This window comes from Streptomyces microflavus, assembly GCF_014650075.1.
Classification (GTDB): Bacteria; Actinomycetota; Actinomycetes; order Streptomycetales; family Streptomycetaceae; genus Streptomyces; species Streptomyces microflavus.
In genome coordinates this window covers 1-115343 of record NZ_BMUG01000001.1, presented here as the reverse complement: position 1 = coordinate 115343, position 115343 = coordinate 1, and the positions used below count along the sequence as shown (strand labels likewise).

The following is a 115343-nucleotide window of genomic DNA, read 5'->3' as shown; positions in this document are numbered from 1 at the left end:
GCGAGTTCCACGGCCGCTATCCGCGCCAGCTCTCCGGCGGGCAGCAGCAGCGGGTGGGCGTGGCGCGGGCGCTGGCCGCCGACCCTCCCGTACTCCTGATGGACGAGCCGTTCGGGGCGGTCGACCCGATCACCCGCGACCACCTCCAGGACGAGCTGATCCGGCTCCAGCACGAGCTGCACAAGACGATCGTGTTCGTCACCCACGACTTCGACGAGGCGATCAAGCTCGGTGACCGGATCGCGGTGCTGCGGGAGCGCTCGCACATCGCGCAGTTCGACACCCCCGAGGCGATCCTGACCAACCCGACGGACGACTTCGTCTCGGGTTTCGTGGGGGCGGGCGCGGCCCTCAAGCGCCTCAACCTCACGCGCGTACGGGATGTGGGCATCGCGGACTTCCCGACGGTGACGGTCGAGGACCCGCTCCAGTCGATCTTCAACAAGCTGCGCAGCGGCCCGCACAACGAGCTGCTGATGCTGGACCGGCAGAACCGCCCGTACAAGTGGCTGCGGCGCGGCGACCTGATGCGGGCGCGCGGTTCGCTGGCGCGGGCCGGGCAGCTGGTGCACGACACGGTGACCCGGGACGCCACGCTGCACGACGCGCTGGAGGCGGTGCTGACGGACAGCGGCGGCCGGGTGGCGGTGACCGGGCGGCGGGGCGAGTTCATCGGGGTCGTCGACATGAAGACGCTGATGGACAACGTGCAGGAGCTGCTGGAGGCGGACCGGCTGACGGCCATGGAGCACCAGCACGAGCTGGAGGAGCTGCGCGTCCACCGGACCGAGCAGGAGCTGGAGGGGGGTGGCGGCGGAGTATGAGCCCCAGCCACACGCCCGGCTCCGGCAAGGGCCCGGCCACCCCCACCCGGCCACCGGGCGAGCACGACGTCAAGGGCCACGCGTTCCACGACGAGGAGAGCGACCCCTCCCCCGCCCCGGCCGCGCCGGAACGCCGGTTCACCTGGCGGAAGCTGGTGGTCCTGCCGGCGGTGCTGGTGGTCGTCCTGGTCGTCACCTACGTATGGATCACCAACATCCATCTGGACTCGATCGCGGAGAACTCTCTCTCCGGCGGCAATGTGCAGCTGCGCTGGTGGCAGCATGTGCGGCTGACGGCGATCTCCACCTTCTGGGTGCTGATCATCGCGATCCCGCTCGGCATCGCCCTGACCCGGCGGCGGCTGCGGAAGGCGGCCCCGGCGTTCACGGCGCTGGCCAACATCGGGCAGGCGACCCCGGCGATCGGTCTGCTGGCGCTGCTGGTGATCTGGCTGGGCATCGGCCCGCGGACCGCGATCATCGGCATCGTGATCTACGCGGTGCTGCCGGTGCTCTCCAACACGGTGGCGGGCCTGCGGGCGATCGAGCCGAACATGATCGAGGCGGCGCGCGGGATGGGGATGTCCGGGCGTGGCGTCCTGATGAAGGTGGAGCTGCCGCTCGCGGTGCCGCTGATCCTGGCCGGGGTGCGTACGGCACTCGTCCTGAACGTCGGTACGGCGACGCTGGCCACGTTCGGCGGGGGCGGCGGGCTCGGTGACCTGATCACCTCGGGGATCCAGACGCAGCGGATGCCGGTGCTGATCATCGGCTCGGTGCTGACGGTGGTGCTGGCGCTGCTGGTGGACTGGCTGGCCTCGCTGGCCGAACTGGCGCTGACGCCGCGCGGGCTGGAGGAGCGGTGAGGGTGACGACGTACGGTTTCCGGGTCCTGGCGGCCGCGTCCTTGATGCTGCTGCTGGGCGGCTGCGGGCTCAAGAGCGGTTCGCCGATGGTGGACGACGTGTCGCCGGGCTCGGTCGGGCAGGGCGAGCCGCTCAAGGGCGCCACGCTGACGGTGACCTCGAAGAACTTCAGCGAGAACATCATCCTCGGCCAGATGACCGGCCTGGTGTTCAAGGCGGCCGGGGCGGAGGTCCTGGACCGGACGAACCTGCCGGGCTCGATCAGCGCCCGCGAGGCCATCATCAACGGCGACGCCGACGCGCAGTGGGACTACACCGGCACCGGCTGGATCACCTTCCTCGGCCACGCGGACCCGATCGTCGACCCGCAGAAGCAGTACGAGGCGGTACGGGACGAGGACAAGGGCAACGGGGTGGTCTGGCTGCCGCCGGCCCCGCTCGACAACACGTACGCACTGGCCATCAGCAAGAAGAACAACGCCAAGTACAAGCTGAAGACCCTCTCGGACGTGGCGGCCCTCGCGAAGAAGGACCCGGGCGCGGTGACGATCTGCGTGGAGAACGAGTTCGCCTCCCGCGACGACGGGCTGCCCGGCATGGAGAAGAAGTACGGCATGAAGATCCCGGCGGGCAACATCAAGAAGATGGACGCCGGAATCATCTACACCCAGGTCTCGGAGTCGAACTCCTGCCTGCTGGGCGAGGTGTTCACCACCGACGGCCGGATCAAGGCGATGAACCTGGACGTCCTGGAGGACGACAAGAACTTCTTCCCCAACTACAACGCCTCCCCGGTCATCCACCTGGCGACCTTCGAGAAGTACCCGGTGATCGCCGAGCTGCTGGACCCGCTCGCGAAGAAGCTGACGACCGAGGTCGCGCAGACGCTCAACGCGAAGGTGGACGTGGACGGCGAGGACCCGCACGAGGTGGCCAAGGAGTGGCTGGTGGCGGAGGGGTTCATCGAGGAGGGGTGAGGGGGCGGGACGACTTACAAAAGAGTCGTTGCAAAGAACCCCTTGCAAAGTTTCCTTTGCAAGCCTACGGTCGAGGTATGACGGACAACGAGACCGGCCGGGCCACCAGCGCTCCCGCCCCAGCTCCCGCCGGTGACCGGAACATCCACAACATCAACGCCCGTACGCTGCGCACCCTCGCGCACCCCCTGCGGATCCGGCTGCTCAACGCCCTGCGGGAGTTCGGCCCCGCCACCGCCTCCGGGCTCGGCGAGCGGCTGGGCGAGTCCAGCGGCGCGACCAGCTACCACCTGCGCCAACTGGCGGAGGGCGGGCTGGTCGAGGACGCCCCGGACCTGGGCAAGGGCCGCGAGCGGTGGTGGCGGGCGGCGCACGAGGGAACGATGTTCGAGATCGCCGACTTCCGGAAGCACGCCGACCCGGAGGTGCGCGGGGCGATCGATTTCGTCATGCACGAGGTGGCCACCACGCACGCCCAGGAGATGAGCACCTGGCTCGGCACGATGGACGAGTGGCCGCAGGAGTGGCAACAGAGCTGGGACATCAGCGACTTCAAGATCCGGCTCACTCCCGAGCTGGCACAGGAGCTGTCCGAGAAGCTCCACGCCGTCGTGGAGAGCTACCGGGACCGCGTCCCGGAGGGCACCGAGGGCTCGGCGGTCGTGCGGACCCATCTGCACGCCTTCCCCCGCCCGTCCGAATGATCAGCGCACCCCAACAGCCGAGGGCCCGAAAGGAATTACTCATGCACGCCGACATGCACACCGACATCCACCTCGCCCTGCACGCCGACCGGGCCGCCGAACTGCGTGACGAGGCGCAGGAGTTCCGCCTCCCCCGGACCCGCCTCCGCACCCGGATCGGCTGGACGATGGTCGAGGTCGGCCTCCGGCTGGCCCGGAGCGGGGCGACGCCGACCTGCGGCCGGACGTTCCGTACCGCCTAGCTGACGGCCTCCGGGGGGAAGCACGGCCATGCACCGCCACCACCGCACACCGCTCGCCGCCACGCTCGCGGCCAACTCCATCTCCACCGCGGGGACTTCGCTCACACTGATCGGGGTGCCCTGGTTCGTCCTGGAGACCACCGGCAGCGCAGGCCGGGCCGGCGTCGTCGCCTTCTGCGCCACCCTGCCGATCGTCCTCGCCGCGCTGATCGGCGGACCGTTCATCGACCGGATCGGTCGCCGCCGGGTCGCCGTCGCCTCCGACACCGTCTGCGGCCTCGCCATCGCCGCGATCCCGCTGCTGCACCACGTGGGCGCCCTCGAATTCTGGATGCTCTGCGCGCTGATGGCGCTGAACGGCTTCGCCCACACCCCGGGCAACACCGCCCGGTACGTCCTCATCCCCGACCTCGCGGAGCACGCGGGCACCACGCTCCCCCGCGCCGCCAGCCTCTTCGACGCGGTCTCGCGCGGGGCCAGGATGGTCGGCGCGGCGCTGGCCGGGGTCCTCATCGCCTTCGTCGGCTCGGAGACCGTACTCCTCCTGGACGCCGCGACGTTCGGCCTCTCCGCCCTGCTGGTCGCCCTCGGCGTACGGGGGGTGGCATCGGCCGAACCGCGCAAGGGCGGGGCGCCCGTCTCGATGCGTACGTACGGCAGCGAACTCCGCGAGGGGTACGGCCACTTGCTGGGCAACCGGCTGCTGCTGTCGGTCGTGGTGATGGTGATGTTCATGAACGGCACCGACCAGGGCTGGAACGCCGTCCTGCTCCCGGTGCACGCCGAGTCCGAGCTGGGCGGGGCGAAGGCGATCGGGCTGCTCACCGCGCTGTTCGGGGCGGGTGGTCTGACGGGAGCGCTGCTGTACGGGGCGGTGGGGCACCGGTTCTCGCGACGGGCGGTGTTCACGGTGTGCGTGATCCTGTGCGGCGCACCGCGGTTCCTGGTCGCGGCGGTGACCGGGACGGTGTTGCCGCTGGCGGTGACCATGCTGCTCGGCGGGATCGCGGGCGGGGTGCTGAACCCGATCCTGACGACGGTGATCTACGAACGCGTCCCGGACCGGCTGCGCAGCCGGGTCGCGGGGGCGCTGACCGGCGGCTGCGAGTTCGCGATGCCGCTGGGCGGGCTGGCGGCCGGGCTGCTGGTGGAGGGCCTGGGGCCGTCGGGGGCACTGCTGGCGATGGGCGGGGTGTACTTCGTGGCGACGCTGAGCCCGCTGGTTTTCCCCTCGTGGCGGACGATGGAGAAGCCGGCGGCGGACGGGGCGGCGGCTCAGGAGGTCTCCGTACCGCCGGAGGTCAGCAGCTCGGCACCTTCCCGCCCTGCTCCAGCGCCTTGAGCGCATCCACCGCGCCGCCCAGGGTGGTGACGGGGATCAGCCGCAGCCCGTCGGGCCGCTCGGCCTCCGCCTCGCGGCACTCGGCCTTCGGGACGAGGAAGACGGTGGCCCCGTCGCGGTGGGCGGCCTGGGTCTTCATGGAGACCCCGCCGACCGCGCCGACCTTGCCGTCCGCGCTGATCGTCCCCGTACCGGCGATGGTGCGACCGCCCGTGAGATCGCCGCCCTTTCCGTCGCCGTCGAGCTTGTCGATGATGCCGAGGGAGAGGAAGAGACCGGCGCTGGGCCCCCCGATGTCACCGAGGTCCACGGTCACCCGCATCGAGCCGGGCTCGCGCTTCAGCTGGTTGAGGGCGGCGTCGACGGCGACGTTCTGGGACTCCTTCATGTCATTCAGGTTGTGCTGCTCGATCTCCTGCTCGGAGCCACCGGTCGGATAGACGGCGTCCCGGGGCATGACCGCCCGGTCCGTACGGAACCAGCCGTCCAGCACGCTGCCGATCCGGATGTCCGCCTTGGGGCCGGTGGCGACGATCGTGGTCATCCGCAGCTGCCCGTCGGTGGGCCGGGTCTCCGCGCCGGTGATGGTGATCACCGGTTTGCCGCGGTCCTTACCGAGCACGTCAGCCGTCACCCCGGGCTGCGCCAGGGTGAACGGCAGCGGCGCGAAGGCCGCCGTACCGAACAGGGCGAGGACGGGCAGCGCGCAGAGGGCGAGCGCGCGGGGGCGCGAGAGACGAGTGAGCACGCGTCCAATCTAGCCGCCGCGCACCGGTGGGAACGCGCCAGGCGTACGCCCCCGGCCTCACGCCTGGCGCCGCCGGGAACGCGCCGGGCGTACGCCCCGCCGGACAACTGCCGCAGGGGCCCGCCGAGCTCCCCGCCCCACCCCCGCGCCGGGAGCTACCGCAGGGCGTCCGCCACTTCCCGGGCGGCGTCGAGGACCCGGGGGCCGACCCGCTCCGGTACGGCGTCGGCGAGCATGACCACGCCGACGCTCCCCTCCACCCCCGTCACCCCGACGAGCGGCGCGGCCGCCCCGCTGGCACCGGCTTCGAGCTCGCCGTGGGTGAGGGTGTAGCCGGGGTGCCCGGCCGTCGTCTGCTGGCGGGCGGAGAGGATGGCCCGCCCCGCGGCGCCCCGGTCCAGCGGGTGCCGGAAGCCCGCCCGGTAGGCCACGTGGTAGTCGGTCCAGGTCGGCTCGACGACGGCGACCGCGAGGGCGTCGCTGCCGTCGACGAGCGTGAGGTGGGCGGTGGCCCCTATGTCCTCGGCCAGGGAACGCAGCGCGGGCAGCGCGGCTTCCCGGACGAGCGGGTGCACCTGTCGGCCCAGGCGCAGCACGCCGAGTCCGACCCGGGCGCGGCCGCCCAGGTCACGGCGGACCAGGGCGTGCTGCTCCAGGGTGGCGAGCAGCCGGTAGACGACGGTCCGGTTGACGCCGAGTTTGTTGGACAACTCGGTGACGGTCAGGCCGTGGTCGGTATCGGCGAGCAGTTTGAGGACACGCAGTCCTCGGTCGAGCGTCTGGGAAGTCTCCGCGGTCACGACGCCCTCTCCTCTTCGGGTGAGCGACGACGGTCCTCTTCCGGGGGTTGCGACGCCGGTCCCAGCGGCGACGCACGGAGAGGCCGCCGGTCTGGCCAAGGCACCGGCTGCGCTCCGCGGCGGCTCTGCCACGGGGCGTTCATATGGCGGGGACAGTAGCGAGCCAGTCCGCTCAGCGGAAGCCCTCGTCCAGAATCCGGGCGCTCCCATGGGCGGGGACCCGACCGTACGACATAACCGCCGGTCAGCGCGGTGGCGTCCGAAACGCGAACATCTACGCGCGTCCAGGAGGACAGACGCGTTGGTGACCCTTCGTGTACCTCATGTGAACTGGCGTTAACTCATCGTGAAGAACGGGTGCATGTTTTTTCTTCGCACGGCAATCGAACAGCCTTGTCTCACAACGCCGTTGGTACCTTCCGTGGGCAAGCGGCCACCTGCCGGAGGTGGCCGGCTTCACGGGAGGCGCTCAGATCCATGGCATGGGACGAGTGGGAACGGTTAAAGACCCAGGCCGCCGAAGAGCGGTCGACGCGGATGCGGCTGAACCAGCTGGCCCCCGGGTCGGGCGGAGGCGGAGGCGGCAATCAGCAGGGTGACCTGGAGGTCAATCAGAAGGACCTGGCCGCGATCGGGGACGCCGCGTTCGAGCTCCGCCAGGAATTCGAGCGGGTGAGCAATCACGCTCGTACCGCCTCGCAGAAGGCGGCAAGCGGGCTGAAGTCCGAGGGGTTCGCGCTCGGCGGGGCGCTGGATCACGTCGCCTCCCGCTGGGTCGACCAGTCCAGGTCGCTGCTGGACGCCACGGCCCACATCTCCAACCACCTCGACTACACCAAGGGCGCCCACGCGGGGGACGAGGTCCACATCGCCGGGACCATCAGCACCATCTCCACGCTCGACGCGGGCTTCGACGAGAGGAAGGGCGCCTGATGGATCTCGACGCCCTCCGCTTCGCCAACTTCTCCCAGCTCGGTGAAGCGATCACCGACTGGACCCAGATGGCCAAGAAGCTGGAGACCCTCAAGAGCGACGCCAAGGACAACCTGGGCGGCAAGGCTGCCAAGGCCCGCTGGGCCGGGGAGAACGCCACCGTTACCCGGACCTTCGTGGAGAAGACCGCGGGCGAGTTCGCCGACGCCCACACCCAGGCCCGTACGGTCACCCGCATCCTCAGCGACACCTGGGACGAACTGGTCTCCTTCCGGACCGAGCTCACCGAGGCGATCGCACAGGGCGCGAAGAAGAACCTGACGGTCAGGGACACGGGCGAGGGCTCGTTCACCGTCACGATGAACATCCACCCCGACCGCGCGGCCAAGGGCACCACGCTCCCCGAGCACAGCCAGAGCGACGTGGACGGACTGCGCGACCGGGTCGAAGCGATCCTGAAGAAGGCCACGCACAGCGACACCAGCGCCGCCGAGGCGCTGCGGCTCATCGTCGACCAGGCCACGTACGGGTTCTCGGGTGCCGACTACGCGGACCGGGACTCGGCGGCCAAGGCCGTCGCCGAGGCGGAGGCGATCGCCAAGATCCTCAAGAAGGACCCGGCCGACATCACGCCGACCGAGCTGAACAAGGTCAACGGGACGCTCGCCACCTATGGCAAGGACCCGCTGTTCGCGGAGAAACTCGCCACCTCCACGACGCCCGACGGGCTCCTGAAGTTCTACGCCGGCATCGCCGACCCCTACCAGGGGTACGGGGCAGACCCGAAGCAGCGGATGGAGCAGGCCAAGCTCCTCCAGAAGAACCTGGGCATCGCCCTGGGCACCGCCACGCTCTCCGACAGTGCGGCGATGCGGTCCTGGGAACAGAAGATGATCAAGCTGGGTCCGGACGAACTCGGCACCGACCACGCGAACAATCCGCGCGGGTTCGCCGTCATGAGCAACCTCATGCGGTTCGGCGACTACGACGACCGGTTCCTCAACGACTACGGCGAGAAGCTCGTGGCGTTCGACAAGGAGCGCAACGTCGAGCACATGAGCCCGTGGATCAACAACTGGAACAACGGAGACCTGAACTTCTACAGCAAGAACGACCGGGGCCGCGACCCGATGACCGGCTTCCTGGAGGCCCTCGGCCACAACCCCGGCGCCGCGACGGAGTTCTTCGCCCAACCGGAGGGCGCCGGAGCGGGCGTCGACAAGGAATCCGAGGTGAACGAGAACCTCAAGTACCTGACGAAGGACCGCATCTGGCTGCCCGACGTCTACGTCATGGGCGGCGACAACAAGGTCATCGCCGGCCACGACTCCCTCGGCCACGCCCTGGAGGCCGCCACCACCGGATACGCGTACGACGCCGATCCCATGACCGCCAAGGACCCGATGATCCCGGGCAACCGCGACCTGCGGACGGCGGAGACGGCGGGGGTGATGGAGCAGGTCGCGTTCCTGTACGGGAGCGAGGACGGGCCGAAGATGCTCCACGAGCAGTCACAGCTGGCCGACAGCCTGGGCAAGATGGGGGCTGCGTACATCGATGACATCAACTACAGCTTGTCGGGGATCGGCGACCGGGCGAAGGATGAAGAGCTCTTTCCGCCGAAGTACCAAGGACGGGCCGGCCTCGGCGAGCAGGGGGCCATCAACTTCCTCAGCGTGCTCGGTCAGAACGAAACCTCGCACGGTGTCGTCACGACAGCGCAGCACCTCTACACGCTGAGCATGCTGGATGCCAATCCCCCCACGAGCGAGGCGAACATCAACAACGCGCATGACGCGTTGACGACCGGTGGTGAGGCGCGGGGCATCCTCGACCACTCACGTGTGCAGCAGGCAGAGACCACTTTCAAGGACGAGGCGGAGCAGCAGAACAAGTCGCTCGGCCGTTCCGGGGACTGGGTCAAGCTGGGCGCCGGGGTCGTGGTGGGGGGCGGGATCGCAGCGATTCCGGTGCCCGGATCGACGGCGGCCGCGCTCGTGGTCGCCCCGCTGGCCGCGGACACGGTCGGAAACGCGGTGAACACCTTTATCGGCCACGAGATCGACAAGGGCATCGACAAGGCCGAGAAGGATCCGGCGGAGCAGGCCCAGCTCACCAGCCAGCAGTTCTACGGCCAGGGAATCCAGCAGCAGGCCGACGCCTACATGGCGTACATCGAGGGGAATCCCCAACTCAAGCAGGACACGAATCTCCGGAATTGGCCTCAAGATATCGAGCACAGCTATTTCGGCACCGGATCTCAGCAGAACGACTATCGGGGACGCCCGGCCTACAAGGACTGACCCTGTCCACTCCGGATCTCACAAAGGCAGAATCGTGTCATGCGCAATAGATTGCACTGGGTGCTGTGCGGCAGCCTGATGCTCCTCGCGTCCTCCGCGTGCACCGATGAGGAGAGCGGGAAAGCAGAAACGCTTTCGGCATCGCAGGTGTGCGACAGCACACTGAGCCCGCGCTCGGCGAAGGCCATCGAACGCCTGGCAGCAGCAGAAGGCTTCACCGAACTCACCGGCACCAACGCACGAGGCGATTCGAACAAGTTCTCTCTGGAGCTGGCAGCAAAAAGGCTCCACGGAGGCGTCAAAGAACGCAACATATGCAACATCTACAAGGCGGACAGCGACAGTGGAATCCCTCTGCTCAGAATAGAGTTCGAGCCCAACAAGAACCACCCGGACCCGGAGGAGGAAGCGCGACGCGGAGAGAGGAGCCGACTTATCTTCCCTCTGGGCTCCTACGCCGAGGTCAACGGCGACAGTGGGGCCAATCTGTACTTCGCCTGCTCGACCGACGGGCCCGATGGCACATCCCCATACATAAGGGCGAGGATGTACTCCTCGCCGGGCCAGCTGGCCCCCGCCTCTCCCCCGGATGACCGTATGACCATCCTCAACGACGTGTCCCGAGCCATGGCCGAGCAGCTCGGCTGTGCGGACGAGGCCGCGCTCCCCGCGCAGGTGCCCGAGCCCGCGAAGGGCTGACGGCCTCCGAACGGACGAGAGGGCGGAACGCGTACGGATACGCGTCCCGCCCTCCCTCACCTCGCTACGTGCGGACACTTCCGCGCGGGCCCGCTCACGTCATCCGGGTCGCCCACTCCTGGACCTTCGCGATCCGCAGCTGGATCTGGTGGGCCGTCGCCTCGGCGCTCGGCGGGCCGCCGCAGACGCGGCGCAGTTCGGTGTGGATCACCCCGTGGGGCTTGCCGCTCTGGTGGGTGTAGGCGGAGACCATCGTGTTGAGCTGCTTGCGCAGGCTCAGCAGCTGCTTGTGCGTGACCACGGGGCGGGCGTCGGCCGGCTTCTCCAGGAGGTCGGCCTCCTCGGCCGGCTTCTGGCGGCTGTGCGCGATCTGCCGGCTCTGCCGCTTCTGGAGGAGGAGCTGGACCTGGTCCGGCTCCAGGAGGCCCGGGATGCCGAGGTAGTCCTGCTCCTCCTCGGAGCCGGGGTGGGCCTGCATACCGAACTCGGCGCCGTCGTACAGCACCCGGTCGAAGACGGCGTCGGACTCCAGCGCCTCGAAGGGCAGTTGCTCCTCGGTCTCCTCGTCCTCCAGCCTCTCGGCGTCGGCGAGGAGCTTGTCCTCCTCCGAGAACGGGTTCTCCTCGTCGCTGCCCTTCTTCGGCTTGTCGAGTACGTGGTCCCGCTCGACCTCCATCTCGTTGGCGAAGTCGAGGAGCATCGGGATCGTCGGTACGAAGACGGAGGCCGTCTCACCGCGCCTGCGGGAGCGCACGAAGCGGCCGACGGCCTGGGCGAAGAAGAGAGGCGTCGAGATGGTGGTGGCGTACACGCCGACGGCCAGCCGTGGCACGTCGACACCCTCGGACACCATCCGCACCGCGACCATCCAGCGCGACTCGTCCGCGCTGAACTTGTCGATCTTCTTCGAGGCGGCCTTCTCGTCGGAGAGGACGACGGTCGGCGTCTCACCGGTGACCTTCTTGAGGATCTTGGCGTACGCGCGTGCCGAGTCCTGGTCCGTCGCGATGACGAGCCCGCCAGCGTCCGGGATGCCCTTGCGGACCTCGGTGAGCCGCTTGTCGGCGGCGCTCAGGACGTTGGGGATCCAGTCACCGGTGGGCGCCAGTGCGGTGCGCCAGGCCTGGCCGATGGCGTCCTTGGTCATCGGCTCGCCGAGCCGGGCCGCGATCTCGTCCCCGGCCTTGGTGCGCCAGCGCATGTTGCCGCTGTAGCTGAGGAAGATCACGGGACGGACCACGCCGTCGGCGAGGGCGTTGCCGTAGCCGTAGGTGTAGTCGGCGGAGGAGCGGCGGATGCCGTCGTTGCCCTCCTCGTACGCGACGAAGGGGATCGGGTTGGTGTCCGACCTGAACGGCGTACCGGTCAGCGCGAGCCGGCGGGTCGCCGGGTCGAACGCCTCCTGGCAGGCCTCGCCCCAGGACTTCGAGTCACCGGCGTGGTGGATCTCGTCGAGGATGACCAGGGTCTTGCGCTGCTCGCACCGGTTGCGGTGCAGCATCGGGCGGACGCCGACACCCGCGTAGGTGACGGCGACGCCGTGGTACTCCTTGCTCAGCGGGCCGGCGCTGTACTCCGGGTCGAGCTTGATCCCTATCCGGGCGGCCGCCTCCGCCCACTGCTTCTTGAGGTGCTCGGTGGGGGCGACCACGGTGATCTGCTGGACGACGTGGTGGTGCAGCAGCCACGACGCGAGGGTCAGCGCGAACGTGGTCTTGCCCGCGCCGGGCGTCGCGACGGCGAGGAAGTCGCGCGGCTGCTCCTGGATGTACCTCTCCATGGCGCCCTGCTGCCAGGCTCGCAGCTTGCCGGCGGTGCCCCAGGGGGCGCGGCCGGGAAAGGCGGGTGAGAGGTGGTGGGAGGCGGTGGTAGTAGTCACGGTCTCCGGTTCGGGGCGCTCGGGTACGTGGGTCGCTGCCGCTACCGGACCCGGCCCGAAGGACCCGGCCCGCGATACGACAACCGGGCCACCCTACCGGGGGCCCGGCTGAGAACCCGTACGAACGAGTCGCGGTTCGAGTCCGTTGAGACGCTCTTCACAGGTGCGGCTACTTGTTGCCGACCCGGCCGTGGTGCGGGCGAGGGACACCATGCCCGCTCAGGTACCACGCGGTACCGCTACTTCTCCCGCACCCGCGTAGCCACCCACGCCCCCACCACCGCGACCACCGCCATCGGCAGGAACACCGCCGCGAACGCCACCGGGTGCGAGCCCGTGGCGCCGGACTCCACCGTGCCGTGCGCCGCCGCGCCCATCGCGCCGCCGCCGAGCGCCGCGAAGGCCGCACCGCCCGTCGCCAGCAGCAGGACGTTGGAGAGGCCGTCGGAGATCTGGAGGGCGGCGGAGTTGGAGCCCGCCTCCTCGGGGGCCGAGAGCTTCAGCAGCAGCACGCTGGTGGAGGCGATCACCATGCCCATGCCGAAGCAGCCGAAGGCCCAGGCCACGGCGACGATCCAGACCGGGACGGCCGGGATCAGTACGGTGGGGGCGACGGCGATGGACGCGGCCACCAGCACCATCCCGCTCACCATCAGCCGCTCCCGGTACGGCTCCAGGCGCGGCCGGGACTGGACGTACGAGCCGAGCGCCCAGGTCGCGCCGCCCACCGCCAGCGAGAGCCCGGCCATGGTCGGGGTCAGGCCGCGCTGGGTGACCAGCATCAGCGGTACGAAGGACTCCGCGGCGATGAACGAACCGGCCGCGACCCCGCGCAGCAGGATCACCGACGGCAGCCCGCGCGCCGCCCGTACGGTCCCGGTGGGCAGCAGGCCCCGTACCGCGGGCACCAGCAGCGCGACACCCGCGGCGGCGGGCAGCACCGCGAGCCAGTTCAGCTCCTGGCCCGCGTACTGGAGCAGCCCGGCCCCCGCCGAGATGCCCAGCGCGAGGCGGATGCGGCGGCGGTCGTACGGTGGCGGCGGCGCGTCCGGGTCCGCGGGCCCCGAGGCCATCCGGCGGATCTGCGGAAGGGCCAGCGCCAGCGGGATCACGATCAGGGCGGGAATGCCGACGAAGACCCAGCGCCAGCCGAGGTGCTCGGTCACCGTGCCGGCGGCCAGCGGCCCGACCACGGACGGGATCACCCAGCTCGCGGCGAAAGCGGCCATGATGGCGGGCCGGATGCGTTCGGGGTAAGCCCGCCCGATCACCACGTACAGGGCGACGATCACCAGCCCGCCGCCGAGCCCCTGGACCGCCCGGCCCGCGATGAAGACCCACATGGAGCCCGCCGCCCCGGAGAGCAGCAGCCCCGCGCCGAAGGCGGTGATCCCGGTGGCGAGCGGCTGGAGCGGTCCGCGCCGGTCGGCCCACTGGCCGGAGAGGACCATGGCGAAGAGGCTGGTGGTGAAGTACGCGGAGAAGGCGAACGCGTAGAGCGGGATGCCGTGCAGCTCCCGGGCGGCCACCGGCATCGCCGTGCCGACCGCCGTGGCCTCGAACGCGATGAGGAACACCACGGAGACGATGCCGATGCTCAGCGCCCGGTAGGTGCGCCCGAGCACGCCCTCGGCGGCCGCCCCCGCGACCGCCCCGGCCAGATCGTCGGGCAGGGCGTCCGGCATCCCCGGCCGCAGGTCCCCGGGTATGCCGGTCTTGAGGTCGGTGGGGAGGTCTGCGGGCAGTCCGGTGGCGGGGTCGGTGGGGCCGCCCCGCAGGTCGTGCGGCAGCTCGGTCGGCGCGGGGCGCGCGGCATCGGTGCCGTCACGCTGTTCGGGGGCGGTCATTGCCCCAGGGTAAGGGGCGTGGGGCGGTTTGAGCCCTGTCGCTGGGCCTGCCCGGCGTCGTCCCTTGGTCGTAGGCCGAAGGCCCCGGGGCGTGAACGGCGTATGGCAGTCGTATTGCGTACCGGCCGCTTCCCTTGTGGTCCGCTCCCCGCGCCCCCTAACGTCGAGGACACAACAGCAACACCCGGCCGTGTGCCCGAGAGGCTCAGGGGCTCGACTGCAACTCGAGTTACACCGGTTCGATTCCGGTCACGGCCTCCAACGGCGAAGCGGCCGCCCCCGAGGAGAGGGGGCGGCCGCTTCCGCGTGTGTCCAGCGGCGCTCAGGCCGTTTTCAGCTTCTTCATCACATCGCGCATGTCAGTGATCAGGTCGGCGTGGTAGGGCTCCACAGCTGGCGGATCGGGCTCACCGCGCGGCGGTTCCCCGCCCTCGTCGGCCGACGCGTAGTCCATGGAGGCGGCGATGGAGAGCTTGATGACGGCACCGCCCTCCACCACCCTCAGCTCCGAGGTCTGCTCGTCCACGACCAGCAGGTAGGCCCGGTCCCCGAGGCCGGGCACCAGCTCCGACCGCTCCGCATCGTTTCCCCAGACCGACGAATCCTTGCGGGCGTCGAATTCGGGCAGGGGGTCGGTCTCCTTGTGCAGCTCGACCGACATCCCCACGTGGAGCCGGTAGCTCCAGCCGTGGTCGTTCTCGGCCGGGGCGTCCGGCGAGGCGAGGGACATGGTGCACGAGACGCTGTCGAGCGCCGGGGTTTCGATCGTCCCCGGCAGGAGCGACGGGGCCTCGGCCCGCTTCCCCACGGACGCGGTCAGCGCCGTCATCTGCATCACCGAACACGAGCGCCCGCCCACCTGGTAGCCGTGCGTGTCCGGCTTCCGGTCGCCGCCGATGCCGTACGCGAAGACGGCCGTCGCCCACACCGCGGACGCGGCCAGTGCTCCGGCCGAGCCCCACAGCAGGCCGTGCCCGCCCCGACGTCCGGACGCGGGCTTCCGGTCGAAGCCGCCCACCGCCTCCGCGGTGTGCTCCGGCCCGAACTCACCGGTCAGCTCCAGCTCGGAAATCATCTCCGGCACTCCCCCTGGTCAAAAACTTTCGAACACGTGCGCCCCCGTCAGCCCTTGGGGGTCACCACCGCCGCCTGCGGACGCACCGGCAGGCGGTTCACCGGGCGGCCGGTGGCCGAGCGGACCGCCGAGGCCACCGCCGCCGGGGCCGTCACGACGGGGACGGCGGAGACCGGCTTGGCGCCGAAGGGGGCCACCACGTCCCGCTCCTCGACCAGCTTGACGATACGGATGTCCGGCGCGTCCAGTGAGGTAGGGAGCGCGTAGCCGGTCAGGTCGGGGTGGCGGATCAGGCCGCGGGCGGTGCGGAGGTTCTCGGTGAGGGCCGCGCCGATGCCCTGGGTGATGCCCGCCTCGATCCGGATCGCGAGCTGCGCCGGGTTGAGGACGCGGCCGACGTCCTGGGCGACCGCCATCTCGACCACGCGGATCGAGCCGAGCTCGATGTCGACGTCGACGACCGCCCGTACCGCGCAGAACGCGAGGCCGACGAAGGCGTCGCCCTGGCCGGACTCGTCCAGCGGCTCGGTGGGGTGGGGACGGCACTGGGCGGTGGCCCAGAGCTCCTTGCCGTCCATCGCCTCCATGACGGTGGTGGACAGGACACCGTCGTACGAGGTGATCTTGCCGTCGGCGATCTGGAGCAGCTCCGTGGACATGCCGAACTTGTGGGCCAGCGGCTGGAGGAGCTGGGTGCGGACCATCTTCGCCGCCCGCTCCACCGCCCCGCCGGAGACCCAGGTGTGGCGGCCGTGTGTCGCCGGGCCGGCGGGCGGCTGGTCGGTGTCGACCGCCGCCACATGGACCTCGTCGATGCCCAGGACCTCCTGGACGACCTGGCGGGCGAGGGTGGTGAAGCCCTGGCCCGTCTCGACCGCGGCGCAGATGACGGTGGCCACGCCGTCATGGACCCGGACCGTCGCCGTGGAGACCTCGTCCGCGCCCTCGGCGCCGAGCATGTGGACCATGCCGACCCCGTAGCCGACGCCCCGCCGCACCGCCCCGGGCTCGCCCGCGCCCTCGGGGCCGCCGGGCAGCAGCCAGTCGTCCTCCGGGGTGTCCTTGGGGAGGGCGGGGAGGGGGGCGTCGCGGACGGCACGGAGCAGTTCGGCCACCGGGGCCGGGCAGGTCACCGTCTGGCCCGTGGGCAGGATGTCGCCCGTGGAGAGCGCGTTACGGAGGCGGAGTTCGGCCGGGTCGATGCCCAGCCTGGCGGCCAGCTTGTCCATCTGGCCCTCGTACGCCGCGCAGACCTGCATCGCGCCCTCGCCGCGTACGTGACCGGAGGGCGGGTTGTTCGTGCGGACCGCCCAGCCCTCGATGAAGGCGTGCGGGACGACGTACGGGCCGCAGGCGAAGGCGACCGCGGCGGCCAGCGACTCCGAGGAGGCGTCGGCGTAGGCGCCCGCGTCCAGCAGGATCTGGGCCTCCACCTTGACCAGTCGGCCGTCCGCGTCCGCGTGGTGGCGGTAGCGCAGCAGGGTGGGGTGGCGGTGGGCGTGGCCGAGGAAGGACTCCTCGCGGGTGGCGGCCAGCTTCACCGGGCAGCCGGTGCGCAGGGCGAGCAGTCCCAGCGGGATCTGGAAGCCGGGGTCCTCGCGGTCGCCGGTCGCGCCGGGGACGCCGGTCACGACGACCTTGACCCGGTCCGGCTCCAGGCCGAAGCAGGCGGCGGCCAGGTCGCGGTCGGTGTGCGGGTCGGTGGAGGCGGTGTAGATCTCGACGCCGCCGTCCGGGCGGGGCACGGCGAGCCCGGCCTCCGCGCCGATCGGGGCGGGGTCCTGGCGGCCGATGCGGTAGAGGCCCTCGACGATGATCTCGCCGGTCGCCTCGGCGTCGCCGTACCGCAGGGGGATGTGCCGGATCAGATTGCCGTCGGGGTGCAGGGGCTCCGCCGCGAACGCCTTCTCCGGGTCCGTGACCGGCTCCAGCACCTCGTACTCGACGGCGATGGCGGCGGCGGCCAGCCGTGCGGTGTCCGGGTGGTCGGCGGCGACGGCGGCGATCGGCTCGCCGTGGTGGCGGACCAGCTCGGAGGCGAAGACCGGGCGGTCGACGACCCGGCGGCCGTAGTTGCTGTCCCCGGGGACGTCCTCGTGCGTGACGACCGCGCGCACCCCGGGCATCGCAGCGGCGGCCGAGGTGTCGATGGACAGGATGCGGGCGTGCGGGTGCGGGGAGCGGAGCACGGAGGCCCACAGCAGCCCCTCGGCCCAGAGGTCGGCGGCGTACGGGAAGGTGCCCTCGGTCTTCGCGCGGGCGTCGGCGGGCGACAGCGAGGCGCCCAGGCCCATCAGGGGCGGCTCGTGGCCGGGACCGTCGCCCGGCCCGGCGGCCGCGTCGATCCTGGGCAGGGTGGTGCTCGTCGCGTTGGCCGCGGTGGCTGCGTCGCCGCTCACGCCGCCTCCTTGTCGTTCGCCCCGCCGCTACGGGGGCGGGGGGTGAGCTGTGGTGTCGCGGGGTGCTGTCCGGATGACGTGGGTCTGCGCGCGCCGGTCACTGCGCGCCTCCCTCGTGCGAGTGCGACTGTGAGTGCGGGTGGTGCTGGTGCTGCTGTACGCCGCCGGCGCCGGGCTCGGCCTGGTGCGGGATGCGGGGTTCGTCCTGGGCGGAGGCGGCCGCCTCCGCGCTCGCCTCACGGCCCGCCACGACGTCCGCGACCGCGTCGAGCACGCCCCGGTAGCCGGAGCAGCGGCAGAGGTTGCCGCAGAGGGCCTGGCGGGTCTCCAGCTCGCTGGGGGCGTGGTTGCCCTCCAGCAGGTCGTGGACCGTCATCGCCATGCCGGGGATGCAGAAGCCGCACTGGACGGCTCCGCAGGCGGAGAGCGCCCGCTGGACGTCGGAGGGTTCGCCGTCGACGGCCAGCCCCTCGACCGTACGGACCTCGCTGCCGGCGGCGGTGGCGGCGGGCACCAGGCAGGAGGCGACCAGCCGGCCGTCGACCTGGACGTTGCACGCCCCGCACTCGCCCTGCGAGCAGCCGTCCTTGGCCCCGGCGAGGCCGAGGCGCTCGCGGAGCACGTAGAGCAGGGACTCGCCGATCCAGGCGTCGGCGACCGGGCGGTCCACGCCGTTCACGTGCAGGAGGTAGGAGGCGGAGGGGTGTTCGCTCGGTACGTCGACGGGGGCGGTGGCCGGGTCGTGCGCGGGGTCGTGGGCCGGGTCCGGTTCGGGTTCCGCTTCGGGGGGCTGTTCCGCGCCCGCCTCGGGGGCGGCTGCTGCCGTGTCCTCGGAAATGGGCTCGGGGCCGGAGTCGGCGGACTCTTCCGGGGCCGCGTCGGCCGGGGGTTCCGGTTCCGCTTCCGCTGCGGTGAGGGCTTCGGCCGGCTCCTCCGGCTCCTCCTCGGCGGAGAGCGGGTGGGCGCCGGTCCCGGGGTCGGCGGCGGGGTGGGCCGCCGTGTGCTCCTCGTCCGGGCCGGGGCGCACGGGCGCCGGGGACTCCTCGGGCTGCGGCTGCGTGGCCCACGGGGCGGGGGCGCCGCCGGGGAGCGTCGCCGGGCGCGTATCGTCCGCGTACCACTGCTGCGAGGCCGCCGCCGAGGCCAGGAACTCGCCCGACTCGTCCGGAAGATCCCCGTCCGCGACCGGGATCGTCCACTGGCCCGTGTGGCCTGCGTGCGTGGTGTGGCTGGTGTGCTCGGTGGGGCTGGCGTGCTCGGTGTGCGCGGAGGTGTCGATGTGGCCGGAGTGGCCTGAGTGGTCTCCGGGGCCCGCGTAGTCGCTGGGACCCGTGTGGTCCGTGTAGTGGGCCGGACCGTTGTGGCCGGTGTGCTCCTGGTACTCCCCGGGCCCCGCCCCCGCACCGGACTGCCCGGACTGCCCGGACTGCCCCGGCTGCTCCCCCATCGCCTCGGTGAAGTTCCACTGGGCCGTGGAGTGCGATGTGTCCTGGTACGGCTGCGCGTACCCGCCCTGCTCGTTCGGGTCGGGCCAGTGCACCGCGCCCGGGGCCGCCTCCTGGGCGCGCCGTTCGGCCTGCGCCTGCTGCTGGCTCTGGGTCTGCACGACCCAGCTGCCCGTCGCGGCCGGGTCCAGACCGGCGGCCGGGGTCAGCGGCAGGATCATCGGCGGTACGTACCCGTGGCCGGGTGCGGCCAGCGGGACGCCCGCCAGGTCCTCCGGCGGGAGCTGGACGAACGCGGTGGCGTCCGCGTCGTACTCACCGCTCTGCGGCGTCGGCTCCCAGCCCCCGTACCGGGGGTCGGGGCCCTGCTCCCCGTGCCGGCCGGGGCGTTCCTCATTGCTCACGACAGTGCCCTCCCCAGTGCGCGTCGGGCGAGCGCGGCGACGGTGCGCCGCAGGTGGAGTACGGCCGGGGACAGCGGCGGGGCCTCTGATCCGTCGGCCGGCGGTGCGTGGTCCGGGATGCAGGCGGCGGCGACGTACTCGCCGAAGGCGGCCAGCGCGTCGGGCGCCAGGCCCCGCTCGCCGTCCCAGTCGATCAGCGAGGCGATCCAGCGCTCCGCCTCCAGCGGGCGCAGCGGCATCGGGGCGATGGCGCCGACCGCGCAGCGGACCCCGCGGCGGGCCGGGTCCAGGACGATGGCGACGGAGGCGGTGGCACGGCCGGGTCCGGTGCGGCCGGTGGCCTTCAGGAACACCTGCGGGGCGTGCAGCAGCGGTACGCGGACGAAGCCGATCAGCTCGGCCGGGGCCAGCATCTCGCGGCCGGCCAGCAGGTGCGAGACGGGGATCTCGCGACGGGCTCCGCCGGGTCCCGCGACGACCAGCTCGGCCTCCAGGGCGGCCAGCACCGGCAGGGCGTCGCCGGTGGGCGCGGAGGTGGCGATGTTGCCGCCGAGGGTTCCGGCGTTGCGGATCTGGGGCGGGCCCGCGGCGCGTGCGGAGGCGGCGAGGGCGGGGATCAGGGCGGCGAAGTCGGGCCGTCCCATACGGGCGTGGGTGAGGCCGGCGCCGAGCAGGGCGTGGCCGTCCTGGTAGTGCCAGCCGCGCAGCTCGCTGATCCGGCCGAGGCCGACCAGTCCCGAGGGGCGCAGGAGCCCCTTGTTCACGGCCGCCATCAGGTCCGTTCCCCCCGCCACGGGGACGGCGGCAGGCATGACTTCCAGCGCCGCCACGGCCTCGTCGAGCGAGGCCGGCAGCGTCACCGACTGCAGCGCCTGCGGTGCGTGCGTGGTCAACCCAGCTGCCCCTTCCCGGTCTCCCGGCTGGTCCGCCTGTTCCGCCGTACGGTACGTGCTCACAGGCCGGACGTGGCAACTCTGGCACATCTTCCGACGGGACCGGCGCGAGGGTCCGCGAAGGGTGGATCCGTCCCTGACCTGGGGGATGATCCGGTTTCGCACCTCTTCGGAGCGGAGGGTGAATTGCCACTCTTAAGCGAGGCTTGTACGACTTATTACGTTCGTGCCGCAGGGTGTTCGGCCCGCGCCGGAGCAGGTCCGGCGCGGGCCGAGGGTGGGCTCACACCACCGGCGGCGCCCCCTCGATCGGGCGGCCGAGGACGCCGGGCCGCTGCTGCCGGGGCAGCGGGCCGCCCGGCGGGCGGTAGTCGACGCCGAGGGCGTCGAGCCGGGCGTAATGGTCCGTCATGCGCTCCTCGAAGGCGCCGAAGTCCCGGTCGGCCGGGGCCGGCAGGGGCGTCCAGGCGACCTCCGCGAGGGCGGCGAGGCGCGGGAAGACCTGGTAGTCGACGCGGGACCGGTTCTGCATGACCTCGGTCCACACGTTGCCCTGGGTACCGAGGATGTGCCCGGCGGCCTCCTCGGAGAGGCCCGGCGGAACGGGTTCGAAGCGGTAGACGTCCTCCAGGGTGCGGACGTACCCGATGGGCATCGGCTCGTCGGGGCCGCCGTCCTGACGGTGGTCCAGATACACCTGCTGCTCGGGGCACATCACCACGTCGTGCCCGGCCTCGGCGGCCGCGATGCCGCCCGCGTAACCACGCCAGGAGGAGACCGCGGCGCCTTCGGGGAGGCCGCCTTCGAGGATCTCGTCCCAGCCGATGAGGCGGCGGCCGCGTGCGGTGAGCCAGGTGTCGAAGTGGCGGATGAACCAGGACTGCAGCTCGTCCTCGTCCTTGAGGCCGAGTTCGGCGATCCGGGCCTGGGCGGCCGGGGACTCCTTCCACTGGTCCTTGAGGCACTCGTCGCCGCCGACGTGGATGAACGGCGAGGTCTCGGCGGGGAAGAGCTCCAGGAGTTCCTCGAAGACGCCCTCGTAGAAGCGCAGGGTGTTGTCGGTGGGGGCGAGTACGTTCGGACTGATGCCCCAGTTGTCCCAGACGGAGAGGGCGGTGGTGTCGATGACGTCGGTGTTGCCCAGCTCGGGGTACGCGCTGATGGCGGCCTGCGCGTGGCCCGGGATGTCGATCTCGGGGACGACGCGGATGTGCCGCTCGGCGGCGTAGGCGACGATCTCGCGGATGTCGTCCTGGGTGTAGTGGCCGCCGTGCGGGGTCTCGTCCCACAGTTCGGAGGCCCGGTGGCCGTACTTGGTGCGCGAGCGCCAGGAGGCGACCTCGGTCAGGCGCGGGTGGCGCTTGATCTCGATGCGCCAGCCCTGGTCGTCGGTGAGGTGGAAGTGGAAGACGTTCAGCTTGTGGGCGGCGAGGAGGTCCAGGTAGCGCAGGACGTCGTCCTTGGGCAGGAAGTGCCGGGAGACGTCGAGCATCAGGCCGCGCCAGGAGAAGCGGGGTTCGTCCTCGACGACCACGGCGGGGACGTCCCAGGTGCGCCCCGGCGCGAGGGGGGCGCGCCGGAAGGCGTCCGGGCCCAGGAGCTGACGGAAGGTCTGCGTCCCCCAGAAGAGGCCGGCCGCGCTGCCGCCGGTGATGCGTACGGCACCGGCGTCGACGGCCAGGCGGTACGCCTCGGGCGCCAGCGCCGCGTCGAGCGCCAGCTCCACGCGAGGAGCGGCGGTGCCGTCGGCGGCCTCGGTGCCCTCGGTGGCTTCGGCGAGCGGCAGCCCGGTGGCGGCGCCGACCGTGGCGCGCAGCCGGCGGGCGACGCCCTCGGTGCCCGGCGCGGCGCTGATGACCGTTGCCTCGCCCAGCCGGAACGGCTCCTGGCCGGGCGGTCCCCAGGTCAGGCCGCGCGGGGCGGGGACGAGCCCGGGAACCGCCTCGCCCCCGGATGTCGGCGCGTCCGGGCCCTCGGCGTTCTTGGATGTCATGACGTCAGTCCTTTACCGCTCCGCCCAGTCCGGAGACGAGGCGTCGCTGTACGAGTACGAAGAAGACGAGGACGGGAATGGTCATCACCGTCGAGGCTGCCATGATCCCGCCCCAGTCGTTCTCGTCCGGCTTGAAGAAGACCAGCAGCGCCATGGGCAGCGTCGACTGGGAGGTGTCGCTGATGATGAAGGACTTCGCGAACAGGAAGTCGTTCCAGGTGGTGATGAAGGAGAAGACGCTGGTCGCGACGAGGCCGGGGAAGACCAGCGGGAAGAGGATCTGCCACAGGAAGCGGGTGCGGCTCGCCCCGTCGATGTAGGCGGCCTCCTCCAGTGCTTCGGGGACCGCCTTGACGAAGCCGCGGAGCATCCAGATGGCGAACGGCAGTGAGAAGGCGAGGTGCGGGAGGATCAGCGAGCCGAGCGTGTTGAGCTGGCCGAAGTCCCGCATCAGGAAGAACAGCGGGATCGTGAGCGCCTCCACCGGGACCATCTGCGCGACCAGGAACATGATCAGCAGGGTGGTGCGGAACTTGAAGCGGAAGCGGGTCACGGCGGTGGCGGCCAGGAAGGCGATCAGCGCGGAGGCGATGACGACCGTGCCCGCCACCAGCAGGCTGTTGAGGAAGTAGCGGCCGAAGTCCTGCTGTTCGAAGACCCGGCGGAACGAGTCGAGCGAGGGGGCCAGCGTCCAGGGGCGGGGGTCGGTCGACTGGATCTCGCCGGCCGGTTTGAAGGCGGAGAGCACCATCCAGTAGAGGGGGAAGGCGACCGCCACGGCGATCAGCAGGGCGGCGGCCTCGGCCGCCAGCCTGCCGGGCCTCTTGACGCGCAGAAGCGTGCGTACGCCGCGCGTGCCCCCGCGTGCGGCACTGTCGGTCGTCGCGCTCACAGTTCCTCCCCCTGGCGCCTCACCAGGCGCAGATAGACCAGCGTGACGGCCAGCAGGATCACCAGCATCACGACGCCGATCGCCGATCCGAGGCTGTACTGCGAGGACGCGAACGCCTTCTGGTACGCGTACACGTTGAGCACCAGGTTCTGTCCGGCGATACCGCCGCCGTTGGTCATGACGTAGATCTGGGTGAAGACCTTGAAGTCCCAGATGATCGACTGGATGGTGACGACGATCAGGATGGGCTTGAGCATCGGCGCCATGATGGTCCGCCAGATCCGCCACTGGGAGGCGCCGTCCAGTGAGGCGGCCTCCAGCACTTCGGTGGGGATGGCCCGGATGCCCGCGTACACGGTGACCATCACGAACGGGAACGAGCACCACAGGACTTCGAGGAGTACGAGCGCGAAGGCGCTGTAGCGCCCGTACGTCCAGGAGAAGTCACCGAGGCCGAGCACCTTGTTCACGGGTCCGAAGTCCGGATCGAAGAGGAAGACCCAGACGGTGGAGCCGGTGATCGCGGGGGTGGCCCAGGCGCCCAGCGCGGCCATCATCAGCGCGAGCCGGGGCAGGGCGCGGATGCGGGTGAGCAGGACGGCCAGCGCACAGCCGACGAACAGCGTGGAGACCACGCAGGCGGCGGCGAAGAGGACGGTGGCGAGGAGGACCTGCCAGAACTGGCTGTCGTTGAAGAGGGTGGCGTAGTTGCCGAACCCCTGGAAGGTGGTCGGTTCGCCGCCGCTGACCTGGGCCTGGGTGTACTCCAGGAACGAGATCAGGCCGAGCTGGTAGATCGGGTAGACGAGCAGCCCGGCGAGCAGGACGAGGGCGGGCAGCAGATAGAGCCAGGGGGTCCAGCCGGAGTGCCCCCTGGGCGACACGGAGCGGCCGCGCCGGGGCGGGCGGCCGGCGGGGGCGCCGGTGCCCGCCCCGGCCGAAGCGGGGGCCGGGGTCTTGAGAGCGGTGGTGTGCGTGGTCATCGTCAGCCTGCGGCGGTGAAGGCCGCGTCCATCTTCTTCGCCGCGTCGTCCGAGGCCTGCGCCACGTCCTTACGGCCGGAGACGATCTCCTGGAACATCGTCGGCAGGACCAGGGATGCGTCGATCTGGCCCCAGGCGGGCGAGGCGGGGACGAACTTGGCGCCCGCGCCGAGGGTCTGGACGAAGGGGGCGACGAAGGGCTGCTTCTTCGCGGCGTTGTCCAGGACGTCGGTGTAGGTGGGCAGGAAGCCCATCGCGTCGAACATCTCGGCCTGGGTCTTCTTGCCGGTGAGCGACTTCATCAGGTCCACGGCGAGGGTGCGGTGCGAACTGCTCTTGAGTACGCCGATGTTGTTGCCGCCCGCGAAGGCGGGGGCGATGGAGTCCGGGGCGATGCCGGGGAGCGGGACGACGGCGTACTTGCCCTTGACCGAGCCCGCCTCGACGGCCGCGTGGCTGAAGTCGCCGCCGATCGCCATGGCGGCCTTGCCGGAGGCGAAGGCTGTCACGGTGGCGTTGCCGCCCATGGAAGCGCACTTGGCGGCCGGACAGTTGTCGTCGCCGAAGAGGGAGGTGTAGGCCTCGATGCCCTTGCGGGCCTTCTCGCTGTTGATGGCCGACTTGTACGTTCCCCCGCTCTCGCCCGCGATCTCGCCGCCGTGGGACCAGATGAAGGGCATCGCGCCGTAGGTGTAGGCGCCGCCGACCGCGAGGCCGTAGAGGTCCGGCTTCGCCTTGTGGATCTTCTTGGCGGTGGAGACCAGCTCGGCCTGGGACTTGGGGGGCTGGATGCCGAGGTCCTTGAAGACGTCGGTGCGGTAGTAGAGGGCGCGGACGCCGACGAAGAAGGGGGCGCCGTAGACCTTGTCGCCGACGGTTACGGACTGCTTGGCGATCGGGTCGGTGTCCTTGGCCTCCTCCCAGGCGCCGAACTCCTCGGTGATGTCCGCGAGGCCGCCGTCCTTGACGTATCCGGCGGTGTCGCTGTTGCCGTACTCGACGAGGTCCGGGGCGCTCTTGGGGTCGTTGAACGCGGCCTTGATCCGCTGGGCGCGGGTGTCGACGGGTATGTACTCCACCTCGACCTTCGCGCCCTTGTGGCTCTTCTCGAACGCGGCGACCGCGTCGTCGACGACCTTCTCCTTGGGCTTGTTGCCGACTTCCTGGTAGAGCCAGACACGGAGAGTCCCGCTCTTCTCGTCACCCTTCGCACTGGTGTCGGAGGTCTGCGGCGCGCAGGCGGTGGCGGTGAGGCCCGCCAGCACAAGCGCCGCAACCGGGGCGGCAATTCGGGCAGAAAGCTTCATCCGGGAACCCCTACCGGTCATTCGTTGCATCATGTGCAACGTGCGTTTCGTTCTGCACAACTGGCAGGAGAGTAAGTCCGGTTCCGGCGCCCGACAAGTGGTCTCCACCACTCTGTGACCAGCCGACGCAGCCCGTGCAACGCGAGCATCCGGTCACCCTCGGTGACCGGGAACGCAAAAGGCCCCCGGTGCGCGCGTCAACCGCGCGCACCGGGGGCCGTGAAACCCGAGTGGGACCTGGGCCCTACTTCTTGCCCTTGTCCTTGCCGCCGCCCTTGCCCTTGTCCTTGTCGCCGCCGGCGCCCATGGACTCGTAGATCTCCTTGCACATGGGACAGACCGGGTACTTCTTGGGGTCGCGCCCCGGCACCCAGACCTTGCCGCACAGCGCCACCACGGGAGTGCCCTCCAGGGCGCTCGCCATGATCTTGTCCTTCTGGACGTAATGGGCGTAGCGCTCGTGGTCGCCGTCGCCCCTCGACACCTGCGGCGTCGGCTCTACGAGGGTCCCCGTACCTGCCCCGCGATCGGGCTCAAGAGTGCTCATAACCGCCAAGGGTACTGAAAGCCGGGGCCTTCAGTTGAGCGAAGGGTCGTCCGGATACGTGGCGATCATCGCCAGCTCGCTGCGCTGGCGGCGCAGCACCGCGCGCCAGAGGTTCTCCGGCCGCGGGGAGGAGACGTCACCGGGCTCGGACTCGACCACGTACCAGGCACCCTCGCCCAGTTCGCCCTCCAGCTGGCCCGGGCCCCAGCCCGCGTACCCGGCGAAGATCCGCAGCGAGCCCAGGGCCGGTCCGAGCAGCTCCGGCGGGGTCTCCAGGTCGACCAGGCCGATCGCCCCGTGGACCCGGCGCCAGCCGAGCGGGCCCTCGTCGCCGGGGATCACCGCGACACCGAGCGCCGAGTCGAGCGAGACCGGGCCGCCCTGGAAGACGACGTCCGGCTCACCGGTGAGACCGGCCCAGGACCCGAGGATGTCACCGACGCCGACCGGGGTCGGGCGGTTCAGGACCACGCCGAGGGAGCCCTCCTCGTCGTGGTCGAGGAGGAGCACCACCGCGCGGTCGAAATTCGGGTCCGCCAGGGCGGGTGTGGCCACGAGCAGTCGCCCTGTGAGCGAGGACACCTCCGTCATGGCAGAAATGATCCCGCATCTTCGCCCTCCGCGGGGTCCCGGCGACCGTGATGACCACCTCAGGAGAGCGAGCGCAGCTCAGGGCGCACGGAGGCACGGGGAGCGCACCGCGCGGGGGGTGTGGAGGGGGCCATCCGGACGGTGACCCTCCGCAAGATCAGGTGCGCGGAGGGTGTTGTGGCGGATTCATGACGTTCGTACACCCCCCTTCGCCTTACGGAAGGGGGGTAGTAGGCCATTACCCTTTTCGTTGGCCCCCTGCCCGACCACTCCGGAACGCGAGATACATGACCGGCACAGACGATGTCCTGCTTGTCCACGGCGGCACCCCGCTGGAGGGCGAGATCCGCGTCCGAGGCGCCAAGAACCTGGTGCCGAAGGCAATGGTCGCCGCGCTGCTCGGCAGCGGGCCCAGCCGTCTCCGCAACGTTCCCGACATCCGTGACGTACGGGTCGTCCGAGGACTGCTGCAGCTGCACGGCGTCACCGTCCGCCCCGGCGACGAGCCGGGCGAACTGATCCTCGACCCCTCGCACGTCGAGAGCGCGAACGTCGCCGACATCGATGCCCACGCGGGCTCGTCGCGCATCCCGATCCTCTTCTGCGGCCCGCTGCTGCACCGCCTCGGCCACGCCTTCATCCCGGGCCTGGGCGGCTGCGACATCGGCGGCCGGCCGATCGACTTCCACTTCGAGGTGCTCCGCCAGTTCGGCGCGACCATCGAGAAGCGGGCGGACGGCCAGTACCTGGAGGCCCCGCAGCGGCTGCGCGGCACCAAGATCCGGCTGCCGTACCCCTCGGTGGGCTCCACCGAGCAGGTGCTGCTCACCGCCGTCCTCGCCGAGGGCGTCACCGAGCTGTCCAACGCGGCCGTCGAGCCGGAGATCGAGGACCTCATCTGCGTACTGCAGAAGATGGGCGCGATCATCTCCATGGACACCGACCGGACCATCCGGATCACCGGTGTCGACAAGCTCGACGGATACACCCACCGGGCGATCCCGGACCGTCTGGAGGCGGCCTCCTGGGCGTCTGCGGCGCTGGCGACCGAGGGCAACATCTACGTGCGCGGCGCCCAGCAGCGCTCGATGATGACCTTCCTGAACACCTTCCGCCGGGTCGGCGGCGCCTTCGAGATCGACGACGAGGGCATCCGCTTCTGGCACCCGGGCGGCGCGCTCAACGCCATCGCGCTGGAGACGGACGTCCACCCCGGCTTCCAGACCGACTGGCAGCAGCCCCTGGTGGTGGCGCTGACGCAGGCCGCGGGGCTGTCCATCGTCCACGAGACGGTGTACGAGTCGCGGCTCGGCTTCACCTCGGCGCTCAACCAGATGGGTGCGCACATCCAGCTCTACCGGGAGTGCCTGGGCGGCTCGGACTGCCGCTTCGGCCAGCGCAACTTCCTGCACTCGGCGGTCGTCTCGGGACCGACGAAGCTCCAGGGCGCCGATCTGGTCATCCCCGACCTGCGCGGCGGCTTCTCGTACCTGATCGCGGCGCTGGCGGCCCAGGGGACCTCCCGGGTGCACGGCATCGACCTGATCAACCGCGGCTACGAGAACTTCATGGACAAGCTCGAAAAGCTCGGCGCGAAGGTGGAACTGCCGGGCGGTTCACTCGTCTGACCGCACAGCGCTGCCGCACACAGCACTGCGCGAACACGGCGCCCCGGTCCCCTCACAGGGGGCCGGGGCGCCGTGCTGTCCGGGAACGCGCGTATCGCCCTGGCGTCGTCCCCGCGATCCGCTTGAAGTGCCGGGTGAGATGGGACTGGTCGTGGAAGCCGACGGCGGTCGCCGCCTCGCCGGGCGGCACCCCGTCGAGCAGCAGGCGGCGGGCCCGGTCGACCCGGCGGGACGTCACGTACTGGTGCGGCGCGATCGCGTAGGCCGCGCTGAACGCCCGTACGAGATGGGTGGGGTGCGCGTGGACCAGCCGGGCGGCCTCCGCCAGGGTGATGCCCCGGTCCAGCCGCTCGTCCAGGAGCTCGCGCAGGTCCTGGGCGACTCCCGGGCCGGGCGGCGGGCTCACAGGGGCCTGTGCGGGGCGCAGATGGCCTCTCAGCCGCTCCCCGACGAACGCCAGGCGGCTCTCCGCCTCCAGCGCGTCGCCCGGGTCCGCCAGGGCCGTGTGGAGCCGGGCGACGCGGGTGCGCAGCAGCGGGTCGGCGAGGTCGGGGGTGTCCACGGCAGGCCCGATGTAACCCGCGTCGAGCTGCGTCATGTCCAGGTAGAGCACCCGTTTGCGGAAGCCGTCCGAGGTCGCGGGCGAACCGTTGTGCGGGACCTGCGGCGGCAGCAGGCTCACCGTGCCGCCGGGGGTGCCCCGCTCATGGCGGTCCAGGTCGTAGCGGACGGCGCCGTCGTCGACGATCAGGAGCGTCCAGGCGTCGTGCACGTGCATGGGGTAGGCGTGCTCGGTGAAGCGGGCGTGGAAGACCTCCACGACGCCCGGGACCGCCGGACGCCAGGCCGAGATCTCCTGCCGTGCCTGTTGCCTTGGCGTCACGCAAAGAACGTACAAGACCCTGCCCGGGGCCACCGGCCAGTCTCGGACCATGAGAAACACGTACGAGACCGGAAGCGGAACCATGGCCACCGACGATGCCCCCGTCCGCTTCGAGACGAAGATCGCCTTCGACACGAAGATCGCGGTGCTGCTCCGCGACGACCTGGAGACCTGGCAGCGCCTGAACGTGACCGCCTTCCTGGTCAGCGGCCTGGGGACGGCGGCGCCCGAGGTGATCGGCGAGCCCTACGAGGACGCCGACTCCACGACGTACCTGCCGATGCTCCGGCAGCCGGTGCTGGTCTTCGAGGGGGCCAAGGAGACGCTGGCCGCCGCGCACACGAAGGCGCTCTCCCGGTCCCTGGTGACGGCCGTGTTCACCTCGGACCTGTTCGGCACGGGGAACGACCGGGACAACCGGGCGGCGGTACGGGCGGTGGGGCGGGACGCGCTGGATCTGGTGGGGCTGGCCGTGTACGGGCCGCGCAACGCCGTGGACAAGGTCCTCAAGGGCGCGCGGATGCATCCCTGACCATTCCGGGCGGCCCGCGGCGTGCGGGGGCCTGTGCGGGGCGCATGTGCCCCTGGCATGCGCGAGGGCGGCCACCCCTGGTCGGGGGTGGCCGCCCTCCTTGCGCCTTGAGGGTTACTTACCCTTGGCGGCTTCCTTGAGCTTCGAGCCCGCGGAGACCTTCACGCTGTAGCCGGCGGGGATGTTGATCGGGTCGCCGGTCTGCGGGTTGCGAGCGGTGCGAGCGGCACGGTGGGTGCGCTCGAAGGTCAGGAAGCCGGGGATGGTGACCTTCTCGTCGCCCTTGGCGACGATCTCACCGACGGTCTCGGCGAGCGCGGCCAGCACGGCGTCGGCGTCCTTGCGAGTCACCTCGGCGCGGTCGGCCAGGGCGGCCACCAGCTCACTGCGGTTCATGTTGTTACTCCCGTGTTCTTCTTGCCTGTGAGGCGTGAGATCGAAGCCGATGCTGCCAGGGCCCTCTGACAGTCCCCGGACCCGGGTCTGATGTCAGACCCTCGCGCCCGATTACGCATCCTGCCCCCACCTGCGGCGGGAAAGCCAATCCGGAACCCTTCAGGGTCAACGAAAAGCGCCACTGTTTGCTCGTGGTGACGTTCCGTCGGCTTCCCTTAGCGGTCCGCAGCGGATGCCGGGCCCTACGGGGCCCACTGCCCGCCCACCCTAAAGGGGCGTTTGGGGCGCCGCGACCCGCGACGCGCCGTACGGCACGGGCGGGTGCGGCCCGGGGTGTTTCGCGGGTACCCCTTGAGGGACCCGCGAAACAGGGGGAAAGCGGTGGGGACGGTCGGGTCAGACGGAGGTGGAGGTTTCCGTACCGGTGCCCGCCGCGGCCTTGGCGGCCGCGCGGACGGCTCCGGCGACCGCGCCGGCGACCTTGTCGTTGAAGACCGAGGGGATGATGTAGTTCGCGTTGACCTCGTCCTCGGCGACCACGTCGGCGAGGGCTCCGGCGGCGGCGAGCATCATCTCCGTGTTGACGGTGCGGGACTGGGCGTCCAGCAGACCGCGGAAGACACCCGGGAAGACCAGCACGTTGTTGATCTGGTTGGGGAAGTCGGAGCGGCCGGTGGCGACGACGGCGGCCGTCTCGCGGGCGATCGCCGGGTCGACCTCGGGGTCCGGGTTCGCGAGCGCGAACACGATCGCACCGTCCGCCATCGCCGCGACGTCGTCGCCGTTCAGGACGTTCGGGGCGGAGACGCCGATGAAGACGTCGGCGCCGACGACGGCCTCCTTGAGGGTGCCGGTGACGCCCTCGGGGTTGGTGTTGTCGGCGATCCAGCGCAGCGGCGAGTCGGGGTCGGCGGCGACGAGGTCCTCGCGTCCGGCGTGCACGACGCCGTGGATGTCGGCGACGACGGCGTGCTTGACGCCCGCGGCGATCAGGAGCTTCAGGATGGCCGTACCGGCGGCTCCGGCACCGGACATGACGACCCGTACGTCACCGATGCTCTTGCCCACCACGCGCAGGGCGTTGGTCAGGGCGGCCAGGACGACGATGGCGGTGCCGTGCTGGTCGTCGTGGAAGACGGGGATGTCCAGGGCCTCGCGCAGCCGGGCCTCGATCTCGAAGCAGCGGGGTGCGGAGATGTCCTCCAGGTTGATGCCCGCGAAGCCGGGAGCGATCGCCTTGACGATCGCGACGATCTCATCGGTGTCCTGGGTGTCCAGGCAGATCGGCCAGGCGTCGATGCCCGCGAAGCGCTTGAAGAGGGCCGCCTTGCCCTCCATGACGGGCAGCGCGGCCATCGGGCCGATGTTGCCGAGACCGAGCACCGCGGAGCCGTCCGTCACGACTGCGACGGAGTTGCGCTTGATGGTGAGGCGGCGTGCGTCCTCGGGGTTCTCGGCGATGGCCATGCAGACCCGGGCGACGCCGGGGGTGTAGATCATCGAGAGGTCGTCACGGTTGCGGATGGGGTGCTTGGACGCCATCTCGATCTTGCCGCCGAGGTGCATGAGGAACGTACGGTCGGAGACCTTGCCCAGCACGACGCCCTCGATGTCGCGCAGACCTTCGACGATCTCGTCCGCGTGCGAGGTGGAGGAGGCCGCGATCGTGACGTCGATCCGCAGCTTCTCGTGGCCGGACGCTGTGACGTCGAGGCCGGTGACCGACCCCCCGGAGGACTCGACCGCCGTGGTGAGCTGGGAGACCGCGGTGCCGCTCGCGGGCACCTCCAGCCTGACCGTCATCGAGTACGAGACGCTGGGCGCCGTTGCCATGGCCGAGTCCTTCGCTTTCCTGAAGCTTCATTGCCGCGTATCCGGAACGCTCGTTCCGGTCACGCTTCCCGATCGTCGCACCTACCGACTGGTAGCAGGTAATGACTGCCATCTTTCGGAAAGTGTTTTCCACCATACGAGAAGTCACCCGTTCGGCGGAACCCCCAACGGGGTTCGCGAACAGAAAAGACCCCTGGAACAAGAACAGACCCGCGCCACCATCAGGTGACGCGGGTCTGTCTTTTTCACTTGAGTGGCACCGACCCGCCATGCTCGCCTCGCGGCAAGTGGTCGCTCGAAGCGACGAAGGTTGGGCCCGGGGGCTTGGATCGAGTCGGTGCCAGTACCAAGGTAACAAAGACCCCGGAGAAGTGATTCCCGTGCGACAGGTTGACTCGCGCGCCGTCACGTCCCAGCAGGTCCGGGTCGCTCCCCCAGCAGGTCCGGTCACTCCCTCAGCAGGTCCGGCACCCCGTCCTCGTCCGGCATGTCCCGCTCCCCCGAGACCACCGTGAGCTGCTGGGTGGCCCGGGTCAGCGCCACGTACAGCACCCGCAGCCCCGCCGGGGACTCGTCCGCGATCTCCGCGGGCGAGACGACCACCGTGGCGTCGTACTCCAGCCCCTTCGCCTCCAGGCTGCCCAGCGCCACCACCCGCTCCCCCAGCTCGGCGAGCCACTCACGGGCCTGGGCGCGGCGGTTCATCGCCACGACCACGCCGACCGTGCCGTCCACCTCCGCCAGCAGCCGCCGCGCCTCCTCGCGGACAGTGGCGGCCAGGTCGCCGCCCTCCACCGGGACGAAGCGCGGCACCACCCCGGTCGAACGGACGGCCGACGGGGACTCCATGCCGGGCATGGCGAGCGCCAGCACCTTCGCCGCCAGCTCCGCGATCTCGGCCGGGTTGCGGTAGTTGACCGTGAGGGTGAAGCGGCGGCGCGGCCGGGAGCCGAGCGCCTCGTCCCGGGCCGCGGCCGCCTCGTCCGGGTCGGACCAGGAGGACTGTGCCGGGTCCCCGACGATGGTCCAGGTGGCGTGGCGGCCCCGGCGGCCGACCATGCGCCACTGCATGGGCGTCAGGTCCTGCGCCTCGTCGACGATGACGTGGGCGTACTCGGTGCGCTCCGCCGCGAGCCGCTCGGCCCGCTCCCACTGGGTCTCCTCGCGCTGCGGCATCAGCTCCTCGAGGCCCGAGAGGTGGTCCAGCGGGTCCGCCTCGCGCTTCCGCTTCGGCCGCACGACCGTGCCCAGCAGCGCCTGGAGCTCGTCCAGGAGCGCCACGTCGTGGACGGAGAGCGGACCGCCGCCGTCCGCGTCCAGCCGCTTCAGGGAGCGCGCCAGGCGCCGCACCTCGCCCTGGTTGAGGATGCGCCGCGACCAGCGGGCCAGCCGCCGCTCGTCGGACATGGCGGCCAGCACCCGGCGCGGGGTGAGCTCGGGCCACCAGGCGTTCAGGAACTCCAGGAACGGCGTCTCGGTGGAGACGTCCTCGTCGAAGGACGAGCGCAGCTCCGCCACCAGCTGCGGGTCGGTGTAGCGGCCGCGCCCCGAGGACTTGCTCCACAGGGCGTCGAGCAGCAGCTTGCGGGCGCGCGGGCGCAGCAGGTTGACGGGGGCGGTGCCGCTCAGCACGTTGTTGCGGATGCGCTGGAGGTCGTCGGCCTCCAGCTCGACCCGGGCGCCGAAGGCGACGACGCGCAGCCGGTTCGGGGTGGCGGCGGGTGCCGTCGCCCCGTCGGCGGGCTCCTCGCCGAAGGAGAGCTGGCCCTCCTGCCGGGGTGCGGGCCGGCCGCCCTGCTCCAGAGCGCCCCGGGCCGCCTTGCGCAGCACGTGGAGCATCCGGGACGAGCCCTTGATACGGGCCACGGCCGGTTCGTCGTACGTCGTCGCGCCGGCGGTGCCCGCCGCCTCGTCGGAGAGCGAGCCGACCGCGCGGATCGCGACCTGGCCCTCCTCGCCGAGCGAGGGCAGCACCCCCTCGGTGTAGGCGACCAGGAGCGGGGTCGGGGAGACAACGAGGATGCCGCCCGCGTACCGCCGCCGGTCCTGGTAGAGGAGGTAGGCGGCCCGGTGCAGGGCGACCGCCGTCTTCCCGGTGCCGGGGCCGCCGGTGACCTCCGTGACGGAGGCGGCGGGGGCCCGGATCACCAGGTCCTGCTCGGCCTGGATGGAGGCGACGATGTCCCGCATGGTGTGGCTGCGGGCCTGGCCGAGCGCCGCCATCAGGGCGCCGTCGCCGATCACCGGCAGCTTCCCGCCGTCCAGGTACGCCGTCAGCTCCGGGCGCATCAGGTCGTCCTCGACCCCGAGGACCTTGCGGCCCTTGGAGCGGATGACCCGGCGGCGTACCACCCGGCCCGGCTCCTTCGGGGTGGAGCGGTAGAACGGGGCGGCGGCCGGGGCCCGCCAGTCGATCACCAGCGGCGCGTAGTCGGAGTCCAGGACCCCGATCCGGCCGATGTGGAGCGTCTCGGCGATGTCCGCGGTGGCGTCCTCCCGTACGGCGTCGTCGGCCGGCTCGACGGAGGTGAACGCGCCGTCGGGGCCGCGCTCACCGTCCTTGCCGAGGAGCAGGTCGATCCGCCCGAAGAGGAAGTCCTCGAACTCGTTGTTCAGCCGGTTGAGGTGGACGCCCGCCCGGAAGACCTGGGCGTCCCGTTCGGCGAGGGCGCCGGGCGTGCCGACCTGCCCGCGTTTGACGGCGTCGTGCATGAGAAATTCCGCCTCGTCGATCTTCTCTTCGAGACGGTGGTAAACGCGGTCCAGATGATCCTGCTCGACACCGATTTCCCGGTCCCGCAGCGAATCGACAGCGGCATCCTGCGCGGCCACCGAGGCCCCCTTCTGACGTGCATCGGGCAGCCGTCAACCCTATGCGAAGGGGGGCCTTCGCGCACCTGTCGTCCGCATGGCGAGTGTTGCGATTACGCGTCGGAACGAGCGGGTCCGCTCAGGCGCCGATCTCCACCAGCCGCTCCCCGTCGAACGTACGTACCTCGAAGCGGTCGATGTCCTCGCGGGCCATCGCCGCCCCGCCGTGCACGTACAGCGGGGACTTCGCCGAAGCGTGCGGCGAGTCCTCGATGCCGTACCCCCACTGCGGGACGGACCACGAGGTCACGACCTCCTCCTCGCCGGTCTTGGAGACGGCGACGAGCGTGCACTTCTGCGGGCCTTTGACGTTCTTGAGCTCCAGGACCGTGTGGGTGCCCCACGCCTTCTTCTCCATGCCGACCGTCGCGCCGACCCGGGTGGTGGGGTCGGTCCCCGACACCTTCTCCGTCATGTGCTGGAAGAAGGCGTCCTCGGCCGGGCTGGTGGGGTGCGGGTCCCCGACTGCGACGTTGCGGCCGCCGTCCCCGTCGCCCGCCGTGACGGCGACCGCGGCGACCGGGCCGCCGATGATCAGCGCCGCGGCCGCGGCGATCAGATACCGGCTGCGCCGGGTGCGCCGGTGCCTGCGGTGCGCGACCTCGTCCATCAGCCCGCCGAGGACCTTGGGCGCGGGCCGCTCGGGGACGTGCGGTACGGGACGGGCCCCGGGCACGGCCGCGGGCGCCTCGGCCAGCATCGCGAGCACGGGCTCCATCCCGGCGAACTCGTCGAGATGCGCCGAGCACCGGGCGCAGCCCGCCAGGTGGGCCTCGAAGGCGCTCGCCTGGGCGTCGTCCAGGATGCCCAGGACATAGGCGGCGGCAGCGTCGTGCTCTGACCCTTCGGGCTCCCCGCCGTACGGCGGCTCGGGGCCGGTGGGGCCGGAGGGGTACGAGGGGCCGGAGGGATAGTGGTGATGGGCCGCACCTGAGGGGTGGGCGGAGCCATCGGGGTACGAGGGACCGGTGGGCGTACGGGGTCCGGGCGGCCGGGGCCCGAACGGCTGCCACTGCTGGTCGCTCATGCCGTGATCCCCCTCTCTTCGAGTGCGAGCTTCATCGAACGGAGTGCGTAGAAGACCCGGGAACGCACGGTGCCGCTGGGGATGCCGAGCGCCTCGGCGGCCTCGTTCACCGTACGTCCCTTGAAGTAGGTCTCGACCAATGCTTCCCGGTGCGCGGGGGTCAAATCTTCGAGCGCGTCCGACAGCGTCATCAGCCACAGCGCCTTGTCGATCTCGTCCTCCGCGGGAATGACCTCCAGCGGCGACGGATCGACCTCGCGCGGCCGGGCCTGCCGGCTGCGGTGGTTGTCGATGACGATGCGCCGGGCGACCGTCACCAGCCAGGGTCGGACGGAGCCGGTGGCCCGGTTGAGCCGGCCGGCGTTCTTCCAGGCACGGATGAGCGTCTCCTGCACGACGTCCTCGGCCCGTTGGCGGTCGCCCGCCACGAGCCGGAGAACGTACGCGAGCAGCGGCCCGGCATGTTCGCGGTAGAGCGCCCGCATCAGCTCCTCGTCCGGTATTCCGGCCGGGGGCGTGGGCGGCTCACTACGATGTCGAGCCCTGTGCGGACGGTCATCGGCCACGGCCGCATCCTTGCGCACCCGAACCTCCTGGTCGAGACCCTGAATGGAGCTCTTCGGGGATGGGTACGGGATCGGGCCGCGGATCATTCAACGCCCGGGTCTATTTTTTTCCCGGGGTGGATCGCGGCCGTCTCACGGACTGCCGTCGGCCGCCGTGCCGGAGGACGCGCCCGCGGTACGCCGCCGGTGCCTGGCGACCCGTTCGCGGTTGCCGCAGACCTCGCCGGAGCACCAGCGGCGCCGGCCCCCGCGCGAGGTGTCCAGGTAGAGCCGGTGGCAGGACCCGCCGGCGCAGCGGCGCAGCGCGCCCCGTGCCACCGGGTCGGTGAGCAGGTCCACCACGTCCCTGGCCACGACCGCGAGGAGCCCCGCGCAGTCGGGTTCGGCGCTCAGGGTCCGTACCAGCGCGCCGCCCTCGCCGCGCACCGCGCGCGGGCCCGGCGGGGCCGCCGCGGCAAGGGAGTTGACCCGGTCCAGGGCGTTCCCGTCGCGTGGGCCGCCGAGTTGGGCAGCCGAGGGGTCGATCTGCCCTCCGGACCAAGCGAGTTGGGCCGACATCAGCCGGTCCACGTCCGCCCGCAGCTCACGGAAACGGGTGAGCCAGGTGGCGTCCAGCGCGTCGAGCGCCGTGCCCGGCGGGACGAGCCGGGCGGCGGTCAGCCAGTCGGCGAGCCGCCCCGGTCCTTCGAGCTGTTCCCGGGCCCGGGGTGTCCCGCCGGCGGGCCCGGTGGCCACCAGGTCGAGACAGATCCGGCCGGAGTCGAACCGCCACACGTACGCGCCCCTGCCCGCTGCCATGTGCCTGTCACCGCCTCGGGGTCACCGGTCGGATGCCACCCCCCAGAGTGCCCCCGGCGGGGCCCGCCCGTAACCCCCGCTACCGTGACGGCCATGAACGATCACGGGGGAAGGCCCGGGGGAACCCCTGTGGCGGACGTCACGCTCACCGCCGGGGCCCTGCTGCTTCGCGCCTGGCGCGAGGAGGACGTACCGGCGCTGCTGGAGGCGTACGACGATCCGGTGATGCGGCAGTGGGTGCGGATGCCGGTGTCCACGCCCGAGGAGGCCGCCCGCTGGGTGGAGGTGCAGCGCGAGGGGTGGGAGTCGGGCACCCGGTTCAGCTTCGCCGTGACGGACACCGGCCGGGACGGGGAGCTGGTCGGCAACCTCGCACTGAAGCGGCCGGGGCAGGGCGCCGAGCGGGCCGAGGTCGGTTACTGGACGGCGGCGCGGGCGCGCGGGCGTGGCGTGGCGCCCCGGGCCCTGGAGGCGCTCACCGCCTGGGCGTTCACGGCCTTCGCCGCCGAGGGGCTGGTCCGTCTGGATCTGCTGCACCAGGTGGACAACGTGGCTTCCTGCCGGGTGGCGGAGAAGTCCGGTTACGCGTTCGCGGAGCTGCTGGGCGCTCTGCCGCCGGAGTTCCCGCTGGACGGCCATCTGCATGTGCGTCGGGCGCCGTCGGGAGGGGCCCCCATTCAGCGTGCCCCCGGTGTGTCCCCCGTCGGGTCCAGCGACAGCCGGTAGCCGCGTTTGACGACGGTCTGGATCAGCCGGGGCGCCCCCAGTGCGGCGCGCAGCCGGGCCATCGCCGTCTCCACCGCGTGTTCGTCGGTGCCGCTGCCGGGCAGGGCCCGCAGCAGGTCGGCGCGGGCCACCACCCAGCCGGGGCGGCGGGCCAGGGTGTGCAGGAGGGCCATGCCGGCGGGTGGTACCGCGCGCAGTTCGTCGTCGACCAGCACGGCGTGGCCCCGGATCTCGACGCGGTGGCCGGCGACGGGCAGGACCCGGGCCGTGGTGGGGAGGTGGGCGCAGACCAGCTGGACGAGCGGGCCGAGGCGGAAGCGTTCGGGCTGGACGGTGGGGATGGACCGGGCCTGGAGCGGGAGGGCGGTGACCGGTCCGACGCAGGCGGCCAGGACGTCGTCGCGCAGCGCCCCGAGGATCTCCGGGAGGAGCCCGCGGGCCTCCGCGCGGCCCAGGAACGAGGCGGAGGCGGGGGCGCTGGTGAAGGTGACGGCGTCCAGGCCCCGGGCTGCGGTGGCGTCGAGCAGCCGGTCGAGCGGGGCGATGTCCTGCGGCGGCATCCAGCGGTAGACGGGTACGCCGATGACCTCGGCGCCCGCCGCCTGGAGGGACTCGATGAAGCCGGGCAGCGGTTCGCCGTGCAGCTGGAGGGCGATACGGCGGCCCTCGACGCCCTCGCCGAGGAGCCGGTCGAGGACTTCGGCCATCGATTCGGACCCGGGTGACCAGGCCTCGGTCAGCCCGGCGGCCCGGACGGATCCCTTGACCTTGGGCCCCCGGGCGAGGAGTTCGACACCGCGCAGCCGCTCCAGGAGTGCGTCGCCGATGCCCCAGCCGTCGGCGGCCTCCACCCAGCCCCGGAAGCCGATCGCGGTGGTGGCGACCACCACATCGGGGGCGTGGTCGATCAACTCCTTGGTCGCATTGAGGAGTTCGCTGTCGTCGGCGAGCGGAACGATCCGCAGGGCCGGGGCCTGGTGGACGACGGCGCCGCGCCGCTTGAGGAGGGTGCCGAGCTCCTCGGCGCGGCGGGCGGCGGTCACCCCGACCGTGAAGCCCGCGAGGGGGCCGTGCGTTGTGCCGTCGTCCTGCATGGCGTGTTCCCGGCTCTCGTGTCCTGCTGATGCGCGATGGTGCGGAGGCCCGAGACTGCCAACGGTGCGTGACAGCCTCGGTTCCCCCGTATTTCCCGGCCGTTACGTCGCCGGTCGCCGGAGCGTCGCCCTCCTGGAGGGCTGCTACACCTCTGCGTAACGGATCTGCGGCTTCGCCGGTACGGCCGCGGGGCGGCGAAGGTATACCGCCCAGGTGAGCGCCGAGCACACCGCGTAGAAGGCGAGGAAGGACCAGAAAGCGGCCGTTCCGGTGCCGGAGGCCTGGAACGACTGGCGGAAGACGAGGTTGATCGCGAGGCCGCCGAGCGCGCCGACGGCTCCGATGAAGCCCATGGCAGCCCCGGAGAGCCGCCGTCCGTGGGCGGCGGCCGCCTCACCGTCGAGCCCCTTCGCCAGCGCCTGGGCGTGGAAGATGCCGGGGATCATCTTGTACGTCGATCCGTTGCCCAGCCCGGTCAGGACGAACAGGGCGGTGAAGCCGACGAGGAAGACGGGGAGGGAGGCGGTGGCGGAGGCGAAGATGACGACCCCGGTGGCGGCTCCCATCGCGGCGAAGGCGGCGAGGGTGATCCGGGCACCGCCGTGCCGGTCGGCGAGCCTGCCGCCGACGGGGCGGATCAGGGAGCCCAGCAGCGGGCCGACGAAGGTGAGCGAGGCGGCCTGGAGCGGGGTGCGGCCGAACTGGGTCTGGAGCACCAGGCCGAAGGCGAAGCTGTAGCCGATGAACGAGCCGAAGGTGCCGATGTAGAGCGCCGACATGATCCAGGTGTGCGGATCGCGGACGGCCTCCTTCGCGGCCCCGGTGTCGTTGCGTACGGGCCGGAGGTTGTCCATGTACAGCGCGGCGCAGACGGCGGCCACGACGATCAGCGGGATGTACACCCCGAGCACGATCCGGGGGTGGGCCGCGCCCAGCGTGCCGATGACGAGGAGGCCGATGAGCTGGACGACGGGGACGCCGATGTTGCCGCCGCCCGCGTTGAGCCCCAGCGCCCAGCCCTTCTCGCGGAGCGGGAAGAAGGCGTTGATGTTGGTCATCGAGGAGGCGAAGTTGCCGCCGCCGATCCCGGTGAGCGCGGCGACCGCCACGAAGGTGCCGTACGAGGTCCCCGGTTCCATCACCCAGAACGCGGCGAGCGTCGGGACGAGCAGGCCGACCGCGGTGAAGACGGTCCAGTTGCGGCCGCCGAACCGGGCGACGGCGAAGGTGTACGGCACCCGGACCAGCGCCCCGACCAGGGTGGCGGTGGAGATCAGGAAGAACTTTCCGGCCGGGTCGATGCCGTACTCCGGTCCCATGAACAGGACCATCACCGACCACAGGGTCCAGACGGAGAATCCGATGTGCTCGGAGAGCACGGAGAACCACAGGTTGCGGCGGGCGACGCGCTCGCCCTTCTCCCGCCAGAACGTCTCGTCCTCCGGCTCCCAGCTCTCGATCCAACGGCCTGCCATCACGCGCCTCCACAGGGGGGTCGGGGTGGTGTCCCCGTCGCTGCGGGGTGTTGTCCCGACGCTAGGGAGCGCGCGTTTCGGTGCGGTGCCGTGAGGTGACCGGTGGGCAACCTTGCTCTCACCGGGCCGTTGCCGGCCCGGTGAGATGCGGTCAGCTGCGGCCGTCCGGCCAGAGCTGCGGGCGGCGCTTGGCCGCGACGTCCTCGGCCCAGCCGAAGGCGAGCACGCAGAGCGCGATGAGGGCCCAGGTGACGAGCAGGACGGGGATCCAGCTCTCCAGCAGCCAGGGCACGTTCTCGCTGAGCGCGTCCACGGACCAGAGCCGGTCGTAGAGCGTGGCGGCGGTCAGGATGCAGACGTTGTGCCAGAGGTAGACGGTGACCGCCCGCGAGTTGAGCAGGGTGATCGGCCGGTCGAAGGCCCGCAGCCGCCTCGGCCACTCGGTCCAGGACGGGCTGTAGTGCAGCAGGAGCAGGACGCACCCGAAGGACCAGAGGGCCTGGGCCAGCGGGATGGAGTCCAGGTCGAAGCCGCTGCGGAACCCCTCGTGGCTCGCCCACCACAGTCCGGCACCCGCGAAGAGCGGGGCGATGGACGGCACGATGTAGGCGGGCAGCCGCTTGAGGACACCCTCCTGGTGGGCCATGCCGAGGACCCAGCAGGCGCCGAAGGTGGAGAAGTCGGTGATCGCGGAGTCGAGGCGTTCGGTGGTGGAGAACAGTTCCAGGCGCATGACGACGGAGAGCGCCAGCGGCGCGAGCAGCGTCGGCCAGGGCAGCTTGCGCAGGCAGCGCAGGAGCAGCGGCGAGAACAGGACGAACCAGAGGTAGGCCCGGATGTACCAGAGCGGCCCGGCCAGGTCCTCGGGCCAGCTCTCGCCGAGGATCCCCTCGATGCCCGCCACGTCGTAGGCGTACGGCGGGTCGCTGAGCGGCAGGATCCAGTACGTCAGGTGCTGCCACCACCAGCCGGGGTGGCCCTCGGCGTCCGGGCCCCAGCCCTGGGCGACCATGCCGGTGACGCCGATCGCGCCGAGCAGCCAGAGCGGCGGCAGGAGCCGGCGGACGCGGCTGCGGATCACCTGGGCGGCGGGCCGCTTGAGGGAGCGGGCCATCAGGGTCCCGGCCAGGGCGAACATGACGCCCATGGAGGGGAAGACGATGGGCAGCCAGGCCCAGCCGGTGAGGTGGTAGAGGACGACCCGGAAGAGGGCGAGGGCCCGCAGCAGGTCGAAGTACCGGTCACGGACGGGGCCCCGGCGTGCGGGGGCCGGGGACCCGGCCCCACTCCCGGCCGCGTTCCCGTCCGCGTTCTGGGCCCCGTTCCCGGTCTCGGGCGGGAGGAGCGGGCCGGTCGTCGGCAGGGGCGGTCCCGCGGGCGGGAAGGGGGAGCCGGCCGTCGGGAAGGTCGGGGCGGTCATACGTACGGCCTCCGGTCCACGGCTCCGAACCCGGCGTCGGCGCCGGGTCCCTGCGGGCGCTGGGCGGACGTCCCGCCGGGCGCCTCCACCGCGCCGGTGCGGCGCAGCTTCTGCCAGCGCAGCCGGCCGCCGGTGAGAGCGGTGATCCACGACTGGAGCAGCACGACGTACATGAGCTGCCGGTACAGGATCTGCTGGAGCGGCAGCGAGATCAGATGGACCATCCGCTCCTTGTCCAGCCGGAACGCGTACGCGGCGCAGACGGCCTGCACCACCAGCACGCCGAACCACGCGGCGACGGTCTTGCCGGTCGGGCCGAAGACCAGCCCGTACAGCAGGAAGACGTCGATGAGGGGCGCCAGCAGCGGGGCGACGACCATGAAGAGGGAGACGAACGGCAGCCCGACCCGGCCGAAGCGGCCCGAGGGCCCGCGCTCGATCACCGCGCGGCGGTGCTTCCAGATGGCCTGCATGGTGCCGTAGGACCACCGGTAGCGCTGCGACCAGAGCTGCTGCACGGACTCCGGCGCCTCGGTCCAGGCGCGGGCGTTCTCCGCGTAGACCACGCGCCAGCCGTCCCGGTGCAGGGCCATGGTGACGTCGGTGTCCTCGGCGAGGGTGTCCTCGCTCATGCCGCCGACCCGCTCCAGGGCCTCGCGGCGGAACGCCCCGACGGCGCCGGGGATGGTGGGCATGCAGCCCAGGACGTCGTACATCCGGCGGTCCAGGTTGAAGCCCATCACGTACTCGATGTGCTGCCAGGCGCCGATCAGCGAGTCGCGGTTGCCGACCTTGGCGTTGCCCGCGACGGCTCCGACCCGGGGGTCGGCGAAGGGCTGGACCAGCTCGCCGACGGTGGACGGCTCGAAGACGGTGTCGCCGTCCATCATCACGACGATGTCGTAGCGGGCGTGCCGGATGCCGTTGTTGAGGGCGGCCGGCTTGCCCGCGTTCTGCTGGCGCACCACCCGTACGCCGGGCAGCCGCATCGCCTCGACCAGGTCGGCCGTGCCGTCGGTGGAGCCGTCGTCGATGACGATGATCTCGATCGGGTGCTCGCTGACGGCCAGCGAGCGCACGGTCGCCTCGATGCACTCGCGTTCGTTGTACGCGGGCACCAGGACGGAGACCGGGCGGGTGAGGGGCTCGCCCCAGCTGAAGTCCTTGCGGCGGACCTTGCGGGCGTGCAGGAAGGAGAGCAGCAGCATCAGCCCGAAGCGGGCCAGGACCAGGACGCCGATGGCGGCGAGGCCGACCACCAGGACGCCGGTGACCCGCTCGGAGACGGCGACGGCGGAGACGAACGCCTTGCCCTTCCACAGCGCGAAGCCGGTGACCGGGGTGTGCGCGCTGGGGGCGTCGAGCGCGGTGGTGAGCCGGGTGAAGGTGTAGCCCTGCTCCTTGAGGTCCGGCAGCAGGGTGTCGAGCGCGGCCACGGTCTGCGAGCGGTCGCCGCCGGAGTCGTGCATCAGGATGATGGCGCCCTTGCCGTCCTTGGGCGTGGCGCGCTCGACGATGGCGCGGACGCCGGGGCGCTTCCAGTCCTCGCTGTCGGTGTCGTTGACGACGGTGAGGTAGCCGCGCCTGCCGATGTACTCGGTGACCGGCCAGGACTTGTTGTCCATGGCGTACGAGAAGGAGGAGTACGGCGGCCGGAAGATCGAGGTGCGGATGCCGGCCGCGCCCGCCAGCGCCAGCTGGTTCTGTGACAGCTCCCAGTCGATGCGCTCGGTGGACTGGTAGGAGAGGTCGGGGTGGTTGAAGGTGTGCAGCCCGATCTCGTGGCCCTCGGCGACCATCCGCTCGACCAGCTCGGGGTGGCGGGCGGCCATGTTGCCGGTGACGAAGAAGACGCCGTGGGCGCCGTACTCCTTCAGCTTGTCGAGCACCTTCGGCGTCCACACCGGGTCGGGCCCGTCGTCGAAGGTCAGGACGATCCGGCGGTCGGGTATGCGCAGCGTCGTGGCGTCGCCGGAGCGGGCGTCGATGACAGGTCCGCCGGAGCGGACGTCCTTGGGCACCTGGGTGTTGCTGTCGGCGTCGCGGACCCGGTGGTCGGCGAGGATCTCGCTGTGCACATAGCCGCGCAGCATCAGCATGGCGAGCAGGGCGACCAGCAGCATGAAGGGCAGGAGGTAGCGCATCGGGAGCTTGCGGCGGTTCCGCTTGCGCACGTTCTTCTTCCGTGCGGTGCGCGGGCCCGCGGGCTGCTGGGGTCCGGTGTGCTTCCCTGCGGTCCGCTGGGACCGGTCGTGCCTGCCCCGCGGGGCGGGGTGTGTCATTTAGAGGGCGCTCTCTTCTAGCACCGGAGGTTCCGGGGTCTCGGCGGGAGCGCTCGTACTGACGGTGGGCTCCGGCTCGGGTGACGGCGGCGGGGTGGAGACGGGCGGTTTGGGGGCCGAGGAGGTGGCGGCCGGTTTCGTGGCGCCGCCGCCGGTGGAGCCCGGGGGTGTCACGGACGTGGAGGCGGACGGGGTGCGTCCGGCCGATCCGGCGGGGACGGTGACGGAGGTGGCCGAGGGTTCCGCCGCGCCGGAGGCACCGGGCTCCGGGGTGCCGCTCGGACCGGTCGCGCCGGGGGCCGGGTCCAGGTCGTCGGAGGGCTCCGCGGAGTCGCTCGGCGCGGGACGCACCTCGGCCTCCTCCGCCTTCGCCTCCTCCTTCTGCCCGGAGAGCGGCAGCCAGGGGGCGGTGGAGTTGCCGCCGAGGACGGCGAAGACCAGCGTCACGGCGTACGCGGCACAGAGCGCGGCGACCACCCAGCCGAGCCGGCGGTAGGTCTTGCTGCGGCGGCCGCTCTCGTCGACGAAGACCGGACCGTCGGAACCGCCCGCCGGGACGGGCTCACCGGGCAGCTCGGCGAGCTGGCGGCCCAGGCCGTCCAGCTGGATGGTGACGTCATTGGGTTCATGCGTATGCCCGTTCTGGGCACCTTCGCGCCAATTTTCCACAGATGCAGCCCATCCCCCACTCAACGGACAGGCGCTGAAAAATTGACCGGTTCTTTACTGTTGGGCGGATCCCACACCGTCAACGAGAACTGGCATTCATGCACCCGGAGGACGAATGTAGCGCACGACATTGACGCCCAAGTCCCCCTGAACGGAGTTGATCAGGAACGGTTGCGCATCAGTGACAGATCGCCCTCCGGCAGCCATGCGCCGGGCGGGGGTACGAGCCAGCCTTTTGCAGTACCCAACTGGGCAGATGCCGTACGCAGCGCGTCTATGCCGGGATGGTGCAGACCTTTGCGCCAGACCAGCGTCAGCGGCGAAAGCGGAATGGGATCGACGAGCGGGCGCAGCACGGCACCCGGCAGCGGCGGGAAGTCCATCACCGCCAGAACCGGGTGGCCCGCCTTGGCGATGACGCGCTGAAATTCGGCCACCCCCACGGCGAGCGGAACCGGCGGGGCCAGTTCGATGCCCCACGCGGCGAACAGCTGCGCGGCGAGGTCCGTCCACTCCCGCGTCCGCTCGTTGCCCGCCCCCGCGTAGACGGTCGTCCCGGACAGCTCGGACAGCGCGATGGCCTCACGCCCGGCCAGGGGGTGGGAGGCCTGCAGCATCAGAGCCATCGGCTCGTACCGCACGGGCTGTACGGAGAGCCCGGCGCGCACCCCCGGGGCGAGCCCGGCGGCCCGGCCGAAGGAGACGTCCAGCCGGCCGGCCAGGATCTCGGAGGCGGCCCAGGTCAGCCCGGACTCGAACCGCGCCATCAGCTCGCACTCCGGGGCGAGCTCACGGGCCCGCTCCAGCACCCGGGCGGCGGTCGTCCCGTCACTGTTCAGGTCGACCAGCAGCGGCCGGGCAGGGCCGCCGCTGAAGGCTGCGGCGAGGGCGTCGTGCGCGTCGAGCACCCGGCGTGCGTACGGGAGGAGGCGCTCGCCGTCCGGGGTGAGGGAGACCTGGCGGGTGGTGCGGACGAACAGCTCCGCACCGAGCTCGCGCTCCAGCCGGCGGATGTCCCGGCTCAGCGCCTGCTGGGCGACGAAGAGGCGGGCGGCGGCACGGGTGAAGTGCAGCTCCTCGGCCACGGCGAGGAAGGCGCGCAGGAGCCGGGGGGCGGGGTCGGGGGCGGGCACAGGGTGAATCTACAACGCGGCGGTCCATTGACAACAGGGGTGCGTGAATGGGCGGGCAGAAGGTGTTGGACCGGGGCGGCGTAGCGCGGCGAGGCTGGCCCCATGCCGAAACCCCCTGCCACCCGGCCCCGCCCCGCCGCCCTCCCCGCGCTCTCCCCCACCGCGCTGCTCGCGGTCACCGGCGGCCAGCTGGTCGCGGCACCGCGCACCGCGCCGGAGCCCGGGGGGCGTGCGGCGCCGAAGTCCGGGAGGCTTGCGGCGTTGGAGCCCGGGGGACGTGCGGCACCGGAGTCCGGAGCGCGTGCGGCATCGGAGGACGTACGCCGGCGGGCGGGGCGGCGTGAGGAGCGCCGGGCGGTTCGGCGGACGGTTCGGCGGACGCCCACCAACCCCTACCTCCGGCTGCTCGCCACCCCCGGGGCCCGCGCCTTCACGGCCGGCAACCTGATCGCCCGGCTCCCCATGGGGATGCTCGGCGTCAGCGCGATCATCATGATCGCCGGGTCCCGGGGCTCGTACGCCCTCGCCGGGGCGGTCACCGCGACCGGGCTCGCCGCGACGGCGGTCGTCGCGCCCTTCACGGCCCGGCTGGTGGACCGCTTCGGGCAGGCCAGGATCGCCGTGCCCGCGACCGCGCTCGCCGTGCTCGGATCCCTCGCGCTGGTGCTCTGCGTGCACTACGACGCCCCCGCCTGGACGCTCTTCGCCGCGTACGCCGCCACCGCGACCACCCCCAACACCGGCGGGATGTCCCGGGCCCGCTGGGCCCACCTCCACCGGGGCGACCAGGCGGCCCTGCACACCGCGAACTCCTTCGAACAGGCCGCCGACGAACTCTGCTTCATGCTCGGCCCGGTCGTCGCGGCGACGCTCTGCGGGGCGCTCTTCCCGGAGGCGGGCACGCTGGTGGGCGCGTTCCTGCTGATGACCGGCGTCCTGGTCTTCGCCGCCCAGCGCACGACGGAACCGCCGCCCACCCCCCGTAACCGCACGGCCGTCTCCCCCCTCCGCGCGCCGGGCATGCCCGCGCTGCTGGCGGTCTTCCTCGCCACGGGGGCGGTGTTCGGGGCGCTGGAGGTCGTCTCCATCGCCCATGCCGGGGGCGCGATCCTGGCGCTCCAGGCGGCGGGGTCCTGCGCGGCGGGGCTGCTCTACGGTTCGCTGCGGCCCGCCCGGAACGTCCACCGCAGGCTGCTGCTCTGTCTGACCGCGATGACCGCGCTGATGTCCCTGCCGCTGCTCGCCGCCTCCTCGACGGCATCCCTGCCCGTCCTGGCGCTCTGCCTGCTGCTCGCGGGTGCGGCGACCGCGCCCACCATGGTCACGGGCATGACGCTGGTCCAGCGGGCCACACCGCCGGGACAGTTGAACGAGGGCATGACGCTCTCGGTCACCGCACTGCTGGGCGGGGTGGCGGCCGGTGCGGCCGGGGGCGGCTGGCTGGTGGAGCACACGGGTACGGTCTCCGGCTACGCGGCTCCGATGGGCGCGGCGGCCCTCGCCCTGACCGTCGCCGCCGCCGCGGGGACGCTCAGGAGCCGGCCGGAATAGAAGCCGATCCGGGCGGGGTTGTCCGCTTCACCTGTTCCGGGCCGCACGGTTGTCCACTGTGGCCCGGCCATGTCATGGGGCAGGGTGGGGGCATGTCGAGCTACGAGACCATGCCCTTCCACCTGGAGACCGAGCGGCTGATACTGCGGCCGTGGGCGGAGTCGGACGCGGCCGAGTTCAGCGCCCTCCTCTCCGAACGCGGCGACGAGACGTACACGGTCGAACGCGGCCGCAAAGGGATCGTGGAGCTGCTCACCGCGACGGAGTCCACAGGAATCGCGCTGCTGCCCGTCCAGCGCCGCGAAGAGGGTGACTTCATCGGCTACTGCGGACTGATCATCGGCCGCTCCACCCTGGAGGAGCCCGAGATCGCGTACGAACTGTTCCGGCACGCGCACGGGCGTGGTTACGCCACCGAGGCGGCCCGCGCGGTGCTCGGCGCCGCCGCCGCGACCGGCCGAAACCGGCTCTGGTCCACCGTCGCCTCCTGGAACACGCCGTCGCTGCGCGTCCTGGAGAAGCTCGGGTTCGAGCGGGACCGCGTTTCCATGGAAGGCACCAAAGAAGTGGTGTGGCTCACCCGGTCGTTGCCGTGAAAAGCCCTGCGGCATGAAAAAACCTCTGCCCCGCGAGCGAACTCGCGGGGCAGAGGTTTACATGGGGTGGTGGAGATGGCGGGAATCGAACCCGCGTCCAACGGTGCGGAACCAGGGCTTCTCCGAGTGCAGTTCGCTGCGCTTTTCTCGGCCCCGGAGGTCACGCGAACAAGCCTCCGACAGGCCCAGCCACTGTTTGATTTCCTTCTAGGCCCCGTGGCCGGGCTTAGAAGTTTAGATCCCTAGTTGATGCCAGGATCCGGGTCGGGATCACCCCCGGGCTGACACTCCGCAGAGTCTTCGCTTAGCTGCTAATTAGGCAGCGAGGGCGAAGGCGGAGGAATCGCGCTTGGAATTGGCGATTATTGTTTGCGACATATGGTTTACGAGATCATTGCCGCTTCCTCGACTCGCTTCCCCTGCTTCGACATCCGCTGTCGAAACCGATCATCCCCATGTTGATTTTTCAAAACGCACACCTTCGCTGAGGTGCACGGCCCATCGTACGTGACCAACGCCGGACGATGCCAGCGTATTCCCCCGCAGGGGGCTCCTCAGGCGCTGCGCTGCCGCCTGCGGGCCGCCGAGATGGCGCGGTTCGTCTCCCTCGTGTCCTGCTTCTCGCGGAGCGTCTGGCGCTTGTCGTACTCCTTCTTGCCCTTCGCCAGCGCGATCTCGACCTTGACCCGGCCGTCCTTGAAGTACAGGGCGAGCGGCACGATCGTGTGGCCGCTCTCCTGGGACTTCGACTCCAGCTTGTCGATCTCGGCCCGGTGGAGGAGCAGCTTGCGCTTCCGCTTGGCCGTGTGGTTGGTCCAGGTGCCCTGGACGTACTCGGGTACGTGGATGTTGTGCAGCCACGCCTCGTGGTCGTCGATCTGGACGAACCCGTCGACCAGGGAGGCCCGGCCCATGCGCAGGGACTTCACCTCGGTGCCCATGAGCACGAGGCCGCACTCGTAGGTGTCGAGGATCGTGTAGTCGTGGCGCGCCTTCTTGTTCTGCGCGACCATCTTGCGCCCGGTGTCTTTTTCCTTAGCCATAGTGCGGTCATTTTCGCACTACGACCCACCCCCGAGGCCACTCAATACCGTCTCGGCCCGCTGCTGGGCCCTCTCGCCCGCCACCAGGTCGGGGGTGATGCCCCGGCCCTCGACGCTGCGGCCGGCCGGTGTGCGGTAGTGGCCCACGGTCAGCTCGGCCACCGAACCGCCCGGAAGCTCGCTGGGCATCTGCACGGAGCCCTTGCCGAAGGTGCGCGAACCGACGGTGACCGCGCGGCCGCGGTCCTGGAGGGCGCCGGTCAGCAGCTCGGCCGCGCTCATCGTGCCGCCGTCCACCAGGACCACCACGGGCCGCTCGGTGTCGCCGCCGGGATCCGCGTACAGGGCCTGCTGCTCCCCGCGCACGTCGTAGGTGGCGACCAGGCCGCCGTCCAGGAAGGCGGAGGCGGCGGTGACGGCCTCGGTGACCAGCCCGCCGGAGTTGGCGCGCAGGTCCAGGAGTATCCCGGCGTCCCGGGGCGCGGTGCGGACGGCGTCCCGTACCTCCTCGCCGGTCCCCTTGGTGAAGGCGGCGACCTTGACGAGGAGCGCCGAGGAGGGGCCGGTGCCCAGACGGCTCACGGTGACCGCGTCGGGGGTCAGGCGGGCGCGCCGCAGGGTCTGCGTGGAGGGCTTCCCCTCGCGTACGAGACCGAGGACGACGCGGGTGCCTTCCCCGGCCCCCGTACCGTCGCCACGCAGCAGGGCGACCACGTCGGTGACGGGGCGCCGGTCGACGCTGCGGCCGTCGATCGTGCGGAGCAGGTCGCCCGCGCGGATGCCGGCCCGGTCGGCGGGGCCGCCGGGCTGGACCCGGGAGACGGCGACGCCGCCGGTCGCGGTGCGGCGGGCGGAGAGGCCGACGCCCAGGTACGAGCCGTCCAGGGACTGCTCGAACTCCTCGTACTCCCGCTCGTCGTAGACCGCGCCCCAGCGGTCCCCGCTGCGGCTGACGACCTCCCCGGCCGCGTCCTTCACGGACTTCCCGTCGGCCTCGGCCTTCGCCGCCGCGTCCTCGATCTCCTCGCGGTCGACCGGCGAGGAGGTGGAGGCGACGGCACGGGCCGGGAGCTCGGGTACGGGGTCGGGGTCCTGCGGCAGCGAACCGGTCGCCGCACCGGTGGCGAGGACACACCCGAAGACCAATGTCAGGGCCGCCCCGCGGCAGAGGCCGCGGGGCCGGAAGCGGTGCGTACAACCCGACATGGCGCCGAGTCTAGGACAAGCCTCCTGGGGCGCACGGGTACTTGCCCGCGCGCCCCAGGAGGCGTAAGTCATACCTTCAGATACTTGCGCAGCGCGAAGAGAGCGGCGACGGCCGGCATCAGCAGGCCGATCGCCAGCACCAGCGGGAGCTTCGTGAGGACGGCGTCCCAGCCGATGAAGTTGATCAGGTTCAGCTTCTCCTGGAGCGCGAGGCCGCCGTCGATCAGGAAGTACCGGCCGCCCAGCAGCATCGCGCAGGCCAGCAGACCGCCGATCAGTCCGGCGACGGCCGCCTCCATGATGAAGGGGGCCTGGATGTAGAAGCCGGAGGCCCCCACCAGGCGCATGATGCCCGTCTCACGTCTCCGGCTGAACGCGGAGACGCGCACGGTGTTGACGATCAGGATCACCGCGATGACGAGCATCAGGATCATCACGTAGATCGCGACGACATTCATGCCGTTCATCAACTCGAAGAGGTTGTCCAGGATGGACCGCTGGTCCTGGACGGACTGCACCCCGTCCCGCCCCGCGAAGGCCGTCGCGACGACCTTGTACTTCTGCGGGTCCTTCAGTTTGACGCGGAACGACTCCTGCATCTGGTCGGGCGTGATGTTGCCCGCCATCGGAGAGTCGCCGAACTGCTCCTGGTAGTGCTTGTACGCCTCGTCGACCGTCTCGAAGTGGACCGGCTTCTGGACGGCCTCCATCTTCTCCAGGTCGGCCTTGATCTGGTTCTTCTGCTCCGTGGTGACAGCGCCCTTCGCACACTTGGGCATGTCCTTGGCGTCGTTCTTGTTGCAGAGGAAGATCGAGACGTTGACCTTGTCGTACCAGTAGTCCTTCATCGTGCTGACCTGTTCGCGCATCAGCAGCGCGCCCCCGAACAGGGCGAGCGAGAGGGCGACGGAGACCACGACGGCGAAGGTCATCGTGAGGTTGCGACGGAGACCGACGCCGATCTCCGACAGGACGAACTGGGCGCGCATGGCGTCCTTTCAGTACTCGATGCTCGAAATGCACGAGGGGCCCGAGGGCCCCCCGGTCAGTGCTGGTAGCCGTAGACGCCGCGTGCCTGGTCGCGTACGAGACGGCCCGATTCGAGCTCGATGACGCGCTTGCGCATCTGGTCGACGATGTTCTGGTCGTGGGTCGCCATGATCACGGTGGTGCCGGTCCGGTTGATCCGGTCCAGCAGCTTCATGATGCCGACGGAGGTCTGCGGGTCGAGGTTGCCGGTCGGCTCGTCCGCGATCAGCAGCATCGGGCGGTTGACGAAGGCACGGGCGATCGCCACACGCTGCTGCTCACCACCGGAGAGCTCACCGGGCATCCGCTCCTCCTTGCCGCCGAGGCCGACGAGGTCGAGCACCTGGGGCACGGCCTTGCGGATCTCGCCGCGCGGCTTGCCGATGACCTCCTGGGCGAAGGCCACGTTCTGCGCGACGGTCTTGTTGGGCAGCAGGCGGAAGTCCTGGAAGACCGTCCCCAGCTGGCGGCGCATCTGCGGCACCTTCCAGTTGGACAGCCGCGCGAGGTCCTTGCCGAGCACATGGACCATGCCCGTGCTGGCGCGCTCCTCGCGCAGGATCAGCCGCATGAAGGTCGACTTGCCGGAGCCGGAGGAGCCCACCAGGAAGACGAACTCACCCTTCTCGATGTCCAGCGAGACATCGCGCAGAGCCGGTCGGGTCTGCTTCGGGTAGGTCTTGGAGACGTTGTCGAATCGGATCACGGATGCACCACGGTCGGCCGGGAGTAGGTGAGCGTGACCATACGCGAACCGGGCTCACGCGCGCAGGCGGCGTCCGGCAATGGGCGATTTATGGCGGATCGCCGCCGGGTACGTATCGGGTCGGGCCCTGCCTTGTCCGGCGGGCCGCGCCGAAAACGGCGGGAGCTGGCACAGTGGTGGGGGGAACGGTTGCGTTTCCCGGAGCGTTGTGCGGAGAGAGAAGCAGTCAGCGGCTCCGCCGCGCGGGAGGAGGAATGCGCATGACCTATGACCGACTGGTGTGCGCGAACTGCGCGTCCCCCGTGAGCGAGGGGCGCTGCCGCGTCTGCCGTGCCGTCCGGCAGCAGATGCTGGAGGAGCAGGGCCAGGGCCCGCTGGCCGGGTTGAATCCCGCCATGCTGATCGCGCTGATGGTGGTGCTGCTGACGGCGCTCGCGCTGCTGGCCCACCAGACGGCCTGACCCATCCCGTACGGCCGCCGCAGCGGCTCACGCACGCCCAGAAGGGCCCAGGAGGCGTTGTGCGGCCTCCTGGGCCCTTCCCTGTGCCGTGCCGACCCGTGTACGGGGCTCAGGTGCGCCCGTACGCGGTGTTCAGCGGGTCCTAGGCGACCGTACGGCCGCCGCCGACCAGGCGGGGCAGGATACGGAAGCCGATGCCGCCGGCGATCATCGTCGCGGCGCCGATGACCAGGAAGGTGGTCTCGGCCGCACCGGTCTCGGCGAGCTCTTCCTTGCCCTTGCTCTGCTCGACCGGCTGGTTGCCGACGCTGTCGGTGTCCGTGTTGTCGGCGCACTCGACGACACCGGACTCGACGGTGCAGGCGTCGTCGCCACCGGTCGCGGAACCGGTGGTGCCGGAGCCGGAGGTGGAGCCGGTCGTGCCGGTGCCACCGTCGTCGCCGCCGGTGGAGCCCGACGTGCCGGTGGAACCGGTGGTGCCGGTCGAACCAGTGGAGCCCGTGGAGCCCGTGGAACCGGTGGTGCCGGACGTGCCCGAGGTGCCGGAGGTGGTCTCGCCCGTGGTGGTCTCGCCGGTCGAGGACGTCTCACCGGTGGTCTCACCCGTGGTGGTCTCACCCGTCGAAGACGTCTCACCGGTGGTCTCACCGGTCGTCGTCTCGCCGGTCGAGGACGTCTCGCCGGTGGTCTCACCCGTGGTGGTCTCACCCGTCGAGGACGTCTCGCCGGTGGTCTCACCCGTGGTGGTCTCACCCGTCGAAGACGTCTCGCCCGTGGTCTCGCCCGTGGTGGTCTCACCGGTCGTCTCACCCGTGGTGGTCTCGCCGGACACACCACCCTGGTCGGCGCCGCCGATCGGGTTCTCGTCGCCCTGAATACCGGCGTCGACGGTGACGATCTCGTCGCCGTCCACACCGATACCGAGGCCGACCGCCTGCGCCGCACCCGCGGCGGTCAGGGAGGCACCCGCGGCAATAACCGCACCTGCAGCTATCCGCGCGAGGCGAACGCGCGTCTTCTTCGTCATCTGTTGCTACCCCCAGTAGCTGATCTCGTCAGTGGAGCAGCCATATGCGGGCCACGGCGGCCCTGCGGGGATCGCTCTCGGCGAGGCCACGTTCGTGTCGTGGTCACCCCGCCAGCCCCCCGGTTCACACCCGTCCCGGACATACGCATGCTGCTCTAGCACCCTGGCCAGAGTTAAGGATTCCGTCAAGGCCGTTCCGTGCAGTACGCACCCTTATAGGGGTTCTTGACGGCTATTCGACAGCACGACTGTGACGCATCGGGCACAGCTTCCCCCCAACTCGCCGCGGCGGCGCCGCAACGCAGGAGGGCCCGGACAGTTCCCTGTCCGGGCCCAACCCTCGTACGGCGGAGGTTACTTCTCGCGCTGCTTGCGCCAGCGGATGCCCGCCTCCACGAAGCCGTCGATCTCGCCGTTGAAGACCGCTTCGGGGTTGCCCATCTCGAACTCCGTACGCAGGTCCTTGACCATCTGGTACGGGTGCAGGACGTACGAACGCATCTGGTTGCCCCAGGAGTTGCCGCCGTCGCCCTTGAGCGCGTTCATCTTCGCCTGCTCCTCCTGGCGGCGGCGCTCAAGGAGCTTGGCCTGGAGGACGTTCATCGCGGACGCCTTGTTCTGGATCTGCGAGCGCTCGTTCTGGCAGGAGACGACGATGCCGGTCGGCAGGTGGGTCAGACGGACCGCGGAGTCCGTGGTGTTGACGCCCTGTCCACCGGGGCCCGAGGAACGGTACACATCGATGCGCAGCTCGGACTCGTCGATCTCGATGTGGTCGGTCTGCTCGACGACCGGGAGCACCTCGACGCCGGCGAAGGACGTCTGGCGGCGGCCCTGGTTGTCGAAGGGCGAGATCCGGACCAGGCGGTGGGTGCCCTGCTCGACGGAGAGGGTGCCGTAGGCGTACGGGACCTGGACGGCGAAGGTGGTCGACTTGATGCCGGCCTCTTCGGCGTACGCCGTCTCGTAGACCTCGGTCTTGTAGTTGTGCCGCTCCGCCCAGCGGAGGTACATGCGCTGGAGCTTCTCGGCGAAGTCGGCGGCATCCACGCCACCGGCCTCGGCCCGGACGGTCACCAGTGCCTCGCGGGCGTCGTACTCGCCGGACAGGAGGGTGCGGACCTCCATCTCGTCCAGCGCCTTGCGCACCGACTCCAGCTCGGTCTCGGCCTCGGCGAGCGCCTCGGCGTCGCCCTCGTCCTCGGCGAGCTCGAAGAGGACCGAGAGGTCGTCGATGCGACCGCGCAGGGTCTCGGCCTTGCGGACCTCGGCCTGGAGGTGCGAAAGCTTGCTGGTGATCTTCTGGGCCGCGTCCGGGTCGTCCCAGAGGGACGGCGCCGCTGCCTGCTCCTCGAGCGCGGCGATGTCCGCCCTCAGCGCATCCAGGTCCAGGACGGCCTCGATCGACCCCATGGTCGAGGAGAGGGACTTGAGCTCTTCGGAAATATCGACGACTGCCACGGGTCCAGCGTAACGGCATGGCGGATGAAGCTTGCCCTCCCCCGGGACCCCGCCCTGGGAACCGGCCCCGGGACCCGGTCCCCGCAAGGGCCTCCTACGGGGCCGCCGGAGCCGAGTTCTCGCTGTCCTGGGGCACCGGATCCCCGCCACCGCCGCTCGTGGCCAGCCAGCCGCCGACCGCTATGGCCGCGCAGAGCAGGAGGGCGGCGGCGCCCAGGGTGATCCGGCGCTTGCGGACGGCGGCCGCCTTGTTACGGGCGGAGCCGGGGCGAGGCCGGCCGGGGGCGCGCGGGGCCCGGGCGGTGCCGAGGGGGCCGCCGGCCAGTTCGTCGGGGGCGGGGACACGCATGCTGGTGTGGGTGTCCCGGTTGGAGTCCGGGGAGGAGCCGGGCACCAGCGGGACCGCCCCGCGGCGGCGGGGCTCCTCGGCGGACGGGGTGTACTGCTGCTCGTCGTACGCCGGTGACTGCTGCTCCGTCTCGTCGCCGCCGGGCTCGTCCACGTCCAGGGGCGGGATACCGGCCAGGAGCGGCAGCAGGTCGCGCAGCCGTACGGCGAGCTCGGAGGCGCGCAAGCGGGAGGCCGGGGCCTTGGCCAGGCACTGGACGAGGAGCTGCCAGAGCTCCTCGGGGATGCCGGGGAGCGGGACCACGGTCTCGGTGACATGGCGGCGCAGGACCGCGCCGGGGTGGCCGCCGCCGAAGGGGGTGAACCCGGCGAGGAGCTCGTACAGCACGGTCGCCAGGGCGTAGATGTCGACGGCGGCGCGCGGCGGGAGGCCCTCGACGATCTCGGGGGCCAGGTAGTCCGGCGTACCGATGATCTTGGTGGCCTTGGTGCGGCGCGGGGTGTCGATGAGCTTGGCGACGCCGAAGTCGGTGAGCAGGGCGGGGTGCGCGCCGCCGGGGCCGAGGGGTCCCTCCATGTCGAGCAGGATGTTCTCCGGCTTGACGTCCCGGTGGACCACTCCGGCCTTGTGCGCGGCGGCCAGCCCGTCGGCGACGTCCGCGATGATCGCGACGGCGGCCTCGGGGGCGAGGCGGCGTTCGCGGTCCAGGCGGGTGCGCAGGTCGGTGCCGCGGACGAGGGTCATGACCAGGGCGAGGTCGTTGCCGTCCACCACGAGGTCCCGGACGGCGACCACCTGGGGGTGGTCGAGCCCGAGCAGGGCGGTGCGCTCCTGTACGAAGCGGCCCACGAGCTCCTGGTCGGACGCGAGGTCCTCACGGAGCAGCTTGATGGCGACCGGGCCCTCGGGCCCTTCACCGAGCCACACCGTTCCGGCGCTGCCGCGCCCCAGGATCTGGTGGGCCGTGTACCGGCTGCCGATATTCCGTGCCAAGACTGCTCCCTCAGCGGCTGGCGGTGGACCCCCGGTCGACAAAGTTACGCGGCGTTCGGGGTGGTGCGTGCCCAGGATGGTGCCAACCTGCACTTCTCCGGGCCGAATAGGCCCGGAGAAGTCGACAAAGGGACAGAGTCGGGGTGGCATGACCTCGGGCCACGACCGTACCCCCGGCGGTGCCGTGCCTCCGGCGGTCCCGGTGCCGTACACCTCCGGCGGTCACCGTGCCGTGCCCCCGGGGGTGCCGTGCCGTGCCCCCGGGAGTCGCCGTCCCGAGCCTCGGGCGGTCGCCGTCAGGCTCCGCCCGTGCCGCCGGATTCGCCGGTGGTCTCGCCGATCTTGGAGACCCAGTCGGTGACCGTCCCGATCGCGTCGCCGATCGCTTCCCAGTAGCCCTTGCCCTGGGCGACCCAGTCCTGGAGCGGGGTGAGCTCCCAGATCAGCCAGCCGGCGATGACCAGCAGCACCACGGTGAACAGGCAGCCCTTGAGGCAGCCGAGACCGGGGATGCGCATCGGGTTGGAACTGCGCTGCCTCGGCGGGCGCGGCTCGCGCGGGGCGGGCTGCTGGGGCTGCTGCGGCTGCGGAGGCGCGTACTGCTGCCGCTGGGGCTGCGGCGGCGCCTGGTAGCGCTGGGGCTGGTGCTGCTGGTGTTGCGGTGGGTACTGCTGCTGGAGCGGTTGCTGCCGGTGCTGCGGCGGCTGCTGTCGCTGGGGAGGCTGCTGGGGCGCCTGGCGCTGGGGGCGGCGGCGCAGCGGGTCCTGGCTCGGGTCCAGGTACTGCACCTGCGTCTGCTCGTTGCGGTCGCGGGCCGCCTGGAGCTGCGACTGCCAGGGGTGCGGGCCGTCCGGCTGCGGCGGCCCGTCGGGGCGCTGCGGTACGGGCGGCATGACGGCGGTCGGGTCGGCGTGGCCGCCGGGTCCCTGGCCGCCGCCCGGGCCCGAGGTCTGCTGGAGCACGCTGGTGGCGGCCGCGGGGTCGTACGAGCCCGCGTTGCTCGGCAGCACCTGTGTGGGGTCGGCGGCGCCGGGGGTCTCCGGGACGGCCGTGGGCGCCGGGTCCGGGGCGAGCAGTGCGCCCACTCCGTCGGCGGCGGCGATCTGGGCCGAGTTCGCGTGGACGCCGATGCCGGCGGCGACCGTACGCAGGCCGCGGGCCAGGTTCTCGGCGCTCGGCCGCCGGTCCGGGTCCTTGCTCAGGCAGCGCTCTATGACCGTCCACAGCGGTTCGGGCACGGTGGAGGGGCGGCGGGGCTCCTCGCTGAGGTGCCGGTGCAGGACTTCGAGGGCGGTGCCCCCGGCGAACGGCGGGCGGCCGGTGACCAGCTCGTACAGCAGGATGCCCGCGCCGTAGATGTCCACGGCGGAGGTCTGCGGGCGGCCCTCGGCGGACTCCGGCGCCACATAGGCGGGGGTGCCGACGAACTCGTGCGTCCGGGTCAGCCCCGGGGAGTCGGCGAGGCGCGCGATGCCGAAGTCGGTGAGCATCGGGGTCATGCCGCCGTCGCGCTCGTCGAGCAGCACGTTGGCCGGCTTGAGGTCGCGGTGGACGACGCCGTCCGCGTGGCTGGCGGCGAGCGCGTCGGCGATCTGCGCGGTGAGCAGGGACGCGGCGACCGGGGTGAGCGGGCCGTTCGAGCGCAGGTAGCGGTGGAGGTCGGGACCGTCGATCAGGTCCATCACCAGGGCGAGGAGATCGCCCTCGACCACCAGGTCACGGGTGCGCACGATGTTCGGGTGCGTGAGCCGCAACAGGACCGAGCGCTCCCGCAGGAACCGCATCACCACATCGGCGTCGTTGGCGAGCTCCTCCTTGAGGACCTTGATCGCCACGGTCTCGCCGGGCTGACCGGCGACGGCCGCCTCGGCGCCCGCGGTCTCCCGCTGGCGGGCTCGCCAGACGGTGCCCGTGGCGCCGCGTCCGAGCGGTTCCTCGAGCAGGTACTTGCTGCCTACCGGCCGCACGTCATGCGCTCCCTGCTGATCGTGGTGCTTGCGGTCCCCCCGGTCCCGCCCGGATGTTCCGGCCCACTCTAATGCCGCCGGACAAGGGGTCGGGGGGTCGCGTTTCGGGGGAAGACGCGCACACCGGACAGATGGTTGCCGCACACGGTTGACGCTCGGGAATCGGAGACTCGAACTGCAGTGCCGTACCCGTGCCCGGGAGGCGGCAGGTATCGCCGGCGACGGCGGCCCGACCGGCGGGAACAGGACGCAAGCAGGCACTTTTGCGCCCACAGCCGACCATTCAAGATCATTTAAAGGTGACCGCCGGGCGTGTTGTCAGTGGCAGGTGCGAGGATGCCTCCAAGCACGGATCTGACGGGTCGGGAGCCCGGGGTCCGTGACGACCTGTACGGACGACCTGTCCGTGCCGGGTGGGGGGAATCACAGGGCGTTTCCCCTGCCGGGCACCCCGCGCAGAAGGGACCGCCGACGGCGATGCAGATCCGGCTGACCGTCCTAGCGCCGCGCAGCGGCCAGACCCCGGCGCGCGCCTGCGATGTGCTCGTCACCGCCCCCGCCGGCACGGCACTGGCCGCTGTCGCCTCCGGTCTGGCACAGGCCGTCTCGGGGCCCGAGGGCTCCCAGGGCGGCGGGGCGGTGGTGCTCTTCGCCGGGCGGGAGCGGCTGGACGCCCAGCGCATCGCCCTCGGTGAACCGCCGCTGGTGGACGGCGCGGTGCTCTCGCTCCAGGTCCCCGGTGAGGACGAGGCGACGGACGACGCCGTCCCGGCGCAGCTGCACGTGGTCGCCGGGCCGGACGCGGGCGGGGTCCATCTGCTGCACGGCGGCCGGATCCGGATCGGCCGCTCCGCCGAGGCCGATGTCCCGCTGGACGACCCGGACGTGTCCCGGCTGCACTGCGCGGTGACGGTCTCCGAGGACGGCCGGGTCTCGGTCGCCGACCTCGGCTCGACGAACGGCACCTCCCTGGACGGTGCGGAGGTCCGCGACCAGCCCGTCCGCTTCCCGCCCGGCGCCCTGCTGCGGCTCGGCGAATCGGCCCTCAGGCTCACGGCCGGCTCGCGTCCGGTGACACTGCCGGCCGCCCCGGACGGCGAGGGCCACCTGCGGGTGAGCCGCCTCGACCCGGACCAGCACGCTCCGGCCCACCACACCTCCGGAACGCCCACCGCCCCGCCCCTCAGGGCTTACCACTACGGCAGCGACGACGACGGGCAGAGCCCTGCGTACGGGCAGCAGCCGCACGCCTTCCGCCAGGAGCCGACGGGGTACGAGGGCCAGGAGCCCGGCCCCGGTCACGGCACCCCGGACACATCCGCGCACCAGCACACCCACGGCGGCCGGGAGCCGTTCGGCCCGGCGGGCGGCGGGGAGCAGTTCGGTGCGGCGGGAAGCTGGGAGCAGTCCGGTGCGACGGGCGGCCGGGAGCCGTTCGGTGCGACGGGCGGGCGGGATTCGTCCGGTGCGGGTGAGGCGCCCCGGCGCGGGGGCATAGGCGCCTGGGCCCGGCGGCTCAAGGGCGGTGGCGGGGCCAGGGGCGAGCAGGCGCAGGGGGCGGATCAGCCGGGCCGGGACCCGTGGCCCGGGGCGACGGCCGTCCCATCCGGTCACTCCCACGACTACTCCGCGGAGGCCCAGGGCGCAGACCCGTACGGCACCTTCGGCACCTCAGGCTCCTCCGGTTCCTTCGGCGACCCCGGTCATCTGGCCTCCCCCGCCTCCCCGCTCTCCCCCTTCTCCGCCGTGCCGTCCGCGCCCGAGGGCACCTGGCCCGACCCGGCGGCGGTGCTGCTGACCGCGCTGGGCCCGGGGCCCCGACTGTGGGAGCGCCACGACGGGCACCCGGAGGCGCTGGTGGTGCGGCTCGGGACGACCGACCGGGCCGATGTGGAGTCGGTGCCGGTGACGGTGGGGCTGCGGGAGGCCGGTTCGCTGGGGCTGGCCGGACCGCGCGCCCGGCTGGCGGGGCTGGCCCGCGCCACGGTGGCGCAGCTCGCCGCGCTGCACTCCCCGTTCGACCTGGAGATCGTGCTCATCTCCACGGACCGCTCCCGCCCGCTGGAGGAACGGCGGCGCGAGTGGTCCTGGCTGGGGTGGCTGCCGCATCTGCGCCCGATGCACGGGCAGGATTGCCGGCTCCTCCTCGCGTACGACCGTGAGCAGGCGGCCGCCCGTACGGCCGAGCTGGTGCGCCGCCTCGACGAGGGCCCGTTCGGTCCCGGCTGGCCGAACCTGGACCGGACCGAGGTGGCCGAGGCTGCCCGCGCGCACACGGGCCCCCACACGGTGGTCGTGCTCGACGGCGACCCCGGTACGGCGGCCCTGCGCGAGACGACGGCCCGGCTGGCCGGTGCGGGGGCTGCGGCCGGGATCCATCTGATCTGCCTGGCCGAGACACCGGCCTCCTCACCCACGTCCCCGGTGGCCGCGACGTACGACGCCGCCTGCCGGGCGTCCATCGCCTTCCGCGAGTGCGGGGCGGTCGCGATGCTCAGCGGCGATGTCGCCACGGCCCTGCGCCTGCTGCGCACGGCGGGCGGCCAGGCCGCGGGACACGGCACGGTGGCCGCGGTGGACGCGGTGTCGGCGGCCTGGGCCGAGCGGTTCGGGCGGGCGCTGGCGCCCCTGCGCGACGAGGGCTCGGCCGCGCTGACGGGCCGCCCGACGACGGCGGCGCTGCCGCCCTCGGCCCGGCTGCTGGACGAGCTGGGCCTGGCCCGCGCGACCCCGGCGTCGCTGATGGCCCGCTGGGCGTCCACGGCGGAGGACCAGCCGGGCGCCTCGGTGCCCCGGGCCACCGCCGCCGTTCCCCCGTCCCGGGCGGACCTGGAGACCCCCGGCTCGGGCCGCACCCTCAGCACGGGCCCACGCGTGGGCCCGCAGCGCACGGCCGCCGAGGGCCACCGCTCCCAGGACACCCCGGCGCCGGGGCGAACGCCGTACCCGGCGGCGGGCGACCGGGACTCCAGCCGTACGCCGTACCCGGGCGGCGGCGCGGACAGCCGGGACTCCGGGCGTACGCCGTACCCTCCGGCCGAAACGCACGGCTCCGGCCGCACGCCGTACCCCGGCACGGACGCCAGGGACTCCAGCCGCACGCCCTACCCGGGCACGGACGGCCGGGACTCAAGCCATACGCCGTACCCGGGCACGGACAGCCGGGACTCCAACCGCACGCCCTACCCCGCCCGCACCGCCCCCCGGGTCGGCCCGCAGGGCGGTGAGGGTTCGGCGGGGCATTCGGCGCAGGCCGGGCAGCACGCTGGGCGGCCCGTGCTCGTGCTCGGGGCCGGGCCCCGGGGCGCCCTCAGCGTCGATCTCGCCGATGAGGGCCCGCACCTGCTCATCGAGGGTCCCGCGGGCAGCGGCCGCACCGAGCTGCTGCGGGCCATCGCGGCCTCGCTCGCCTCCGCGGCCCGGCCCGACCGGCTCGGCATCCTGCTGGTCGACGGGGCCGGCGGGAAGCCCGAGGACCGCGACAGTTCAGCACCGGGGCTGCTCCCCTGTACGGAGCTGCCGCACGTCTTCACGCACCTCGTCGCCTCCGACCCGGTCCGGATGCGGGAGTTCGCGCAGGCCCTCGGCGGTGAGCTGAAGCGCCGCGCCGAGCTGCTCGGCCCGCTGGACTTCGCCGCCTGGCACGCCCGGCACGCGGAACAGGCTCAGCAGGAGGAGTCCCGGCGCATCGTGGGCCAGCGTCCGCCGACCGGTGCCGAGCGCCGGGGCGACCTGGACTCCCCGGCCAGCGGCACGCTCCGGCTGCGCCCGGTCGCCGCACGGGCGTCGGACCCGGGCCCCTCGCCCCTGCCGCGCCTCGTCGTGCTCGTCGACGACTTCGACGCCCTGGTCGCTCCGGGGCTCGGCAGCCCCGGCCGCCCCGCCGCCGGTTCCGTGGTCCGGGCACTGGAGGCCGTGGCCCGGGACGGCGGCCGGCTCGGGGTGCACCTGGTCGCCACCTCGGCCCGCCCGGACCGCACAGAGGACACCGAGCTGGCCCGGGGGGCGCGGCTGCGCATCGTGCTGGACGCCCCGGTCCTGCCGCCCTCCCCGGACGAACCGGCCCCGGGCCGGGGAAGGCTGGGGCATCCGGACGGCCGGGTGACCCCGTTCCAGGGGGGCCGGGTCACCGGCCGCATCCCGCGTACGGCGACGCTTCGGCCCACCGTCGTCCCGCTGGAGTGGGAGCGGATGGGCGACCCGCCGACCCGGCGCCCGGTCCGCGAGCTGGGCAACGGGCCGACGGACCTGGCGCTGCTCGCCAGCGCCCTGGAGCGCGCGGCCCGCTCGGTGAACGCCGAGCGGCTGCCCCCGCTGATCCCGTTCCCGACCTGAGGCGACCCCGTGGGGCGACCCGTGAGGCGACCCCGTCGGAATCCGCCGCTCCACACCCCGGAGGGCCCCCGAGGCCCGCGTCCCAGCTGACACTCCTGTCCCTGCCCGCCCGTCCCTCACCTCATTCCGCCGCATTTCCCAGCCTCGGCTGACATGACGTCACGAGGCCATCACGATCACCGTGTTGGGCCCGACGGCGGTATTGCGGGGCCCGTGCACCGGGCGTAGGACTGTGCGCACGGACGACGCAGCCCGGGCGACGACAACGTGGTCGGGCGCGTACGGAAGAGACGGGGCAGGAATGCGTACAACCCTTTCCATACGCAGGGCCGCGCTCGTCTTCACGGCGGTCGGCGCTCTGGCGCTGACCGGCTGCGGGGACGGCGGCGGTTCGAAGAAGTCGGGCGACGGTTCGGGCGAGGGCACGGACAGCGCGTCCACGGTCACCCTGCCGAAGCTGGACGGGGAGAACATCTCCGTCGCCGCGGTCTGGACAGGACCCGAGCAGGCCAACTTCACCAAGGTGCTGGGCGAGTTCGAGAAGCGTACGGGTGCGAAGGTCACCTTCGTCCCGGCCCAGGACCCGATCGTCAACTTCCTCGGTACGAAGATCGCGGGCGGCCAGCCCCCGGACGTCGCGATGATCCCGCAGGTCGGCGCCATCCAGCAGGCGGTGGCCAAGAAGTGGGCCAAGCCGGTCGGCCCGGAGGCCCGGGCCCAGCTCGGCCAGAACTACGCCAAGGTCTGGCAGGACCTCGGGGCGGTGGACGGCACCCAGTACGGCGTGTACTTCAAGGCCGCCAACAAGTCCCTGATCTGGTACAACGCTGCGGCCTTCGACAACGCGGGCGCGGCCGAGCCGAAGACCTGGAAGGACTTCATCACCACCGCGGAGACGATCTCCGCCTCCGGTGTCACCCCGGTCTCCGTGGCGGGCGCCGACGGCTGGACGCTCACCGACTGGTTCGAGAACGTCTACCTCTCCCAGGCCGGCCCCGAGAAGTACGACCAGCTGGCGAAGCACGAGATCCCGTGGACCGACCCGTCGGTCAAGGACGCGCTGACCACCCTGGCCGAGCTGTTCGGCAAGCCGGAGCTGATCGCGGGCGGCGCGGACGGGGCGCTCCAGACGGAGTTCCCGACCTCGGTGACCCAGACGTTCACCGGCGGCGACCAGCCCAAGGGCGCCATGGTCTTCGAGGGCGACTTCGTCTCCGTCAACATCGCGCAGACCGAGGCGAAGATCGGTACGGACGCCAAGGTCTTCCCGTTCCCGGCGGTCGGGGCGGACTCGCCCGTGGTGACCGGTGGCGACGCGGCGGTGGCGCTGAAGGACAGCAAGGGCGCCCAGGCGCTGCTGACCTGGCTGGCCTCGGCGGACGCGGCGAAGATCTGGGCCGAGGCGGGCGGGTTCATCTCGCCCAACAAGGCCCTGGATGTGGCCGCGTACCCCAATGACGTGCAGCGCACGATGGCCGAGGCGCTCGTCGCGGCCGGTGACGACGTCCGCTTCGACATGTCGGACCAGGCCCCGCAGTCGTTCGGCGGGACGCCCGGCAAGGGTGAGTGGAAGATCCTCCAGGACTTCCTGAAGAACCCGAAGGACGTCGCGGGGGCCCAGCAGAAGCTGGAGTCCGAGGCGGCCAAGGCGTACAAGAGCTGACGCGGTGACGACCACGAACGCGGAGGGCGCCGCACCGGCGCCCTCCGCAGACACCGATCCGCGCCCGTCACCTGGGCCCGGGAAGAAGAGCGTGACCGGCACCCGCAGGGTCATCGCGGCGGCGTTCCTGCTGCCCGCGCTGGTGCTGCTCGGCGCGCTGGTGCTCTATCCGATCGGCTACTCGGTCTACCGGTCGTTCTTCGACCAGGCCGGTACGGGCTTCGCCGGGATCGACAACTACAAGGCGCTGTTCACCGACGACACGATCCTCACCGCGGTGAAGAACAACGCGATCTGGGTGGTGTTCGCCCCGACCGTCGCGACCGCGCTGGGCCTGATCTTCGCGGTGCTGACCGAACGGATCCGCTGGGGGACGGCGTTCAAGCTGATCGTCTTCATGCCGATGGCGATCTCGATGCTGGCGGCGGGCATCATCTTCCGCCTGGTCTACGACCAGGCGCCCGAGCGCGGGGTGGCCAATGCCGTCGCGGTGAGCGTGCACGACACGTTCAACGAGTCGGCCGGCTTCCCCAAGGCGCGCCCGCTGCCCGTGCACCCGCTGGAGAAGGGTGAGGGCGGGTCGTTCGTCTCCAAGGAGCCGGTACGGGCCGGGGAGGCCGTCCAGGTGCCGCTGGTCGGGGTGGCCCCGGCGAAGATGCCCGGCGACGCCCGCCCGGCGAAGGCGGCCCCGGAGGCGGACGGTGGCGGGATCACCGGCACGGCCTGGCTGGACTTCACCCGGGGCGGCGGCGGAAAGCCCAATGTCGTCGACCCCGAGGAGCTGGGCCTCAAGGGCCTGAAGGTGGAGGCGGTCAGGGACGGCAAGGTCATCGCCACGGCGACGGCCGGGGCCGACGGGGTGTTCACCCTGCCCGCATCGGCGGACGGGGCCCAACTGCGCCTGCCCGCGGAGAACTTCCGCGAGCCCTACAACGGCGTCGACTGGCTCGGCCCGAGCCTGGTGACCCCCGGGATCATCGGGAGTTACGTGTGGATGTGGGCCGGGTTCGCGATGGTGCTGATCGCGGCCGGTCTGGCCGGCCTGCCCCGCGAACTCCTGGAGGCCGCCCGGGTGGACGGTGCCAACGAGTGGCAGGTGTTCCGCCGGATCACCGTGCCGATGCTGGCCCCGGTCCTCGCGGTGGTGCTGGTGACGCTGATGATCAACGTGCTGAAGGTCTTCGACCTGGTCTTCATCATCGCGCCGGGCTCCTCCCAGGACGACGCGAACGTCCTGGCGCTCCAGCTGTACCGGTCGTCCTTCGGCACGGACGCCGACCTGGGCATCGGCAGCGCCATCGCGGTGCTTCTGCTGCTCCTGGTGGTCCCGGTGATGCTCTTCAATATCCGGCGCATCCGGAAGGAGGCGCAGCGATGACGGACCTGACCCGCCCCGTGGCAGCTCCCGGCCGGGGGTCCGGGGGTTGTCCCCCGGGAAGACGCAGCAATATCCGGCGCATCCGGAAGGAGGCGAAGCGATGACCACACCCTCGGCGCTCAAACCCAAGCAGTCCCTCGGCGCCCGGATCGCGGCACGCCTCGGTGGCGGGGTGATGCGGGTCTTCCTGATCCTGGTCGCCCTGTTCTGGATCATGCCGACGATCGGCCTGTTCCTCTCCTCGCTCCGAGGGCCCGAGGACATCGCCGCGACCGGCTGGTGGAAGATCTTCACCGCCCCCTCCGAGCTGACCTTCGACAACTACCAGCGCCTGCTGGACAATTCGACGATCACCGGCTCCCTCGTCAGCACCGTCATGATCACCGTGCCGTCGACCGTGCTGGTGGTCGTGATCGGTTCGCTCGCCGCGTACGCCTTCGCGTGGATGGACTTCCCCGGCCGCGACTGGTGGTTCCTGCTGGTCGTCGGGTTGCTGGTGGTCCCCGTGCAGGTCGCGCTGATCCCGGTCTCCGAACTCTTCGGCACCATCGGGATCTTCGAGACGACGCTCGGGGTCGTCCTGTTCCACACGGCCTTCGGGCTGCCGTTCGCGATCTTCCTGCTGCGGAACTTCTTCGCGCAGATCCCGCGCGAACTGCTGGAGGCCGCACGGCTCGACGGGGCGGGCGAGATCCGTCTCTTCACCCGGGTCGTGATGCCACTGGGCGGTCCGGCGATCGCCTCGCTCGGCATCTTCCAGTTCCTGTGGGTGTGGAACGACATGCTGGTGGCGCTGATCTTCGCGGGCTCCGACTCGCCGCCGATCACCGTGGCGCTCCAGCAGCAGGTACGCCAGTTCGGCAACAACATCGACGTGCTGGCACCCGGTGCGTTCGTGTCGATGGTGATCCCGCTGGCGGTGTTCTTCGCCTTCCAGCGGCAGTTCGTCTCGGGTGTCATGGCGGGTGCGGTCAAGTAGCCCGCGCTCACCCACGCGTACGACGGCACGCACGGCCGTACGTCAACCGCGAGCGGCCCGGTTCCCCGGAACCGGGCCGCTTCGGCGTGTACTTCGCCCGAATGCCACGTCCGGCGTAACCCTGTCATTCCATCCGACGTTTGCGGGCCACCTGGTTCCCGCGAACGACCCATGGATGTGTAGTGCCCCGGTTCAGTGTCATCGTGCCCGCATTCCGGGTCCAGGCGTATCTGCACGCGTGTCTGGATTCCGTGCTGGACCAGTCCTTCAAGGACTACGAGATCATCGTGGTCGACGACTGCTCCCCGGACGCCTGCGGCCCGATCGCCGACGAGTACGCCCGCCGGGACCCCCGCGTCACCGCTCTCCACCTCCCCCGCAACTCCGGCCTCGGCCCGGCCCGCAACGCCGGGATGGAACGGGCGACCGGCGACTACCTGATCTTCCTGGACGGCGACGACACCCTCCTCCCGGAGGCGCTCCGCACCATCGCCGACCGGCTCGGGGCGACCGGTGACCCCGATGTCCTGATGTACGACTACGCGCGGACGTACTGGTCGGGCCGGAGCGTACGCAACGTCCTCGCGGACCGGCTCGACGAGGCCGGACCCGCCTCCTTCCGGCTGGCCGACCGCCCCGAACTGCTGCAACTCCTCATGGTCGTCTGGAACAAGGCGTACCGCCGTGCGTTCGTCGAGGCCGAGGGGTTCGCCTTCCCGCCCGGCTACTACGAGGACACCCCCTGGACCTACCCGGTGCTGATGTCCGCCGGGTCGATCGCGGTACTGGACGCGGTCTGCGTCTCCTACCGGCAGCGGCGGCGCGGCAACATCCTCTCCACCACCAGCGACCGGCACTTCGACATCTTCGACCAGTACGACCGGGTCTTCGCGTTCGTCGACGCCCACCCCGAACTCTCCGTATGGCGGCCGGTGCTGTTCCGCCGCATGCTCGACCACTTCTGCGCGGTCTACGCCTCCCGGGACCGCCTCCCGCACCCCAGCCGCGCCGCGTTCTTCCGCCGGGCCACCGCCTCCTGCCGCCGCTACCGCACCCCGGGCGCCCCCGCTCCCCGCCGCGCCCAGCTCCGCCACGGCCTGATGCGGCTGGGCGCGCGCCGCACCTACCGGGCCCTGGCGGCGAGCAGGCGGATCGGCGACGGGCTGCGGCGGGGCGCGGCCGCCCTGCGCCGGGCCGTGCGGGGTGCGGCGCTCCAGGCGCACTACCGGATCCAGTTGCGGCTGCCGCTGCGCCCCCGGGACGCGGTCTTCGCCGCCCACGGGGGCGGGGGGTACGCCTGCAGCCCGGCCGCGATCGAGGCGAAGGCGCGCGAACTGGTCCCGGGGCTGCGGACCATGTGGATCTGCCGTCCCGTCGACGCCCACACCGTGCCGACCGCCACCCGCCGCCTGACGCCCGGGACCTTCGCGTACTGGAGCGCCCTGGCCCGCTCCGCGTACCTCGTGAACAACGTCGGCTTCGACCGGCGGCTGGTGAAGCGGCGCGGCCAGATCCTCCTCCAGACCCACCGCGGCACCCCGCTCAGGACCGTCGGCACCGATCTCCTGGACCGGCCCGCCGCCGCCGGGAGGACCGACTTCGAGCAGTTGCTGCGGGACGTCGACAAGTGGGACTTCGCCCTCTCCGCCAACCCGCACACCACCCTCGTACGGGAGCGGGCCTACCCGTCCGCGTACACGACGCTGGAGTACGGCTCCCCGCGCAACGACGTCTACCACCGCACCGGCCCGGCCGATGTGGCCCGGCTCCGCGAGACGCTCGGCATCCCGGCGGGCACCACGGCGCTCCTCCATGCGCCGACGCACCGCGACTACCGGCGCGTCCAGCGGCCGGCCCTCGATCTGGAGCGGCTGATCCGGGTGCTGGGGCCGCGGTTCGTGATCCTGGACCGCGCCCCCCGTGGGCGGGGCGGCAGGGGCAGCCGTACGCGTACGGTGACGACGCATCCCCGGATCATCGACGTCACCGGCCACCCCTCCCTGGAGACGCTGGCGCTCGCCTCGGACGCGCTGCTCACGGACTACTCGTCGCTGATGTTCGACTACGTCAACCTGGACCGCCCGGTGATCCTGCATCTGGACGACATCGAGGCGTACGAGGCGGCCCGCGGAACCTACTTCGACATCACGGCGTTCCCGCCCGGCGTCGTCGCGCGCAGCCAGGACGAGCTGTTCGACATCTTCGCCACGGACCACTGGCGGGGCTCGCGCTCGGCGCAGCTGCGGGCGGCGTTCCGGGCCCGGTTCTGTCCGTACGACGACGGGAACGCCGCCGAGCGCGTGGTGCGCCGGGTCTTCCTGGGCGAGACGGACGGGCTGCCGCTCCCGGTCCCGTCCTCGGCCCGGCGGGCGGTCGTGCCCGCCCAGCACCACCAGGCGGGGGCGCGGGCGGCCCGGGGCTGAACCGGGGCCACCCGCAAGGGCGGCCTCAGAACCGGGGCCACCCGCAGGGGCGGCGTCACCGCTCCAGGAACGCGAACAGCTCCTCCCAGCGCCGCGCCACCTCCGGTTCGGAGAACCGCTGGACGCCCGAGCGCGCCCGGTCCCCCAGCGCGTCGCGCAGCCGGGGGTTGCCGGTCAGCCGGAGCAGCCGGTCGGCGAGGGCGGCGGTGTCCCCGGCGGGGGCGAGGAGGCCGTCCTCGCCGTCCCGGACGATCTCGCGGACCCCGGGCGCGCAGTCGAAGGCGGCGCACGGCACCCCGCCGGCCATCGCTTCCAGGAGTGCGAGCGGGAAGCCCTCGCCCCGGGAGGACTGGACGAAGACGGAGGCGGCGGCGAGGGCCCCCTCCACGTCGTCCGTGCGGCCCATCCACTCCACGGACCCGTCGAGCCCGAGGCCGGTGCAGCGGGCCTTCAGTGCGGCCTCGTCCTCGCCCGTCCCGTACACGCGCAGCCGCCAGTCGGGGCGCTGCGGGGCGACCAGGGCCCAGGTGTCGAGGAGGAGGTCGATGCCCTTCTGGTCGGTGAGGCGGCCGATGCTGGCCACGGTCCTCGCGGTGCGCGGGGAGGGCACGTGGGGCAGGTGGGCGAGGGCGTTGGGCAGGAAGCCGACGTTGTTCATCCCGTCGCCCGCCCACCGGTCGGCGTCCTCCTCGGTGAGGACGAGCCAGTGGTCGATGTCCTTGTAGTGGTTCTTGATCCAGCGGTAGCGGTGGCTGGCGCGGGAGTAGTCGTAGGACTCGTGGCTCATCCCGATCACCCGCAGCCCGGCCGTGTCGGCCTCCCCGACCCACTCCATCGCCCAGACCTGGCTGACGACGACGACCCCGCCGGGCCGGGCGGTGGCGAAGAGTTCCGAGAGCCGCGCGACCGCCCGCCGCTTCTCGGCGACCCGGGCCGCCTCCCGGCGCCGGCTGGGGATGCGGAAGCGGTCCCGGATGCCCTGGGGGGCCCAGGGGGTCGGCGGGTGGGCCGGGTAGAGGGCGGTGACGGGGTGGCCGGGGCTCTCGGGCAGGGCCATCTTCCGTTCGGCGGCGTGGATGCCGATGATGTGGACGCGGTGGCCCTGCTCGGTGAAGAGGCGGGCGGTCTGGTGCGTCCAGGCGGTGACCCCGCCGAGTTCGTCGGTGCTGTTGGAGACGATGAAGATGTCACGGCTCATCGGCCGGCCCCCCGGTCGTGGTCGGTGGTGTGGCGGACTCCCCGGCGGGCGCCCTGGCCGGCCCCCTGGCGTGTGCCCTGGCGGGAGAACACCGCTGCGACGACCTGCCGGGCCGCGTCCCCCTGGTCGTAGGCGCCGAACTTCTCGGCGAAGGAGGCCCGTTGTTCGGCGTGCCGGGTGTCGGACTTCTTCAGCTCGGCGAGTTCGGCGAAGAGTTCCTCCTGCGTGGCGGTGACCGGGCCCGGCGCGCTCTCCCGCAGGTCGAAGTAGCTCCCGCGCTCGGCGGCGTACGCGTCGAGGTCGGGGGCGTACAGGATGACGGGCCGGTCCAGCAGCGCGAAGTCGAACATGATCGAGGAGTAGTCGGTGACCAGGACGTCGGCCAGGGCGAGGATCTCGCTGACGTCGTGGTGGCGCGAGACGTCGATCACCGTGCCGGGCGGGCAGACGGGGAGCCGGGCGGCCTCCAGGTAGTGCGCCCGGACGAGGAGGGTGTACGTGTCCCCGAACCGCTCGGCGAACTCCCGCACGTCCAGGAGCAGTCGGCGCCTGGCCTGCTTCCCGCCGACCGGTCCGCCCCGGAACGTCGGCGCGTACAGCACCACCTTCTTGTGGTCGTCGATCCCCAGCTCCCCGGCGAGCGGCGGGCGCGGCAGCCGCCCCTCGGTCTCGGCCCGGGTGCGCTCCGCGATCAGGGCGTCGTTGCGCGGGTAGCCGGTGCGCAGGAGCCGGTCCTCGGGCAGCCGGTAGGCGTGGGCGAGGGTCACCTCGTCGTGCTCGGAGCGGACGAGGAAGTGGTCGAAGCGGTGCACGGCCTGCTGGAGGCGGTCCCGCTGGGGGGCGTTCTGGAGCTGTACGCGCCTCTCGTCGAAGCCCATGCGTTTGTACGCGGAGCCGTGCCAGGTCTGGAGGTAGGTGGTGCGGGCGGGCTTGCGCAGGTTCTGCGGGAAGCCCTGGTTGTCGACCCAGTACTCGGCGCGGGCCAGCGCCCACACGTACCGCCAGGACCAGCGGCGTACGAGGCGGGCGTCGTCCGGGAATCCGGCCGGGGAGGTGTCGTAGGACCAGGTGGGGCGGAGCTTCAGCCCCTGGCGGCGGATCTCCTCGTGCAGGGCGCGCGGGCTGTCGCCGTAGCAGCGGCCCATGTGGCTCTCGAAGACGACGGAGCCCCGGCGGACGGGGAGCCGGGTGAGCCAGGTGTTGTAGAGGGACGCCTTGAAGCCCCGGGAGCGGTAGCGGTCCAGCCGTTTGCGCAGGGCGCGGACGAGGAGCTTCGCCTTGCGGGCGGGGCGGAAGTGGGTGGCGTACCGGACCAGGCGGTGGGCGGTCCGGGCCGGGCGGCGGCGGGCGGTGAGGCGGAGCGCCAGGTGGTCCTTGAGGGTGATGTAGGGCTCCCAGGTCTCCCCGGTCAGCCTGCCGAGCCGGGGGCGGGCGGCGAACCGGACGGCCCCTTCCACCAGGTCCTGGGGGCCGAAGAGGTCGCTGACGGACCGGACGCGGCCCAGCTCCCCGTCGGCTTCCACGATCAGCCGCGCGTCCCAGGCGGTGTCGCGGACGCCGAGGGGGCGCAGGAGGCGGGTGACGTCGGCGCGCGCCCCCCAAGTGATCCCGTTCCCGTCGTGGCGCAGCTCCGTGACCGGGAACGCGACGGCGCGCGCCCCTCCCCGGGCCCGGAACTCCAGGGTGGCGGTGAGGGGCGTGTCGGGGCCGGGTCCGGTGTGCGGGGGCAGCACGAGGCGGCCCGCCAGCAGCAGCCGGCCCTCCTCGGCGGTGCAGCGGGTGAGCCGGTTCATCAGCCGGGCCTCGCCGAACACCCGGTACTGATGGCCGAGTTCGGTGACGTCGACCGCTACGGCGCCCTCGGCGGACCCCTCGCCGCCCTCGCCTCCCCAGCACACCCGCCCGTCCGGCCCCGTCGTCAGCGGGGCGCAGATGGTGGCGGGCCGGCTCAGCGCGTACGCCGCCGTCAGGACGCCCTCGGCGTCGCCCCGGGCCAGCAGGGCGACCGCGACCCGCTCCAGCGGCGGCAGTCCCTGGGGTACGGGGGCGGTCAGGACGCGGGCGGCCGTGGCGGCGGTCCGGGTGCGGCGGGCGGCGGGGAGGCGGGGGAAGGAGCGGGCGAGCGGCACCAGGTGGTCGCGGGCGAAGGCCAGCTCCCGCTCCTCCCTGAGCTCGGGCAGCCCGTGGGCGTCCAGGGTGTTGGCGACCCGGCGGTGGGCCTCCACCAGGGCGGTGAGGTCGCGGGCCCGGTCGGGCACGGCCCGGCCGGTCACGATCAGCCGCCGCACCAGGGCGATCCGGCCGACGGCCGCCGCGGCGAGCGGGCCGAACAGGACCTCGCCGTGCGCCAGGTCCTCCTCGTACCGCAGCCCGTGGCGCCGGACGGCCTCCCGGCGCAGGCAGAAGCCGGTCACCAGGGCGTCCCGGACCACGAGTCCGGGCGCCTCGGCGAACCGGGTGACGGTACGGGAGCGGACGAACAGCTCGTCCTGCCAGGGCGGTTCCTGTTCCTTGCCGCCCTCGTCGGCGGTCCGGCTCCACCGCCCGGCGACCAGGTCGGCGCGGCTGCGTTCGCCCGCCTGCCAGAGGTTGCGGCAGGCGTGGCGGTGGAGGCGCTCGCCGGGGGTGAGCACCAGGACGTACCGGCCGGTCGCCGCGTCCAGCCCGGCGTTGCGCAGGGCGCCGGTGGTGCGGGCGGCCGGGTCGGCGTGGACGAGGCGGACCCGGCCGGGCGCGGAGTCGGCCAGGGCACGGGCGGCGGTGCGGGTGGCCGCTCCGGCGCCGGAGGCGAGGACGACGAGGGCCTCGCAGCCTTGCAGCGACTGGCCGAGGACGGAGGCGACGGAGGCGCGGAGGGCGTCGGCGCCTCCCGCCCCTTCGGTCTCCCCGCCGCCGGTGATCACACAGCTGAAGTCGGTCATGCCTGCGCCTCCCGCTGCCCGGAGCCGTCCTTGAGCATGCGGTCGACGACCTGCGCGGCCGCGCTCCCGTCGTCGAGATCGCAGAACGCCTCGCGGAACCGCTCGTACGCCTCCCGGTGCCCGGCGACGGCGGCCTCCGGGTCGCGCAGGGCGGCCACGACCTCTGCGGAGCCGGGGATCAGAGGGCCGGGGGCGCGGTGCTCGAAGTCGAAGCAGAAGCCCCGCAGGGTGTCCCGGTAGTGCGCCAGGTCGTAGGTGTGGAAGAGCATCGGGCGGCCGGTCTGCGCGAAGTCGAACATGATCGAGGAGTAGTCGGTGACCAGGACATCGCTGATCAGCAGCAGTTCGGAGACGTCCGGGTGGCGCGAGACGTCCCGGACGAAGTCGGTGCCGGGGACGCTGCCGCCGACGAGGTAGTGGCGGCGGACCAGGAGCACATGGTCCTCACCGAGGGCCTCGCGGGCCTGGTCCAGGTCGAGTTGGAGGTCGAGTTCGTACCGTCCGCCATGCCGGGGCCGGTCCTCGCGCCAGGTCGGGGCGTACAGGACGACGCGCCGCCCCTCGGGGATCGCGAGCCGCTCCCGTACGGCGGTGGCGATCTTCGCCCGGTCGGGCGCGTACAGCAGGTCGTTGCGCGGGTAGCCGCACTCCAGCACCTCGCCCGAGTAGCCGAAGGCGCGGCGCAGGACGGGCGTGGAGAAGCTGTTCGGGGAGACCAGCACGCTCCACTGTGCGGACCGGCGCTCCATGGAGGCCATGTAGGCGGCGTCGGCGTGCGGGGTGCCCGCGAGGTCGCGGCCGATGCGCTTGAGGGGGGTGCCGTGCCAGGTCTGGACGACGCACTGCCCCTCGGCCCGCTCGAACCACTGGGGCAGATGGGTGTTGGTGACGACCCAGCGGCTCCGGGCGAGCGCCTCGTACCACTCGGCGCTGTGCAGGGCGATGGCCCGGACCCCTTCGGGCACGGCCGCCTGCTGGTCGCGGACCACCCAGAGGTGCTCGATCTCCGGTGCCCGGGAGGCCAGTTCGCGGTGGATCGCGCGGGGCGAGTCGGAGTACTGGCGGCCGTCGTAGCTGGCGTAGAGGACGGCCGGGCGCAGGTGGTCGCGGTCGGTGGCGCGGAGTCCGGCGTACCGCTCGCGCTGGATCCGCTGCCCGTACGGACCCTGCTCGGTGACGGGCAGGACGCTGCCCGACTCAAGGACGAGCCGGTCGTGGTGGCGGCGCTGAAGGGTGAAGGGCCGCCCCTCCGCCTCACGTTGGAGGGGGAGTCCGGCGTGGAGCGGGGTGGTCAGACGCAGTGGCCGGTACGCGTCGGGGTCGCGCTCGCCCGGCTCGCGCAGGAAGAGGTACCAGCGCCCCTCGGCGAGCGGCAGCGGCCCGCCCGGCCCGTCGACGGCAGCGGGGTCGACCACGGCCCGGAAGACGCCTCCCTCCCCCAACTCCACGGCGATGACGGCCTCTTCGTGGTGGCCGCTGTGCCGCGCCACCAGCTCGCCGATGACGCCGGACGGCTCCGGGAAGGCGCCTTCGAGTACCAGCTCCCCGCCCTCGGACCACGCCACGGAGGTGATGACGGGCTGCACGGCCCGGTCGGTGAGGACGACATCGCCGGACGGGTTGGGGCCCACGTACAGTTCGCGGCCACCGGGCAGCGGATAGCGGCCGTTTTCGGCATCGGCCGGGGCGGCAACAGTCAACCGTCCCCTCCCGCCGACCAGTTGTACGCCCCAGATCTCGTCCTTGCCCCGGAAGGCACTCAGCGGGATATCGGCGGCGCGGGACCCGAGGGAGCCGCGCAGGGCGAACTCCTGCGTGTCCTTGGTGCGCCACTCGGTCAGCCGCAGCGCGACGGGCCCGTCGTCGTCCAGGACCTTCACGTCCAGGTGGAGGGAGTCGTCGGCGGCCGAGTGGCCGGTGAGGACGGCGGGGACGCGTTCGGTGCGCAGCTCCAGCTTGTTGCCGGACAGGACGGGGACGACCCGGGTCCGCTCGTCGGTGTACAGGACGGCGGGCGGGGCCGGGGTTCCGGTGAGCCGCATCGGGCCCCGGCGGACCCGCCCCGCGCCGAACAGGAGCGACTCCAGCTTCCAGGTCGTACGAGGCCCCTTGCCCCGGGCAGCGATCGCGCGCGGGTCGACGACCGCCTCGAACCCGGCGCGCGCGTAGCGGTGCAGGGAGCGCCCCGAGCGGGCGGTGGCCTCGTCGCGGCCGGAGCCGCCGGTGGGTCGCAGGCGCAGCGGGACCAGCCGCTTCCCGGACCGCAGCCAGCCCAGCCGCGGGGGCCAGCCCGGCGCGTTGCGTACGTAGGCGTACCCGGTCAGCCGCAGCAGCCCGTCCCGCCACACGGCCTCGGTGAGGTGGGCGTGGACGGGGAGGTCGGCGGGGGTGAGCGCGGTGGCGGCGGGCGGCAGCGGGTCGCGGACTGCGGGGTGGTGGGCACGGGGGCGGAGGAGGCCGCGTACGTGGAAGGCGGCCCGGTCGCTCTTCTCCTCGCCGAGCAGCGCGAGGAGTTCGGCGATCCGGCGCTCCCGGATGAGCTGCCACTTGACCCGCAGGTCCAGCGGCAGACCGGCGAAGACCTCGGGGGCGACGGTGGCGGCGAAAACCCCCGCGTGGTCGAGGAAGGCCTCGTGGAACTCCTCGTCACCGCCGGGCAGGGCCTCGATGAACAGCCACAGGTCGCCGGAGAGCGCGTGCGCGTCGTAGCGCCGCTTGGCCTCGGCCATTCCCTCCCGGCCGGCGAGGAAGTCGCTGACGGTGGTGACGGCGGTGACCCGGTCGCGGATGCCCTGGGGGACGGCCCGCCGGGTGGTGATCGAGCCGTCCCGGTCGCGCCAGTGGTAGACGGGCTCCTCGACCACGTCCACCGAGCGGGCCAGGAAGTGGGCGGGCAGGACGACGGCGATGTCCTCGTACAGCACGCCCGTCGGGAAGGAGAAGGAGTGCTCATCCCAGAAGGTGCGGCGGAACACCTTGTTGCAGGCGATGCGGTCGCCGAGCAGGATCCAGTCCCGGGTGACGTGGGTGGCCGGCCGGGCCTTCTCCATCGGCTTGCGGAACATCGGGGACTGCTCCAGCGCCCCGTTCGCCCGCAGCCGGAGCACGTTGCCGGTCGCGAAGTCGGAGCCGGAGCCGTCGAGTTCGGCGAGCATCCGTTCGTATGCACCGGGCGGGACGACGTCGTCGCTGTCGACGAACGTGAGGAACTCCGCAGCGGGGTCCGCCTCACGGACTCCGGCGTTACGGGCCGCGCCCAGACCGGCGTTCTCCTGCCGGATCAGCCGGAAACGAGGGTCGCGGTCCACGAACTCCTGAGCCAGAACAGGCCCGTTGTCCGTGGAGCCGTCGTCCACGAGGACGACCTCCAGGTCCGCCATGGTCTGTTCGGCGAGCGAGGTCAAGCAGACACCGAGGTACTCCTCGACGTTGTAGAGGGGGACGACGACGGTGAGACGGGGTGCCATCGCAGCGCACGATCCTTCCGGGCGGACGACATCGGGGGGATGACCATCAAGGGGGATGAGGGGGCCACGGTGTACAACCCGCACCCCCGGGCCCGGTCACCCGAGGGAAGCCATTCGGGTGACGGAGGGGGGCGGAGTCACGCGTACGGGGGCGCGCCGGTGACACGGCCGAGCCCCGTACCGGGGAGGGGCACGGGGCTTGGGTGGGGTCCGGCGGATCAGGGCTTGACGGCGATGCGGCCCTCGTCCATGCGCAGCAGCAACAGCCGCTCGCCGGTCTTGTCGAGGAACTCGTCCACGGCCTGGCGCGATCCCTGCCAGTAGCCGTAGTCGTCGATCAGCAGCACACCGCCGCTGACCAGCCGGGAGTACAGGTGCTCCAGCTCGTGCTTGGTGGAGGCGTACCAGTCGGTGTCCAGGCGCAGGATCGAGATCTGCTCGGGCGCCTGCCCGGGGACCGTGTCCTCGACCCGGCCCTGCACGTAGTGGACGCGCTCCTTCGGGTACGGGACGTTCTCGAAGCCCGCCTTTACGTCGTCCAGCGAGGCGACCGCCCAGATCGGCCGGTCCTTGCCCTGGGCGTCCAGCAGCTCCTGCGCCGGGCGGCCGTCGCGCCGCAGGTCCTCGGCGGTGGGCTCGGTCATGCCCTCGTACGTGTCGAAGAGGTACAGCTCGCGCTCGGTCTCCCCGACGGAGAGCAGGGTCCGGGCGCAGGCCTGCATGGAGCCGCCGCGCCAGACGCCGCACTCGACGATGTCACCGGGGATGTTGTGCCGGGCGATGTAACGGGTGGCGAGGATGAAGGCGTTGAGGCGCTCCGGCGAGGTCATCGAGTAGGGCTTGACCGCCCGGATGATGTCCCTGGCCTCGTCGTCGTAGTCCTCCGGGAAGGCCGGGGAGGGCTTCTTCGCCGGGGACTTCTTCGTCTCCGGCTTCTTCGCCTGCCCCTCCTCGGCTTCCGGCTTCGGGGGCGCCGGGGCCGGGGTCGAGGCCGCGAGGGATTCGGCCGGGGCCGTGCGGGCGGCGGGCACCGTCACGCGCCTGAGCTGGTATCCGGTGAGCTGCTGAAGGACGCCGTTGACGGCGTTGCGCCAAGCCATGGACCGGGACAGTACGCGCGGTTTGTGGCGCATGTCACTTTTCGTCAACCTGCCATTGATCGGGGCGGATTCTGTTCGAGTGCGGGCGCCGGCTCCGACGTCTGCGCGGGCACGGACTTCGGGCGCCCGCACTGTTCCCGGCCGTCGAGCGGAGGGGGCAGCGGGACACCGTCCACGCCACCGACCCGGTTCGCCCACCACACCGCCAGCTCCCGTACGGCGAACATCGTCAGCCGGGGATAGCCCTGCGGCTTGCGGAACACCCCCACCGAGTCGCCCCAGTAGGCGGCCTTCCTGTCGATGGCCCGGTAGTCGTGCCAGATGCCCTTCTGCGGCGGGAAGTCCGTGTAGGCCTCGCGGAGTTCGAGCCGGGAGTGGGCGGCCAGCGCCCGGAACCCGTCCGGGTAGTAGCGCCAGCAGTCCTGCGCATCGTGGACATGGCCGCGCGAGGGCGCGGTGATGAAGGCGTGGCCGCCCGGCTTCAGAACCCGGGCGATCTCCAGCATGGAGGCCCAGAAGAACGGGATGTGCTCGAACGCCTGCCCGGAGAGCACGACATCGGCGCTGTTGGAGCGGGCGGGGATGCGGTACGGCTTCTTCATCACCGCGTCCACGTTGGGCCCGTCCTGCACATCGACGCCGAAGTAGTCGATGGGGTGCTTGGCGAGGAGCGCCCGGTGGGTGCGGGTCTGCTTGCCGGAGATACGGGAGCCGAGGTCGACGACCCGGTAGGTGCCGGACGCGGGCCCTTCGGCAGGCAGATACTCCCGGATGCAGAGTTCCATCTGCTCGTAGGCGGACCGGTGCATGGACGTCTCCCAACCTGGCGGTGTGCGCGAGCTGTTGGAATCAACGACCGGGCGGGGCAGAGGGAGCGCACGGAGTCGCGGGGCCTGAGCCATTCGGGTGGCGGACGTCAGTGCGGGAGGCCGGAGCGCGGGAGGCCGGAGTGCGGGAGGCCGGAGTGCGGGAGGCCGGAGTGCGGGAGGCCGGAGTGCGGGAGGCCGAAGAACCGCCGTACGACCCGTTCCGCCGCGTGCCCGTCGTCGTACGGGCAGAACCGCTCCCGGAACGCGGTGCGCAGCGCGGCCGAAGCGGGTGAGCGCCACTCCCCCGTACGGAACGCCTCGACCAGCTCGCCGGAAGTGGTGGTGACCGGGCCCGGGGTGTCGCCGGGCCGGCCGGAGAGCAGGTCGAAGTAGGTTCCGCGCGCTCCCCGGTAGGCGGCCCAGTCGGGGGCGTGGACGACGACGGGGCGGTCCAGGCAGGCGTAGTCGAAGGTCAGGGACGAGTAGTCGGTGATCAACGCGTCGGCGGCCAGGCAGAGTTCTTCGACCCGGGGGTGTGCGGTGACGTCCAGGACCCGTCCGTCCACTGTGCCCGCGGCTCCGGCGGAACGCCCGTAGAAGTAGTGGGCACGCACCAGGAGCACGTATTCCGGGCCCAGTTCGCGGGCGAGGCGCTCGGGGTCGAGATCGGGGAGGAAGCCCTCGCGGTAGTCGCGGTGGGTCGGGGCGTAGAGGAGTGCGGTCTGTCCTTCGGCGATGCCCAGTCCGGCGCGGATCTTCGCGATGTCCTCGGCGGTGGCGGTGAAGTAGACGTCGTTACGGGGGTAGCCGAGGTCGAGCCGTTCGTACGGGCCCGGGTAGACACGGTCCCAGACCTCGGTGGTGTGCGGGTTGGCGGAGAGGCTGAAGTCCCACTGCCCCACGTGCGCAAGGATCTTGGCGAAGTCCGCCTTCCGGGCCAGGGCGGGGTAGGCCCGCTGGTCGAGCCCCATCGTCTTGAGCGGGGTGCCGTGGTGGGTCTGGAGGTAGCGCTGGCCGCGGCGCTTGGTGAAGCCGCCCGGGAAGCTGGAGTTGTTGACCAGGTAGGTGGCGGTGGCCATGGCCCGCCAGTAGGGCCGCGAGCCCTCGATGACGTACGGGACACCGGCGGGCATCCGGTCGCGGTACCGGGAGGAGACGACCCACAACCCCCTGATGTCCGGCGCCAGTTCGCGGGCCTTGGCGTGGATCGCGGCGGGGTTGCAGGCGACGCCCCGGTTCCAGTAGGCCCCGTAGACGGCGAGGTTCGGGTCGAGGGGGCGGTGGAGGTCGGTGCGGTAGGCGGCCCGCATGACCTGCCGACGGACGAACCGCTTCACGGATGCTCTGGTGGGCCTGGAGGGCATGGCAGCCGAGGGTAATCGCGGGCCCGGTGGACGGGGGGCCGCGTTCACCCGTTCGGGTCAGCGCCGGTGACCACGGGACCCGCCCTCTGTTGACCAGGACATGAAGCCACCCCTCCTCAGCGTCGTCGTCCCCGTCCACAACGTCGAGGAGTACCTTGAGGACTGCCTGCGGTCGGTGGCGGAGCAGACCCTCGCCGCGATCGAGGTGGTGATGGTCGACGACGGCTCGACGGACGGCAGCGCGGCGATCGCGGAGGCGTTCGCCGCCCGGGACGACCGCTTCCGGCTGGTCCGGCAGAAGAACGCGGGCCTCAGCGCGGCCCGCAACACCGGCGTCCGGCACACCACCCCCACCGTCCCCTACCTGGCGTTCGCGGACAGCGACGACTTCGTCGTCCACGACGCGTACGAGCGGATGGTGGCCTCGCTGGAGTCGACCGGTTCCGACCTGGTGACCGGCAACGTGTGGCGGCTGACCGGGCAGGGCCGGCAGCAGGCGTGGCAGTACCGCTGGCTGACCTCCACGCGCCCCCGCACCCACATCACCCGGGACCCTCGCCTGCTCGCCGACCGGGTGGCGTGGAACAAGGTGTTCCGGCGCTCCTTCTGGGACGCGCACGCCTTCGCCTTCCCCGAGGGGAAGCTGTACGAGGACACCCCGGTGATGATCCCCGCCCACCATCTCGCCGGGTCCGTCGACGTCCTGCACGAGCACGTCTACTACTGGCGGGTGCGCGAGGGGTCGATCACCCGGCGGCGTACGGACGTCACCGGCGTACGGGACCGGATCGCCGCGTGCGAGCAGGTCAGCGCGTTCCTGGGCGAGCACGGGGACGCGGAGCAGCGGCGGGCGTACGACGCGTCCTGTCTGCATGACGACTTCGGGTACTTCCTGGACGGCCTGCCGATGGGCGGCGACGCGTACCGGGCGGCGTTCCTGGAGGGGGCCGGGGCGTTCGTCGACCGGGCGGGGGAAGGGGTGCTGGAGGGGCTGCCGGTGGAGCTGCGCATCAAGTGGCGCCTGGTGCGGGAGCGGCAGATGGGTGAACTGCTGGCGGTCCTCGCCTTCGAACGGGCCAACGGGACGGGCGTGTTCGCCGTGGAGGGGCCGCCCGGGCGGCGGCGGGCGGCGTACCCCGGCGTGCGCGGCGCGAGCGCCCGGCTCGCGCGCACCGACGTACCGGCGGTCGCACGGCTCGTGGAGGCGCGGTGGGGCGCGGACGGGAAGCTCCGGCTGCGCGGGTACGCCTACCTGCGCAACCTTCCGGCCGGGTCGGCGCGGCAGCAGCTCAAGGTGGGGATGGTCCGGGCGGAGGGCGGGGGCCGCGGGGGGCGGGCCGTGCCGGTGCGGATGGTTCCCGTGCGGTCGGTCTCCATGCCCGAGGCGACGGTGAACTCCGGTCAGGAGCTGCACGGTTACGACCACGCGGGCTTCGAGATGGTCCTGGACCCGGACCGGCTGCCCGCGACGGCGGACAGCGACGGCGGAGGCGGCTGGCTGGTCGGGCTGGTCGTCGCGGCGCGCGGGACGGTACGCCGGGTGGCGGTACGCGCCCTGGACGCGGGCGCGGACCAGCCGCTCGTGCACGACCTGGGCGACGGGCGGCGGGCAGTGCTCGACCACCGGGGCGGGCGGCTGCGGCTGCGGGTGTGGCGGCCGGGGGCGGTGGTGGAGGCGAGCGGGGGCGCGGAGGGGGGCCCGCTGGAGCTGACGGGCCGGTGCTTCGGAGGCCCCGGGCCCGTGGCGGTCCTGCTGCTGCGCGAGGGAGCCGAGGAGCGTTCGTTCCCGGTGGAGTGCGGGGTGGGTGGGGCTGACGCGGTGGGCGGGGCTGAGGCAGGGGTCGGTACGCCGGGTGGGGCCGGCGCGGTGGGTGGGGGGCGCGGGACGCCGAGTGGGGCTGACGCGGTGGGCGGGGCTGAGGCAGGGGTCGGTACGCCGGGTGGGGCCGGCGCGGTGGGTGGGGGGCGCGGGACGCCGTTCACGGTGCGCATTCCGCTCGACGGCCTCGCCGCCGTACCGGCCGCCCCGCACCGGGCCCCGCACGAGGTCGGGGCGGAGACCGGCGCGCGGTGGCGGACCCGGCTGCTGCTGGCCGACGGGACCCGCGTCCGGCTGCCCGCCGCCCCGGACCTGCCGCCGCCCGCGTGTGCGGACGCGGCGGGAGAGCTGGTGGTGGACCTGGCCGGGCTGCCGGTCGCGGATGCGGTGGAGCGCACAGCCGAGGGGGGCGTGCGCGTCCGGGGGACGTGCGCTCCGGCAGCCACCGCTTCGGGGACGTACGCTCCGGCGGCTCCGGCTCCGGCGACAGACGCTCCGAAGGCTTCGGCTTCGGGGGTGGACGCTCCGGCCTCAGCGCTCCCTGAGGCAGCGGCCGAAACCCGTGCCCGTCTCGTCCTCCGCCACGAGACCCTGCACCACAGCGCCCCGGTCGCGGAGGCCGCCGTGGACCGCGTGACGGGCCGGTTCTCGGCGTCGATCGCGCCGCCCCTCCCCGAAGGCCGCTGGGCCCTCCACCTGGACGGCCGCCCCGTGCGCGTCCTCACCTCCCTCGCCGCCCACCTGCCCTGCGGCGACTCCGCCCTGGCCCTGGAGCGGCGGAACGGTGACCGGCTGACCGTCGTGGCGGGAGGGGCGCTCCCGGTCGCCGAGCGGAGCGCGTACAGCAGGCGGCTCCTGCGCGACGCGCACCACCCCGCACGGCGCACCACCGCGCACCTCCCGCTCCTGGACACCGTCCTCTACGCGGGCGGCGACTCCCCGCGGGCCGTGCACGCCGAGCTCGTACGCCGGGGCACGGAGACCGAGCACCTGTGGGTCACCGGGACGGCTCCCGGACGCACGACGCACGTCCCGCCGGGTGCGCGGGCCGTTCCCGTGCACAGCGCCGCCTGGTACGAGGCGCTGGCCCGCTCCCGCCGGATCGTCACGGACGAACAACTGCCCGCGTGGTTCGAGCGGCGCCCCGGGCAGACGGTCGTCCAGACCTGGCACGGCACCCCGCTCGGCCGCTTCGGCACCGGCCTGACGGACACCCTCTACGCCGACCACCAGCATCTCGCCACCCTGGCGCACCGATCGGCCCAATGGTCGGTGCTGGTCTCCCCGAGCCGCTTCGCCACCCCGTTGCTGCGCAGCTCGCTGGCGTACGAGGGGGAGGTGCTGGAGGCCGGATCACCGGCCAACGACGTGCTGTTCCCGCCGGACCGGGACAAGGCGGCCGAGGAGGTCCGGCGCACGCTCGGCATCCCGGAGGACCGCCGGGTCGTGCTGTACGCGCCGACCTACCGCGACCACCTGGCCCACCCCCCGTCCGCCTCCCCCGACCCGTCCGACCGCACGGCCCCGGGCCCGTACCGCTGGGATCCGGCCCTCGACCCGCAGGCCCTCGCACGCACGCTGGGCCCCGGCCACACGGTGCTGGTCCGGCTCCACCCCCGGGTCACCGGCGGGGTCCAGGACGGGCCCGGCGTGCTCGACGTCTCGCACCACCCGGGCGCGGCCGGTCTGCTCCTGATCGCCGACGTCCTGGTCACCGACTACGCGGGGCTGATGTTCGACTTCGCGCTGACGGGCCGCCCGATGCTCTTCCACACGTACGACCTGGAGCACTACCGCGACACCGTGCGCGGCTTCTGTCTGGACTTCGAGACCCGGGCGCCCGGGCCGCTGCTGGTCACGACGGACGAGGTGGCGCAGGCGCTGCGTTCCATCGGGGCGCTGGCCGCCCGGCACGCGGACGCGTACGAGAGCTTCCGGCGCGACTACTGCGACCTGGACGACGGCCGTGCGGCGGCCCGGGTCGCGGACCGGCTGCTGGCGGACGCCCTCTAGGCGGCCCACGGCCCGCGGCCCGCCGCCCGTCCCCCGGAAGAGTGGCGGGCGGGAGGGAAGGCCCCGCGCACGGAACCCATGATCTGTGCCCCTCTCCTCCGCCACACCCGCCCCGTCCGACGCTCCTCCCCCCGCGCCTCCTCCCCGGGCGGCCGATGACGACGAGCTTGTCGTAGCGCCCCGGTGGCTGCCCTCGCCGTACGTCCTGCTGGGCGGGCTGCTGTGGGCGGTGCTGTCGGCGGCGGCCTGGCAGGTCCCGATGTGCTGCGAGGCCGGGCTCAACGCGGCGGTCGTCGAACGGCTGCGGAGCAGTCTGCTGCACCCGTCGTTCCCGATGACGGACCTGCCCGCCGTGGCCAGTGCGCACTACTCCCCGTACGCCGTTCTGCAGGGCCTCACCGCCCGGGCCGGCGGGCTCTCCGGGCAGTTCGTGCTGGTGCTGTCCGCCGCGGTGAACCTGGCGCTGCTGCTGACCGGGATCGGCCGGCTGGCCCGGCTGCTGACGCCGAACCGCTGGGTGCCGGTCCTCGCGCTCATCCCCCTGGCCCTGATCCACTGGGCGGACCCGGGGCGGTGGAGCGCGCCGAGCACGTTCGCCGTGGCGGTCACCCTGCATCTGTGGGCCTGGACCGGCAGCGCGGTCACCCGGGTCCCCCGGCCGGGCTCCGGGCGGCCCCCGGGAAGGGCGCCCCGGTGGGCGGAGGCGGCCGGGATCGGCGTCCTGCTCGGGCTCGTCCTGCTGGTCCATCCCCCGTCGGCGCTGGGTGCGGCGCTGGGCGTCGTCGCGCTGATCGCGGTGCGGCAGCGGACCCGGATCCGGCCGACGGTGCGGAGGTGGGCGGTGGCCGGGCTGTGCGCGGCGACCGTGGCGGCGGTGTGGCCGTACTACAACGGGCTCACCGCCCAGCCGGCCCCGTCGTCCGCCGGGGCCACGAGCCGCCCGGAGACCGGCGGGGCGCCGGTGACCGGGGAGCCGTACACCTGGGCCACCGCGCACGTCCCGCCCGGCGAGGTGGTGCTGACGGACAGCCGCCCGGCGATGTACGCCCTGGCCGGGCACGGCGCGTACGTGCTCGCGGACGGGCTGCCGGACGCGGGGCTCGCGGCGGCGGAGCGGCGCGAGCGGAGCCGGGCGGTGGCGGCCTACCTGGATTCGGCGACCACGCAGGAGCAGCGGAACCGGATCACCGGGCGGTACGGGGTGCGGTGGGTGCTGCTGACCCGGTTCCAGAAGCTGCCGGGGGACGCGGCGGTGCTGGCGTACAGCCCGCGTACGGGTGAGGTGCTGGCGCGCGTACCGGAGCGGTGAGGTCTCCCTGGTTCAACCGTTGCGCAGCGCGGCGACCGCCGAGGCCGCCAGGTCGTCGAGGTACCCCTTGGGCAGCTCGCCCCGGACCACGACCAGCCGCCAGTAGAGCGGCCCCACGATCAGGTCGAGCGCCCGGTCCGGATCGCTCCCTTCCGGCAGCTCCCCCCGGGCCACCGCCTCCCTGACCACCACGGCGGCGACGCCCTGCTGCTGGTCCAGGAGTGCGGCCTTGATCGCCTCGGAGATCTCCGGATTGCGGGCCGCCTCCACCAGCAGGTCCGGGATGACCTGCGAGGCGACCGGGTGGCGCAGAGCGTAGGCGGCGAGTTCGAGGACGGCGCGCACGTCCCCGTACAGCGAGCCGGTGGCCGGCGCGGGCATCCCCTGCACGGCGACGGCCGCGACGAGGTCGAGGACGAGGGCGAGCTTGGACTTCCAGCGGCGGTAGACGGCGGTCTTGCCGACCCCGGCGCGCCGCGCGATGCCCTCGATGGACATCCGGGCGAACCCCACCGCGGCCAGTTCCTCGAAGACGGCCGCGCGGATGGCGTCGGTGACGTCCTCGCGCAGGACGGCGGCGCCTGCGGGGGCGCGGCGGCGGGTTCCCCGTTCGGTGGTCATGGCCCGAATGATAGTGCGCGACGACGGGACGGTTGCGTTGCGACGTACATGCGTCCTACTCTCACCGTTACGACGATACGGTCCCGTCCCAACGAGGGCGTCCCCACGGGGCCGTATCGTTCCGCTCCACTTCCCCCCTCCCGCTTCCGTCGAAAGCGATCGTTCGTGGTGAGCCAGACAGCAGCTCCGCCGTCCCCGGCGCCGTCCTCGGTGAGCGCCCCCGACCAGGCCGTCCCCGTCTACGCGCCCGGCGAGCTGGCCGCGCTCGCCGCCCGGCACGGTCTGACGGTCAGCGGTGCCCGGCCCTCGCTGCCCGCGTACATCCGGCAGCTCTGGGGGCGGCGGCACTTCATCGCCGCGTTCGCGACGGCCAAACTGACGGCCCAGTACAGCCAGGCGAAGCTCGGCCAGGTCTGGCAGATCATGACGCCGCTGCTGAACGCGACGGTCTACTACTTCATCTTCGGCGTCCTGCTGAACACGAAGAACGGCGTGGAGGACTTCGTTCCGTTCCTGGTCACCGGGGTCTTCATCTGGACCTTCACCAGCAGCTCGATCACCGCGGGCACCCGCGCGATCAGCGGCAACATCGGCCTGGTGCGGGCCCTGCACTTCCCGCGCGCCTCACTGCCGGTGGCGCTGGCGCTCCAGCAGCTCCAGCAGCTGCTGTTCTCGCTGGGGGCGCTGACCCTGATCCTGCTGGTGTTCGGCCAGTACCCGCGCCCGTCCTGGCTGCTGGCGATTCCGGCCCTCGCCCTCCAGGCGGTGTTCAACACCGGGGTGTCGATGGCCGTGGCCCGGCTGACGGCGAAGACCCCGGACATCGCGCAGCTGACCCCGTTCGTGCTGCGGACCTGGATGTACTCGTCCGGTGTGATGTGGAGCCTGGACCACCTGCTCAAGGGGGAGCGGGTGCCGCACGCGGTCATGGTGGCGCTGGAGTACAACCCGGCGGCGCTCTACATCAACCTCATGCGGTACGCGCTCATCGACAGCTACAGCGCGGCGCAGCTGCCCCCGCACGTATGGGCGGCGGCGGCCGGGTGGGCGCTGCTGTGCGGGGTGGCGGGATTCGTGTACTTCTGGAAGGCGGAGGAGACGTACGGACGTGGCTGACCTCAAGGACACCTCTGCGGACCATCGCGTCCCGACCGTCGTCGTGGACGACGTCCACATCACGTACACGGTCAACGGCGCCCGTACGGGCAAGGGCAGCGCGACCTCGGCGCTCAGCCGGCTCACCACGCGCCGCCGTACCCCCGGCGCACGCCAGGTGCACGCCGTGAAGGGCGTCAGCTTCGCCGCGTACAAGGGCGAGGCGATCGGCCTGATCGGCTCCAACGGCTCCGGCAAGTCGACCCTGCTCAAAGCGGTCGCGGGCCTGCTCCCGCCGACCCGGGGCCGGGTCCACACCCAGGGCCAGCCGTCGCTGCTCGGGGTGAACGCGGCCCTGATGGGCGACCTGACCGGCGAGCGCAACGTGGTGCTGGGCGGACTCGCGATGGGCATGACGCGGCAACAGATCCGCGAGCGCTACGACGGCATCGTCGACTTCTCCGGCATCAACGAGAAGGGCGACTTCATCACGCTCCCGATGCGCACGTACTCCTCCGGCATGGGCGCCCGGCTGCGCTTCTCCATCGCGGCCGCCAAGAGCCACGACGTACTCCTGATCGACGAGGCGCTGTCCACGGGCGACGCGAAGTTCCAGCGCCGCAGCAGGGACCGCATCAAGGAACTGCGCGCCGAGGCGGGCACGGTCTTCCTGGTCAGCCACAGCAACAAGTCCATCACCGAGACCTGCGACCGGGCACTGTGGCTGGAGGCGGGCACGCTGAGGATGGACGGCCCGGCCAAGGAAGTGGTGACAGCGTACGAGGCGTTCACCAAGCGCAAGTAGCCCTTTCCGGCCCGCCCACCCCGCCCAGCCACCTCCAGCCCGTCCGGCGTTTGAGGACGGACCCCCACGCCGAGGGGGCCGGCGCCCATAACTGGCCCCGGCCCCCTCACCCCCGTACGGCAACGCCTACGCGTGCGTACGCAGCAACGTCCGCATCGTCCGCATGGCCACCGACAGATTCGCCAGATCGAACGCGTCCGACCCCTGGATCTCCTCCAGCGTCGACCGCGACCGGGCGAGGATCGCCGCGTTCTTCTCCTCCCACGCCCGGAACCGCTCCTCCGGCGTGGACGACCCGTTCCCCACGCTCAGCACATCCGACGTGAGCGCCGCGTGCGCCGCGTACAGGTCCTCGCGGATGGAGGCGCGGGCCATGGACTGCCAGCGGTCGGCCCGCGGCAGCTCGATGATCCGGTCCATCAGCTGGGTGATCCGCAGCCGGTCCGCGAGGTCGTAGTACACCTCGGCGACCTCCAGCGGGTCCTTGCCCGTCCGGTCCGCGATCGCGACGATGTCCAGCGCCGGGAAGGCGGAGGAGAACCCGGCGACCCGGACCGCGAGCTCGTCCGGGACACCCACCGAGGTGAGCTCGTCCAGGATCGAGTGGTACCAGTCCAGGTCGGCGCCCCGCAGCAGCTTGGGCAGCTCGTTCCAGACCTGCTCGACCCCGTCCCGGAACCCCTCGATGGTCTCCGCGATAGCGACGGGCTGCGGCCGGTTGCCCAGCAGCCAGCGCGACCCTCGCTCGACCAGGCGCCGCGAGTGCAGCCGGATCCGGGTCTGGACATCGGCGGCGACCTGGTTGTCGAGCGCCTCGACGGCGTCCCACACCGAGGAGAGGCCGAAGATCTCGCGGGCCGTGAACTGGGCCCGTACGATCTCCTCGATCGACGCCCCGGTCTCCTCCCGCAGCCGGTGCAGGAAGGTCGAACCCGCGGTGTTCACCGTGTCGTTGACCAGCACCGTCGTGATGATCTCGCGCCGCAGCGCATGCCCGTCGATCGCCTCCGGGAACCGCTCGCGCAACTGGCTCGGGAAGTAGGCGTGCACGAGCTTCTGCAGGTGCGGGTCGTCGGGCAGGACTGTGGAGATGAGCTCGTCCGCCGTCGTGATCTTCGTGTAGGCGATCAGCACGGCCAGCTCGGGCTGGCTGAGCCCGGTGTCGTTGTTGAGCAGTTCGCGGATCTGCCGGTCGGTGGGGAGGAACTCCAGCGCCCGGTCGAGCGCCCCGTCCTTCTCCAGGCGCCGCATGAAGCGCTGCTGGGCGTGGAGCAGGGAGGGGGCCTGGGCGGAGGCGTTGGAGAGGGCGACGTTCTGCGCGTAGTTGTTGCGCAGGACGAGCGCGCCGACCTCCTCGGTCATGTCCGCGAGCAGCTTGTTGCGCTGCTTGACGGTCATGTCACCGTCCCGGACGAGCCCGTTGAGCAGGATCTTGATGTTCACCTCGTGGTCGGAGGTGTCCACACCGGCGCTGTTGTCGATCGCGTCGGTGTTGATCCGGCCGCCCTTGCGGGCGAACTCGATACGGCCGAGCTGGGTGGCGCCGAGGTTGCCGCCCTCGCCGACGACCTTGGCCCGCAGGTCCTCGCCGTTGACGCGGATCGCGTCGTTGGCCTTGTCGCCGACGTCGGCGTTCGACTCGGAGACGGCCTTGATGTACGTGCCGATGCCGCCGTTCCACACCAGGTCGACGGGGGCCTTGAGGATGGTCTGCATCAGGTCGGCAGGCGTCATCTTGCTCACCGAGGCGTCGATGCCGAGCGCCTCACGGATGTGGTTGTTCAACGGGATCGACTTGGCGCTGCGGGCATGGATCCCGCCGCCCGCGGAGAGCAGCCCCGTGTCGTAGTCGGCCCAGGAGCTGCGGGGCAGGTCGAACAGGCGGCGGCGTTCGGCGTACGAGGTCGCCGCGTCCGGGGTGGGGTCGATGAAGATGTGCCGGTGGTCGAAGGCGGCGACCAGGCGGATGTGCTCGGAGAGCAGCATCCCGTTGCCGAACACGTCGCCGGACATGTCCCCGACGCCGACGACGGTGAAGTCCTCGGTCTGGGTGTCGTGGCCCAGCTCCCGGAAGTGCCGCTTGACGGACTCCCAGGCGCCGCGGGCGGTGATGCCCATGCCCTTGTGGTCGTAGCCGGCCGAGCCGCCGGAGGCGAACGCGTCGCCGAGCCAGAAGCCGTACGCGACGGCGACCTCGTTGGCGATGTCGGAGAAGCTCGCGGTGCCCTTGTCGGCGGCGACGACGAGGTAGGTGTCGTCCTCGTCGTGGCGGACGACGTCGGCGGGCGGCACGACCTCGCCGGCGACCATGTTGTCGGTGATGTCGAGGAGCGCCGAGATGAACGTGCGGTAGGCGGCGATGCCCTCGGCGAACCAGGCGTCCCGGTCCACGGACGGGTCCGGGAGCTGCTTGGCGACGAAGCCGCCCTTGGCGCCGACGGGGACGATGACGGTGTTCTTCACCATCTGCGCCTTGACCAGGCCGAGCACCTCCGTACGGAAGTCCTCGCGCCGGTCCGACCAGCGCAGACCGCCGCGGGCGACCTTGCCGAAGCGGAGGTGGACGCCCTCCACGCGCGGCGAGTAGACCCAGATCTCGAACGCCGGGCGGGGCGCGGGCAGGTCCGGGATGGCCTGCGGGTCGAACTTCATCGAGACGTAACTGTGCGGGGTGCCGTCGTCCGCGTTCTGGAAGAAGTTGGTGCGCAGGGTCGCCTTGATGACGGTGAGGAAGGACCGCAGGATCCGGTCCTCGTCCAGCGAGGCGACCTGGTCCAGGGCCCCGTCCAGCTCCTCCAGCAGACCGTCGGTGAGCTCCGTGCCCGCGCTCTGGCGGCCGGGCGACATCCGGGCCTCGAAGAGCGAGACGAGCAGCCGGGTGGTGTGGACGTTGTTACGGAGCGTGGACTCCATGTAGTCCTGGCTGAAGGTCGAACCGGCCTGCCGCAGGTACTTCGCGTAGGCGCGCAGCACCACGGCCTGGCGCCAGTTCAGCCCGGCGCCGAGGATCAGCGCGTTGAAGCCGTCGTTCTCCGCCTCGCCCCTCCAGACCGCCGCGAACGCCTCCTGGAAGCGGGCGCGGGCGTCGTCGGCGAGGTGGCCGGTGTGGCCGTTGGTCTGCGGCATCCGCAGCCCGAAGTCGTAGATCCAGGCGTGGGTACGGTCCGCGCAGCGCAGCTCGTACGGACGCTCGTCGACGACCTCGACACCGAGCTGCTGGAGGGCCGGGAGGACGGCGGAGAGGGAGACCTGCTCGCCGGTCCGGTAGATCTTGAAGCGGCGCTCGCCGGGGCCCGCGCCGACCGGCTCGTACAGGCTGAGGGCGAAGTCCTTCTCGCCCTCCTTGAGGGTCTCCAGGTGGACCAGGTCGGCCACGGCGGCGCGCGGCGAGTGGTCGGCCTTGTAGCCCTCGGGGAAGGAGTGGCCGTACTGGCGCTGGAGTTCGGCCGCGCGCTCCTCGCCGAGCTCGGCGTTGAGCGCCTCGCCGAAACCGTCGGCCCAGGAGCGGGCGGCCGCGACGAGGCGGGCCTCGATGCGGTCGGCGTCGGCGTCGGTGAGGTGCGCCAGCTCGGTGCCCGGCGGGACCCGGATGACGAAGTGCAGCCGGGAGAGGATCGATTCGGTGTTCCAGGCGGTGAAGTCGACGCTGGTGCCGCCGAGCTCCTCCTTCAGGATGTCGATCAGCCGCAGGCGCACGCCGGTGGTGTACCGGTCGCGCGGGAGGTAGACGATCGCGGAGTAGTAGCGCCCGTACTCGTCCTGGCGCAGGTAGAGCCGCAGCCGACGGCGCTCCTGGAGGTAGAGGACGGAGGTGACGATGGCGCGGAGCTGGTCGACGGGGGTCTGGAACAGCTCGTCGCGCGGGTAGGTCTCCAGGATCTGGAGCAGGTCGCGGCCGTCGTGGCTGTTGTACGAGAAGCCCGCGCCCTCCACCACTTCGGCGACCTTGCGGCGGATGACGGGCACCCGGCGCACGGACTCGGTGTAGGCGGCGGAGGAGAAGAGGCCGAGGAAGCGGCGCTCGCCGACCACGTTGCCCTTGGCGTCGAACTTCTTCACGCCGACGTAGTCGAGGTAGCTGGGGCGGTGCACGGTGGCGCGGCTGTTGGCCTTCGTCAGGACGAGGAGCTTGTGCTCACGGGCCTTGGCGCGGGCGTCGGCGGGCAGCCGGTCGAAGGACGGGCTGACCGGGTGGTCCTCGTCCACGTTGTGCTGCGGGTCGGAGCGCAGGATGCCGAGCCCGGTGCCGGGTACGGCGGCGAGCGCGTCGCTGTCCTTGAGCTCGTACTCGCGGTAGCCGAGGAAGGTGAAGTGGTCGGCGGCCAGCCAGCGCAGCAGCTCGCGGGCCTCCTCGACCTCCTCGTCGGCGAGGTCGTCCAGCGGCTCGCCGGGCAGGTCTTCGGCGATCCGGAGGGCGGCGTCGCGCATCTTCCCCCAGTCCTCGACGGTCTCCCGTACGTCGGACAGGACGCGCAGCAGGTCGGCGGTGATCTGCTGGAGGTCCGCGCGGTCGGTCTCGCGGTCGATCTCGACGTGGATCCAGGACTCGACGAGGGCGTCGTGCGGCAGCTCGGCCTTCCCACCGCGCTTCGGGGTGCCGGGGCCGCCGGTGAGCACCTCGATGAGCTTGCCGGTGACATCGCGGCGGACGGTGACCTGCGGGTGGATCACGACATGGATGCCGCGCCCCTGCCGGGACAGCTCGTTGGTGACGGAGTCCACGAGGAACGGCATGTCGTCGGTGACGACCTCGACGACGGAGTGGCTGCAGGTCCAGCCGTTCTCCTCGACGGTCGGGGTGTGCACGCGGACGTTGGCGGTGCCCTGCGGACGGTTCTCGGCCAGCCGGTAGTGCGAGGCGGCGGCGCCGTAGACATCGACCGGGTCCCGGCCGCTGAGGTCCTCGGGAGCCGTATGCAGGTAGTAGCGCTGAAGGTAGGCGAGCACCACGTCCTGACCTGGACGGGCGTCCTCGTCGGCCCCGGTGGCGGCAACCCGCACCCGGGGGGTACCGCCCGGGCCACCCACACCACCGCCCGGGCTGTTGTCAGCTACCTGGGCAGCCCGTGCGAGCAGCTCGGCCTTGGCTTCGTCCAGCTTGGTCTGCATGTCCTCTGGCTCCTGTCGCGCGCCGTTGCGTGACGTAGGTGAGAAAAACGACGTACCGCCACGACACGGGGTTTCCGGTCTGGGTCGACGCTATGCCGCTTCGAGAGTTACCCGGGAACACATGGGCCATTTTTGATGGCCGGTCCGGGGTCGGGAGATCGCGGATCGCCCGGGTGCGGTGGCACTCCGGGCGGCGGCCGGGGGCTTCGCTGCCCCCGAGGCGTATCGCGCTGATCACGGCACCAGGCTATCGCCCCTGTACCCCACCCCGTCATGAGCCGCATGTGTACAAAAGAAGACATCGAACTTTGACACTTCGGACAGTGCGGATCCCGCCCCGACGAACGGACGTGCCCCCTGGCGCGCATGGGGAACCGGGGGCAATCTGTCACTGGAGCACGAGAGCCGGACCATGCGACAGCCCACGCGACAGCCCCGAGGAGCGCGCCATGCCCGAGAAGATCCTCATCGTCACCGGCGACGCCGCCGAGTCCCTCGAAGTGCTCTACCCCTACCAGCGGCTGCTGGAGGAGGGGTACGAGGTCGACATCGCGGCCCCCGAACGCAAGACGCTGCGCTTCGTGGTCCATGACTTCGAGCCCGGCTACGACACCTACACGGAGAAGCCCGGCTACACCTTCCCCGCCGACCTGGCCTTCTCCGAGGTGGACCCCGGGGCCTACATCGCCCTGGTGATCCCCGGCGGCCGCGCCCCCGAGTACCTCCGCAACAACGCCGAACTGCGCAAGATCATCGGCGCCTTCTTCTCGGCGGACCGCCCGGTCGCCCAGATCTGCCACGGCCCCCTGATCACCGCAGCCACCGGCAGCCTCAGCGGCCGCCGCGTCACGGCCTACCCCGCCCTGGAACCCGACATGCAGAGCGCGGGCGCGACCTTCCAGGACACGGAGGCGGTGGTGGACGGCACACTGATCTCGTCCAGGGCCTGGCCGGACCACCCGGCGTGGATGCGCGAGTTCCTGAAGGTGCTGCGCACACAGTCCGGCCCGACCAAATCCAGCCCGTCCGGCGTTTGAGGACCGGGGTCCGGGGCGGAGCCCCGAATCCCTCAGCACGCCCCCACCTCAGGCCGAGAACGTCTCGGCCAGCGCCACCGCCTCCCCCAGGCTGTCCACCACCGGCACCCCCGCGGCCAGCAGACTGCTCCGGCTGTGCGACCCCCCGGTGTACAGCACGGCCCGCGCCCCCACATGCGCCGCGGCCACCGCATCGTCCACCGCGTCCCCGATGACCACCGAGTTCTCCGGCGATATCCCGCCCACCCCGGCCAGCGCCTCGAAGTGCCGCTCCATGTGGAGCGCCTTGCTCCCGCCCGACGGCCCCGTCCGCCCGTCGACGCGGACGAAGTGCGACTCGATCCCGTACCCCCGCACCACCGGCACGAGGTGCTCGTGCCCGTACATGCTCAGCAGCGACTGGCTGTGCCCCGCCAGCTTCCACTGCGCCAGCAGGTCCTCCGCCCCGGCGGTGAGCCCGCAGGCCACCCGGTGCTCCGCGTAGAACCGGTGGAAGATGTCGTCCATCCGCTCCCACTCGGCCTCGGTGGGCAGCCGGCCCAGCAGCCGCTCGTAGAAGCGGGGTATGGGCACGCAGTACATCTCCCGGTACTGCTCCAGCGTCAGCGGCGCCAGCTCCACCTCGGCGAACGCGGCGTTCGTCGCATGGATGACGGCATGGATGTCGTCGAGCAGCGTGCCGTTCCAGTCCCAGACCAGATGCGTGCGTGTCTTCCCGGGTGTCATACAGAAAAAGTACCCGCCGGGTGTGACAACGCAGAAGCGCGGGCCGTGTGAAGGGCCTCCAGCCGGCCTCAGCCGATGAGCTGCGGAATCTCCTGGACGCCGAACCAGAGCAGCTCGTGGTCCTCGGCGCCGTCCACCGTGAACTGCGCGTCGTCGTCGCCGAGGTCCGCGGCCCCCAGGGCCGCCGCGGCGGCGGCCACGTCCTTCTCGGCCTCGTCGGCGTCCACGTGCACCGCGGCCGCCTTGGCCAGCGGCAGCGCGGTGGCGAGGCGCACCTCGCCGAGCGATGCCGCGCTCAGCCCGTGGTCGGGGTCGGCGGTGGCGGTCCCGTCGGGGACGTCGACGGCGACGACGATCCGGCGCCGGGCCTCGTCCGGGTTCCCGGCGATCAGGCGGAGCGAGGCGGCGGCGGCCCGGTTGAGCGCCGCGTACTCCAGCTCCTCGATGTCGTCGGAGACGTACCACTCGCGCAGCCCGGGGGTCACCGCGTAGGCCGTCAGCGGCCCCGGACCGACCTCACCGGCCGCGTGTGCCGCTGCGAGACCGGAGAGGGTCAGGGGGACGTACACGCGCATGGCAGGCCGCTTTCGTAGTCGGAGACGCCTTCAGGATACGTGGGGACCGCCCCCTTTCGGGTTCCGGCAACCGGGGGCCCTCGTCCACCCGTGGCGCCCCATCACCCCCGCGCCGGCCCTTGCGGCACAAGGCCCGCGCCCCGGATAGGTGAATCCGGCCGGGCCCCTGACCGGGCGCGGGAGCCCCTTGCGGTGTTGTCGGCCGCCCCCGTAGAAGATCCCCAGCACAAGTTACCGCCCGGTATTCACCGGGCCCGGTTCACGGGGGCGATGAACATGAGCATGGACAGCACGAGGCCCGCCGGCCGACGCGACCAGCGCAGGCCTCAGGCCGTACCTCCCCAGCGGTCCCGGCGGCTGCGGCCGCACCGCCCGCCGCGGCCCCACCAGTGGTTCGCCGAACGGCTGCTCGCGGTCCTCAGCGGCCAGCGCCCGGTGCACTGGATGCTCGGCCACACCATCGGCGACGCCTACGACCAGCTCGCCGAACTGGCCCCCAGCACCCCGCTCGGGGCCGCCCGGGGACCCCGCCCGGTCCTGCGCCACTGCCACGGCGCCCAGCCCGCCAGCGGGGTGGTCGAGGCGTTCGCCAGCATCACGGCGGGCGACCGGGTGCAGGCCATGGCCTTCCGCCTGGAACAGGGCCCCGACCAGCGCTGGCGCTGCGCGGCCGTGGAGCTGGGCGGCGAACGCCTCACCGCCGGCCACCCGGGCCCGCGGTGATCCACGCAACGCGGCCGGGGCCGGACACCCTGTGGTGTCCGGCCCCGGCCGATGCGGCGCTGCTGGTGCTACTTCTTGCGACGGCGACCGCCGCCGCCACCGCTCTTCTGCGCCTTGCGGCGCTCCGCACGCGTCATACCGTCCGACGAACCGGACTGCGCACCGTCGGTGGCGAAGTCACCCTCGACGACACCGCCCTCCCCGTCCACGGTGGGAGCGGAGAAGTGCAGCCGGTCCGGACGCTGCGGGGCCTCCAGGCCCTTGGCCCGGATCTCCGGACGCGCGGCGGGAGCACCCTCCTTGGCGAGCGAGGTGCGCTCGGCCGCGTCCTGCACGGGAACCTCTTCGACCTGCTGCTCGACCTGGACCTCCAGGTTGAACAGGTAGCCGACGGACTCCTCCTTGATGCCCTCCATCATGGCGTTGAACATGTCGAAGCCCTCGCGCTGGTACTCGACCAGCGGGTCCTTCTGCGCCATGGCCCGCAGGCCGATGCCCTCCTGGAGATAGTCCATCTCGTAGAGGTGCTCACGCCACTTGCGGTCCAGCACGGAGAGCACCACGCGGCGCTCCAGCTCACGCATGATGTCGGAGCCGAGGGTCTTCTCGCGCTCCTCGTACTGCTCGTGGATGTCGTTCTTGACCGACTCGGCGATGAACTCGGCGGTGACGCCCGCCAGGTCCCCGGCCGCCTCCTCCAGCTCCTCGACGGTGACCTTCACCGGGTAGAGCTGCTTGAAGGCGCCCCACAGCCGGTCCAGGTCCCACTCCTCGGCGAAGCCCTCGGAGGTCTCCTGCCGGATGTAGTCGTCGATCGTGTCGTCCATGAAGTGCCGGATCTGGTCCTGGAGGTCCTCGCCCTCCAGAACGCGGCGGCGCTCGCCGTAGATGACCTCGCGCTGCCGGTTGAGCACCTCGTCGTACTTCAGGACGTTCTTACGCGTCTCGAAGTTCTGCTGCTCGACCTGCGACTGGGCGGAGGCGATGGCCCGGGTGACCATCTTGTTCTCGATCGGCACGTCGTCGGGGACGTTCGCCATCGACATGACGCGCTCGACCATCTGGGCCTTGAACAGCCGCATCAGGTCGTCGCCCAGCGACAGGTAGAAGCGGGACTCGCCCGGGTCGCCCTGACGGCCGGAACGACCGCGCAGCTGGTTGTCGATACGGCGCGACTCGTGCCGCTCCGTGCCGAGCACGTACAGCCCGCCGAGGTCCTTGACCTCTTCGAACTCCGCCTTCACGGCCAGCTCGGCCGACTCCAGCGCGGCGGGCAGCGCGGCCGCCCACTCCTCGACGTTCTCCACCGGGTCGAGGCCGCGCTGGCGCAGCTCCGCCTCGGCGAGGTCGTCCGGGTTGCCGCCGAGCTTGATGTCGGTGCCTCGGCCGGCCATGTTCGTGGCGACCGTGACCGCGCCCTTGCGGCCGGCCTGGGCAACGATCGTCGCCTCACGGTCGTGCTGCTTGGCGTTGAGGACCTCGTGCTGGACACCGCGCTTGGAGAGCTGCTGCGAGAGGTACTCGGACTTCTCGACCGAGGTGGTGCCGACCAGGATCGGCTGGCCCTTCTCGTGCTTCTCGGCGATGTCGTCGACGACCGCGGCGAACTTGGCGACCTCGGTGCGGTAGATCAGGTCCGACTGGTCGGCCCGGACCATCGGCCGGTTCGTCGGGATCGGCACCACGCCGAGCTTGTAGATCTGCTGGAACTCGGCGGCCTCGGTCATCGCCGTACCGGTCATGCCGGAGAGCTTGGTGTAGAGGCGGAAGAAGTTCTGAAGGGTGATCGTGGCAAGGGTCTGGTTCTCGTCCTTGATGTCCACCCCTTCCTTCGCCTCGATCGCCTGGTGCATGCCCTCGTTGTAACGGCGGCCGGCGAGGATACGGCCGGTGTGCTCGTCGACGATCATGACTTCGCCGTCGATGACGACGTAGTCCTTGTCCTTCTTGAACAGTTCCTTGGCCTTGATGGCGTTGTTCAGGTAGCCGACGAGCGGGGTGTTGACCGACTCGTAGAGGTTGTCGATGCCGAGCCAGTCCTCGACCTTGGCGACACCGGTCTCGTGGATGGCCACGGTCCGCTTCTTCTCGTCGACCTCGTAGTCGCCGGTCTCCTCGATGCCCTTGAGCTGGTTGCCCGCCTCACCCTTGGTGAGGCGCGTGACCAGCTTGGCGAAGTCGCCGTACCACTTGGTGGCCTGGTCGGCCGGGCCGGAGATGATCAGCGGCGTACGGGCCTCGTCGACGAGGATCGAGTCGACCTCGTCGACCACGGCGAAGTTGTGGCCGCGCTGGACGAGCTCGTCCTGGGACCACGCCATGTTGTCGCGGAGGTAGTCGAAGCCGAACTCGTTGTTCGTGCCGTACGTGATGTCGCACGCGTACTGCTCGCGGCGCTGGGCCGGCGTCATGTTGGCGATGATGCAGCCGACGGACAGGCCGAGGAACTTGTGGACCCGGCCCATCATCTCGGAGTCACGCTCGGCGAGATAGTCGTTGACCGTGATCAGGTGCACGCCCTTGCCGGAGAGCGCGTTGAGATACGAGGGCAGGGTGCCGACGAGGGTCTTGCCCTCACCGGTCTTCATCTCGGCCACATAGCCGAGGTGCAGGGCGGCTCCGCCCATCATCTGTACGTCGTAGTGGCGCTGTCCGAGGACGCGCTTCGCGGCCTCACGGACCGTGGCGAACGCTTCGGGAAGCAGGTCGTCCAGGCTCTCGCCGTCCGCGTACCGTTCCTTGTACTCGTCGGTGAGCGCCCGCAGCTCGGCGTCGGAGAGGTTGACGAAGTCCTCTTCGATGGAGCTGACCTGGTCCGCGATGCGGTGCAGTTTGCGCAGGATCTTGCCTTCGCCTGCACGCATGAGCTTGTTGAAGACGGACACTGAGGCTGGTCTCCTTGCCGGTCGGGCCTGGCACTGGGTCGTGTAATTGACTCTGGCGCGGGCACGGCAGGTGGGCCCCACCGCAACGGCCATCGTAAGCGAGGACACCACCGCGTCGGGAGGGCTGCTGCCGCGTGGACCTCGCCGCACCCTCCAGGGACAACGGCCCAGAGGCGCGGAAGGTGCCGGGAAGCCCCAAAAGTGCTCGCATCGCGGGTGTCCGCTCACGAGAATCACTGTATGGAGCCGATCACTCTCACCACGCGACGTCTTCTCCTGAGGCCGTTCGGCCCGCAGGACACCTACAGGGTGCACGCGGCCTGTCAGGACCCGGACATCCAGCGCTGGACGGTGATCCCCTCCCCGTACCGGCTCACCGACGCGGAGCTGTTCACCGCGAAGCTCTCCCCGGCGGGCTGGCGGGACGACTCCGCGTACAGCTTCGCCCTGGCGCTGCGGGAGACCGGAACGCTCGTCGGGGCGCTCTCCATCGACCGCCGCAGCCGGCCGGGGACGTACGAGGTGGGCTACTGGTCCACCAAGGAGCACCGCAGTCAGGGTTACGTCACCGAGGCGGTGCTCGGCTCCGCCCGCTGGGCCTTCACCGCGCTCGGGGCGGACCGGCTGGAGTGGCGGGCCGAGATCGGCAACCTGGCCTCGCGTGCGGTCGCCCTGCGGGCCGGGTTCCGGCTGGAGGGCGACCAGCGGTCCGGGCTGCTCAACAAGGGCGTGCGGCGCGACGCCTGGTCGGGGGCGCTGCTCCCGTCCGACCTGGAGCTCCCCGGCACCCACCCGTACCTCCCCGAGCGGCACGCCGGGCGGCCCGGTACGGCCACGGATTCCCCGCGGTGAGCAGGCGGCCGGATTCCTTCCCTCACTGTCAGTGGTGCGGTCTAGGGTTCGACGTATGACGCCTGTGCCCCCTCCCGCAGTCGAACTCTCCGCCGACCAGGCCCGCCGCCTCGCGCTGCGCGCCCAGGGCTTCCTGGGGGCTCCGGACCGCCGGGCGGGCGTGCCCGGGGTGCTGCGCCACCTCGGAGCCGTCCAGCTGGACACCATCTCGGTGCTGGCCCGCTCGCACGAGCTGATTCCGTACGCCCGGCTCGGCGCGGTGGGCAGGCGCACGGTGGAGGAGGCGTACTGGTCGGGCGGCCGCTCCTTCGAGTACTGGTCGCACGCGGCGTGCATCCTGCCCGTCGAGGAGTGGCCCCACTTCGCGTTCCGCCGCCGGGCCTACCGCGCCCGCCCGCACTGGCACCACGATCTGCCCGACGGCGCGTACGACACGGTGATCAAACAGCTGCGCGCCGAGGGCCCGCTGACGGCGACCGAGCTCGGCGGCGCGAAGAACGGCGGGGAGTGGTGGGACTGGTCGGCCTCCAAGGTCGCCGTCGAACGGGCCCTGATGTACGGCGAGGTGGTCTGCACCGAGCGGCGCGGCTGGAAGCGGGTCTACGACCTGGCCGAGCGGGCCATCCCGGACGCCGTGCTCCACGACGACCTGAGCGACGCCGAGTGCCGGCGGCGGCTGGTCGCGCTGGCGGGGAAGTCGCTGGGGGTCGGTACCCGCAGCGACCTCGCGGACTACCACCGGCTGCGGGGCGAGGAGTTCGACGCGGTGGTGGCGGACTCCGGTCTGGTGCCGGTGGCGGTGGAAGGCTGGGTCAAGCCCGCCTGGGCGGACCCGGAGGCGCTGGCCACGGAGCCGCGCGGCCGCCACCGTACGACGCTGCTGTCGCCGTTCGACTCCCTGGTCTGGGAGCGGGCGCGGACCGAGCGGATCTTCGGCTTCACGCACCGGCTGGAGGCGTACGTCCCCAAGCAGAAGCGGATCCACGGCTATTTCGCGATGCCGTTGCTGGCGGGCGGGAAGCTCCAGGGCCGTGTCGACCCCGCGCGTGAGGGCACCACGCTGGTCGCCCGGCAGGCTTCCCTGGCCGGTCCGAAGGCGGTGGTCCCGATGGCCGAGGCCCTGGTGGAGGCGGCGGCCTGGGTGGGCTGTACGGACATCCGGCTGGAGCGGATCGACGCCCCGGAGCTGCGCGATCCGCTCAGGGACGAGATCGGCCGGGCGCTCCAGCGGGCCTACCGCTGAGGGGCCGGGCCGTCGGCGGCTACCTGATCTCCAGGATCTTCTCGCGCATGGCGTAGACCACGGCTTCCATGCGGGAGTGCAGCTGCAGCTTCTCCAGGATATTGCGGACGTGGTTCTTCACCGTGTTCTCGGAAATGAACAACTCCTTGGCGATATCCCGGTTGTTCATGCCGGTCGCCACGAGTTTGAGGACTTCCAGTTCCCGTTCGGTGAGCCGGGGAGCGGGGACGAGCCGGCGCTCGTCGGTGCGCTGGATCATCGACTTGAATTCGGTGAGCAGCTTGGAGGCCATGGAGGGGCTGATCTGCGACTGCCCGTCCGCGACGGCACGAATGGCCGTCGCCACCTCGTCGGTGGAGATCTCCTTGAGGAGGTATCCGGTGGCGCCCGCCTTGATCGCGTCGTAGAGGTCGGCTTCCTCGTCGCTGATCGTCAGCATGATGATCTTCGCGCTGGGGGCCACCTCCTTGATGGAGGTGCAGGCTTCGATGCCACCGCGTTTGGGCATCCGCACATCCATCAGAATGATGTCGGGCAGCAGATCGGCGGCCTTGTCGACCGCCTCCGCGCCGTCCCCGGCCTCGCCGACGACCTGGATGTCCTCCTCCTGTGCGAGGACGATCTCCAGACCCCTGCGGAAGAGCGCGTGGTCATCGACCACGAGGACCCGGATGGGCTCCTTGCGCGCAGCGCCGTCCTGGTCGTCGCCGGCATGGGCACCGGCGCCGTCGGAACCGCTCGAATCGCGCACGGGCCCGAAGGTGTCCGCCATCGTTCCTCCCCCTGAAGGCCACGGCCTGATAGTCGTCGGTCATCCGCCCAACGGCGTTTCACCGACCACCGATTGGCTTGGGACGCCATGATTCCATGCCGGGACGCAGAAGCGGTGATCCTGTCCTCGCGCGCAGGTGCCCCCGGTGGCGTGAAACCGCTCCAGGGGCACCGTGACGGGGTGGCTCAGCCGCCGAGCGCACCACCCGCGCCGCCTGCTTCGTCAGCGGCGAGCGGGTCGGTCCTCAGGTGGATGACGCCGTAGTCGTAGGCGTGTCGCCGGTAGACGACACTGGGCTCCTTCGTCTCGGAGTCGACGAACAAGTAGAAGTCGTGCCCGACCAGTTCCATCTCGTAGAGCGCCTGGTCGAGCGCCATGGGTGCGGCGGTGTGGGTCTTCTCGCGCATCACGAGAGGCCCTTCGCCCTGCACCTCGATCGATCCGACCTTCGTGGTCGGTACGGGTTCCGACGGCTGCTCGCCGACCAGCTCGCCGTCCTCGTCGAACGAGGCGACACCCGGCACCACGTCCCCGACCTCGGCGGCCGACAGACGGCCGTTGCCCCGGCGGCTGTAGCGCTTGTCGTGCTGCTTGCGCAGCCGGGCCTCCAGCTTTCCGGTGGCCAGGTCGAGCGCTGCGTACGGGTCGCCCGCCGCCGCTTCCGCCCGGATGACCGGCCCACGCGAGCGGAGCGTGATCTCCACCCGGTCGGAACGGTCGGCCTGACGGGGGTTCGGCTCCTTGGACACCTCGACGTCGAGGCTGATCACCTTGCCGTCGAACTTCTGGATCTTGTCCAGCTTCAGCTTCTCGGCCACGTGCTTGCGGAACCGCTCGGGCACCTCGGTCTTGCGGCCCTTGACGACGATGTCCACGCAGAACTCCGTTCCCGGATCGCCCCGCTTCAACGGCGGAGCATCTCCCTTTTGCACCAGCCCCCGGTGATCCCCAGGGGCCTCGGACTCGGTGACTTTCGCCTCCTCCTCCCCCGTCGGAGAGGTCACTACCCACCGGCTCGATCGCTGCCGGTCCATCGGTGAGTTACCTGCCCGAAACCTCATGGTGCATTCATCGAGGTTCGGCCTTCACCGTTCCTCACAACTGAACATAGCCTGCACACCCGGGTATCGGCACCCGCTGCCGATACTTACCTCCGTTCAGGGGGTTTTGCCCTCCCATTACCTGCGACGATGCAAGTTCTCGGTCAATTCCGGTTTATTTCGAAGGCGGACGGAGAAGCAGAGACCACCGCTGCGGCGCACGCTCCGCGACCGGCGGGTGCCCGGTCCCCCGCGAGCGCCTCGGTGACGGCCCGCGCCGCCTCGGCCAGCGTCGATCCCGTCGTCAACAGGTCGTCCACCAGGACCACCCTCCCGTGGGCGAGGAGCCGCTCTCCGCCTCGGGCCACCTCCAGCGCCCCGGCGAGATTCACCCGCCGCCCCCGCGCCCCGAGACCCGACTGATCGGCGACCGCGCGACGCTGCCGCAGCACCGGGAGCACCCGGGCAGGCCGGCCCGAGCGGCGCAGATCCTCCGCCGCGGCGCGGGCGATCCGGCGCACCGGATCATGGCCACGCGCCGCGGTCGCGGAGCGCGCGGAGGGCACCGGCACCAGCAGCAGGGGCCCCACGGTCCCCGCCTGCCCCGTACCGGCCCGCACAGAGGCCGCCAGGGCCCGCCCGAGGGGTCCGGCGAGCCCGAGTGCCCCGCGCTCCTTGTGGGCCAGCAGCACCGCACGTACGGCGTTCTCGTAGGGTGCCGCGGCGTGGACCGCCGGAAGTCCCGCGGGCCGGGGCGAGGGCCGCACCCTGCGGGGCGGCGCCCCGCTCAGAGCGGTCCCGCACGCCGCGCACAGCTCCGTACGCGGCCTGCCGCAGCCCGCACAGGCCACCGGCAGGACCAGGCCGGAGAACTCCCGCCACCAATCCCGCATGGATCCACGGTGCCCGTCCCGCGCGGGGCGGGCCACCCCTGTGGAAAACCTCGGATCAGCCCGGGTAGACCAGCGAGGTGCCTTCCTCCAGGACCGTCTGCCAGTTGTCCCCCGGCGAGAGCTTCACTATGCCGTCGCCCTCGGTCTCCGCCATCAGGGGAAGCAGCTCGTCGTCCGCCGCGGCGACCGCCTGGACCTGGTTCACGCCGGGCAGCACCCCGGAGGCCCCGGAGGCCGGAGTGGAACCGTCCGCCTGCACGTACCGCACCTGCTGGACACCGCCCGCCTCCTTGCCCACCACCACAAGACGGCTGCGGCCCGACCAGGAGATGGCCGTGACATCCGTGAGCTGCGGCGCGGCCTGGCGCAGGTCCTCGACCGAGATCTCGGGCGCCTCGTCGGTCCCGCGCCGTTCGACCCGGCCGATCTTCAGCGTCGTATGCCCGTTCTTGGTCAGCAGCAGGGCGATCCGCACCCCGTCCGCCGACAGCCGCAGCTCCTCGATCCGCGCACCGTCCAGACCGGGGACACGGACCTCCTGCGGCGCGCCCTGCCCCTCGGCCAGCCGCAGCAGCCGCGGCCGTGCCGGGTCGCGGTCGGCGACCCACAGATCGCCCCGGCCGTCCCAGCTCGGCGCCGACAGCCGGTCGGCGGCCTTCTTCGCCGCGCTGGTCACCACGGGAGGCGCCAGTTCGCCGTCGGCGGTCAGGGAAGCGACGTAGAGGTTCTGCCCGGTGGCCGAGACCGCGGCGGCCCGCTGTTCGTCCCGGGCCACCCCGACGGCGCCCATCACGACCGTGCCGACGCCGAGGGGGCCGTGCACCACCTCGGGTGTACCGCTGCCCTCCATGGCACCGGGGAGCCGCTGGACCCTTCCCTTGGCGTCGATGAAGTACTGGCTGTCGGGCCCGTCGGAGCCGCTGTTGTCGGTGGAGAACTTCGCCGCCTCGTCCGCGTCCAGCGCGCAGAGCCGGCCCTGGCCGCCCTCCAGCTCCACCTGCTCGACCCGTGCGGAGGTCAGATCCCGGAGGGTGAAGAGCACCTGGGCGGCCATCATCCGGCAGGCCGCCCGGCCCGCCTTGTCGGCCTTGGCGTTGAGCGGCACCTTCAGCACGTTCTGGTCGTCGGGTGCCAGTGCGACGACGTCCTTGCGCAGAGCGGTCCCCGTGGGGAAGCGGGAGTCGACCACGGGCCGCAGCCAGTTCGTCGGCCCTTCCAGCAGCGTCCTGACGGTCTGCGTCGCCGTACTCATCTGTGTGACCGGATCGGTGCCGGTGCGTACGTAGACGGGGTCGGCGACGAGCGTCGGCTGCCCGCTCGTCCGCCCGGTGGCGAAGTAGTACTTGTTCACGGAGCGGTAGAGCCGCTTGAAGTCGGACTGCCCGAGGACCAGGCCGTCCGGCACGATGTCGATGCGCCACTCGATCTTCCCGTCCGCCACCTTCTCCTGGACCAGGTGCAGCATCTGGGAGTAGTCGGTGGGAGCGAGCGGCTGGTAGGAGCTCTGGGCGTCGACCGCCGCCACCTTCTCGCCGGTCAGCGTGTACGAGGTCTCGGAGTCCCGGCGCTCCTCGTCGTGGAGCAGGGGCCCGCTGCGGTTGGGGGCCTGGGCGAGCACCGTGGTGCCCTCGCTCGGCTGCCAGGTCTCGGAGGCGCTCGCGCTCAGGTACTTGCGCGTGGTCCGGAAGCCGGGGTCGTCGCTGGTCATCGACTCCAGGAACCCGTCGACGATCTCGCTGGGCGCCGCGCCCTCCCGGGGCTCCACCGCGTACACCTGCACCTGGGAGTCCCCCGGCTGCGAGGCATCGACCGCTTTGACGTCCCCGGTCACCGGCATCGCCCCGCAGCCGGCGAGCACGATGACGGAGCAGCCGAGCAGCGCGGACATCCGCACGCCGCGTCCGGGGCCACCACGACGGCGGTCAGTACCCACGAGTGGTGTCCTCCTGGTCGGAATGGAGCGCCGGGGAACCCGCGCCTCCGGAACGCTCCGGGGCCGGGCGTGCCACGACACGTGCTCCGTTGCCGGGCAGCGCCGCCGGGTGCACCGAGGAGGGGGCTGAGTGCGGCACCCCGGAACCCCGGCCCGGCACGGGCAGCGGCGAGCGCTTGGCCGACCCGGGCTGGTTCGGCACGGAGAGCAGCCGGTTCTCGCTCGTCGACGCCTCGTCGCGCTCCCTGTTCTCCCTGTTGCGCCGCGAGTCCTCGGGCTCCAGCGGTATCGGCGAACCGCGCAGCGGCTCGTCCGCCGTACGCGGCAGGGTCAGCCGGAACTGGGACCCGCCGCCCGGCTCGCCCCAGGCCTGGAGCCAGCCACCGTGCAGCCGGGCGTCCTCGACGGCGATCGACAGCCCGAGCCCGGTCCCGCCGGTCGTCCGTGCCCGCGCCGGGTCCGCACGCCAGAACCGGTTGAAGACACGGGTCGCCTCGCCGGGCTTGAGCCCGACCCCGTAGTCCCGTACGGCCACGGCGACCGCGCCCTGGGCCACGCCCATCCGGACGATGACGTCCCGGCCCTCACCGTGCTCGACAGCGTTGACCACGAGGTTGCGCAGCACCCGCTCGACGCGCCGGGCGTCGGCCTCGGCGATCACCGGCTGCTCGTCGCCGACGACCAGGATCCGGGTGCCCTTGCGCTCGGCGAGCGGTTCGGCGCCGCCGATCACCCGGTGCACCACTTGCCGCAGGTCTATCGGCTCGGCCTCCAGTGCCGCTGCGCCCGCGTCGAACCGGCTGATCTCCAGCAGGTCGGAGAGCAGCGACTCGAAGCGGTCGAGCTGGTCGCCGAGCAGCTCGGCGGAGCGCGCGGTGATGGGGTCGAAGTCGGCGCGCGCCTCGTGGATGACGTCGGCGGCCATCCGTACGGTCGTGAGCGGGGTCCTCAGCTCGTGCGAGACGTCGGAGACGAAGCGCCGCTGCATCCGGGAGAGCTCCTCCAGCTGCTGGATCTTCAGCTGGAGGTTCTGCGCCATCTTGTTGAAGGCCTCACCGAGCCGGGCGATGTCGTCCTCGCCGGTGACCTTCATCCGTTCCTGGAGCTTCCCGGCGGAGAGCCGTTCGGCGATGCCGGCCGCCATCCGTACCGGTGTGACGACCTGCCGCACCACGAACCAGGCGATGGCGCCGAGGAGGACGACGACGAAGAGCCCGGCGGTCGCCAGGGTCGTCCTGACCAGCGCCAGGGACTTCTCCTCCTGGGTGAGCGGGAAAAGGTAGTACAGCTCGTAGGGGTGCTGATCGATGTCGTAGAGCCGCTTGCCGACGACGAGCCCCGGCTGCGACTCCTTGCCGTACGAGTACCGGATCAGGGAGTACGTCTGAAAGGCGCCCTGCCCCTTGCCCACGTCCTGGCGCAGACGCTCGGGCACGCTGGAGGCCTCGACGCTGCCGGAACCACGCGGCGCCCGGCTGCCGGCGCCCTCGTTCGCCGAGTCCGCGCTGAGCGCGACCACGTTGAAGGCGTTCTTGCCGCCGCTGGCGAGCTGGTCGACGAGTTCGGTGCGCCAGGAGGTGTTGGCGGTGAGCCCGTCGGGGCCCTCGGTGCCCTGCCCGCCCGGGGCCAGCGAGGCGTTCGCCTTCTCCTGGGCCGCGGCGAAACCGCCGGCGGCCTGGGTCTGGGCGGCCTTGCTCTTCGCGTCGAGCAGACCGTTGCGGACCTGCCCGATCACGACGAAGCCGAGCAGCAGCACCACGCCCATGGACATCAGCAGGGTGCCCGCGACGACACGGAGCTGCAGATTGCGCCGCCACAACCGCACAGCGGGCAGCAACGGACGACGCACCCACCGCATCAGCAACCGCGGTACGGGCCCGCCGGGCGTCCGGTCCTGGAACAACCGGCCGCCCTGCAGGTAACGGCTCATACGAGAAGCCTTCCGTCCCGGACCGGCAGCCCGCTCCGCACGGACTCCCGGCTCCCCGGGGATCGGAGCAGCGCTGCCTCGGGCCATGTCAGCTCGGTCCGGCCTTGTAACCGACCCCTCGGACGGTCACAACGATCTCCGGCCGCTCCGGGTCCTTCTCGACCTTGGAGCGCAGCCGCTGGACATGCACGTTCACCAGCCGGGTGTCGGCCGCGTGCCGGTAGCCCCAGACCTGCTCCAGCAGGACCTCACGGGTGAAGACCTGCCACGGCTTGCGGGCGAGGGCGACCAGCAGGTCGAACTCCAGCGGCGTCAGGGCGATGGACTGCCCCTCCCGCTTCACGGAGTGACCGGCCACGTCGATGACCAGGTCACCGATGGTCAACTGCTCCGGCACGGGCTCTTCGGACCGCCGCAGGCGTGCCCTGATCCGGGCGACCAACTCCTTAGGTTTGAACGGCTTGACGATGTAGTCGTCGGCCCCTGATTCCAGGCCGACCACGACATCGACGGTGTCGCTCTTGGCAGTGAGCATGACGATCGGCACACCGGACTCGGCCCTGATCAGCCTGCACACCTCGATGCCGTCCCTTCCGGGCAGCATGAGGTCGAGCAGCACCAGGTCCGGCTTGGCCTCACGAAATGCGGCCAGTGCCTTGTCGCCGTCCGCTACGAACGACGGCTCGAAACCTTCTCCACGCAGCACAATCCCGAGCATCTCGGCCAGTGCGGTGTCGTCGTCGACGACAAGGACGCGTCCCTTCATAATCGACATCATCCCATTAGCTAATCGTTACCTGCGATGACCTGGCACACAGCTCGGCCAGTCCGACCCCCGTGACCGGGGAAATGACACCCTCCTCGGTGACGATCGCCGTGATCAATTCCGGCGGCGTGATGTCGAAAGCCGGGTTGTACGCCGGGGACCCGAGGGGTGCGACGACCATCCCACCCCCACCGCCCGCCGATACGACCTGCGGCGATGTGAGCTCCGTCACTTCTTGCCCGGAACGCTGCTCAACGATGATCGATGTGCCTTCCGCCGTGTCCATGTCCACGGTCGTCGTCGGCGCCACCACGATGAACGGCACATGGTGGTACTTCGCGAGCACAGCCAACGGATAGCTCCCCACTTTGTTGGCCACCGAGCCGTCTGCGGCAATGCGGTCCGCCCCAATGAGTACGGCATCCACCTCACCCGCGGCGAACAGGGAGCCCGCCGCACTGTCCGTGAGCAGGCTGTACGCCATCCCGCTGCGCGCCGCCTCGTACGCCGTGAGCCTCGCCCCCTGGAGCAGCGGCCTGGTCTCGTCCACCCACAGCCGGCGCAGCCGCCCCTGCCGGTGCACCCGCAGCGCCACCGCGAACGCCGTCCCCTCACCCCCGGAGACCAGCGCCCCGGTGTTGCAGTGGGTCAGCAGCTGATAGCCCCGCCCCGGCAGCAGCTCCTCCAGCAGCACCGTCCCGTACTCCGCCATACGCCTGCTGGCCTGGGCATCCTCCCGATGCAGGGCCCGCGCCTCGGCCAGAGCCACAGCCGCGGCCTCCGCCGCCCCCACCCCCTTCTCGGCCGCCGCCCCGTAAGCCGCAGCCACCCGTCGCACCCCGTAGCCGAGATTCACCGCGGTGGGCCGCGCCCGCTCCAGCAGCCCGGCGGCCTCCGCCACGTCGTAGCCCCGCGCCGCCGCGAGCGCCACCCCGTATCCCCCGGCGATCCCGAGGAGTGGGGCCCCTCGTACCGCCAGCGTCCGGATCGCCCGCACCAGCGCGGGCACATCCGTGCACACCAGCTCGACCTCCTCCACGGGCAGCCTCGTCTGGTCGAGGAGCACCAGTACGGGACCTTCCGGAAGCTCGTCCCAACGGAGTACGGGAAGCGCGGGAGGCTCACTGCCCACCGGCGATTGCGCGTCCTGATCAGCCATCTGCCCAGTCTGCCCGGTGAGCCGCCCACAAATGAAGGCACGAAGGAGAGAAGGCTCCTGGTCCGCACCGCACCGGCCCGTGGCACGATGGCTGCCAACCTGCCGCCCCGATGAGCGGTCAGGACGGTGAAGGAGCGAGAATGAACGACTCTCCGGGCTGGGCGACGCCCGGATCTGCCCCCTCCGACGGCCAGGAAGCGGCGATTCCCCGCCCCTCCGAGCCCCAGGACGGGAAAGGGCCGGCGGGACAGTGGTCCCCCGAACAGCCCCCTCCCGGGCAGTGGTCCCCGCCGAGCAACCCCGCAGGCGGCCCCGGTGCGCCCCCGCCCGCCCCCGGCTGGGGCGGCGGCCCGCAGCGACCGGGCTGGGGCGGACATCCGCCGGCAGCCAAGCCCGGCGTCATCCCGCTGCGCCCCCTCGGCCTCGGTGAGATCCTCGACGGCTCCGTCTCGGCCCTGCGCGCGCACTGGCGTACCGCACTCGGCTTCAGCCTCGCCGTCTCCGTGGTCACCCAGGTCGCCGCCATCCTCATGCAGCGCTACCTGCTGCCCGAGCCGACCAACGTCGACCCGAACGCCAGCGGCACTGAAGCCCTTCGCCAGGCCTCCGAGTCCGCCCGCACGACACTGATCTCCCTCACCCCGGTCGTCCTCCTCACGATGATCGCCACGCTCTTCACCGCGTCCATCGTCACCGTCGTGATCAGCCGCTCGGTGCTGGGCCGCCCCGTCACGCTCTCCGAAGCCTGGGCCGAAGCCCGTCCGCGGATCCTCCCCCTGACCGGGCTGACCCTGCTGCTGCCCCTGATCTTCGCCGCGGTCATGACCGTCTGCGTCGGCCCCGGCCTGCTGGTGGGCTCCGAGGCCGGCGCGGCACTCGCACTCCTCGGCTTCGCCGCCGCCTGTGTCGTGATCCCCTGGCTTTACGTCCGCTTCGCCCTCGCCGCCCCCGCCCTGATGCTGGAGCGGCAAGGCATCATCGCCTCGCTGCGCAGGTCGGCGAAGCTGGTCCGCGGCGCCTGGTGGCGCACCTTCGGGATCCTCGCGCTGACCCAGCTGCTCGTCCTCCTGGTGAGCTTCGTCGTCTCCATCCCCTTCGGCATCATCGCGCTCATCGCCGACGGAACCGACATGAGCGAGTTGCTCGAAGGCGGCGGCTCCTCCTTCGGCTGGCCCTTCCTGATCATCTCGGGCATCGGCGAAGTGATCGTCTCCACGCTGGTCTACCCGTTCCTCGCCGGTGTGATGGCACTGCTCTATGTGGACCAGCGCATCCGCCGCGAGGCGCTCGACCTCGACCTCGCGCGGGCCGCGGGCCTGCCGGGCCACGACGCCGACACCCCTCGGAGCTGATGCGGTGACGGGGGCGGGGGGCACCACAGCGGCACGGCACGTCATCGGCGCGGGCGACATACCCGTGGACACTCCGCGTGTCCCCGCCCGGGAGGCGGCCGAGAGCGAGCTGTCGAAACCGATGTACCACGAGAACGATCCGAACTTCCTCCAACGCGGCCTGAACCACGTCTGGGACTGGGTCGCCGGCGTCTTCGACGCCGCCGCAGGCGCCGCCCCCGGCGGCCCGGCCGGACTCGTCGTCCTGGTCCTCGTCGTCATCGGCCTCGCCGTCGCCCTCTGGTGGCGGCTCGGCACCCCGCAACGCTCCTCCCGGCCTGCGGACGCCCTCTTCGAGAACGACGGACCCCGCAGCGCCGCCCAGCACCGCGCCGCCGCCGACGCGCACGCCGCCGCCCTCCGCTGGACCGAAGCCGTCCAGGAACGCATGCGCGCCATCGTCCGGTCGCTGGAGGAACGCGCACTGCTCGACCCCCGCCCCGGCCGCACGGCGGACGAGGCCGCAGCGGAAGCGGGCCGCGCCCTGCCCGACCACGCCACCCGGCTGCGCTCCGCCGCCCGGGACTTCGACGACGTCACATACGGCGGCCGCACCGCGGGCCAACCCACATACCTGGCCCTGCGCGCCCTGGACACCGAGCTCGACGAGGCAAAGCCCGTGCTGCCCGGATCCTCCCGAGGAGCCACCGGATGACCACGGCCACCGCCCCCTCCCCCACCTCGACGGCGAACACCCCGCACCAGGTCTGGACCCGTGCGCGAGGGCTGCTGATCACCCTGCTCATCCTCGTGATCGCAGGCATCACGTTCGCCGCCGTCCGCTCCGGCGAGGGCCACGGGCAGCTCGACCCCCGCTCCGCCGACCCGAAGGGCAGCCGCGCCGCAGCGGAGCTCCTCGAAGCGCGCGGCATATCCGTCACCGTCGCGACGACCCTCGACGAAGCCACCACCGCGGCGGGACCCGACACCACGCTCCTGGTCGCCGGCCCCAACCTCCTCACCCCGTCGCAACAACGCCGGCTCCACGCGGCGACCGCCCCCTCCGCAGGCCGCACCCTCCTGATCGCCCCGGGCCCAGCGGCCGTATCCCGGCTGACCCCCGGCGTACGCGCCGAGCCCCACCGCCCCGTGAGCGCACTCCCCCCGTCGTGCACACTCCCCGCCGCCCGCAGCGCCGGCACCGCGGACATGGGGGGCATCCGCTACAGGGCGACGGACTCCACCGCCACCGCCTGCTACCCCAGCGACGGAACCCCCACCCTGCTGATCCTCAAGGACCGCGAAGACGGCGACACCGTTCTTCTCGGCTCCCCCGACTTCCTCCACAACGAGCGTCTCGACCAACAGGGAAACGCCTCTCTCGCCCTGCAACTCCTCGGTTCGCGACCCCATCTCGTCTGGTACCTCCCCTCTCTGGCTGATCCATCCGCCACCAGCGATGACGGCGTCTCCGACGAACACGACGGTGGCGGCAACGGGGAGGAGGCGTCGGGTGACGAGAGCAGCTTCCTCGACCTGATCCCCTCCGGCTGGCTCTGGGCAACGCTCCAGCTCACCCTCGCCGCAGTCCTCGCCGCGATCTGGCGTGGCCGCCGCCTCGGTCCCCTCGTCATGGAACGGCTGCCGGTATCCATCCGCGCATCGGAATCCGCCGAAGGCCGCGCCGGTCTCTACCGCAAGGCCAACGCCCGTGACCGGGCAGCCGAATCGCTTCGAGCCGCCGCCCGAACCCGCATCGCCCGCCTCGCCGACGTCACCGCCCGCGAGGCGCACACCTCTGCCGTTCTCCTCCCTGCCGTGTCCACCCGCACCACCACCACAGGCGACGAACTGAGCACCCTGCTCTTCGGCCCGGCCCCCGCCACCGACGCGGCCCTTGTCCTCCTGGCCGAGCACCTCGACGCCCTCGAAAGAGAGGTACGCACTTCATGAGCGCCCCGACCCCCGAGCCGGCCGAACCCACAGCGGTCCCCGTGACCCCTGCGGCTCCGGAGCCCGCCGACGGCGCCCGCGCGTCCTTGGAAGCCCTCCGCTCCGAGATAGCCAAGGCCGTCGTCGGCCAGGACGCGGCTGTCACCGGACTCGTCGTCGCGCTGCTCTGCCGCGGGCACGTACTCCTCGAAGGCGTCCCCGGCGTCGCCAAGACCCTGCTGGTCCGGGCCCTCGCCGCCTCCCTCGAACTCGACACCAAGCGCGTCCAGTTCACCCCCGATCTGATGCCGAGCGATGTGACGGGCTCACTCGTCTATGACGCCCGCCCCGCCGAGTTCTCCTTCCAGCCCGGCCCGGTCTTCACCAACCTGCTGCTCGCCGACGAGATCAACCGCACCCCTCCCAAGACCCAGGCCTCCCTCCTGGAAGCAATGGAAGAGCGTCAGGTCACTGTCGACGGCACCCCCCGACTGCTGCCGGACCCCTTCCTCGTCGCCGCCACCCAGAACCCCGTCGAATACGAGGGCACCTATCCGCTCCCGGAAGCCCAACTGGACCGCTTCCTGCTCAAGCTGACGGTCCCTCTCCCCTCCCGGCACGACGAGATCAACGTCCTCACCCGTCACGCCGACGGCTTCAACCCCCGAGACCTCAAAGCAGCAGGCATACGGCCCGTCGCGGGACCGGCCGACCTGGAGGCGGCACGCTCAGCCGTCGCCAAGACCTCGGTCTCCCCCGAGATCGCCGGCTATGTGGTGGATATCTGTCGTGCCACGCGCGAATCCCCCTCGCTCGCTCTTGGCGTCTCCCCCCGAGGCGCCACCGCACTGCTCTCGACCGCACGCGCCTGGGCCTGGCTCACCGGCCGGGACTACGTCACCCCGGACGACGTGAAGGCCTTGGCGCTCCCCACACTCCGTCATCGCATCCACCTGCGGCCCGAGGCGGAGATGGAGGGAGTCACCCCCGATTCCGTCATCACCTCGGTGCTCGCCCACGTCCCCGTACCCCGATGAGGCGGTGACCATGGCCCTCACCGGACGTACCGCACTGCTGGCCGCACTGGGATCACTCCCCGTAGGCATCCTCGCTCCGAGTTGGACCGGGATGCTCGCGGTCAACGCACCGCTCTCACTAGCGATTCTGTGCGACTACGCCCTGGCAGCACCAGTGCGAACGCTCCGATTCACCCGATCTGGTGATACGTCTGTTCGACTTGGTGACGCGGCGGAAGTGCAACTCACCGTGACCAACAGCTCACGACGCCGCCTCCGGGCCCAGCTCCGCGATGCCTGGCCGCCGAGCAGCTGGCCCGCCGGCACCGAACAGGCCTCGTCGCGCCACACGTTGACGGTCCCGCCCGGTGAACAGCGGCGTCTCGCCACCGTTCTGCGTCCGACCCGCCGCGGTGACCGCCAGGCCGAGCGCATCACGGTCCGCTCGTTCGGCCCGCTCGGCCTCGCCGCGCGCCAGGGCCACCACCGCGTCCCGTGGACCGTGCGGGTACTGCCCCCGTTCACCAGCCGGAAGCACCTGCCGTCCAGGCTCGCCCGGCTCAGAGAACTCGACGGCCGCACCAGCGTTCTGACGCGGGGTGAGGGCACGGAGTTCGACAGCCTGCGGGCGTACGTTCCGGGTGACGACACCCGCTCCATCGACTGGCGGGCAACGGCACGCCAGTCGGCCGTCGCCGTCCGGACATGGCGTCCCGAACGCGACCGGCACATCCTGATCGTCCTGGACACCGGCCGCACCTCCGCAGGCCGGGTCGGCGACGTCCCCCGCCTCGACGCGGCCATGGACGCCACGCTTCTCCTCACCGCCCTCGCAACGCGCGCCGGCGACCGCGTGGACCTCCTCGCCTACGACCGCCGCGTCCGAGCCCGAGTGCAGGGCCGAACCGCGGCATGCGACGTCCTGGCGACGGTGGTCAACACCCTCGCCTCGCTGGAACCCGAGCTCGTCGAGACGGACGCCAGAGGGCTCAGCACCGCAGCTCTCTCCGATGCCCCTCGCGGGTCGTTGATCGTTCTGATGACGACCTTGGAGGCCGCCCCCATCGAGGAGGGGCTCCTCCCCCTGCTCCCTCAACTCACCCGGCGCCACACGGTCCTGCTGGCAGCGGTCTCCGATCCGCGGATCACGGAGATGGCGAAGGGCCGGGGAACAGTGGACGCGGTGTACGACGCCGCCGCCGGCACCCAGGCCCAGGCAGAACGACGCAGCACAGCGGAGAAACTCCAGCGCCACGGCGTCGTCGTCGTGGACGCCACCCCGGACAGCCTCGCCCCGGCACTCGCCGACGCCTATCTGGCGCTGAAGGCCGCAGGCCGTCTCTGACATCTCTGGCGCCCCTACCGCAGAAGGCCTCCGGTGAGCGATGGAATGCTCTCGTACATCGCTCACCGGACTCCAAATCCCAGGCTGCGTTCAGAAATGACCCGTGAACGCAGAAAAGCCCCGCACCATAGGTGCGGGGCTTTCCCGGAAAAATTGTTCGGCGGCGTCCTACTCTCCCACAGGGTCCCCCCTGCAGTACCATCGGCGCTGAAAGGCTTAGCTTCCGGGTTCGGAATGTAACCGGGCGTTTCCCTAACGCAATGACCACCGAAACACTATGAAATTAACCAACACCGGATAACAACACGGCCGTTCGTTATTTCAGAACTAACACAGTGGACGCGAGCAACTGAGGACAAGC

The 115343-nt window shown here is 71.7% G+C and carries 86 protein-coding genes, 1 tRNA gene, 1 rRNA gene and 1 other RNA gene (1 of these 89 running past the window's edge); 34 read left to right on the top strand and 55 right to left on the bottom strand.

Annotated features, from left to right (window positions below; genetic code table 11):
- The 6 genes from IE264_RS00445 to IE264_RS00420 form a co-directional block, all read left to right on the top strand.
- Positions 1–824 carry the 3' portion of a betaine/proline/choline family ABC transporter ATP-binding protein gene (locus tag IE264_RS00445; RefSeq protein WP_015608841.1) on the top strand. The gene continues 448 nt to the left of window position 1, outside the view, so 824 of the gene's 1272 nt are visible here — the last part of the coding sequence; the start codon falls outside the window, past its left edge; the stop codon is at positions 822–824.
- Positions 821–1690: an ABC transporter permease gene (locus IE264_RS00440; protein ID WP_015608842.1), complete on the top strand. Its 870-nt coding sequence runs from the start codon at positions 821–823 to the stop codon at positions 1688–1690. Before IE264_RS00445 ends, IE264_RS00440 begins: the two co-directional genes overlap by 4 nt.
- A gap of 44 nt (positions 1691–1734) precedes the next feature.
- A complete protein-coding gene (locus IE264_RS00435) occupies positions 1735–2667 on the top strand; it encodes a glycine betaine ABC transporter substrate-binding protein (protein ID WP_051821953.1) in 933 nt (310 codons plus the stop codon).
- A gap of 77 nt (positions 2668–2744) precedes the next feature.
- A complete protein-coding gene (locus IE264_RS00430; protein ID WP_032759072.1) occupies positions 2745–3371 on the top strand; it encodes an ArsR/SmtB family transcription factor in 627 nt (208 codons plus the stop codon).
- Between the two features lie 53 nt (positions 3372–3424).
- Positions 3425–3613, top strand: a complete 189-nt coding sequence (locus tag IE264_RS00425) for a hypothetical protein (RefSeq protein ID WP_032759098.1) — start codon at positions 3425–3427, stop codon at positions 3611–3613.
- A 28-nt stretch (positions 3614–3641) separates the two neighbouring features.
- Positions 3642–4955 carry an MFS transporter gene (locus IE264_RS00420; protein ID WP_032759071.1) on the top strand — a complete coding sequence of 438 codons (1314 nt, stop codon included), beginning with the start codon at positions 3642–3644 and terminating at the stop codon, positions 4953–4955.
- On the opposite strand, the gene IE264_RS00415 is transcribed toward IE264_RS00420, so the two are convergent.
- Both IE264_RS00415 and IE264_RS00410 read right to left on the bottom strand, forming a co-directional pair.
- Positions 4915–5703 (bottom strand): S16 family serine protease, encoded by a 789-nt coding sequence (locus IE264_RS00415; protein ID WP_032759070.1) that lies wholly within the window; start codon positions 5701–5703, stop codon positions 4915–4917. The genes IE264_RS00420 and IE264_RS00415 overlap by 41 nt on opposite strands.
- Before the next feature lie 155 nt (positions 5704–5858).
- Complete coding sequence (locus IE264_RS00410) at positions 5859–6503, bottom strand: IclR family transcriptional regulator (RefSeq protein WP_015608848.1); 645 nt, start codon at positions 6501–6503, stop codon at positions 5859–5861.
- A gap of 477 nt (positions 6504–6980) precedes the next feature.
- On the opposite strand from IE264_RS00410, the gene IE264_RS00405 reads away from it, so the two are divergent.
- The 3 genes from IE264_RS00405 to IE264_RS00395 are packed head-to-tail and all read left to right on the top strand — an operon-like array spanning position 6981 to position 10438.
- On the top strand, positions 6981–7436 hold the full coding sequence (locus tag IE264_RS00405; RefSeq protein ID WP_032759069.1) for a hypothetical protein: 456 nt from the start codon (positions 6981–6983) through the stop codon (positions 7434–7436).
- The gene (locus tag IE264_RS00400; protein ID WP_032759068.1) at positions 7436–9739 is read left to right on the top strand and encodes a DUF6571 family protein; all 2304 of its coding nucleotides are present in this window, start codon (positions 7436–7438) and stop codon (positions 9737–9739) included. The genes IE264_RS00405 and IE264_RS00400 overlap by 1 nt, the downstream gene beginning before the upstream one ends.
- Positions 9740–9778: 39 nt before the next feature.
- Positions 9779–10438: a hypothetical protein gene (locus tag IE264_RS00395; RefSeq protein ID WP_015608851.1), complete on the top strand. Its 660-nt coding sequence runs from the start codon at positions 9779–9781 to the stop codon at positions 10436–10438.
- 94 nt (positions 10439–10532) lie between these two features.
- Here the strand turns inward: IE264_RS00395 and IE264_RS00390 are convergent, their stop codons facing one another.
- Entirely contained in the window at positions 10533–12317 is a 1785-nt protein-coding gene (locus tag IE264_RS00390; RefSeq protein ID WP_015608852.1) for a DEAD/DEAH box helicase, read from the bottom strand.
- Positions 12318–12556: 239 nt separating this feature from the next.
- Positions 12557–14164, bottom strand: coding sequence for an MFS transporter (locus IE264_RS00385; RefSeq protein WP_032759066.1), 1608 nt, complete (start codon positions 14162–14164; stop codon positions 12557–12559).
- Positions 14165–14350: 186 nt separating this feature from the next.
- On the opposite strand from IE264_RS00385, the gene IE264_RS00380 reads away from it, so the two are divergent.
- A tRNA-Cys gene (locus tag IE264_RS00380) sits at positions 14351–14425 on the top strand.
- A 61-nt stretch (positions 14426–14486) separates the two neighbouring features.
- Here the strand turns inward: IE264_RS00380 and IE264_RS00375 are convergent.
- From IE264_RS00375 to IE264_RS00330, 10 genes are all read right to left on the bottom strand, one after another.
- Entirely contained in the window at positions 14487–15239 is a 753-nt protein-coding gene (locus IE264_RS00375; protein ID WP_032759065.1) for a hypothetical protein, read from the bottom strand.
- Between the two features lie 47 nt (positions 15240–15286).
- Complete coding sequence (locus IE264_RS00370) at positions 15287–17638, bottom strand: xanthine dehydrogenase family protein molybdopterin-binding subunit (RefSeq protein ID WP_032759063.1); 2352 nt, start codon at positions 17636–17638, stop codon at positions 15287–15289.
- A gap of 97 nt (positions 17639–17735) precedes the next feature.
- Complete coding sequence (locus tag IE264_RS00365; RefSeq protein WP_032759062.1) at positions 17736–19487, bottom strand: (2Fe-2S)-binding protein; 1752 nt, start codon at positions 19485–19487, stop codon at positions 17736–17738.
- A complete protein-coding gene (locus tag IE264_RS00360; RefSeq protein ID WP_032759061.1) occupies positions 19484–20380 on the bottom strand; it encodes an FAD binding domain-containing protein in 897 nt (298 codons plus the stop codon). The genes IE264_RS00365 and IE264_RS00360 overlap by 4 nt, the downstream gene beginning before the upstream one ends.
- Positions 20381–20663: 283 nt before the next feature.
- On the bottom strand, positions 20664–22373 hold the full coding sequence (locus IE264_RS00355) for a beta-N-acetylhexosaminidase (RefSeq protein WP_032759059.1): 1710 nt from the start codon (positions 22371–22373) through the stop codon (positions 20664–20666).
- A gap of 4 nt (positions 22374–22377) precedes the next feature.
- Positions 22378–23265: a carbohydrate ABC transporter permease gene (locus IE264_RS00350; protein WP_051821950.1), complete on the bottom strand. Its 888-nt coding sequence runs from the start codon at positions 23263–23265 to the stop codon at positions 22378–22380.
- The gene (locus tag IE264_RS00345) at positions 23262–24248 is read right to left on the bottom strand and encodes a carbohydrate ABC transporter permease (protein WP_015608860.1); all 987 of its coding nucleotides are present in this window, start codon (positions 24246–24248) and stop codon (positions 23262–23264) included. Before IE264_RS00345 ends, IE264_RS00350 begins: the two co-directional genes overlap by 4 nt.
- 2 nt (positions 24249–24250) lie before the next feature.
- Positions 24251–25555: an extracellular solute-binding protein gene (locus tag IE264_RS00340; protein ID WP_032759058.1), complete on the bottom strand. Its 1305-nt coding sequence runs from the start codon at positions 25553–25555 to the stop codon at positions 24251–24253.
- 244 nt (positions 25556–25799) lie between these two features.
- Complete coding sequence (locus tag IE264_RS00335; RefSeq protein WP_015608862.1) at positions 25800–26102, bottom strand: DUF3039 domain-containing protein; 303 nt, start codon at positions 26100–26102, stop codon at positions 25800–25802.
- Positions 26103–26132: 30 nt separating this feature from the next.
- The gene (locus IE264_RS00330; RefSeq protein ID WP_015608863.1) at positions 26133–26693 is read right to left on the bottom strand and encodes a YqgE/AlgH family protein; all 561 of its coding nucleotides are present in this window, start codon (positions 26691–26693) and stop codon (positions 26133–26135) included.
- Between the two features lie 287 nt (positions 26694–26980).
- Between IE264_RS00330 and murA the strand changes: the two genes are divergently transcribed.
- On the top strand, positions 26981–28321 hold the full coding sequence (murA, locus tag IE264_RS00325) for a UDP-N-acetylglucosamine 1-carboxyvinyltransferase (RefSeq protein WP_015608864.1): 1341 nt from the start codon (positions 26981–26983) through the stop codon (positions 28319–28321).
- A 52-nt stretch (positions 28322–28373) separates the two neighbouring features.
- Here murA and IE264_RS00320 read toward each other — a convergent pair whose 3' ends face one another.
- A complete protein-coding gene (locus IE264_RS00320) occupies positions 28374–29255 on the bottom strand; it encodes an AraC family transcriptional regulator (RefSeq protein WP_373301898.1) in 882 nt (293 codons plus the stop codon).
- On the opposite strand from IE264_RS00320, the gene IE264_RS00315 reads away from it, so the two are divergent.
- Complete coding sequence (locus tag IE264_RS00315) at positions 29254–29736, top strand: DUF2000 family protein (protein WP_032759056.1); 483 nt, start codon at positions 29254–29256, stop codon at positions 29734–29736. The genes IE264_RS00320 and IE264_RS00315 overlap by 2 nt on opposite strands.
- A gap of 114 nt (positions 29737–29850) precedes the next feature.
- Here IE264_RS00315 and IE264_RS00310 read toward each other — a convergent pair whose 3' ends face one another.
- The 6 genes from IE264_RS00310 to IE264_RS00285 all read right to left on the bottom strand — a co-directional run bounded on the left by IE264_RS00310 (position 29851) and on the right by IE264_RS00285 (position 37227).
- On the bottom strand, positions 29851–30132 hold the full coding sequence (locus IE264_RS00310; protein WP_003968811.1) for an HU family DNA-binding protein: 282 nt from the start codon (positions 30130–30132) through the stop codon (positions 29851–29853).
- Positions 30133–30528: 396 nt separating this feature from the next.
- Complete coding sequence (locus IE264_RS00305; RefSeq protein WP_015608867.1) at positions 30529–31965, bottom strand: NAD-dependent malic enzyme; 1437 nt, start codon at positions 31963–31965, stop codon at positions 30529–30531.
- A 447-nt stretch (positions 31966–32412) separates the two neighbouring features.
- A complete protein-coding gene (locus IE264_RS00300) occupies positions 32413–34797 on the bottom strand; it encodes a HelD family protein (RefSeq protein WP_015608868.1) in 2385 nt (794 codons plus the stop codon).
- Positions 34798–34915: 118 nt separating this feature from the next.
- Entirely contained in the window at positions 34916–35863 is a 948-nt protein-coding gene (locus IE264_RS00295) for an anti-sigma factor family protein (protein ID WP_032759055.1), read from the bottom strand.
- Positions 35860–36447 (bottom strand): sigma-70 family RNA polymerase sigma factor, encoded by a 588-nt coding sequence (locus IE264_RS00290; protein ID WP_063605777.1) that lies wholly within the window; start codon positions 36445–36447, stop codon positions 35860–35862. Before IE264_RS00290 ends, IE264_RS00295 begins: the two co-directional genes overlap by 4 nt.
- Before the next feature lie 114 nt (positions 36448–36561).
- Positions 36562–37227 carry a CGNR zinc finger domain-containing protein gene (locus tag IE264_RS00285; RefSeq protein ID WP_032759054.1) on the bottom strand — a complete coding sequence of 222 codons (666 nt, stop codon included), beginning with the start codon at positions 37225–37227 and terminating at the stop codon, positions 36562–36564.
- Between the two features lie 93 nt (positions 37228–37320).
- On the opposite strand from IE264_RS00285, the gene IE264_RS00280 reads away from it, so the two are divergent.
- Complete coding sequence (locus IE264_RS00280; RefSeq protein ID WP_051821949.1) at positions 37321–37953, top strand: GNAT family N-acetyltransferase; 633 nt, start codon at positions 37321–37323, stop codon at positions 37951–37953.
- On the opposite strand, the gene IE264_RS00275 is transcribed toward IE264_RS00280, so the two are convergent.
- The 6 genes from IE264_RS00275 to IE264_RS00250 form a co-directional block, all read right to left on the bottom strand.
- Positions 37905–39047, bottom strand: a complete 1143-nt coding sequence (locus IE264_RS00275) for a uroporphyrinogen-III synthase (protein ID WP_032759051.1) — start codon at positions 39045–39047, stop codon at positions 37905–37907. The two genes, IE264_RS00280 and IE264_RS00275, sit on opposite strands and share 49 nt — an antisense overlap.
- 144 nt (positions 39048–39191) lie before the next feature.
- The gene (locus tag IE264_RS00270; RefSeq protein ID WP_032759050.1) at positions 39192–40523 is read right to left on the bottom strand and encodes a nitrate/nitrite transporter; all 1332 of its coding nucleotides are present in this window, start codon (positions 40521–40523) and stop codon (positions 39192–39194) included.
- A 151-nt stretch (positions 40524–40674) separates the two neighbouring features.
- Complete coding sequence (locus tag IE264_RS00265; RefSeq protein ID WP_078657569.1) at positions 40675–41943, bottom strand: acyltransferase family protein; 1269 nt, start codon at positions 41941–41943, stop codon at positions 40675–40677.
- On the bottom strand, positions 41940–44087 hold the full coding sequence (locus IE264_RS00260) for a bifunctional polysaccharide deacetylase/glycosyltransferase family 2 protein (protein WP_032759095.1): 2148 nt from the start codon (positions 44085–44087) through the stop codon (positions 41940–41942). Before IE264_RS00260 ends, IE264_RS00265 begins: the two co-directional genes overlap by 4 nt.
- Before the next feature lie 138 nt (positions 44088–44225).
- Positions 44226–44894, bottom strand: a complete 669-nt coding sequence (locus tag IE264_RS00255) for a hypothetical protein (RefSeq protein WP_032759048.1) — start codon at positions 44892–44894, stop codon at positions 44226–44228.
- A 161-nt stretch (positions 44895–45055) separates the two neighbouring features.
- On the bottom strand, positions 45056–46027 hold the full coding sequence (locus IE264_RS00250; protein ID WP_032759047.1) for a LysR family transcriptional regulator: 972 nt from the start codon (positions 46025–46027) through the stop codon (positions 45056–45058).
- A gap of 102 nt (positions 46028–46129) precedes the next feature.
- On the opposite strand from IE264_RS00250, the gene IE264_RS00245 reads away from it, so the two are divergent.
- Together IE264_RS00245 and IE264_RS00240 are read left to right on the top strand one after the other, a co-directional pair.
- Positions 46130–47578 (top strand): MFS transporter, encoded by a 1449-nt coding sequence (locus tag IE264_RS00245; RefSeq protein WP_032759046.1) that lies wholly within the window; start codon positions 46130–46132, stop codon positions 47576–47578.
- 92 nt (positions 47579–47670) lie between these two features.
- Positions 47671–48174: a GNAT family N-acetyltransferase gene (locus IE264_RS00240; RefSeq protein WP_032759045.1), complete on the top strand. Its 504-nt coding sequence runs from the start codon at positions 47671–47673 to the stop codon at positions 48172–48174.
- A 67-nt stretch (positions 48175–48241) separates the two neighbouring features.
- Here the strand turns inward: IE264_RS00240 and ssrA are convergent.
- The 5 genes from ssrA to ftsE all read right to left on the bottom strand — a co-directional run bounded on the left by ssrA (position 48242) and on the right by ftsE (position 52158).
- Positions 48242–48629: a transfer-messenger RNA gene (ssrA, locus tag IE264_RS00235) on the bottom strand.
- 99 nt (positions 48630–48728) lie between these two features.
- Complete coding sequence (gene smpB / locus IE264_RS00230; RefSeq protein WP_031125230.1) at positions 48729–49217, bottom strand: SsrA-binding protein SmpB; 489 nt, start codon at positions 49215–49217, stop codon at positions 48729–48731.
- A gap of 18 nt (positions 49218–49235) precedes the next feature.
- Positions 49236–50423: a S41 family peptidase gene (locus IE264_RS00225; protein ID WP_051821948.1), complete on the bottom strand. Its 1188-nt coding sequence runs from the start codon at positions 50421–50423 to the stop codon at positions 49236–49238.
- A gap of 68 nt (positions 50424–50491) precedes the next feature.
- Entirely contained in the window at positions 50492–51412 is a 921-nt protein-coding gene (gene ftsX / locus IE264_RS00220; protein WP_015608883.1) for a permease-like cell division protein FtsX, read from the bottom strand.
- 56 nt (positions 51413–51468) lie between these two features.
- Positions 51469–52158, bottom strand: a complete 690-nt coding sequence (ftsE, locus tag IE264_RS00215; RefSeq protein ID WP_015608884.1) for a cell division ATP-binding protein FtsE — start codon at positions 52156–52158, stop codon at positions 51469–51471.
- Positions 52159–52418: 260 nt separating this feature from the next.
- Between ftsE and IE264_RS00210 the strand changes: the two genes are divergently transcribed.
- Positions 52419–52619, top strand: coding sequence for a hypothetical protein (locus IE264_RS00210; protein WP_032759093.1), 201 nt, complete (start codon positions 52419–52421; stop codon positions 52617–52619).
- A gap of 142 nt (positions 52620–52761) precedes the next feature.
- On the opposite strand, the gene IE264_RS00205 is transcribed toward IE264_RS00210, so the two are convergent.
- The 4 genes from IE264_RS00205 to IE264_RS00190 all read right to left on the bottom strand — a co-directional run bounded on the left by IE264_RS00205 (position 52762) and on the right by IE264_RS00190 (position 58416).
- Positions 52762–53646 (bottom strand): LPXTG cell wall anchor domain-containing protein, encoded by an 885-nt coding sequence (locus IE264_RS00205; RefSeq protein ID WP_032759044.1) that lies wholly within the window; start codon positions 53644–53646, stop codon positions 52762–52764.
- A 354-nt stretch (positions 53647–54000) separates the two neighbouring features.
- On the bottom strand, positions 54001–55107 hold the full coding sequence (gene prfB, locus IE264_RS00200) for a peptide chain release factor 2 (RefSeq protein WP_031125234.1): 1107 nt from the start codon (positions 55105–55107) through the stop codon (positions 54001–54003).
- A 94-nt stretch (positions 55108–55201) separates the two neighbouring features.
- Entirely contained in the window at positions 55202–56449 is a 1248-nt protein-coding gene (locus IE264_RS00195) for a serine/threonine-protein kinase (RefSeq protein WP_032759042.1), read from the bottom strand.
- Positions 56450–56745: 296 nt separating this feature from the next.
- Positions 56746–58416, bottom strand: a complete 1671-nt coding sequence (locus IE264_RS00190) for a serine/threonine-protein kinase (RefSeq protein WP_032759041.1) — start codon at positions 58414–58416, stop codon at positions 56746–56748.
- A 477-nt stretch (positions 58417–58893) separates the two neighbouring features.
- On the opposite strand from IE264_RS00190, the gene IE264_RS00185 reads away from it, so the two are divergent.
- The 5 genes from IE264_RS00185 to IE264_RS00165 all read left to right on the top strand — a co-directional run bounded on the left by IE264_RS00185 (position 58894) and on the right by IE264_RS00165 (position 69194).
- Positions 58894–62751, top strand: a complete 3858-nt coding sequence (locus tag IE264_RS00185; RefSeq protein ID WP_032759039.1) for an FHA domain-containing protein — start codon at positions 58894–58896, stop codon at positions 62749–62751.
- A gap of 301 nt (positions 62752–63052) precedes the next feature.
- Positions 63053–64414 (top strand): ABC transporter substrate-binding protein, encoded by a 1362-nt coding sequence (locus IE264_RS00180; RefSeq protein ID WP_015608891.1) that lies wholly within the window; start codon positions 63053–63055, stop codon positions 64412–64414.
- A 91-nt stretch (positions 64415–64505) separates the two neighbouring features.
- A complete protein-coding gene (locus tag IE264_RS00175; protein ID WP_032759038.1) occupies positions 64506–65792 on the top strand; it encodes a carbohydrate ABC transporter permease in 1287 nt (428 codons plus the stop codon).
- A gap of 100 nt (positions 65793–65892) precedes the next feature.
- Positions 65893–66771 (top strand): carbohydrate ABC transporter permease, encoded by an 879-nt coding sequence (locus IE264_RS00170; RefSeq protein WP_032759036.1) that lies wholly within the window; start codon positions 65893–65895, stop codon positions 66769–66771.
- Positions 66772–66953: 182 nt separating this feature from the next.
- Complete coding sequence (locus tag IE264_RS00165) at positions 66954–69194, top strand: bifunctional glycosyltransferase/CDP-glycerol:glycerophosphate glycerophosphotransferase (RefSeq protein ID WP_032759035.1); 2241 nt, start codon at positions 66954–66956, stop codon at positions 69192–69194.
- A 55-nt stretch (positions 69195–69249) separates the two neighbouring features.
- Here the strand turns inward: IE264_RS00165 and IE264_RS00160 are convergent, their stop codons facing one another.
- The 6 genes from IE264_RS00160 to IE264_RS00135 form a co-directional block, all read right to left on the bottom strand.
- The gene (locus IE264_RS00160) at positions 69250–70392 is read right to left on the bottom strand and encodes a glycosyltransferase (protein WP_032759034.1); all 1143 of its coding nucleotides are present in this window, start codon (positions 70390–70392) and stop codon (positions 69250–69252) included.
- Complete coding sequence (locus tag IE264_RS00155; protein ID WP_032759033.1) at positions 70389–73313, bottom strand: bifunctional glycosyltransferase/CDP-glycerol:glycerophosphate glycerophosphotransferase; 2925 nt, start codon at positions 73311–73313, stop codon at positions 70389–70391. Before IE264_RS00155 ends, IE264_RS00160 begins: the two co-directional genes overlap by 4 nt.
- On the bottom strand, positions 73310–76780 hold the full coding sequence (locus IE264_RS00150; protein ID WP_032759031.1) for a bifunctional glycosyltransferase/CDP-glycerol:glycerophosphate glycerophosphotransferase: 3471 nt from the start codon (positions 76778–76780) through the stop codon (positions 73310–73312). Before IE264_RS00150 ends, IE264_RS00155 begins: the two co-directional genes overlap by 4 nt.
- A gap of 218 nt (positions 76781–76998) precedes the next feature.
- The gene (locus IE264_RS00145; protein ID WP_015608898.1) at positions 76999–77913 is read right to left on the bottom strand and encodes a TylF/MycF/NovP-related O-methyltransferase; all 915 of its coding nucleotides are present in this window, start codon (positions 77911–77913) and stop codon (positions 76999–77001) included.
- 11 nt (positions 77914–77924) lie between these two features.
- Positions 77925–78689: a methyltransferase domain-containing protein gene (locus tag IE264_RS00140; protein WP_032759030.1), complete on the bottom strand. Its 765-nt coding sequence runs from the start codon at positions 78687–78689 to the stop codon at positions 77925–77927.
- A gap of 107 nt (positions 78690–78796) precedes the next feature.
- Positions 78797–80053: a CDP-glycerol glycerophosphotransferase family protein gene (locus tag IE264_RS00135; protein ID WP_078657567.1), complete on the bottom strand. Its 1257-nt coding sequence runs from the start codon at positions 80051–80053 to the stop codon at positions 78797–78799.
- A 100-nt stretch (positions 80054–80153) separates the two neighbouring features.
- On the opposite strand from IE264_RS00135, the gene IE264_RS00130 reads away from it, so the two are divergent.
- Together IE264_RS00130 and IE264_RS00125 are read left to right on the top strand one after the other, a co-directional pair.
- Positions 80154–83885 (top strand): bifunctional glycosyltransferase/CDP-glycerol:glycerophosphate glycerophosphotransferase, encoded by a 3732-nt coding sequence (locus IE264_RS00130; RefSeq protein WP_190167555.1) that lies wholly within the window; start codon positions 80154–80156, stop codon positions 83883–83885.
- A gap of 85 nt (positions 83886–83970) precedes the next feature.
- Complete coding sequence (locus IE264_RS00125) at positions 83971–85194, top strand: hypothetical protein (protein WP_032759027.1); 1224 nt, start codon at positions 83971–83973, stop codon at positions 85192–85194.
- A gap of 12 nt (positions 85195–85206) precedes the next feature.
- Here the strand turns inward: IE264_RS00125 and IE264_RS00120 are convergent, their stop codons facing one another.
- On the bottom strand, positions 85207–85815 hold the full coding sequence (locus IE264_RS00120; RefSeq protein WP_015608903.1) for a TetR/AcrR family transcriptional regulator: 609 nt from the start codon (positions 85813–85815) through the stop codon (positions 85207–85209).
- Between the two features lie 210 nt (positions 85816–86025).
- On the opposite strand from IE264_RS00120, the gene IE264_RS00115 reads away from it, so the two are divergent.
- A complete protein-coding gene (locus IE264_RS00115; RefSeq protein WP_180288823.1) occupies positions 86026–86931 on the top strand; it encodes an ABC transporter permease in 906 nt (301 codons plus the stop codon).
- The gene (locus IE264_RS00110) at positions 86924–87715 is read left to right on the top strand and encodes an ABC transporter ATP-binding protein (RefSeq protein ID WP_032759025.1); all 792 of its coding nucleotides are present in this window, start codon (positions 86924–86926) and stop codon (positions 87713–87715) included. Before IE264_RS00115 ends, IE264_RS00110 begins: the two co-directional genes overlap by 8 nt.
- Positions 87716–87841: 126 nt before the next feature.
- Here IE264_RS00110 and IE264_RS00105 read toward each other — a convergent pair whose 3' ends face one another.
- Positions 87842–92824 (bottom strand): NAD-glutamate dehydrogenase, encoded by a 4983-nt coding sequence (locus tag IE264_RS00105; protein WP_015608906.1) that lies wholly within the window; start codon positions 92822–92824, stop codon positions 87842–87844.
- Positions 92825–93273: 449 nt separating this feature from the next.
- Between IE264_RS00105 and IE264_RS00100 the strand changes: the two genes are divergently transcribed.
- Entirely contained in the window at positions 93274–93861 is a 588-nt protein-coding gene (locus tag IE264_RS00100) for a DJ-1/PfpI family protein (RefSeq protein WP_015608907.1), read from the top strand.
- Positions 93862–93909: 48 nt separating this feature from the next.
- Here IE264_RS00100 and IE264_RS00095 read toward each other — a convergent pair whose 3' ends face one another.
- Both IE264_RS00095 and IE264_RS00090 read right to left on the bottom strand, forming a co-directional pair.
- Positions 93910–94587 carry an HAD family hydrolase gene (locus tag IE264_RS00095; protein ID WP_032759024.1) on the bottom strand — a complete coding sequence of 226 codons (678 nt, stop codon included), beginning with the start codon at positions 94585–94587 and terminating at the stop codon, positions 93910–93912.
- Positions 94588–94655: 68 nt separating this feature from the next.
- Entirely contained in the window at positions 94656–95162 is a 507-nt protein-coding gene (locus IE264_RS00090; protein ID WP_032759022.1) for a DUF6912 family protein, read from the bottom strand.
- Between the two features lie 276 nt (positions 95163–95438).
- Between IE264_RS00090 and IE264_RS00085 the strand changes: the two genes are divergently transcribed.
- Positions 95439–95885, top strand: a complete 447-nt coding sequence (locus IE264_RS00085; RefSeq protein ID WP_032759021.1) for an Rv3235 family protein — start codon at positions 95439–95441, stop codon at positions 95883–95885.
- Positions 95886–95953: 68 nt separating this feature from the next.
- Here IE264_RS00085 and secA read toward each other — a convergent pair whose 3' ends face one another.
- Positions 95954–98770, bottom strand: coding sequence for a preprotein translocase subunit SecA (gene secA, locus IE264_RS00080; protein ID WP_015608911.1), 2817 nt, complete (start codon positions 98768–98770; stop codon positions 95954–95956).
- Positions 98771–99010: 240 nt separating this feature from the next.
- Here secA and IE264_RS00075 point away from each other — a divergent pair, with 240 nt between their 5' ends.
- Positions 99011–99622: a GNAT family N-acetyltransferase gene (locus tag IE264_RS00075; protein ID WP_032759020.1), complete on the top strand. Its 612-nt coding sequence runs from the start codon at positions 99011–99013 to the stop codon at positions 99620–99622.
- A gap of 55 nt (positions 99623–99677) precedes the next feature.
- Positions 99678–100865 (top strand): winged helix-turn-helix domain-containing protein, encoded by a 1188-nt coding sequence (locus IE264_RS00070; protein ID WP_032759019.1) that lies wholly within the window; start codon positions 99678–99680, stop codon positions 100863–100865.
- A 19-nt stretch (positions 100866–100884) separates the two neighbouring features.
- Here IE264_RS00070 and IE264_RS00065 read toward each other — a convergent pair whose 3' ends face one another.
- From IE264_RS00065 to mtnA, 7 genes are all read right to left on the bottom strand, one after another.
- Positions 100885–101637 carry a response regulator gene (locus IE264_RS00065; RefSeq protein WP_032759018.1) on the bottom strand — a complete coding sequence of 251 codons (753 nt, stop codon included), beginning with the start codon at positions 101635–101637 and terminating at the stop codon, positions 100885–100887.
- A gap of 185 nt (positions 101638–101822) precedes the next feature.
- Positions 101823–102512, bottom strand: a complete 690-nt coding sequence (hpf, locus tag IE264_RS00060) for a ribosome hibernation-promoting factor, HPF/YfiA family (protein WP_018512285.1) — start codon at positions 102510–102512, stop codon at positions 101823–101825.
- Between the two features lie 329 nt (positions 102513–102841).
- Complete coding sequence (locus IE264_RS00055; protein WP_032759017.1) at positions 102842–103570, bottom strand: ComF family protein; 729 nt, start codon at positions 103568–103570, stop codon at positions 102842–102844.
- Positions 103571–103625: 55 nt separating this feature from the next.
- Positions 103626–105464, bottom strand: a complete 1839-nt coding sequence (locus tag IE264_RS00050; protein WP_032759016.1) for an LpqB family beta-propeller domain-containing protein — start codon at positions 105462–105464, stop codon at positions 103626–103628.
- Between the two features lie 28 nt (positions 105465–105492).
- Positions 105493–107520 (bottom strand): MtrAB system histidine kinase MtrB, encoded by a 2028-nt coding sequence (gene mtrB / locus IE264_RS00045; protein ID WP_032759015.1) that lies wholly within the window; start codon positions 107518–107520, stop codon positions 105493–105495.
- 1 nt (position 107521) lies between these two features.
- Positions 107522–108211 (bottom strand): two-component system response regulator MtrA, encoded by a 690-nt coding sequence (gene mtrA / locus IE264_RS00040; protein WP_190167554.1) that lies wholly within the window; start codon positions 108209–108211, stop codon positions 107522–107524.
- Positions 108212–108215: 4 nt separating this feature from the next.
- Positions 108216–109358 carry an S-methyl-5-thioribose-1-phosphate isomerase gene (gene mtnA / locus IE264_RS00035; protein WP_078657566.1) on the bottom strand — a complete coding sequence of 381 codons (1143 nt, stop codon included), beginning with the start codon at positions 109356–109358 and terminating at the stop codon, positions 108216–108218.
- Between the two features lie 140 nt (positions 109359–109498).
- Between mtnA and IE264_RS00030 the strand changes: the two genes are divergently transcribed.
- The 5 genes from IE264_RS00030 to IE264_RS00010 are packed head-to-tail and all read left to right on the top strand — an operon-like array spanning position 109499 to position 114982.
- Positions 109499–110710, top strand: a complete 1212-nt coding sequence (locus IE264_RS00030) for a DUF7847 domain-containing protein (RefSeq protein ID WP_032759012.1) — start codon at positions 109499–109501, stop codon at positions 110708–110710.
- A 4-nt stretch (positions 110711–110714) separates the two neighbouring features.
- Positions 110715–111404 (top strand): DUF4129 domain-containing protein, encoded by a 690-nt coding sequence (locus tag IE264_RS00025; protein ID WP_032759011.1) that lies wholly within the window; start codon positions 110715–110717, stop codon positions 111402–111404.
- Entirely contained in the window at positions 111401–112642 is a 1242-nt protein-coding gene (locus IE264_RS00020; protein ID WP_032759010.1) for a DUF4350 domain-containing protein, read from the top strand. The genes IE264_RS00025 and IE264_RS00020 overlap by 4 nt, the downstream gene beginning before the upstream one ends.
- The gene (locus IE264_RS00015) at positions 112639–113658 is read left to right on the top strand and encodes an AAA family ATPase (protein WP_229887329.1); all 1020 of its coding nucleotides are present in this window, start codon (positions 112639–112641) and stop codon (positions 113656–113658) included. The genes IE264_RS00020 and IE264_RS00015 overlap by 4 nt, the downstream gene beginning before the upstream one ends.
- A gap of 10 nt (positions 113659–113668) precedes the next feature.
- On the top strand, positions 113669–114982 hold the full coding sequence (locus IE264_RS00010) for a DUF58 domain-containing protein (RefSeq protein ID WP_032759007.1): 1314 nt from the start codon (positions 113669–113671) through the stop codon (positions 114980–114982).
- Between the two features lie 155 nt (positions 114983–115137).
- On the opposite strand, the gene rrf is transcribed toward IE264_RS00010, so the two are convergent.
- Positions 115138–115254 (bottom strand): 5S ribosomal RNA (gene rrf / locus IE264_RS00005).
- Positions 115255–115343 lie beyond the last annotated feature (89 nt).

Coding starts and splice junctions, on each gene's coding strand:
- IE264_RS00440 (WP_015608842.1), top strand. CDS start 821: ATGAGCCCCAGCCACACGCCCGGCTCCGGCAAGGGCCCGGCCACCCCC.
- IE264_RS00435 (WP_051821953.1), top strand. CDS start 1,735: ATGCTGCTGCTGGGCGGCTGCGGGCTCAAGAGCGGTTCGCCGATGGTG.
- IE264_RS00430 (WP_032759072.1), top strand. CDS start 2,745: ATGACGGACAACGAGACCGGCCGGGCCACCAGCGCTCCCGCCCCAGCT.
- IE264_RS00425 (WP_032759098.1), top strand. CDS start 3,425: ATGCACACCGACATCCACCTCGCCCTGCACGCCGACCGGGCCGCCGAA.
- IE264_RS00420 (WP_032759071.1), top strand. CDS start 3,642: ATGCACCGCCACCACCGCACACCGCTCGCCGCCACGCTCGCGGCCAAC.
- IE264_RS00405 (WP_032759069.1), top strand. CDS start 6,981: ATGGCATGGGACGAGTGGGAACGGTTAAAGACCCAGGCCGCCGAAGAG.
- IE264_RS00400 (WP_032759068.1), top strand. CDS start 7,436: ATGGATCTCGACGCCCTCCGCTTCGCCAACTTCTCCCAGCTCGGTGAA.
- IE264_RS00395 (WP_015608851.1), top strand. CDS start 9,779: ATGCGCAATAGATTGCACTGGGTGCTGTGCGGCAGCCTGATGCTCCTC.
- IE264_RS00385 (WP_032759066.1), bottom strand. CDS start 14,164: ATGACCGCCCCCGAACAGCGTGACGGCACCGATGCCGCGCGCCCCGCG.
- IE264_RS00375 (WP_032759065.1), bottom strand. CDS start 15,239: ATGATTTCCGAGCTGGAGCTGACCGGTGAGTTCGGGCCGGAGCACACC.
- IE264_RS00355 (WP_032759059.1), bottom strand. CDS start 22,373: ATGACATCCAAGAACGCCGAGGGCCCGGACGCGCCGACATCCGGGGGC.
- IE264_RS00345 (WP_015608860.1), bottom strand. CDS start 24,248: ATGACCACGCACACCACCGCTCTCAAGACCCCGGCCCCCGCTTCGGCC.
- IE264_RS00340 (WP_032759058.1), bottom strand. CDS start 25,555: ATGAAGCTTTCTGCCCGAATTGCCGCCCCGGTTGCGGCGCTTGTGCTG.
- IE264_RS00335 (WP_015608862.1), bottom strand. CDS start 26,102: ATGAGCACTCTTGAGCCCGATCGCGGGGCAGGTACGGGGACCCTCGTA.
- IE264_RS00330 (WP_015608863.1), bottom strand. CDS start 26,693: ATGACGGAGGTGTCCTCGCTCACAGGGCGACTGCTCGTGGCCACACCC.
- murA (WP_015608864.1), top strand. CDS start 26,981: ATGACCGGCACAGACGATGTCCTGCTTGTCCACGGCGGCACCCCGCTG.
- IE264_RS00315 (WP_032759056.1), top strand. CDS start 29,254: ATGAGAAACACGTACGAGACCGGAAGCGGAACCATGGCCACCGACGAT.
- IE264_RS00320 (WP_373301898.1), bottom strand. CDS start 29,255: ATGGTCCGAGACTGGCCGGTGGCCCCGGGCAGGGTCTTGTACGTTCTT.
- IE264_RS00310 (WP_003968811.1), bottom strand. CDS start 30,132: ATGAACCGCAGTGAGCTGGTGGCCGCCCTGGCCGACCGCGCCGAGGTG.
- IE264_RS00305 (WP_015608867.1), bottom strand. CDS start 31,965: ATGGCAACGGCGCCCAGCGTCTCGTACTCGATGACGGTCAGGCTGGAG.
- IE264_RS00295 (WP_032759055.1), bottom strand. CDS start 35,863: ATGAGCGACCAGCAGTGGCAGCCGTTCGGGCCCCGGCCGCCCGGACCC.
- IE264_RS00285 (WP_032759054.1), bottom strand. CDS start 37,227: ATGGCAGCGGGCAGGGGCGCGTACGTGTGGCGGTTCGACTCCGGCCGG.
- IE264_RS00280 (WP_051821949.1), top strand. CDS start 37,321: ATGAACGATCACGGGGGAAGGCCCGGGGGAACCCCTGTGGCGGACGTC.
- IE264_RS00275 (WP_032759051.1), bottom strand. CDS start 39,047: ATGCAGGACGACGGCACAACGCACGGCCCCCTCGCGGGCTTCACGGTC.
- IE264_RS00270 (WP_032759050.1), bottom strand. CDS start 40,523: ATGGCAGGCCGTTGGATCGAGAGCTGGGAGCCGGAGGACGAGACGTTC.
- IE264_RS00265 (WP_078657569.1), bottom strand. CDS start 41,943: ATGACCGCCCCGACCTTCCCGACGGCCGGCTCCCCCTTCCCGCCCGCG.
- IE264_RS00260 (WP_032759095.1), bottom strand. CDS start 44,087: ATGCGCTACCTCCTGCCCTTCATGCTGCTGGTCGCCCTGCTCGCCATG.
- IE264_RS00245 (WP_032759046.1), top strand. CDS start 46,130: ATGCCGAAACCCCCTGCCACCCGGCCCCGCCCCGCCGCCCTCCCCGCG.
- IE264_RS00240 (WP_032759045.1), top strand. CDS start 47,671: ATGTCGAGCTACGAGACCATGCCCTTCCACCTGGAGACCGAGCGGCTG.
- smpB (WP_031125230.1), bottom strand. CDS start 49,217: ATGGCTAAGGAAAAAGACACCGGGCGCAAGATGGTCGCGCAGAACAAG.
- IE264_RS00225 (WP_051821948.1), bottom strand. CDS start 50,423: ATGTCGGGTTGTACGCACCGCTTCCGGCCCCGCGGCCTCTGCCGCGGG.
- ftsX (WP_015608883.1), bottom strand. CDS start 51,412: ATGCGCGCCCAGTTCGTCCTGTCGGAGATCGGCGTCGGTCTCCGTCGC.
- IE264_RS00210 (WP_032759093.1), top strand. CDS start 52,419: ATGACCTATGACCGACTGGTGTGCGCGAACTGCGCGTCCCCCGTGAGC.
- IE264_RS00205 (WP_032759044.1), bottom strand. CDS start 53,646: ATGACGAAGAAGACGCGCGTTCGCCTCGCGCGGATAGCTGCAGGTGCG.
- IE264_RS00185 (WP_032759039.1), top strand. CDS start 58,894: ATGCAGATCCGGCTGACCGTCCTAGCGCCGCGCAGCGGCCAGACCCCG.
- IE264_RS00180 (WP_015608891.1), top strand. CDS start 63,053: ATGCGTACAACCCTTTCCATACGCAGGGCCGCGCTCGTCTTCACGGCG.
- IE264_RS00170 (WP_032759036.1), top strand. CDS start 65,893: ATGACCACACCCTCGGCGCTCAAACCCAAGCAGTCCCTCGGCGCCCGG.
- IE264_RS00160 (WP_032759034.1), bottom strand. CDS start 70,392: ATGAGCCGTGACATCTTCATCGTCTCCAACAGCACCGACGAACTCGGC.
- IE264_RS00155 (WP_032759033.1), bottom strand. CDS start 73,313: ATGACCGACTTCAGCTGTGTGATCACCGGCGGCGGGGAGACCGAAGGG.
- IE264_RS00150 (WP_032759031.1), bottom strand. CDS start 76,780: ATGGCACCCCGTCTCACCGTCGTCGTCCCCCTCTACAACGTCGAGGAG.
- IE264_RS00145 (WP_015608898.1), bottom strand. CDS start 77,913: ATGCGCCACAAACCGCGCGTACTGTCCCGGTCCATGGCTTGGCGCAAC.
- IE264_RS00140 (WP_032759030.1), bottom strand. CDS start 78,689: ATGCACCGGTCCGCCTACGAGCAGATGGAACTCTGCATCCGGGAGTAT.
- IE264_RS00135 (WP_078657567.1), bottom strand. CDS start 80,053: ATGCCCTCCAGGCCCACCAGAGCATCCGTGAAGCGGTTCGTCCGTCGG.
- IE264_RS00130 (WP_190167555.1), top strand. CDS start 80,154: ATGAAGCCACCCCTCCTCAGCGTCGTCGTCCCCGTCCACAACGTCGAG.
- IE264_RS00120 (WP_015608903.1), bottom strand. CDS start 85,815: ATGACCACCGAACGGGGAACCCGCCGCCGCGCCCCCGCAGGCGCCGCC.
- IE264_RS00105 (WP_015608906.1), bottom strand. CDS start 92,824: ATGCAGACCAAGCTGGACGAAGCCAAGGCCGAGCTGCTCGCACGGGCT.
- IE264_RS00100 (WP_015608907.1), top strand. CDS start 93,274: ATGCCCGAGAAGATCCTCATCGTCACCGGCGACGCCGCCGAGTCCCTC.
- IE264_RS00095 (WP_032759024.1), bottom strand. CDS start 94,587: ATGACACCCGGGAAGACACGCACGCATCTGGTCTGGGACTGGAACGGC.
- IE264_RS00090 (WP_032759022.1), bottom strand. CDS start 95,162: ATGCGCGTGTACGTCCCCCTGACCCTCTCCGGTCTCGCAGCGGCACAC.
- IE264_RS00085 (WP_032759021.1), top strand. CDS start 95,439: ATGAGCATGGACAGCACGAGGCCCGCCGGCCGACGCGACCAGCGCAGG.
- IE264_RS00075 (WP_032759020.1), top strand. CDS start 99,011: ATGGAGCCGATCACTCTCACCACGCGACGTCTTCTCCTGAGGCCGTTC.
- IE264_RS00070 (WP_032759019.1), top strand. CDS start 99,678: ATGACGCCTGTGCCCCCTCCCGCAGTCGAACTCTCCGCCGACCAGGCC.
- IE264_RS00065 (WP_032759018.1), bottom strand. CDS start 101,637: ATGGCGGACACCTTCGGGCCCGTGCGCGATTCGAGCGGTTCCGACGGC.
- IE264_RS00055 (WP_032759017.1), bottom strand. CDS start 103,570: ATGCGGGATTGGTGGCGGGAGTTCTCCGGCCTGGTCCTGCCGGTGGCC.
- mtrB (WP_032759015.1), bottom strand. CDS start 107,520: ATGGCCCGAGGCAGCGCTGCTCCGATCCCCGGGGAGCCGGGAGTCCGT.
- mtrA (WP_190167554.1), bottom strand. CDS start 108,211: ATGATGTCGATTATGAAGGGACGCGTCCTTGTCGTCGACGACGACACC.
- mtnA (WP_078657566.1), bottom strand. CDS start 109,358: ATGGCTGATCAGGACGCGCAATCGCCGGTGGGCAGTGAGCCTCCCGCG.
- IE264_RS00030 (WP_032759012.1), top strand. CDS start 109,499: ATGAACGACTCTCCGGGCTGGGCGACGCCCGGATCTGCCCCCTCCGAC.
- IE264_RS00020 (WP_032759010.1), top strand. CDS start 111,401: ATGACCACGGCCACCGCCCCCTCCCCCACCTCGACGGCGAACACCCCG.
- IE264_RS00015 (WP_229887329.1), top strand. CDS start 112,639: ATGAGCGCCCCGACCCCCGAGCCGGCCGAACCCACAGCGGTCCCCGTG.
- IE264_RS00010 (WP_032759007.1), top strand. CDS start 113,669: ATGGCCCTCACCGGACGTACCGCACTGCTGGCCGCACTGGGATCACTC.